This window comes from Endozoicomonas sp. ALC020 (assembly GCF_049275935.1).
Classification (GTDB): domain Bacteria; phylum Pseudomonadota; class Gammaproteobacteria; order Pseudomonadales; family Endozoicomonadaceae; genus Endozoicomonas_A.
The window spans coordinates 1,586,388-1,701,730 of the sequence record NZ_CP184830.1 but is presented as its reverse complement, the minus strand read 5'-3'; the positions used below and the strand labels follow the sequence as shown (position 1 = coordinate 1,701,730).

At 48.4% G+C, this 115,343-nt stretch carries 103 protein-coding genes (2 of these 103 cut by a window edge); 70 read left to right on the top strand and 33 right to left on the bottom strand.

What is annotated here, in order from left to right; all coding sequences use genetic code 11:
• The 17 genes from aceE to ACOJUO_RS05525 all read left to right on the top strand — a co-directional run.
• Positions 1-2,222, top strand: the 3' portion of a protein-coding gene (gene aceE, locus ACOJUO_RS05605) for a pyruvate dehydrogenase (acetyl-transferring), homodimeric type (RefSeq protein WP_422139195.1). Its footprint begins 436 nt before the window's first position; 2,222 of the gene's 2,658 nt are visible here — the last part of the coding sequence; the start codon falls outside the window, past its left edge; its stop codon occupies positions 2,220-2,222.
• A 19-nt stretch (positions 2,223-2,241) separates the two neighbouring features.
• Entirely contained in the window at positions 2,242-4,170 is a 1,929-nt protein-coding gene (aceF, locus tag ACOJUO_RS05600) for a pyruvate dehydrogenase complex dihydrolipoyllysine-residue acetyltransferase (protein ID WP_422139194.1), read from the top strand.
• Positions 4,171-4,493: 323 nt separating this feature from the next.
• On the top strand, positions 4,494-5,510 hold the full coding sequence (locus ACOJUO_RS05595; protein WP_422139193.1) for a hypothetical protein: 1,017 nt from the start codon (positions 4,494-4,496) through the stop codon (positions 5,508-5,510).
• A 309-nt stretch (positions 5,511-5,819) separates the two neighbouring features.
• A complete protein-coding gene (locus tag ACOJUO_RS05590) occupies positions 5,820-7,196 on the top strand; it encodes a C2H2-type zinc finger protein (RefSeq protein WP_422139192.1) in 1,377 nt (458 codons plus the stop codon).
• A 139-nt stretch (positions 7,197-7,335) separates the two neighbouring features.
• Complete coding sequence (locus ACOJUO_RS05585; RefSeq protein ID WP_422135743.1) at positions 7,336-7,623, top strand: hypothetical protein; 288 nt, start codon at positions 7,336-7,338, stop codon at positions 7,621-7,623.
• Between the two features lie 146 nt (positions 7,624-7,769).
• Positions 7,770-9,017, top strand: coding sequence for a hypothetical protein (locus ACOJUO_RS05580; RefSeq protein ID WP_422139191.1), 1,248 nt, complete (start codon positions 7,770-7,772; stop codon positions 9,015-9,017).
• 781 nt (positions 9,018-9,798) lie between these two features.
• Entirely contained in the window at positions 9,799-11,280 is a 1,482-nt protein-coding gene (locus tag ACOJUO_RS05575) for a hypothetical protein (RefSeq protein WP_422139190.1), read from the top strand.
• Positions 11,281-11,516: 236 nt separating this feature from the next.
• On the top strand, positions 11,517-12,062 hold the full coding sequence (locus ACOJUO_RS05570) for a hypothetical protein (protein ID WP_422139189.1): 546 nt from the start codon (positions 11,517-11,519) through the stop codon (positions 12,060-12,062).
• 831 nt (positions 12,063-12,893) lie between these two features.
• The gene (locus ACOJUO_RS05565; RefSeq protein ID WP_422139188.1) at positions 12,894-13,322 is read left to right on the top strand and encodes a hypothetical protein; all 429 of its coding nucleotides are present in this window, start codon (positions 12,894-12,896) and stop codon (positions 13,320-13,322) included.
• Positions 13,246-14,202 carry a reverse transcriptase domain-containing protein gene (locus ACOJUO_RS05560; protein ID WP_422139187.1) on the top strand — a complete coding sequence of 319 codons (957 nt, stop codon included), beginning with the start codon at positions 13,246-13,248 and terminating at the stop codon, positions 14,200-14,202. Before ACOJUO_RS05565 ends, ACOJUO_RS05560 begins: the two co-directional genes overlap by 77 nt.
• Positions 14,203-14,496: 294 nt before the next feature.
• Entirely contained in the window at positions 14,497-15,075 is a 579-nt protein-coding gene (locus tag ACOJUO_RS05555; RefSeq protein ID WP_422135739.1) for a chorismate mutase, read from the top strand.
• Positions 15,076-15,702: 627 nt separating this feature from the next.
• The gene (locus ACOJUO_RS05550) at positions 15,703-17,214 is read left to right on the top strand and encodes a hypothetical protein (protein WP_422139186.1); all 1,512 of its coding nucleotides are present in this window, start codon (positions 15,703-15,705) and stop codon (positions 17,212-17,214) included.
• 231 nt (positions 17,215-17,445) lie between these two features.
• Positions 17,446-18,591: a hypothetical protein gene (locus ACOJUO_RS05545; protein WP_422135737.1), complete on the top strand. Its 1,146-nt coding sequence runs from the start codon at positions 17,446-17,448 to the stop codon at positions 18,589-18,591.
• A gap of 120 nt (positions 18,592-18,711) precedes the next feature.
• The gene (locus ACOJUO_RS05540) at positions 18,712-20,379 is read left to right on the top strand and encodes an ankyrin repeat domain-containing protein (RefSeq protein WP_422139185.1); all 1,668 of its coding nucleotides are present in this window, start codon (positions 18,712-18,714) and stop codon (positions 20,377-20,379) included.
• Between the two features lie 317 nt (positions 20,380-20,696).
• Positions 20,697-21,926, top strand: a complete 1,230-nt coding sequence (locus ACOJUO_RS05535; RefSeq protein WP_422139184.1) for a hypothetical protein — start codon at positions 20,697-20,699, stop codon at positions 21,924-21,926.
• A gap of 232 nt (positions 21,927-22,158) precedes the next feature.
• Complete coding sequence (locus ACOJUO_RS05530; protein WP_422139183.1) at positions 22,159-23,136, top strand: hypothetical protein; 978 nt, start codon at positions 22,159-22,161, stop codon at positions 23,134-23,136.
• 350 nt (positions 23,137-23,486) lie between these two features.
• Positions 23,487-25,415, top strand: coding sequence for a hypothetical protein (locus ACOJUO_RS05525; RefSeq protein ID WP_422139182.1), 1,929 nt, complete (start codon positions 23,487-23,489; stop codon positions 25,413-25,415).
• Between the two features lie 160 nt (positions 25,416-25,575).
• Here ACOJUO_RS05525 and ACOJUO_RS05520 read toward each other — a convergent pair whose 3' ends face one another.
• The 3 genes from ACOJUO_RS05520 to ACOJUO_RS05510 form a co-directional block, all read right to left on the bottom strand.
• Positions 25,576-26,127, bottom strand: coding sequence for a YggT family protein (locus ACOJUO_RS05520; RefSeq protein ID WP_422139181.1), 552 nt, complete (start codon positions 26,125-26,127; stop codon positions 25,576-25,578).
• A gap of 134 nt (positions 26,128-26,261) precedes the next feature.
• The gene (gene proC, locus ACOJUO_RS05515; protein WP_422139180.1) at positions 26,262-27,086 is read right to left on the bottom strand and encodes a pyrroline-5-carboxylate reductase; all 825 of its coding nucleotides are present in this window, start codon (positions 27,084-27,086) and stop codon (positions 26,262-26,264) included.
• Positions 27,076-27,792, bottom strand: coding sequence for a YggS family pyridoxal phosphate-dependent enzyme (locus ACOJUO_RS05510; RefSeq protein ID WP_422135729.1), 717 nt, complete (start codon positions 27,790-27,792; stop codon positions 27,076-27,078). Before ACOJUO_RS05510 ends, proC begins: the two co-directional genes overlap by 11 nt.
• Before the next feature lie 105 nt (positions 27,793-27,897).
• On the opposite strand from ACOJUO_RS05510, the gene ACOJUO_RS05505 reads away from it, so the two are divergent.
• A complete protein-coding gene (locus tag ACOJUO_RS05505) occupies positions 27,898-28,932 on the top strand; it encodes a type IV pilus twitching motility protein PilT (protein ID WP_422135728.1) in 1,035 nt (344 codons plus the stop codon).
• A gap of 2 nt (positions 28,933-28,934) precedes the next feature.
• Positions 28,935-30,062 carry a PilT/PilU family type 4a pilus ATPase gene (locus ACOJUO_RS05500; protein WP_422135727.1) on the top strand — a complete coding sequence of 376 codons (1,128 nt, stop codon included), beginning with the start codon at positions 28,935-28,937 and terminating at the stop codon, positions 30,060-30,062.
• A 20-nt stretch (positions 30,063-30,082) separates the two neighbouring features.
• Here the strand turns inward: ACOJUO_RS05500 and ACOJUO_RS05495 are convergent, their stop codons facing one another.
• The 4 genes from ACOJUO_RS05495 to ACOJUO_RS05480 are packed head-to-tail and all read right to left on the bottom strand — an operon-like array spanning position 30,083 to position 32,867.
• The gene (locus ACOJUO_RS05495; protein ID WP_422139179.1) at positions 30,083-30,943 is read right to left on the bottom strand and encodes a hypothetical protein; all 861 of its coding nucleotides are present in this window, start codon (positions 30,941-30,943) and stop codon (positions 30,083-30,085) included.
• Positions 30,921-31,361: a Holliday junction resolvase RuvX gene (ruvX, locus tag ACOJUO_RS05490; RefSeq protein ID WP_422135725.1), complete on the bottom strand. Its 441-nt coding sequence runs from the start codon at positions 31,359-31,361 to the stop codon at positions 30,921-30,923. The genes ACOJUO_RS05495 and ruvX overlap by 23 nt, the downstream gene beginning before the upstream one ends.
• 43 nt (positions 31,362-31,404) lie before the next feature.
• Positions 31,405-32,025 carry a YqgE/AlgH family protein gene (locus ACOJUO_RS05485; RefSeq protein ID WP_422139178.1) on the bottom strand — a complete coding sequence of 207 codons (621 nt, stop codon included), beginning with the start codon at positions 32,023-32,025 and terminating at the stop codon, positions 31,405-31,407.
• 20 nt (positions 32,026-32,045) lie between these two features.
• Positions 32,046-32,867, bottom strand: coding sequence for an energy transducer TonB (locus ACOJUO_RS05480; protein ID WP_422139177.1), 822 nt, complete (start codon positions 32,865-32,867; stop codon positions 32,046-32,048).
• Positions 32,868-33,135: 268 nt separating this feature from the next.
• Between ACOJUO_RS05480 and ACOJUO_RS05475 the strand changes: the two genes are divergently transcribed.
• The 7 genes from ACOJUO_RS05475 to ACOJUO_RS05445 all read left to right on the top strand — a co-directional run bounded on the left by ACOJUO_RS05475 (position 33,136) and on the right by ACOJUO_RS05445 (position 39,773).
• The gene (locus tag ACOJUO_RS05475; RefSeq protein WP_422140058.1) at positions 33,136-34,524 is read left to right on the top strand and encodes an AAA family ATPase; all 1,389 of its coding nucleotides are present in this window, start codon (positions 33,136-33,138) and stop codon (positions 34,522-34,524) included.
• A 159-nt stretch (positions 34,525-34,683) separates the two neighbouring features.
• The gene (locus tag ACOJUO_RS05470) at positions 34,684-34,938 is read left to right on the top strand and encodes an AbrB/MazE/SpoVT family DNA-binding domain-containing protein (RefSeq protein WP_422135722.1); all 255 of its coding nucleotides are present in this window, start codon (positions 34,684-34,686) and stop codon (positions 34,936-34,938) included.
• A complete protein-coding gene (locus tag ACOJUO_RS05465) occupies positions 34,938-35,267 on the top strand; it encodes a type II toxin-antitoxin system PemK/MazF family toxin (RefSeq protein WP_422135721.1) in 330 nt (109 codons plus the stop codon). The genes ACOJUO_RS05470 and ACOJUO_RS05465 overlap by 1 nt, the downstream gene beginning before the upstream one ends.
• A gap of 145 nt (positions 35,268-35,412) precedes the next feature.
• On the top strand, positions 35,413-36,117 hold the full coding sequence (locus ACOJUO_RS05460; protein WP_422139176.1) for a hypothetical protein: 705 nt from the start codon (positions 35,413-35,415) through the stop codon (positions 36,115-36,117).
• A 69-nt stretch (positions 36,118-36,186) separates the two neighbouring features.
• Positions 36,187-36,492: a hypothetical protein gene (locus ACOJUO_RS05455; protein WP_422139175.1), complete on the top strand. Its 306-nt coding sequence runs from the start codon at positions 36,187-36,189 to the stop codon at positions 36,490-36,492.
• Between the two features lie 207 nt (positions 36,493-36,699).
• A complete protein-coding gene (locus ACOJUO_RS05450) occupies positions 36,700-38,127 on the top strand; it encodes a C2H2-type zinc finger protein (RefSeq protein ID WP_422139174.1) in 1,428 nt (475 codons plus the stop codon).
• A gap of 209 nt (positions 38,128-38,336) precedes the next feature.
• Positions 38,337-39,773, top strand: a complete 1,437-nt coding sequence (locus ACOJUO_RS05445) for a hypothetical protein (RefSeq protein ID WP_422139173.1) — start codon at positions 38,337-38,339, stop codon at positions 39,771-39,773.
• A 58-nt stretch (positions 39,774-39,831) separates the two neighbouring features.
• Here the strand turns inward: ACOJUO_RS05445 and gshB are convergent, their stop codons facing one another.
• From gshB to rsgA, 4 genes are all read right to left on the bottom strand, one after another.
• Positions 39,832-40,782 (bottom strand): glutathione synthase, encoded by a 951-nt coding sequence (gene gshB / locus ACOJUO_RS05440; protein WP_422139172.1) that lies wholly within the window; start codon positions 40,780-40,782, stop codon positions 39,832-39,834.
• A gap of 70 nt (positions 40,783-40,852) precedes the next feature.
• Positions 40,853-41,704, bottom strand: coding sequence for an archaetidylserine decarboxylase (asd, locus tag ACOJUO_RS05435; RefSeq protein WP_422135716.1), 852 nt, complete (start codon positions 41,702-41,704; stop codon positions 40,853-40,855).
• Positions 41,705-41,823: 119 nt separating this feature from the next.
• A complete protein-coding gene (locus ACOJUO_RS05430; protein WP_422135715.1) occupies positions 41,824-42,636 on the bottom strand; it encodes a sulfurtransferase in 813 nt (270 codons plus the stop codon).
• Between the two features lie 60 nt (positions 42,637-42,696).
• Entirely contained in the window at positions 42,697-43,716 is a 1,020-nt protein-coding gene (gene rsgA / locus ACOJUO_RS05425) for a small ribosomal subunit biogenesis GTPase RsgA (protein ID WP_422135714.1), read from the bottom strand.
• A 339-nt stretch (positions 43,717-44,055) separates the two neighbouring features.
• Between rsgA and orn the strand changes: the two genes are divergently transcribed.
• Positions 44,056-44,598: an oligoribonuclease gene (orn, locus tag ACOJUO_RS05420; protein WP_422135713.1), complete on the top strand. Its 543-nt coding sequence runs from the start codon at positions 44,056-44,058 to the stop codon at positions 44,596-44,598.
• Positions 44,599-44,768: 170 nt separating this feature from the next.
• Positions 44,769-46,088, top strand: coding sequence for a DEAD/DEAH box helicase (locus ACOJUO_RS05415; protein WP_422139171.1), 1,320 nt, complete (start codon positions 44,769-44,771; stop codon positions 46,086-46,088).
• Positions 46,089-46,131: 43 nt separating this feature from the next.
• Here ACOJUO_RS05415 and ACOJUO_RS05410 read toward each other — a convergent pair whose 3' ends face one another.
• Together ACOJUO_RS05410 and queG are read right to left on the bottom strand one after the other, a co-directional pair.
• Complete coding sequence (locus ACOJUO_RS05410; RefSeq protein WP_422139170.1) at positions 46,132-46,521, bottom strand: nuclear transport factor 2 family protein; 390 nt, start codon at positions 46,519-46,521, stop codon at positions 46,132-46,134.
• A 59-nt stretch (positions 46,522-46,580) separates the two neighbouring features.
• On the bottom strand, positions 46,581-47,672 hold the full coding sequence (gene queG / locus ACOJUO_RS05405) for a tRNA epoxyqueuosine(34) reductase QueG (RefSeq protein WP_422135710.1): 1,092 nt from the start codon (positions 47,670-47,672) through the stop codon (positions 46,581-46,583).
• 176 nt (positions 47,673-47,848) lie between these two features.
• Here queG and ACOJUO_RS05400 point away from each other — a divergent pair, with 176 nt between their 5' ends.
• From ACOJUO_RS05400 to mutL, 5 genes are all read left to right on the top strand, one after another.
• Entirely contained in the window at positions 47,849-49,378 is a 1,530-nt protein-coding gene (locus ACOJUO_RS05400; protein WP_422139169.1) for an NAD(P)H-hydrate dehydratase, read from the top strand.
• Positions 49,379-49,462: 84 nt separating this feature from the next.
• A complete protein-coding gene (gene tsaE / locus ACOJUO_RS05395; RefSeq protein ID WP_422135708.1) occupies positions 49,463-49,954 on the top strand; it encodes a tRNA (adenosine(37)-N6)-threonylcarbamoyltransferase complex ATPase subunit type 1 TsaE in 492 nt (163 codons plus the stop codon).
• On the top strand, positions 49,939-51,270 hold the full coding sequence (locus ACOJUO_RS05390; RefSeq protein WP_422139168.1) for an N-acetylmuramoyl-L-alanine amidase: 1,332 nt from the start codon (positions 49,939-49,941) through the stop codon (positions 51,268-51,270). The genes tsaE and ACOJUO_RS05390 overlap by 16 nt, the downstream gene beginning before the upstream one ends.
• A 106-nt stretch (positions 51,271-51,376) precedes the next feature.
• Positions 51,377-52,345 (top strand): hypothetical protein, encoded by a 969-nt coding sequence (locus ACOJUO_RS05385; RefSeq protein WP_422139167.1) that lies wholly within the window; start codon positions 51,377-51,379, stop codon positions 52,343-52,345.
• A 71-nt stretch (positions 52,346-52,416) separates the two neighbouring features.
• A complete protein-coding gene (mutL, locus tag ACOJUO_RS05380) occupies positions 52,417-54,357 on the top strand; it encodes a DNA mismatch repair endonuclease MutL (protein ID WP_422139166.1) in 1,941 nt (646 codons plus the stop codon).
• 210 nt (positions 54,358-54,567) lie between these two features.
• Here the strand turns inward: mutL and ACOJUO_RS05375 are convergent, their stop codons facing one another.
• A complete protein-coding gene (locus tag ACOJUO_RS05375) occupies positions 54,568-56,469 on the bottom strand; it encodes an autotransporter domain-containing protein (RefSeq protein ID WP_422139165.1) in 1,902 nt (633 codons plus the stop codon).
• 251 nt (positions 56,470-56,720) lie between these two features.
• On the opposite strand from ACOJUO_RS05375, the gene miaA reads away from it, so the two are divergent.
• The 6 genes from miaA (at position 56,721) to ACOJUO_RS05345 (ending at position 63,074) form a co-directional block, all read left to right on the top strand.
• The gene (gene miaA, locus ACOJUO_RS05370) at positions 56,721-57,710 is read left to right on the top strand and encodes a tRNA (adenosine(37)-N6)-dimethylallyltransferase MiaA (RefSeq protein WP_422139164.1); all 990 of its coding nucleotides are present in this window, start codon (positions 56,721-56,723) and stop codon (positions 57,708-57,710) included.
• A 306-nt stretch (positions 57,711-58,016) separates the two neighbouring features.
• The gene (gene hfq / locus ACOJUO_RS05365; RefSeq protein WP_317144701.1) at positions 58,017-58,274 is read left to right on the top strand and encodes an RNA chaperone Hfq; all 258 of its coding nucleotides are present in this window, start codon (positions 58,017-58,019) and stop codon (positions 58,272-58,274) included.
• A 262-nt stretch (positions 58,275-58,536) separates the two neighbouring features.
• A complete protein-coding gene (gene hflX, locus ACOJUO_RS05360) occupies positions 58,537-59,826 on the top strand; it encodes a ribosome rescue GTPase HflX (RefSeq protein ID WP_422135702.1) in 1,290 nt (429 codons plus the stop codon).
• Between the two features lie 531 nt (positions 59,827-60,357).
• Positions 60,358-61,536, top strand: coding sequence for an FtsH protease activity modulator HflK (gene hflK, locus ACOJUO_RS05355; RefSeq protein ID WP_422135701.1), 1,179 nt, complete (start codon positions 60,358-60,360; stop codon positions 61,534-61,536).
• Entirely contained in the window at positions 61,533-62,411 is an 879-nt protein-coding gene (gene hflC / locus ACOJUO_RS05350; protein WP_422135700.1) for a protease modulator HflC, read from the top strand. The genes hflK and hflC overlap by 4 nt, the downstream gene beginning before the upstream one ends.
• Before the next feature lie 399 nt (positions 62,412-62,810).
• Positions 62,811-63,074, top strand: coding sequence for a hypothetical protein (locus tag ACOJUO_RS05345; RefSeq protein ID WP_422135699.1), 264 nt, complete (start codon positions 62,811-62,813; stop codon positions 63,072-63,074).
• Between the two features lie 285 nt (positions 63,075-63,359).
• On the opposite strand, the gene ACOJUO_RS05340 is transcribed toward ACOJUO_RS05345, so the two are convergent.
• A complete protein-coding gene (locus ACOJUO_RS05340; RefSeq protein WP_422139163.1) occupies positions 63,360-66,257 on the bottom strand; it encodes a death domain-containing protein in 2,898 nt (965 codons plus the stop codon).
• 695 nt (positions 66,258-66,952) lie between these two features.
• Between ACOJUO_RS05340 and ACOJUO_RS05335 the strand changes: the two genes are divergently transcribed.
• From ACOJUO_RS05335 to ACOJUO_RS05325, 3 genes are all read left to right on the top strand, one after another.
• A complete protein-coding gene (locus tag ACOJUO_RS05335) occupies positions 66,953-67,138 on the top strand; it encodes a DUF2065 domain-containing protein (protein ID WP_317146501.1) in 186 nt (61 codons plus the stop codon).
• Positions 67,139-67,254: 116 nt separating this feature from the next.
• Complete coding sequence (locus tag ACOJUO_RS05330; RefSeq protein ID WP_422139162.1) at positions 67,255-68,439, top strand: ATP phosphoribosyltransferase regulatory subunit; 1,185 nt, start codon at positions 67,255-67,257, stop codon at positions 68,437-68,439.
• 135 nt (positions 68,440-68,574) lie between these two features.
• A complete protein-coding gene (locus ACOJUO_RS05325; RefSeq protein ID WP_422139161.1) occupies positions 68,575-69,867 on the top strand; it encodes an adenylosuccinate synthase in 1,293 nt (430 codons plus the stop codon).
• 45 nt (positions 69,868-69,912) lie between these two features.
• Here the strand turns inward: ACOJUO_RS05325 and ACOJUO_RS05320 are convergent, their stop codons facing one another.
• Positions 69,913-70,584, bottom strand: coding sequence for an OmpW/AlkL family protein (locus ACOJUO_RS05320; protein ID WP_422139160.1), 672 nt, complete (start codon positions 70,582-70,584; stop codon positions 69,913-69,915).
• A 563-nt stretch (positions 70,585-71,147) separates the two neighbouring features.
• Between ACOJUO_RS05320 and rnr the strand changes: the two genes are divergently transcribed.
• Complete coding sequence (gene rnr, locus ACOJUO_RS05315) at positions 71,148-73,679, top strand: ribonuclease R (RefSeq protein ID WP_422139159.1); 2,532 nt, start codon at positions 71,148-71,150, stop codon at positions 73,677-73,679.
• A 46-nt stretch (positions 73,680-73,725) separates the two neighbouring features.
• Here rnr and ACOJUO_RS05310 read toward each other — a convergent pair whose 3' ends face one another.
• Positions 73,726-73,989 carry an addiction module antidote protein gene (locus tag ACOJUO_RS05310; protein WP_422135693.1) on the bottom strand — a complete coding sequence of 88 codons (264 nt, stop codon included), beginning with the start codon at positions 73,987-73,989 and terminating at the stop codon, positions 73,726-73,728.
• A 117-nt stretch (positions 73,990-74,106) separates the two neighbouring features.
• On the opposite strand from ACOJUO_RS05310, the gene trhA reads away from it, so the two are divergent.
• From trhA to rlmB, 3 genes are all read left to right on the top strand, one after another.
• Entirely contained in the window at positions 74,107-74,745 is a 639-nt protein-coding gene (gene trhA, locus ACOJUO_RS05305) for a PAQR family membrane homeostasis protein TrhA (RefSeq protein ID WP_422139158.1), read from the top strand.
• Positions 74,746-74,810: 65 nt separating this feature from the next.
• A complete protein-coding gene (locus ACOJUO_RS05300) occupies positions 74,811-75,053 on the top strand; it encodes a hypothetical protein (RefSeq protein WP_422139157.1) in 243 nt (80 codons plus the stop codon).
• Positions 75,054-75,352: 299 nt separating this feature from the next.
• On the top strand, positions 75,353-76,090 hold the full coding sequence (rlmB, locus tag ACOJUO_RS05295; protein ID WP_422139156.1) for a 23S rRNA (guanosine(2251)-2'-O)-methyltransferase RlmB: 738 nt from the start codon (positions 75,353-75,355) through the stop codon (positions 76,088-76,090).
• Between the two features lie 13 nt (positions 76,091-76,103).
• On the opposite strand, the gene ACOJUO_RS05290 is transcribed toward rlmB, so the two are convergent.
• The gene (locus ACOJUO_RS05290) at positions 76,104-76,346 is read right to left on the bottom strand and encodes a DUF2789 family protein (protein ID WP_422135689.1); all 243 of its coding nucleotides are present in this window, start codon (positions 76,344-76,346) and stop codon (positions 76,104-76,106) included.
• 92 nt (positions 76,347-76,438) lie between these two features.
• Between ACOJUO_RS05290 and ACOJUO_RS05285 the strand changes: the two genes are divergently transcribed.
• From ACOJUO_RS05285 to ACOJUO_RS05275, 3 genes are read left to right on the top strand one after another with little or no spacing between them, the layout of a single operon-like run.
• Entirely contained in the window at positions 76,439-77,383 is a 945-nt protein-coding gene (locus ACOJUO_RS05285; RefSeq protein WP_422139155.1) for a D-2-hydroxyacid dehydrogenase, read from the top strand.
• Between the two features lie 15 nt (positions 77,384-77,398).
• On the top strand, positions 77,399-77,497 hold the full coding sequence (locus tag ACOJUO_RS05280; RefSeq protein WP_422140057.1) for a type II toxin-antitoxin system RelE/ParE family toxin: 99 nt from the start codon (positions 77,399-77,401) through the stop codon (positions 77,495-77,497).
• Complete coding sequence (locus ACOJUO_RS05275) at positions 77,497-77,790, top strand: HigA family addiction module antitoxin (protein WP_422135687.1); 294 nt, start codon at positions 77,497-77,499, stop codon at positions 77,788-77,790. Before ACOJUO_RS05280 ends, ACOJUO_RS05275 begins: the two co-directional genes overlap by 1 nt.
• Here the strand turns inward: ACOJUO_RS05275 and ACOJUO_RS05270 are convergent, their stop codons facing one another.
• Entirely contained in the window at positions 77,791-81,081 is a 3,291-nt protein-coding gene (locus ACOJUO_RS05270) for a translocation/assembly module TamB domain-containing protein (RefSeq protein ID WP_422139154.1), read from the bottom strand. It lies immediately after the preceding gene.
• Entirely contained in the window at positions 81,078-82,811 is a 1,734-nt protein-coding gene (locus ACOJUO_RS05265) for an autotransporter assembly complex protein TamA (protein WP_422139153.1), read from the bottom strand. Before ACOJUO_RS05265 ends, ACOJUO_RS05270 begins: the two co-directional genes overlap by 4 nt.
• A gap of 38 nt (positions 82,812-82,849) precedes the next feature.
• Between ACOJUO_RS05265 and ACOJUO_RS05260 the strand changes: the two genes are divergently transcribed.
• From ACOJUO_RS05260 to ACOJUO_RS05235, 6 genes are all read left to right on the top strand, one after another.
• Positions 82,850-82,996, top strand: a complete 147-nt coding sequence (locus ACOJUO_RS05260; protein WP_422135684.1) for a hypothetical protein — start codon at positions 82,850-82,852, stop codon at positions 82,994-82,996.
• A 149-nt stretch (positions 82,997-83,145) separates the two neighbouring features.
• Positions 83,146-83,565: a 30S ribosomal protein S6 gene (gene rpsF, locus ACOJUO_RS05255; RefSeq protein WP_422135683.1), complete on the top strand. Its 420-nt coding sequence runs from the start codon at positions 83,146-83,148 to the stop codon at positions 83,563-83,565.
• 126 nt (positions 83,566-83,691) lie between these two features.
• Positions 83,692-83,916: a 30S ribosomal protein S18 gene (gene rpsR, locus ACOJUO_RS05250; RefSeq protein WP_034835335.1), complete on the top strand. Its 225-nt coding sequence runs from the start codon at positions 83,692-83,694 to the stop codon at positions 83,914-83,916.
• Positions 83,917-83,952: 36 nt separating this feature from the next.
• Positions 83,953-84,825: a hypothetical protein gene (locus ACOJUO_RS05245; protein ID WP_422139152.1), complete on the top strand. Its 873-nt coding sequence runs from the start codon at positions 83,953-83,955 to the stop codon at positions 84,823-84,825.
• Positions 84,826-84,856: 31 nt separating this feature from the next.
• Entirely contained in the window at positions 84,857-85,303 is a 447-nt protein-coding gene (gene rplI, locus ACOJUO_RS05240) for a 50S ribosomal protein L9 (RefSeq protein WP_317144724.1), read from the top strand.
• A 228-nt stretch (positions 85,304-85,531) separates the two neighbouring features.
• Entirely contained in the window at positions 85,532-87,586 is a 2,055-nt protein-coding gene (locus tag ACOJUO_RS05235) for a PhoX family protein (protein WP_422135681.1), read from the top strand.
• Positions 87,587-87,716: 130 nt separating this feature from the next.
• On the opposite strand, the gene ACOJUO_RS05230 is transcribed toward ACOJUO_RS05235, so the two are convergent.
• The 4 genes from ACOJUO_RS05230 to tatA form a co-directional block, all read right to left on the bottom strand.
• A complete protein-coding gene (locus ACOJUO_RS05230) occupies positions 87,717-88,955 on the bottom strand; it encodes an ATP-binding protein (protein ID WP_422135680.1) in 1,239 nt (412 codons plus the stop codon).
• 263 nt (positions 88,956-89,218) lie between these two features.
• Positions 89,219-89,965, bottom strand: a complete 747-nt coding sequence (gene tatC, locus ACOJUO_RS05225; RefSeq protein WP_422135679.1) for a twin-arginine translocase subunit TatC — start codon at positions 89,963-89,965, stop codon at positions 89,219-89,221.
• A gap of 34 nt (positions 89,966-89,999) precedes the next feature.
• Positions 90,000-90,293, bottom strand: a complete 294-nt coding sequence (tatB, locus tag ACOJUO_RS05220) for a Sec-independent protein translocase protein TatB (protein ID WP_422139151.1) — start codon at positions 90,291-90,293, stop codon at positions 90,000-90,002.
• 10 nt (positions 90,294-90,303) lie between these two features.
• Positions 90,304-90,525 (bottom strand): twin-arginine translocase TatA/TatE family subunit, encoded by a 222-nt coding sequence (tatA, locus tag ACOJUO_RS05215; RefSeq protein WP_422135677.1) that lies wholly within the window; start codon positions 90,523-90,525, stop codon positions 90,304-90,306.
• Between the two features lie 195 nt (positions 90,526-90,720).
• Between tatA and dnaB the strand changes: the two genes are divergently transcribed.
• Both dnaB and ACOJUO_RS05205 read left to right on the top strand, forming a co-directional pair.
• Positions 90,721-92,124 (top strand): replicative DNA helicase, encoded by a 1,404-nt coding sequence (dnaB, locus tag ACOJUO_RS05210; RefSeq protein WP_422139150.1) that lies wholly within the window; start codon positions 90,721-90,723, stop codon positions 92,122-92,124.
• Positions 92,114-92,764, top strand: coding sequence for a DUF29 domain-containing protein (locus ACOJUO_RS05205; protein ID WP_422135675.1), 651 nt, complete (start codon positions 92,114-92,116; stop codon positions 92,762-92,764). Before dnaB ends, ACOJUO_RS05205 begins: the two co-directional genes overlap by 11 nt.
• Before the next feature lie 204 nt (positions 92,765-92,968).
• Here ACOJUO_RS05205 and ACOJUO_RS05200 read toward each other — a convergent pair whose 3' ends face one another.
• From ACOJUO_RS05200 to ACOJUO_RS05190, 3 genes are all read right to left on the bottom strand, one after another.
• Positions 92,969-94,021, bottom strand: a complete 1,053-nt coding sequence (locus ACOJUO_RS05200; protein WP_422139149.1) for a hypothetical protein — start codon at positions 94,019-94,021, stop codon at positions 92,969-92,971.
• Between the two features lie 381 nt (positions 94,022-94,402).
• Positions 94,403-95,281 (bottom strand): protein kinase domain-containing protein, encoded by an 879-nt coding sequence (locus ACOJUO_RS05195; protein ID WP_422139148.1) that lies wholly within the window; start codon positions 95,279-95,281, stop codon positions 94,403-94,405.
• Between the two features lie 166 nt (positions 95,282-95,447).
• Positions 95,448-95,846 carry a hypothetical protein gene (locus ACOJUO_RS05190; protein ID WP_422139147.1) on the bottom strand — a complete coding sequence of 133 codons (399 nt, stop codon included), beginning with the start codon at positions 95,844-95,846 and terminating at the stop codon, positions 95,448-95,450.
• A gap of 387 nt (positions 95,847-96,233) precedes the next feature.
• Between ACOJUO_RS05190 and ACOJUO_RS05185 the strand changes: the two genes are divergently transcribed.
• On the top strand, positions 96,234-97,148 hold the full coding sequence (locus ACOJUO_RS05185; protein ID WP_422139146.1) for a hypothetical protein: 915 nt from the start codon (positions 96,234-96,236) through the stop codon (positions 97,146-97,148).
• A gap of 332 nt (positions 97,149-97,480) precedes the next feature.
• Positions 97,481-98,905 (top strand): Fic family protein, encoded by a 1,425-nt coding sequence (locus ACOJUO_RS05180; RefSeq protein ID WP_422135670.1) that lies wholly within the window; start codon positions 97,481-97,483, stop codon positions 98,903-98,905.
• A 45-nt stretch (positions 98,906-98,950) separates the two neighbouring features.
• Here ACOJUO_RS05180 and ACOJUO_RS05175 read toward each other — a convergent pair whose 3' ends face one another.
• Together ACOJUO_RS05175 and ACOJUO_RS05170 are read right to left on the bottom strand one after the other, a co-directional pair.
• Entirely contained in the window at positions 98,951-100,231 is a 1,281-nt protein-coding gene (locus tag ACOJUO_RS05175; protein ID WP_422139145.1) for a type II toxin-antitoxin system HipA family toxin, read from the bottom strand.
• Positions 100,228-100,506 carry a transcriptional regulator gene (locus ACOJUO_RS05170; protein WP_422135668.1) on the bottom strand — a complete coding sequence of 93 codons (279 nt, stop codon included), beginning with the start codon at positions 100,504-100,506 and terminating at the stop codon, positions 100,228-100,230. Before ACOJUO_RS05170 ends, ACOJUO_RS05175 begins: the two co-directional genes overlap by 4 nt.
• A 216-nt stretch (positions 100,507-100,722) precedes the next feature.
• Between ACOJUO_RS05170 and ACOJUO_RS05165 the strand changes: the two genes are divergently transcribed.
• The gene (locus ACOJUO_RS05165; protein WP_422139144.1) at positions 100,723-104,262 is read left to right on the top strand and encodes an SNF2-related protein; all 3,540 of its coding nucleotides are present in this window, start codon (positions 100,723-100,725) and stop codon (positions 104,260-104,262) included.
• A 119-nt stretch (positions 104,263-104,381) separates the two neighbouring features.
• Here the strand turns inward: ACOJUO_RS05165 and ACOJUO_RS05160 are convergent, their stop codons facing one another.
• Positions 104,382-104,594, bottom strand: a complete 213-nt coding sequence (locus tag ACOJUO_RS05160; RefSeq protein ID WP_422135666.1) for a hypothetical protein — start codon at positions 104,592-104,594, stop codon at positions 104,382-104,384.
• A gap of 241 nt (positions 104,595-104,835) precedes the next feature.
• On the opposite strand from ACOJUO_RS05160, the gene ACOJUO_RS05155 reads away from it, so the two are divergent.
• From ACOJUO_RS05155 to ACOJUO_RS05145, 3 genes are all read left to right on the top strand, one after another.
• Positions 104,836-105,045: a hypothetical protein gene (locus ACOJUO_RS05155; RefSeq protein WP_422135665.1), complete on the top strand. Its 210-nt coding sequence runs from the start codon at positions 104,836-104,838 to the stop codon at positions 105,043-105,045.
• 114 nt (positions 105,046-105,159) lie between these two features.
• The gene (locus tag ACOJUO_RS05150; protein WP_422135664.1) at positions 105,160-105,294 is read left to right on the top strand and encodes a hypothetical protein; all 135 of its coding nucleotides are present in this window, start codon (positions 105,160-105,162) and stop codon (positions 105,292-105,294) included.
• Positions 105,275-105,490: a hypothetical protein gene (locus tag ACOJUO_RS05145; RefSeq protein WP_422139143.1), complete on the top strand. Its 216-nt coding sequence runs from the start codon at positions 105,275-105,277 to the stop codon at positions 105,488-105,490. The genes ACOJUO_RS05150 and ACOJUO_RS05145 overlap by 20 nt, the downstream gene beginning before the upstream one ends.
• 457 nt (positions 105,491-105,947) lie before the next feature.
• Here ACOJUO_RS05145 and ACOJUO_RS05140 read toward each other — a convergent pair whose 3' ends face one another.
• Both ACOJUO_RS05140 and ACOJUO_RS05135 read right to left on the bottom strand, forming a co-directional pair.
• Entirely contained in the window at positions 105,948-106,166 is a 219-nt protein-coding gene (locus ACOJUO_RS05140; RefSeq protein ID WP_422139142.1) for a hypothetical protein, read from the bottom strand.
• Between the two features lie 171 nt (positions 106,167-106,337).
• The gene (locus ACOJUO_RS05135; RefSeq protein WP_422135661.1) at positions 106,338-107,336 is read right to left on the bottom strand and encodes a serine/threonine protein kinase; all 999 of its coding nucleotides are present in this window, start codon (positions 107,334-107,336) and stop codon (positions 106,338-106,340) included.
• 152 nt (positions 107,337-107,488) lie between these two features.
• Here ACOJUO_RS05135 and ACOJUO_RS05130 point away from each other — a divergent pair, with 152 nt between their 5' ends.
• The 3 genes from ACOJUO_RS05130 to ACOJUO_RS05120 all read left to right on the top strand — a co-directional run bounded on the left by ACOJUO_RS05130 (position 107,489) and on the right by ACOJUO_RS05120 (position 110,970).
• Positions 107,489-108,391 (top strand): protein kinase domain-containing protein, encoded by a 903-nt coding sequence (locus tag ACOJUO_RS05130; RefSeq protein WP_422139141.1) that lies wholly within the window; start codon positions 107,489-107,491, stop codon positions 108,389-108,391.
• A 369-nt stretch (positions 108,392-108,760) separates the two neighbouring features.
• Entirely contained in the window at positions 108,761-109,744 is a 984-nt protein-coding gene (locus tag ACOJUO_RS05125) for a protein kinase domain-containing protein (RefSeq protein ID WP_422139140.1), read from the top strand.
• A 209-nt stretch (positions 109,745-109,953) separates the two neighbouring features.
• On the top strand, positions 109,954-110,970 hold the full coding sequence (locus ACOJUO_RS05120; RefSeq protein ID WP_422139139.1) for a serine/threonine protein kinase: 1,017 nt from the start codon (positions 109,954-109,956) through the stop codon (positions 110,968-110,970).
• 9 nt (positions 110,971-110,979) lie between these two features.
• Here ACOJUO_RS05120 and ACOJUO_RS05115 read toward each other — a convergent pair whose 3' ends face one another.
• Positions 110,980-111,672, bottom strand: coding sequence for a ComF family protein (locus tag ACOJUO_RS05115; protein WP_422135657.1), 693 nt, complete (start codon positions 111,670-111,672; stop codon positions 110,980-110,982).
• Between the two features lie 164 nt (positions 111,673-111,836).
• On the opposite strand from ACOJUO_RS05115, the gene bioB reads away from it, so the two are divergent.
• The 4 genes in view from bioB to bioC are tightly spaced (each overlapping or abutting the next) and all read left to right on the top strand, a layout consistent with a single transcriptional unit that may run on beyond the window.
• Entirely contained in the window at positions 111,837-112,937 is a 1,101-nt protein-coding gene (gene bioB / locus ACOJUO_RS05110; protein ID WP_422135656.1) for a biotin synthase BioB, read from the top strand.
• Positions 112,937-114,112, top strand: coding sequence for an 8-amino-7-oxononanoate synthase (bioF, locus tag ACOJUO_RS05105; RefSeq protein ID WP_422139138.1), 1,176 nt, complete (start codon positions 112,937-112,939; stop codon positions 114,110-114,112). The genes bioB and bioF overlap by 1 nt, the downstream gene beginning before the upstream one ends.
• A complete protein-coding gene (locus ACOJUO_RS05100; RefSeq protein WP_422135654.1) occupies positions 114,109-114,855 on the top strand; it encodes an alpha/beta fold hydrolase in 747 nt (248 codons plus the stop codon). Before bioF ends, ACOJUO_RS05100 begins: the two co-directional genes overlap by 4 nt.
• Positions 114,840-115,343, top strand: the 5' portion of a protein-coding gene (gene bioC / locus ACOJUO_RS05095; RefSeq protein WP_422139137.1) for a malonyl-ACP O-methyltransferase BioC. It continues 315 nt past the right edge of the window; 504 of the gene's 819 nt are visible here — the first part of the coding sequence; its start codon is at positions 114,840-114,842; its stop codon lies off the right edge, out of view. Before ACOJUO_RS05100 ends, bioC begins: the two co-directional genes overlap by 16 nt.

Below are 115,343 nucleotides of genomic sequence, written 5' to 3'. Positions count from 1 at the left end.
CTTACCTCGAAGGCCGTCTGAGTGAAGATCAGCTGGACGGTTTCCGTCAGGAAGTAGAAGGCAAGGGTCTTTCATCCTATCCTCACCCGCACCTGATGCCTGACTTCTGGCAGTTCCCTACCGTATCCATGGGTCTGGGCCCATTGCAGGCCATCTATCAGGCACGCTTTATGAAGTACCTGATCAACCGTGGTATGGCCCCGGAGCAGAACCGTAAAGTCTGGGCTTTCCTGGGTGACGGTGAAATGGATGAGCCGGAATCCACAGGTGCAATCTCTCTGGCGGGCCGTGAAAAGCTCGACAACCTGATCTTCGTGGTGAACTGTAACCTGCAGCGTCTGGACGGGCCGGTTCGTGGTAATGGCAAGATCATGCAGGAGCTTGAAGGCGTATTCCGTGGCGCTGGCTGGAACGTGATCAAGGTGACCTGGGGTCGTCACTGGGATCAGCTGTTTGCCCAGGACAAAGACGGTGTGCTGCAGAAGCTGATGGACGAAGCCGTCGATGGTGACTATCAGAACTGTAAGGCCAAGGGCGGTGCCTGGACACGTGAACATTTCTTCGGTCGTTACCCTGAAACCAAAAAGATGGTGGAACACCTTTCTGACGATGATATCTGGCGTCTGAACCGGGGCGGTCACGATCCATACAAGGTTTACGCAGCCTACCATGCTGCGGTAAACACCACCGACAGGCCAACGGTTATTCTGGCCAAGACTGTAAAGGGTTACGGTACCGGTACCACGGGTGAAGCCTCCAACGTCAGCCACAACGTCAAGAAACTGCCTATCGATGACCTGAAACAGTTCCGTGACCGTTTCGACCTGCCGATCAAAGATGAAGATCTGGCCAGCCTGCCTTACTTCAAGCCCGCAGAAGACAGCCCTGAGATGGTTTACATGCGCAAGCATCGTGAAAAACTGGGTGGTTTCATTCCTCAGCGTCGCGAGCAGTCGGATGTGCAGTTGGAAATTCCTGACCTGAGTGCCTTCGACGCTGTTCTCAAAGGCAGTGGTGAACGAGAAATCTCAACCACCATGGCCTACGTACGTGTTCTGGCGGCTCTGGCGAAAGACAAGAATGTCGGTAAGCACATCGTACCGATTATTCCTGATGAAGCCCGGACTTTCGGTATGGAAGGCATGTTCCGTCAGCTGGGCATCTACTCTGCTGAAGGTCAGATGTATGAGCCGGTCGACTCTGATCAGGTGATGTTCTACAAGGAGTCCAAACAGGGTCAGATTCTGGAAGAAGGTATTAACGAAGCCGGTGCCCACGCTGCCTGGATCGCGGCGGCGACTTCGTACAGTAACAACAATGTACCCATGATTCCTTTCTATGCCTTCTACTCCATGTTCGGTTTCCAGCGAACCGGCGACCTGGCCTGGGCTTCAGGCGACATGCAGGCTCGTGGTTTCCTGATCGGCGCGACTTCCGGTCGAACCTCTCTGAACGGCGAAGGTCTGCAACACCAGGATGGTCACAGCCACATTCTCGCTTCCACTGTTCCTAACTGCATCAGCTACGACCCAACTTACGGCTACGAGCTGGCAGTGATTGTTCAGGACGGTCTGCGTCGTATGTATAGCGACAACGAAAACGTGTGGTATTACATTACCACTATGAACGACAGCTATAGGATGCCAGCCATGCCAGAAGGCGATGGCATTATCGAAGGTATTGTGAAAGGTCTGTACTGCTTCGAGGAAAACGCCGGAAACGACGGCCTGAAAGTACAGCTGATGGGCTGTGGCACTATTCTTGAGGAAGTGCGTGCTGCTGCTGACATCCTGCGTAACGACTTCGGTATCGAGTCTGATATCTGGAGTGCCACAAGCTTCAACGAACTGCGTCGAGATGGTATGGCGGCAGCTCGTCACAACATGTTGAACCCTGATTCCGGGAAGCGTGCAGGCTGGGTCGAACAGCAGCTGACTGGTCGCAAGGGTCCGGTTATTGCCGCCTCTGACTACATGAAGATCTACGCCGACCAGATTCGTGAATTCGTACCAGGTACTTTCATTGCCCTGGGCACCGATGGCTTTGGTCGTTCCGATACCCGTGAGAAATTGCGTGAGTTCTTCGAAGTGGATCGTTACTTCGTTGTTATTGCTGCCCTGTACGGTCTGGTAAAAGACGGTGAACTGGAAGTGTCTGTTATGAAAGACGCTATGAAAAAGTTCAACATCGACGGCGACAAAGCTAACCCACTGTACTGCTGATTTCATAAGGTTATCCCGAATGAGCGATGAAATAATCAAGATCCCCGACATCGGCAGTGGCAGTGCAGAAGTTATTGAAATCTGCGTTGCACCCGGTGATTCAGTTTCTGCCGATGACTCCCTGATTGTTCTGGAGTCAGACAAGGCATCCATGGAAGTGCCTGCACCCCGTGACGGCAAAATCTCCGAGATCATGGTCAAGGTAGGTGACAGTGTGTCTGAAGGTGATGACATGCTGAAAATGACGACAATTGTCGTAGATAAGGAAGGTTCCGTAACTACCACCGAAGCAGCTCCAGCTCCGGCTGCAAAGCCAGAGCCTGCTCCAGCTGCTCCACCAGTCGGCAGCAGCATTCAGGACGTTCTGATTCCAGACATCGGGGCAGAAAACGTCCCTGTTATCGAAATCTGTGTTGCTATAGGTGACGAGATTTCTGAAGAAGATTCTCTGGTCGTTCTGGAGTCTGACAAGGCGACCATGGAAGTTCCTTCACCTTTCTCTGGCATAGTAAAAGAGATCTGCGTGAAAGAAGGCGACGAGATGAGTCAGGGCGATCTGGTGGTGAAAGTGGAAACCACAGGTGCTGCTCCTGTTCCGGCTCCTCAGACGGAAGCCCCTCAGCCTGCCGCACCAGCTCCAGTCGCAGCGCCTGTTGCAGGTGGCGTTCAGGAAGTGACGGTGCCCGATATTGGTGCCGAAGACGTTCCTGTTATCGAAATCTGCGTAGCCGTGGGTGATGAAATCGCTGAAGAAGATTCCCTGATTGTGCTGGAATCTGACAAAGCGAGTATGGACGTACCTTCTCCTTTTGCCGGTGTTGTCAAAGAGATCTGCATTAAAGAAGGTGACAAGCTCAGCCAGGGCAACCTGATTGCCAGGATTGAGACCCAGGGCAGTGTTGCTGCTGCGCCTCCGGCTGCTCCCGCGCCACAGGCTTCTGCTCCGGCAGCATTGGCTCCTGCGGCTGCCAAAGCACCAGCACCTGCTGCTCCGGCTTCTGCTCAGAAACTGGTAGAACTGGAAAAAGCCAATCGCAATGTCCATGCCGGTCCAGCGGTTCGCAGGCTTGCCCGTGAGTTTGGCGTTGCCCTGGAACGAGTAAAAGGCACAGGCCCACGCAGCCGTATCCTGAAAGAAGATGTTCAGGCTTACGTTAAGGCCATGCTGTCTGAAGCTGACAAGCCTCAGACAGCTGCCGTCACAGGGGGGATGGGTATTCCTCCGGTGCCTGCCCAGGATTACGCCAAGTGGGGTGAAATCGAAGAAGTGGCCCTGAATCGTCTGCGTAAAGTAGCAGCTCAGAACTTCCAGCGCTCCTGGCTGAATGTGCCCCACGTCACACAGTTTGATGAAGCGGATATTACCGAACTGGAAGCTTTTCGTAAGGCCAACAAGGCAATGGCAGAAGCCCGGGGCACCAAGCTGACTCCGTTGCCTTTCTTCCTGAAGGCTGTGGCTTACGTACTTAAAGAGATGCCGGTATTCTGCTCTTCCCTCAGTGAAGACAGTGAGTCGGTTATCTACAAGAAGTACATCAACATTGGTGTTGCTGTAGATACTCCTGACGGCCTGCTGGTACCGGTCATCAAAAATGTTGACCAGAAAGGTATCTGGGATCTGTCCAGAGAGTGTATCGAACTGGCTGGCAAGGCCCGTGACAAGAAGTTGAAACCGGCTGAAATGCAAGGTGGCTGCTTCACCATCTCCAGCCTGGGTTCAGTCGGTGGTACCGCCTTTACCCCCATCGTGAATTCGCCTGAAGTCGCTATTCTGGGTATCTCCAAGGCATCCATGAAGCCTGTCTGGAACGGCAAGGACTTTGATGCACGCCTGATGTGCCCGCTGTCACTGTCGTACGATCACCGTGTGGTTAATGGTGCTGATGCCGCCCGCTTCACCACCCTGCTAAGTAATCTGTTGTCAGACATTCGTCGTTTGCTGCTGTAATCCCGGGATTCCGGTGAGTAAAAGAGCCCGCGACTGTTTTGCAGTGCGGGCTTTTTTTACCCGGTACAATTTTTTTGGGAGAGAAGCACGCTTGCTTTCCTGATGTACCACTTTTTTGGTCTAAACCAGGCTTAAAGCCCGCATCCAGAGGGAATAGTCATCTGACCCATTGAATAAAAAGTCCGCAGCTGTTTTCATTAGCGGGCTCTTTCTTGTCTGATGCAACCTTTGGTTTTTTGAGAGAAAATGAGGCTTGTTTTCTTGATCTATCACTTTCTTGATCTACCTTTCATGCCAACAAATTCGAGTGCATTGTTACGACAATGAAGCAACTGTCTGTTGCAGCACTGCTGCTGATGCTCTTGTCGTTGTCTGTTATCTGCCAGGCCGAACTGTTGGCAACTCGTTTTATTGTCGAGCATATACAGACATCTCGGAGCTTTTCTCTTAAGCACGTCCTGAATTCGTTGTCGGGCACCCCATCGGACGTTGCTGACACAAACGGCTTCGCAGAGTCAATTTTTCTGCCTGATGACAAACCACCGAGATTTGTCGGTTACGGAGCAAAAACGACCTTTATTGAATCGATTTCATGGCAATTGTTTTACGCCACAAATCTGTTGGTTGCTTACGAACTGATTCTGACCACCAATGACGCCACTCCGGGCGGCAAACCTTATTCATGGATACCAATAGAGGCGTTTTTAGCTGTCGGCTGGCTTTTGAAAAGCTATTGGAACTTCGATTCATTGCTGTTTAACCCGATGAAACAACAGGTGGCAAGTCAGAACGACCCGTTTGCGATCACCATTATGATGCTCCCCGGGCGGGGTCAACAACAAAATGGTCAACAACAAAGCCGGTCATCATCCTCATCCGGTCAGCAGGTATCAGGGTCAACCACACATGCTACGGGCTTTTTCAACCCATCGTCTTCTGATTCTGGCGGCGGTAGTGGAGGCTCTGAACAACAACGGCATACCTTGGGTTTAAATTGTTACGTCGATTCCTGTCATGGCGTTTGTAAACTCTCGCAATCATCTGATAACTCAGCAGAAGGGCCGCTGATTTCTGTAGTGAATTCTTTAGAGAATTCGACCGCCCATATGGAAGCCACACCCGGACAGGTCTCATCCCCGGATATCACTAGTCGATCCTTCACATCGCCACTGGTTTATTTCGATAGAAACACATTTATTCCAGTTACTGATGCCCCCCCAGATGAACTCTATAATCAATTCTTTGTTGATTTCTCTGACATTCACCGCATTGATATCAACCTGACAAATGGTTGTATGAGTCCGAGGTCGCTATTATGGGTATCTCCAAGGCATCCATGAAGTCTGTCCGCAATGGCAAGGGCTTTGATGCAGGTCTGATCTACTGTCATTGTCCCCGGATTTTAGTTTCGTGCCTTCTGTCCTCTCGTCTATCCTCACTGCTCCTATCCCCGGAAAATAAAGGATAGAACCATTAACAGCTTACTCTCGCACGTATTGGTCTTTTTGCCTTTCGTCTGCCCGGCTGAGCCGCAGACTCATCGTTTTATCGTTGAGGTTGATCAAAATGAGGCTTCGACAAGCCAGAGTTTTTCTATAAAAACTGAGCCGGACCTATTAACTGCAATGCCAATGACTGATTGTAAGCTGATGCAAAACGAAGTATCACACACGATCAGCACAAACGAATATTCAGGGTCAGGCATGCTGTCCGATGACCAACCCTCCAGGCGAAACAAACTTCAGATCATCACTTTGATGTACGGAACGGGCGGCGGTAACTATTCCCGGGTAACAGAGTCAGAGGTTCACGGTCAGTCATTCAATAGACATTCAGAAAAATCACATTATTTATACGACAACGACAATAATGATGAAAATTCGGGTCGGCCCACTGACTCACGACATAGCTTTGACAAAAATTGCCATGAACAGCCCTGTAGTAATCAACAGGGAGTCTGTATCTTAGCTCCTTCCGCAAGTACCCTGTGTCGTTCAATCTCAGATGACTCTTTCGCTTACACAACAGATGTCTATTGGCAAGCAGGCGATCAGGAATCTGGCTCGGTAAGCCATCCTGCTGAAGCACCGACAGTTGTCTCAGAAGCTGACAGCACAACCGGTGGGTCATTAAAATTAAATCCACCTCCTGCGGAAAAACAGAAAAAGGCAGTCATCAAAAAATACCGATGTCATCACCCCGGCTGTAAAAAATTATTTAGCTCTCAAGCCTCATTGCACACTCACAAAAGTCAGTATCATTGCGGAGAGCGGACCTGCCTTGAGTGCCAGAAGTCCTTGCCAAACGCTCAAGCCCTGGCGGTTCACAAAAGAAAAGATCACACCGGAGAGCAAACCTGCTCTGAGTGCAAGACGACCCTGCCAAACGCTCAAGCCCTGTTGCTTCACAAAAGAAGAGACCACACCGGAGAGCAAACCTGTCCTGATTGCCAGAAGCTCATGCCAAACGCTCAAGTCCTGTCGACTCACAAAAGTCTATATCACACCGGAGAGCGAATCTGCCCTGAGTGCCTGAAGACCCTTCCAAACACTCAAGCCCTGTCGGTTCACAAAAGAAAAGATCACACCGAAAAGCAAACCTGCCCTGAGTGCCAGAGGACCCTGGCAAACGCTCATGCCCTGTCGGCTCACAAAAGTCAATATCACACCGGAAAGCGAACCTGCCCTGAGTGCCAGAAGACCTTGGCAAACGCTCATTCCCTGTCGGCTCACAAAAGTCAATATCACACAGGAAAGCGAACCTGCCCTGAGTGCCAGACTACGCTGCCAAACGTGAAAGCCCTGGCGGCTCATAGAAGAAAGGATCACACCGGAGAGCGAACCTGCCCTGAGTGCCAGACTACGCTGCCAAACGTGAAAGCCCTGGCGGCTCATAGAAGAAAGGATCACACCGCAGAGCAAACCTGCTCTGAGTGCCATAAGTCCCTGCCAAACAGTCAAGCCCTGTCGAATCACAGAAGGCAACACCGGAAACGAAAACTTGATGATGCAAAGTCAAGTGATTGATTTCTGATTGTCATTTCGCGCTGCAAGCTTTTTTTTGACCGAAAAGATGCCTGTTTTCTTGATCAATCACTCTCCCAGCTTCCAATCTGAAAAAAAGAAAGACAAAAACAAAGCACGAAACAGATGTAAGGATAAAGTTTTGAAAAACACACTCTCTATGGCACTGCTGTTTTCGTTGTCTGTCCTCTGTCAGGCTGCAACATTGAAAAGAAGTTTTGTTGTCGAATTTGAACAGGGTGGAGATTCTCCAATCCGGAGATTTGCCATAAAGCCTGAGCAGCTTATATTGTCAGGCAATCCGTCATACATCTCAGACACATACGCCTGTCGGGGACCGGCTTTGCCGCCTGATGACAAACCACAAAGAATTGGCGGTTACCGAACCTGCCCCGGTTCTGGTGATGAGGATGATTTTAAGGCTAATTAAAATCGGTCGGGACATAACGACCAAAAGTAGACAGGGCAGCAGCAACATCGAAAAATACGCTTATTTCCTTGAACTACCGATTTCTTGATCTATCTTTCCTCTTAAAAAATAAGAACTGAATATTATAACCTACAGACTGGAATGTAATGAAAAACTCTCTGTCTGCGGCACTGCTGTTGCTGTTTTATTCGTTATCTGTCATCTGTCAGGCCAAACCGTTGACAAAGAGTTTTGTTGTAGTGCTTGAACGGAATTCAGGTTCTCCAGACGGGAACTTTCCTACAAAGCTTGGCCAGCATGGACTAGCGGGCAACCCGTCATACACTGCCCAGACAAATAGCCATTCTGGTTCAAATAGGCTACTTGATGACGAACCACACAGACTTGGCGGTGATGGGTCAAAAACGACCCTTAGTGAGTCGATTTCATGGCAGCTGTTTTACGCCACTCATCTGCTGGTTGCTTACGAACTGATCCTGACCAATAACATTCCTTCAGGCGCCAAACCTTGTTTAAGGATACCAGTAGATGCGTTTGTCGCTGTCGGCTGGCTCCTGAAAGGCTATTGGAACGCCAATTCAGCGCTGTTCAACACAATGGATCAACTGGGTGCGGCTTCTATGATGTTACAGGAGGATGACCCATATGCGACCATCACAATGACGTACCTCGAACATGGTCAACAAAAAAACCAGCAACGAAATCAGCCAACAGTATTATCAACTGATCAGCAGGCCCCCGGGGCAAACAGCCAAATTAAAGGTTCTTTCAACAGCCCTCAGCATTCCGGCTCCGGTGGCGGTAACGAAGGCTCTGAACAAAGCCGACATACGTTGAGTTTAAATTGTTTCGTCGATTCTTGTATTGGTGTTTGTAAACTTCGATCACCACTCCGAAACAGAGAGTCAGCTGAACGCTCGCTGAATTTCCCAGATAGTTCGGTATGCGACACTCTTCATGCTGATCCAGCCGATTTTCACTGTGAACAGCCACGCAATCGAGAGAACTCTACATCGACTGATCCTGGCACATTGAATGAACCCCCCGTTTATATCATTTCTGAGTTTGGTACATTACTTGACCCTCCTGTATATATCATTTCTGATTTTGGCACATCGATTGATCGCTCTGTTTACCTCCCTGATGATGTCGACAGAGAGATGGATCCTTCTATTTATCTCCCTGATGATGCCGACACATTGATGGATACTTCCAATTATCTTCCCGATGATTTTGAGATACTGGTTGACCTCTCTGTCGATCCTCCTGATGATTTTCCTGTCACTCAAAGCATTTATCTCAACTCAACAAATAGCCAGTCACTTATAAACTCAATGAATGCAGTTGCAGCCTCTATAAAAAATAATGAAAGGGAAGATATCTCTGACAAATAATGTTCATCGAGAATGGCCAGCAGCAGAAATGCCGTGATAACTTCAACTGATGCTGACGGGGCACGTCTTGCCAGGCACTTAACCCCTGTCGAGACAGTGGCTAACGCGGATGCTCAGAGGTTGCCACGCGGGGTAACCGAAAACGCCACCCTATTGACCAAGAGCAGAATGATTTTTTCGCTCCACCATAGGTCAAGTAGTCAACCATACGAAATCATATTTTCTGACTCATTGTTCAGGCACTCGCGGCAACTGCTCCTGCGTTGCTCTAGCTCCTGCATCCATGCAGTCGTGATGCGTTGCAACTCTGGTCACATAGCTTGCTATGTTCCCGTCGTTGCGCCTTGCAGAGCACCTGCCCAATAAGCCAGAAATATTCGATTCCGTATGGCTGAGTACTTATATACGATGTACCTTTCATCCGGTGTAATTTTTGGTTTTTGACAGAAAACATACTTATTTTCTTGATCTATCACTTTCCCGATCTATCTTTCTCTTCTACAAAATAGAATGCACGAATGGAATGATGAAAAACTCACTCTTTGCGGCATTGTTTATACTGCCAGCGTCGCTATCTATCACCTGTCAGGCCGAACCGTTGACAAGACGTTTTGTTGTCAGGCTTCAGCAGGATGCAGGCTCTCCAAATCAGAACTTTTCTATAAAGTGTGACTTGCATACAGAGTCGTGTAAATCGTCAGGAATTGCCGAAACAAATAGCTATGCAGTGTCAGATTCACCCTATGATCGTAAAACACAGAACAGATGTAAGAATAAGGTTTTGAAAACACCAATTTCTGCGGCATTCCTGTCCGCGCTGTTGCTGTTGTCCATAGTCTGTCAGGCTAAAACACTGACAAGACGCTGTGTTGTCGAGCTTCAACAGGATGCAGGTTCTCTAATTGGTAACTTTTTCATAAAACGTGACCTTAATACGCTGTCGTTTACTCCGTCAGACATTGTTGGCACAAACGGCTATTCAGGATCAATTTTTCGGCCTGATAACAAACCGCACAGACTTGGCAGTTACGGACTAAAAACGTCTTTTATTGAGTCGATTTCGTGGCAATTGATTTACGGCACGAATTTGCTGGTAGCATACGAACTGGTTCTGAGTACCCGTGCCGCTGCCATGAGCACAAAACCTTATTCATGGACACCTGTAGAAGCGTTGGTCGTTGTTGGTTGGCTTTTGAAAAGCTATTGGAACTCCGATTCACCGCTGTCTGACCCGATAGAACAGCTAAAGGCAAGTCAGGATGACCCGTTTGCGATTAGCGCTATGATGCTACCCGGACAAAACCAACAACAAAATGGCCAACAAGACCAGCCATCGGCAGTGTCCGGTCAGCAGGCCTCAGGGGCAACCACCACCCAACTCACAGGCTTTCTCACCAGCCCTCTGTCTTCTGACTCTGGCGATGGTAACGGAGATCCTGAACAACACCAGAAGCATACTTTCGGTTTAAATTGTTACGTCGATTCCTGTCACGGTGTTTGTGGACTCAGATCATCATTCCGGAGCAGAGAGCCAGCTGAAGTGCTGCTGAATTGCGAAGAAAGTTCTTCAGGACACACAGGAGCAACATCCGGACAAAGCTCACACCCTCGCTCGGAAATCCAAAATAATGCACATATCCAAAATAATTTTCGCGGCCAAATTAACCAGCAAGAACACGGACCAGCTAGTCCCACTTTATACCAGACAGATTCAAGGGCACCCGATATAACTCGTAGCAGGAGAATCGAATGTGACGTGATAATGGTCGCAGAGGATGGTCAACGGCAGAGATGCGGGAAGGTCTTCAGGACTGTTCAGGGGCGGTCGCTTCATGTAAGAAGATCCCACTGCGTGCCAAAATTCTGTTACGCGCTAATCATCCTCAATGATGGCAGGCGGCGGCCATGCGAGATGTCCTTCAGGAATCAAGAAATGCTGTCGCGTCACAGAACACAATGCCACATTGAGCCAGCATTTTGTGACCTGATAGTGGTCGGGGAGGATAGCGAGCAGAGAGTATGCGGGAAGGTCTACAGGAATATCGCGGAGCAGCAGGGTCACAGCTTGTTGAACCACGAAGGTGAATGGGATATTAGATGGTCGCATCCCGGAAGAAGGGACCACATTATTGGGTCACACTTCTGTGACATGGCAGGGCTCGTGGACGATGGCGAGGGGAGACAGGTTTGGCAACTATGCGGAAGGATCTTCATTACTCTTGATGAGCTCTATTGTCACAGAAGTGGATATCACCAGAATTGATGTCATGCTGGGTAGAATTATTAAACATGCTTCAATTTCACCTACCTTTCTATTTTTAACCGAACAGCAGTAGACGTCATTTACACTCTGGTCATGGATAGCTTGTATTCTGGTATCTTATTAACGGCAAACTTTCACCTGCTGCAACCTTTGGTTTTTGACAGAAAAACAGGTTTATTTTCTTGATTTAACACTTTCTCTATCTATCTTTTCTACAAGTCATATGCGGGGATGGAATGATGAAAAAATCACTCTGTGTGGCGCAGCTGTTTCTGATTGCTTCGCTATCTGCAATCTGTCAGGGTGGAACGTTGAAAAGACGATTTGTTGTGGACTTTCAAAAGGATAATGCAGATTCTTCAGTCCAGAATATTTCTATAAAGAATGGCTCTTATACACTGTCGTGCAATCAGTCAGACATTGCTAACAACAGCGGCCGTGCAGAGTCATCTGCTCTGCCTGATGACAAACAGCGCGGACTTGGCGGTTATGGGTTAATGACCTTTATTGAGTCCGTTTCGTGGCAATGGATATACATTAGCAATCTGCTGGTTTTGTATGAACTGGTCGTTATCAACAATGCCGCTTTTAGCCACAGATATAAACTATTGCTAACTTGGGAAGCGTTTATGGCTGTCTCCTGGTTTGCTAAGAACTATAGGAATCCTGATTCACCGCAGATGGGTCAACCGGAGGCGGGTCAGGATGAACCATTTGCGAACACCAGCATGATGCTCCGCAGAAATGGCCAACAGCAAGGCCAGCAACAAAGCGACCAATAGTCAGTAGGCCTCAGGGGCAAACACCTCCCAGACTCTGTCACCGGCTCCCTGACTTCTGACTCTGGTGGTGGTAGCGGGGATCCTGAACAACACGAGCAGTAAACTTTGCTTTTAAATTGTTTCGTCGATTCCTGCCAGTGCAGGTTTGGGGAAGAGGTTTGGGGACATCCAATCAGCGACATGAATTATGTTGTTTTATCGAATGAGCGTAAAACCCCGTACTTCTAGGAGGCCGACCGAGAATAGCGCCCGTAGCGAGGACGGCAGAAAATTGAGGATGAAAATTCGGTTTTGTGAGGATTGCGCCTTGCAAGCGCGTAAAATCTTGTGACCTGAAATGGTCATCGCGGTAAAGCTGTGGTCGGCAGCCGTGTACCGAGTCTTGCGTGGTAGAAGGTAACGACTACTGCGAAGCGTAGACAGGGTGATAACAGGCCGTAACGTCTGCTAAGGGATAATTAGCCCCGAAATTGAACGTGGTTGAAGTAGCTGACCTTCTTTCTCAATGGGGAAAGCGGAAGTCGGGAGCTCCGCTAATGACAAGGCATCCCGACTGCTTCCGGGGTTCGTACCCACGGCATGTTATCGAATGATTTTACGTGAACAAGGGAGATCCTGAACGTTCAGGCGGAGCCTGTAGGGTCCGACGAGCCTGTAAAGCAAGAACGACTTGATGACGTTCAGGAAGTCAGACCAGCTGATAGTACTCCGAGGCGGGGAGAGCCCGTCACATGGGGAAGCGGCTGGCGGTATTTGAGCCTTTCCAGGGAAACATGGGCTCCACATCTGAGGGAGTTACGGTCTTTTACGCAGTGAGAAGGTAAACCAGCCATGGCAACGGGACTGGAGAGGGTAGCAGCGAAAGCCCGGAGTTATCCGAAACTTCGCTTTACAAGTCTGGCACATCATATTACCCCGGCGAGCCTGTGTATGAATCTGAACAAGATTCCACACAACACATCGCCCGGAGTCGATGGGCTGACTGTCGAAGAGACAAAGAAAGACTTTAAGCGGTGGTTGGAACAGACACTGACGTCTATCCATCGGCAAGGCTACAAGGCACCGCCGGTCAAAAGGGCATGGATACCCAAGCCGGGAAAAAAGGAAAAGCGCCCTCTGGGTGTTCCCTGCATCAATGACCGGGCTTTGCAGCGAAGTGTTGCTGATGTGCTGAATGCTATTTATGAGCAGGACTTTTTTGCCCTGTTCCATGGGTGGCAGGCCACGACTGGGAGCGCACCATGCCCTGTCCACTTTTAACGAGGTGGTTTCAGGCCGAAAGGTCAGCTGGGTGCTGGAAGCGGACTTGAAGAACTTCTTTGGGAGTCTTGACCATGGATGGCTGCTTCGTTTTGTGGAACACCGGGTCGGTGATCCCAGAATCCTGAACCTTATACGGCGCTGGTTGAAAGCCGGGGTGATGGAGGCCGGGGAGTTGCAAGAGTGTGAAGAAGGTACGCCTCAGGGTGGGCCGATCAGCGTAGTTCTGAGCAACCTGTACCTGCATTATGTACTTGACCTCTGGTTCGAGTGCATGGTCAAGCCTCGGCTAAAAGGCGAGGCATGGCTGATCAGGTACATTGATGACTTTGTGGTGTGTTTTCAGTATCGCAGTGATGCGGAGCGGTTCATGAATGTGCTGCCACAGCGACTGGAGAAGTTTGCGTTGAAACTGGAGCGGGATAAAACCCGGTTAGTCAGGTTCGGACGTTTTGCCAGTCGTGGGGGAAGACGACCGGAAACGGTTTACTTCCTTGGCTTTACGCACTACTGCACAAGGAATCTGAAAGGAAACTTCATGGTGGGAAGGAGAACGGAAAAATCCCGCCTAAGACGCAGCATAGCCAAACTGAAGGAACTGCTGAGACGAATACGCCATGAACCGCTGCACGAACAAGTGACAGCGATCAATCGACGGTTGAGAGGGCATTATGCGTATTACGGTCTGGGAGGAAACTTCCGAAGTATGGAGAAGCTTTACCGGTTTGTTGACCGCTACTGGTACAAGATGCTGTGTAGCCGATGCCGGAAAGGCAAGATTCCATGGGAAAAGTACCATAACCTCAAGCAGCTTCTGCCGCTACAGAAACCGAGGATAATGCTGCCTTTTATGGCAATGAAATCCATGGCTGTGCTGTGAGTCAAATATCGAAGAGCCCGGTGCGGGAAATCCGCACGCCGGGATCTGAGGGGGTTGGAGCTACAATTGGTAGCTCCTTCTACCCGGTGAATAGCGAGCTATTTGACGAACAAAAGCGGATTTTCAGACCAATTTGCTGCCGCCGCAGTAGGGCAGTCTATTCTCGGTCGGCCTCCTAGAGGCTGTCAATGGAGTTAAGTATGAGCTTATTTTTCATCTCAAGCACTGGTGACTTTGGCAGATATTTGAAGGTATTGGGAAAATATGAACTGTGTCACTAGCGGAATCGACAGAATGAAACTGGTTCTAAGCTCTGAGGATTGTTGGGGAAGTACAAAGCTTGTAGTCATTGGTTTGCTCTGTTTGACACTCTCCACCTTGACGGTTGCCGATACAATGTCGAATGGAATCTTTCAGTTAATCAACCAACGGTTGAATTATATGCAGGATGTCGCCTTATCCAAGGCCAAAAGCCACAGTGCGATTGAAGACTTGGCCAGAGAAAAGCAGGTGCTTGAGAAAGCATTGGTCGATGCGCAGCAGGCAGGTTTACAACCGGACTCTATTGTTGGTTTCTTTCAGGCACAGATGGATGCTGCCAAGGCGATTCAATATCGCTATAGGGCTGACTGGTTATCTACCCATCCTGAAAATAGTGAATATCGGGATTTAGCTTCTGAGGTCAGGCCAAAGCTTTTGGAGCTTGGTGATGAAATTGTGGTTAGAATCAGCGAATACCTGAAAGGTGGAGGGTCTTTTGATAATAATCTGCAGAAAGACTTTGTCAGAACGGTGAATACAAAGCATTTATCTGAAAACGATAAAAAGAAGATGTTTGAAAGTCTTCAGAGGATACGTTTGATCAAGAGCTAGTGCAGTGCGTTGAAACCTGTAGTGCATATCATCTCCAAACCAGTCATCAGTCCGCTTGGCTCGATGCTCAAAAAGCATACTCCTGGCTGCACAAGGCGAAATAGTCTCATCGTTGAAACAGTGGTTGGAATGACATCCATAATAGGCTGACAGGGGCTTTTGTTTAGTGTTAGTTAGGTCGGCCTCCTGGCGTCCTTATAAACAGGGCTGTCATCAGATGAAACCGCACTTGATTTCGCTGGCAGTTACGCTACAGTTCCCGTAACAATACCCCTCCCGCTTCCCGTAAGATCAGCGCACCGTGAGGGGTTACTCGTTTCTGGGGATCAATAAATCCAATAAGTTATCGGTCATTGAAGGGTACTATGAGTTCCTCCGGAAAGAAGCCAGCCCACAAGCGCCCTTATCTCAAGCCTCCTATTACCTTTGCAAAGCAAGTACAGAAGCTTCAGAAACGAAACCTGGAGGTGCCTGACACTGCAAAGGCTGAATTTTACCTTGGGCAGATTAATTATTATCGTTTTACCGCTTACTGTTTGCCCTTTGAGTCTGAAAACACGTTTATTTTCTTGATCTGACACTTACCCGTTCTATCTTTCATGTCTATAAATCGTATGCACAAATAGAATGATGAAAAACTCACTCTATGTGGCACTTCTGTTACTACTTGCTTCATTATCTGTCATCTGTCACGGCGAAACGTTGAAAAGACGATTTGTTGTCGAGTTTCAGCGGGGTGGTGCAAGTTCTCCAATCCAGAATTTTAGTATAAAGAGCGACTCTAACACACTGTCGTGCAACCAGTCAGACATTGCTGACAAACCACAGGTAATTGGCGGTTGCGGGCTAAAAACGACCCTTATTGAATCTCTTTCCTGGCAATGGGTTTACGCTATCAGTCCGCTGGTTGCTGACGAGTTCCTGATCACTAATACAGCTCCTCAATTCAGAGCTAATCTATGGTTAAGCGTTGGAAGCTTTATCGCTGTCGGCTGGATTATTAAAAGCTATTGGAGCCCCGATTCACCGTTGTTTAAACCGATGGGGCAACTGGAGGCAAGTCAGGATGACTCATTAGCGAACACTGCCATGATGCTCTCCGGAAATGGTCAACAGCAAGGCCAACAACAAAGCCAGCAACAAAGCCAGCAACAAAGCGAGCAATCAGAATCTTCCAGTGGGCAGGCCTCAGCATACAGCGCCCAAATTCAAGGCTCTGTCACCGGCTCCCTGTCTTCTGACTCCGGTGGCGGCAACGAAGACCCTGAACAACACCAGCAGCATACTTTGGGTTTAAATTGCTTCGTCGATTCCTGTCATGGCGCTTGTATATTCAGACCGTCACCCGAGAACAGTGAGCCAGTTGAATTGCCACTGAATGTTGAGGAAAGTTCGACAGGACAAACAGGAACAACACCAGAGCAAAGCCCATATCCTTGCCCGGAATTCCCAAATAACGTTGAGTCCCAAAATAATTCTCACGAGCCAATGAACCAACAAGACCCCATCCCGGTTAACCCAACTGTAAGCCCGGCAAATGCAGGAGCTGCCAATACAGTCCGTGACAGGGGATACGAATGTGACGTGATACTGGTGCAGGATGGCGGCCAGCGACCATGCGGGGAGATCCTCAGGAGTGCCAGAAGGCTGTCGTGTCACAAAATCAGATTCCACACCGGACTAGGTGCGGGGACAGCCAATGCAAATCGTCTCAAAACAGTTGTCTGTGACAGACCAGTGATTTTGAGGAATGGCAGGCGAATGCCATGCGGTTCGCACTTAAGGAATAAAAAATTGCTGTCGAGTCACAAAATGAGATACCACGTTGAGCCAGCATTCTGTGACCTGATAGTGTGCGGGGAGAATGGTAATCAGCGAGTATGCGGGACGGTCTTCAGAGATAGTGTAGAGCAGCAGAGTCACAGCCAATTATATCACGAAGGTGAATGTGATATCAGATGGTCGCATCCCGGAAGAAGTGACCATATTATCGGGTCACATTTTTGTGATCTGGCTGCTTTAGTGGATGATGACGCGGGGGGATTGCTGCAACAACTATGCGGAGCGATCTTCAATACTACTGAAGAGCTGCTTCTTCACAGGAGAACATTCCACCAGAAGCAATACCCGTCTGAATGAAATAATCGAAGGGTTTGAAAACGTTCCAATCTCACATATCTTTTGATTTTTAACCGAACGACGGTAGACGTCATTTATAATCAGGTCACGGATGAATTGTATTCCGGCATTTTCTTCCCGGCAAATTTTACCTGATGCAAGCTTTGATTTTTGACAAAAAACCGTTTTTTTTGATTTGTCACTTTTTCGATCTATTTTTTTCTTAACAAATTAGAATGTAGAGATGGAACAATGAAAAACTCGCTCTTTGCGACACTGCTGGCGATAATACCCGTCTTCTGCCAAGCCGAACTGTTGACAAGGCGTTTTGTTGTCGAATTTCAACAGGATGCAGACTCTTTAACCCAAAGCTTTTCTATAAAGAGTGATCTCAATGCGCAGCCACGCATTTCGTCAGACATCGCTGACACAAATGGCTATCCAGGTTCAGATTTTCTATCTGTTGATAAACGACATGGACTTAGCGGTTATGGGTTAAAGACAGCCTTTATCAGGTCCATTCCATGGCAATGGCTTTACGCCACAAATCTACTGGTTGCTCACGAACTGATCCTTACCATCCACGACGCCGCTCTGGGCGCCAAGCCAATTTCATGGTTGCCTTTAGAAGCGTTTGTCCTTGTTGGTTTGCTATTGAAAAGCTATTGGAGCCCCGGTTCACTTCGGTTTGATCCGTTGGAAAAGCCAGAGGCAGCCTCTTTGATGAAGCAGGGGGATGAGCCTTTTTCAATCACCAGGATGATGCTTCCCGGAAATAACCAGCAACAAAACGGCCAACGAAACCAGCAGTCATCATCATCCGGTCAGCAAGCCTCAGGAACCACCTCCACCCAACTTTCCGGTTATTCCAGTAGTCATCTGTCTTCTGGCTCTGGTGGCGGTAACGAAGGCCCTGAACAACGCCAGCATACTCTGGGTTTAGATTGTTACTTCGATTCCTGTCAGGGTGTTTGTAAACTCCGATCATCAACTGATAGCAAGGAGTCCGCCGAAGGGCCACTGAATGCTGGTGTTTTACCAGCCCAATTCTCCAGTCAAAGCACTGATATCAGGCAGACAATCAGCCATGATAGGACGGGCGTGGCTATTTTATCCATAAACTCAGAAAGGAGCATTGTTAGTGGCATGAGGAGAGAGTTAATAGACTTAGTTGGCTCTATGCTTTGGAAGAATCGACTTGTGTGTGCAGTGGGAACATCCGGTAGGACCAGAGGTCAACTTCAGTTGGAAGTAATGGCTGATTACGATTGCACCCAGGAAGAAAGGCAAGAGTTAAGCACCTATGTGGAGCGTTTCCTGCGAGAAAATGTTCCGGAGCGGTTACGCAATGAATTTAAAGTCATAATCAAATATGAGGGACCTGTGGAACCTTTGTAGGCAGTTTTCTATCTATCTTTCTTGTCCAAAACCCTATACGCGACTGGAATGATGAAAAACATACTCTTGCCGACGCTGCTAGCGATAATATCTGTCTTTTGCCAAGCCGAACTGTTGACAATGCCTTTTGTTGTCGAATTTCAACAGGATGCAGGCTCTTCAACCCAGAGTTTTTCTATAAAGAGTGATCTCAATACACAGCCGCACATCTCGTCAGACATAGCTGACACAAATGGCGATCCAGATTCAGATTTTCTACCTGTTAATAAACGACATAGACTTAGCGGTAATGGATTAAAGACGGCCTTTATCAAGTCCATTTCATGGCAATGGCTTTACGCCACGAATCTGCTGGTTGCTTACGAACTGGTTCATGGCGCTGCTCTGGGCGCCAAGTCAATATCATGGCTACCTTCAGAAGCTTTTGTCCTTGTTGGTTGGCTTTTGAAAAGCTATTGGAACCCCGACTCACTGCTGTTTAATCCACTGGAAAAACCGGGGGTGGCCTCTATGATGTCGCAGGGGGATGAGCCTTTTACAATCACCAGGATGATGCTCCCCGGAAATAACCAACAACAAAACGGCCAACGAAACCAGCAGCCATCATCATCCGGTCAACAAGCCTCAGGAACCTCCTCCAACCAACCTGGCAGTTATTCTAGCAGTCCTCTGTCTTCTGGTTCTGGTGGCGGTAACGAGGGCTCTGAGCAACACCAGCATACTTTGGGTTTAGATTGTTATGTGGATTCCTGTCATGGCGTTTGTAAACTCCGATCATCAACCGATAGCAAAGCGTCCGCCGAAGGGCCTCTGAATACTGGTGTTTTTCCGGATCAATTGTCCACTCAACTCACTGATATCAACCAGACAATCGGCCCTGACAGCGTGACTGTTTCATCCATAAACTCAGAAACGGTATGCACCACGCTCAATCAAGGGGGCGATGCAAATGCCCGGCGCCACAGTGGATCATTGCTGCATAATGCAGTATCGAGAGGTCACAGTAATACTGTCCAATTTCTTTTGGCTGGTGGTGCTGACCCCGATGCCCCGGACCACGAAGGCCACTGTCCGCTATGGTTTGCGATAAGGGATGGACATGCTGAAATCGTTGAACTACTGCTTCATAGCGGTGCCAGTCTGTACCATTCCGGTTACTTTGACCGTACGCTACTGTTGTGCTGGGCGATACGCAGTGGTCCGCAAATGACAGCCACCCTTCTGGCCAACGGCGTGGAACCAAATGATCCCAATGGCTTTCTCTTTCCATTGTCTCTTGCGGTAAGCTCACGTGATCTGAAGGTGATCAAGCTCCTGCTGGCCAATGGTGCCAATCCAAATGTTCGTGATTCTGAGGGCGTTAAAGTTATCCATCAAGATCTGCAAGATAGGCTAGTTTATGGGTATGGGGATGAGTATGGGTATGGGTATGGGTATTGGTATTATTCAGAAGGAGTAGAAATCGTCACCATTTTGCTGGCCGGGCACTTTGTTCCATTTGACCAGCTATGGGTTCCCCCGAATGTCAGTAATAAGCACAATAAGCCCGATTTGAGCTTACTCCATCTGGCTGAGAAGAACGGGCATATCAAAGTTGCTAACATCCTGAAGAATTATACACCTGTACCTTATCAACCGGCGTCGCTACAGTGTTGGGCCCGTGCCTCTATCCGCAAGCGGCTGGTGCAGAACCGGGCTAATTTTTGGCAGACCCTGTGCGCCGATTCCAATTGCCTGCAGCTGCCCAAGCACCTGAGAGCTTTTGTTTACCGACCGCTGTCCTTCTAGCAAAAACGTCATAAACCCTTGCCCAAACGAGGGTGGGGATATAAGAGCGGACAATACAGGTCGCGGTAAAAGGCTTTGTGATTTCCCAGTGTGGACTGAAACTCAAAACACGCATCCAATCTCACATATCTTTCGATTTTTAACCGAACGACAGTGGACGACAATTAGACTCGGGTCGGGGATGGTTTGTGTTCTGGCATCTTCTTCCTGAAAAATTTTTACCTCATGCAACCTTTGGTTTTTGACAAAAAACGCTTTTTTGATTTGTCACTTTCTCTATCTATCTTTCTTGTCTGTATACCATATGCACGAGTGCAATGATGAAAAACTCACTCTATGTGGCCATGCTTTTACTGCTTGCCTCATTATCTGTTATCTGTCAGCCCTACCCGTTGACAGAAAGTTTTGTTGTCGAGTTTCAAAAGGATGATACAGGTTCTTCAATCCAGACTTTTTCTATAAAGCATGACCTCACTACACTGTTGCGCAACTCGTCAGATATTGCCGACACAAAGGGCTATGCAGGGCCCGATTTACCGCCTGATGATGAACCACATGGACTGAACGTTTACAGGTTAAAAGCCATCCTTATTGAGTCCATTTCATGGCAATTGATTTACGCCACTCACCTGCTGGTGGCTTGCGAATGGGTTCTGACCAGCAATGCCCCCCCTTTGAGTGGCAAACCTTATCCATGGCTATTTGTAGAAACGTTTTTAGCTGTCGGCTGGCTTTTGAAAAACTATTGGAAGCCCGATTCATCGCTGTCTGATCTGATAGATCAGCTGAAGGCAAGTCAGGATGACCCGCTTGCAACCATTAATATGATGGTACTTCCTGTCCATGAAAACGGCCAGCAAAGTCGGCCATCAGAGTCACCCGGTCAGGAAGCCTCAGGGGCAAGCAGTACCGGACTCTCAGGCTCTCTCACCCGGCTCCTGTCTTCTGACTCTGGCGGCGGTAACGAAAATCCTGAACAACACCAGCAGCATACCCTGGCTTTAAATTGTTACGCTGATTCCTGCAATGGCGTCTGTATATTCCGACTATCATCTGATAGCAGAGAGTTAGCTGAAGGACCGCTGAATTCCGAAAAAAGTACGACAGGAGATACAGGCTCAACACCCGGACAAAGTTCCTGTCCCCGCCCGGAAATCTCTTGCAACGTTCAGATCCACAATGATTTCGACGGGCAAATTTACCAGCAAGAGCCCATTCCGGTTAACCCAAATTTACGCCTGATAAATGCAGGGGCAGCCAATAGAATTCGTAACAGGAGAAACGAATGTCATGCGATAGTGATCGGGCTGGATGGAGAGCAGCGGCCATGCGGGATGATCCTCAGGAGTGTCAGAATGTTGTGGCTTCACAGAAGTAAACACCACGCCAAGCCACATTTCTGTGACGTGAGAGTGGCTGGGGAGGACGGCGGACGGCGGCTTTGTGGGAAGATCTTCGGGAATACTGCAGAGCTGCTCCGTCATAAATTAAGGCATGCAATAATGCAGAATAGAAGACTTCATGGAAGGCTTAATAGAAGGCGTTGAGAGTACAAGCCCGGAACGCGCCATGATCTCACATAACTTTCGTTTTTTTAACAGGACAGAGGAGTTTTTGTCTACCGTGAACAGGGGGATATCCTGCCCTCTTCTTGTCGGCGAATTCTTATCCGGTGAGACCTTTAGCCTTTGAAATAATGCTTTTTTTCTTGCTCTATCAATTTTTTGATCTAAGTTTCCCGTTTAGAAAAATGCACAAAACAGATGTAAGGATTAAGTTTTGAAAAAAACACTCTCTTCGTCATTGCTGTTGTTGCTGATGTCAGTGACTGTTATCTGTCAAGCCGAATCATTGAAAAGACATTTTATTGTCGAGTTTCAACAAAATGAAGGTGTTCCAAAAGGGAGCTTTTCTATAAAGCGTGATATTAATTCATTGTCGTGCAATCCGTCATACCTTGCTGACATAAATTATGACGCAGAATCAATTTTTGCGCCTGATGGCAAGCTTGGCAGTGTTGGCGGCTATGGCGCAACAAAGTCCCTTGTTGAATCGATCTCGTGGGAGTTGATTTATGCCACTCATCTGCTGGTTGCTTACAAACTGGTTCTTACCACCAGCGACAACCCTATGAGTAAAAAAGCCAATTCATGGATACCTGTAGAAGCATTTGCCGCTGTCGGCCTGCTTTTGAAAAGCTATTGGAACCCCGATTCGCTGCTGTTTAACCCGATGGATCATCGGGAGGCGACCTCTATGATGACACAGGGGGATGACCCATTTGTGATCACCACTATGATGCACCCCGGAAATGGCCAGCAACAAAGCCAACCACAAAATGAGCAAACCAGTTCATCCGGTCAGCAAGCCTCAGGGACAACAACTGGCACCGGGATTTCAGGCTCTATCACCAGCTCACTGACATCGGGCTCGGGCGATGGTGGCGAAAGCCCTGAACAACCCCAACATACTTATGGTTTAAGTTGTTACGCTGGTTCCTGTCATGGCGTTTGTCAACTCCGATCATCACCCCGTAGAACGGCGAATAATGAACAAAGTTTGTTTAGCCAGGTTGTAGAGGGGCTTCTCACTCCCGTCCTGTATTTGGCTGGCATCTATTTTACCCCCTGCGCAGCGCGGACTGGCCGAACGAAACGTTCAGAGGGCCATAGACAACCCCAACATACTTACGGTTTCAATTGCCACATCGATTCCTGTTATGGTGAGTGTAAATTCCGAGCACCATCCGATGGCTGAGACCCGGCGGATACACTTCGTACCGGGCCAATGTTCTACAAAATCTGTGATGTGTGCGGGGCACCCTGCTTGGATGCTCACGCCCATAGAATTAAACTTCATCGCAAGTGCTGATAATGATGCAGTTACTCAAGCGACATTTTCTTACCCGGTGCGACCTTTGGTTTCCAGAATCGTTCCCATGTTGGGACCCACAGAGCCTAAGAGCGTGAAGACCAGAGTTTTACGACACTGTTTGAGCATTGGAACAAGTGGTTGTTTTTGAAAAAATGCCTGTTTTCTTGATTTATTAATCTCTTGGTCTAACTTTCCTGTTCAGAAAAAGCACAAAACGCATCTAAGGATTAAGTTTGAAAAAAACACTCTCTTCGTCATTGCTCTTATTGCTGGCGTGGCTGGCTGTTACCTGTCACGCCGAATCGTTGAAAACACATTTTATTGTCGAGTTTGAACACGACGGAGGCGTTTCGGAAGGAAGCTTTTTTATACAGCGTGATCTTGATGCGTTGTCGTATAATCCATCATCCGTCGCAGACATAAGTGATGACGCAGGACTAATTTTGCCGCCTGATGACAATTCACACAGAGTTGGCGGTTATGGCGCAACAAAGTCCCTTATTGAATCGATCTCGTGGGAATTAATTTACGTTAGTCATCTGCTGGTTGCTTACAAATTGATTCTGACCACCGGCGACACCCCTCTGAGCGCCAAATCTTATTCATGGATGCTCGCAGAGGCGTTTGCCACTCTTGGCTTGCTTTTGAAAAGCTATTGGAACCCCGATTCGCCGCTGTTTAACCCGATGGATCAACTGGACCCGGTATCTATGTTGGCACAGGGAGATCACCCGGTTTTGATCACCACCAAGACAAAACCCCAAAATGGCGAAGGACAAAACGGGCAACAAAACCAACCACAAAACCAGCCATCTCAATCGCAAGCCTCAGGAACAACTCCCCATCTTACAACTGCTTTGTCCAGCCTCATGTCCTCAGGCTCTGGGGGCGGTAATCAGGGCCCTGAGCAACCCCGGCATACTCTGAGTTTCAATTGTTATGTCGATTCCTGCAATGGCTTTTGCAGACTCCGACAATTCGGTAGCAGTGAATCAGTTGCAGGGGCGCGGAGTTCCGAAAGAAGTTCGACGGGCCACACTAATCGTGACATGACAGGAGCGCCAACCTATCAGCTGGGAGTCGGTAGTTCTATACTTATTGTCATTCCATCAATCGCATTTCGCGACCGACAAAACTCAGTAGCAATCGGCCATCTTGCAGCTGGTTTCGACCCCTCGACTACCAGTGAACCTTGGGTTCGTACCGTCATGTCACGTTCAGAGGTCGGCAGGTTCCCATTTGATCGATTTCGGCCATATGGCGTTATGGTAAGCGACGTTCATGGTCATCTTAGGGAGCTTGGGAACCACACTATGGGTTCTAATTGTTCCTTCGATTCCTGCAATGGCTTTTGCAGACTCCGACAATCCGGCGATAGTGGATCAGCTGAAGGGTCGTTGAGATCCGAAGGAAGTTCGGCGGGCCACACTAATCGTGGCATGACGGGAATGCGAAACAATCAACTAGGAGTCGGTGGTTCTTTGCTTATTGTCATTCCATCAATTGCATTTCGCGAACGACAAAACTCAGCAGCAATCGGCCATCTTGTGGCTGGTTTCGACCCCTCGACTACCAGCGAACCTTGGGTTCGTATCTGCATAGGACGTTCAGAAGCTGCCAGGTTCCCACTTGATCGATTTCGGCCATATGGCGTTATGGTAAGCGACGTTCATGGTCATCTTAGGGAGCTTGGGAACCATACTATGAGTTCTAATTGTTTCTTCGATTCCTGCAATGGCTTTTGCAGACTCGGAGAATCCGGTGGATCAACTGAAGTGTCGCTGAGATCCGAAGGAAGTTCGGCGGGCCGAACACAAACCTTTCAGCCACAAGCTGGTGGATCTTCGGTTAGTGTCATGCCATCAAGTGCAAGTGGTGCAGGACAAAACTGGCGACAAAACCAACCATCTCAATTGCAAGCCTCAGGAGCAAGCTTGCATTCTCTGCCTGGTTTCAACCTCACGTCTTGCGGCTTTGGCCGTGGATCTTCGTTTCTTAACGCCCTATTAGCCGTGTCATTATCAATTTCGCGACTTCCGCCAATAAGCGGCGCTCATAATCATTCAACGGAGCTTGCGGGCATCCCGGAAGATTCCAGCGATACCCATGGAGCAGGGTGGGATGTTGATTCCGATATGGATGTCGATCCCTATGAGGAGTAGTCCGCAGTGCTCAATAAACCTGTAACTTGTTCCCGGGCTCCAGAGGTCGTCACAAAGCTCTGGTTCCCACGCTGGGACCCACCGGACCTGGACGTAGGAATGCGTTGCGAGAGTTATGCGATACCGGCAAAAGCCAGAGGTTTGGGGGTCTCAAACTTTATTACAAAGCAGCAATGAAGTTTTTCAGGGTAATAATAATCAAAACCAGTACCATCAGGGAAAAGTCCAATCCTCCCAAAGGCGGAATTACTCGTCTGATCCTGCTGCTCAGAGGCTCGGTCAGTTGATGCAGCAGCATCAGGCCCGGGTTGTAACTGCCGGGTGCTACCCAGCTGGCAATAGCGATGACGATCAGGCTGAACATATAAATGTTCAAAACTTCACCTGCCAGCTCCTTAAGGCTGACAATCAGCACCTGGGGAAAAGGAATCGCATTAGCGGCAATACCCTGAACCATAAAGAGTACGTAAACCAGCAGTATCTGCAAGATCAGGGCAAGGACCAGAGCAGCCAGATCCAGACCACCCATTCCCGGAATTACTTTCCTGAGCGGGTTCAGTAGCGGTGAAGTGACTTTGACAATGGCCTGGGAGATGGGGTTATAAAAGTCTGCTTTAACCAGTTGCAGCAGAAAGCGCAGCAGTACAGCCATGATATACAGACCTCCCAGGGTCTGTATCAGAAAGACGAGGCTGGAGGAGAGTGCTGACATAAAAATCCTTCGTGTTTAAACAGCCATGGTTAAATAAAAGTGAGCAAGCCGGGGAAGCAAGGTGGCTTATGTGGCTGAGCCCAGTGTCCTGACCAGTTTACTATGAAACTTCCGGTTGCGGGAAATAGAGGCTCCTAGTCAGCCAGTTGTTCTGCCAGTTCCGCACCCCTTTCTTTTGCAGCCTTAACCGCCTTGTAAACCACCGCTTCAAAGCCTTCCTGTCGGAAGGTTTTCAAAGCCCGTTCAGTGGTTCCGCCGGGAGAGGTGACTCTTCTGCGAAGCTCGGCAGCATCAACATCACTCTGAACGGCCATGTTTGCAGCTCCCAGAGCGGTTTGCAATGAAAAACGTTCAGCGGTTTCATGATCCAGCCCCAGCCTGACCCCGGCTTCTGCCATGGCTTCCATCATCAGGAAAAAGTAAGCCGGACCCGAACCTGATAAGGCGGTGATGGTATCGACCTGTTCTTCTTTGTCCAGCCAGTGAAGAATGCCAATGGGTGAAAAAATCTCATTGGCAATGGCTTTCAGTTCATCCGTTACCCAGGGATTGGCGAACAGGCCTGTCGCACCACAATGCAGAAGTGATGGCGTATTGGGCATACTGCGGACAATGGGCAGGCCGCCGCCAGTCCAGACATCCAGACTATCTAGGCGGATACCGGCAGCTACAGAAATAATGAAGGGCTTATGCGCCTGAAGCACGGAGGCCAGTTCAATCAGAACCGCTCTCATCATCTGAGGTTTAACAGCAAGCACCACAATTTCAGCCTTTTCTGCTGCTTCCAGATTGCTGGTAGAGGTATGAATACCGAGTTGGTCAGAACATTTTCTGGCACTTTCCTGCGTTTGGCAGGAAGCGAATATTCTCTCTTTCGGCCAGCCGTGTTCAATCAATCCACCCATGATGCTGCTGGCCATATTGCCAGCACCGATGAATGCGATGGTCTTATTGGTCATTCCTGACTCCTTGATGGTTCTGACTTCTGGCCCCGAAAAGAGCCGTACCAATGCGAACCATGGTTGCCCCTTCAGCAATGGCTGCCTCCAGGTCACTGGTCATTCCCATGGACAATGTGTCCATAGTTAGATGGTGCTCACGGTTAAGAGATTCAAGGGCATTTGCCAGCTTTTTAAAGGGAGCCCGCTGTTTAACTTCATCTTCTTCCGGTGCGGGTATTGCCATCAGTCCGCGCAGCTGAAGCCTGGGGAGTTGGGATATGGCTGCTGCCAGTTCAGGAAGTTCTGTCAGAGTGACCCCGGATTTACTTTCTTCTTCGCTGATATTGACCTGAAGACAGATATTCAGGGGCGGAAGTTGTTCCGGGCGCTGATCATTGAGTCGTTGGGCAATTTTAAAACGATCGACACTGTGTACCCATTGGAAGTGACTGGCAATATCGCGGGTTTTGTTCGATTGGATCGGTCCGATAAAATGCCAGACCAACCCTTCCAGATCGCTGAGTTGGGTTATTTTATCCACAGCCTCCTGCAAATAGTTTTCGCCAAAATCCCTCTGACCCAGCTGCCAGGCCTCGGCAATCATCCCGGCAGGTTTGGTTTTACTGACTGCCAGAAGTTTTACCTGACTTTCCCGGCCGCTGGCTTGCTCAGCTTTGTGAATTCTTTCAAAAACCTGGTCGAATTGACTTTTTAATAAGGTCATCAGCCTGTACAGTAGTTGGTTAATAGGTAGAAACCGATATTTCGGTTGAACATAAGAAGGAGTCCCGGTCTATTTTACCTGCGTCCGGGTTTCAGGGGGAAATTCATGGACATAACCGAACTGCTGGCCTTCAGTCACAAGCAAGGCGCTTCGGATCTTCACATCTCAGCCGGCCTGCCACCCATGATTCGTATAGACGGGGATATTCGCCGGATTAACCTGCCTCCCATGGATCACAAGCACGTTCACAGCCTGATCTATGACGTCATGAACGACAAGCAGCGAAAAGACTACGAAGAGAAGCTGGAAACTGACTTTTCGTTTGAAGTCCCCGGCGTCGCCCGCTTTCGTGTCAACGCCTTTAACCAGAGCCGCGGAGCCGGTGCTGTATTTCGTACTATCCCCAGTAAAGTGCTTTCGATGGATGAACTGGGCATGGGTCAGGTGTTCAAGGATATTGCTCTGAAGCCCCGGGGGCTGGTACTGGTGACGGGCCCTACAGGTTCCGGTAAGAGTACCAGTCTGGCGGCCATGATGGATTACATCAATGACAACAAGTATGAGCATATACTAACCATCGAAGACCCCATTGAATTTGTTCACACCTCGAAAAAATGTCTGGTCAACCAGCGGGAAGTTCACAGGGATACCCACAGTTTCAGCGACGCACTGCGCTCGGCACTTCGTGAAGACCCCGATATTATCCTGGTGGGTGAGATGCGCGATCTTGAAACCATTCGTCTTGCGCTGACGGCTGCAGAAACCGGTCACCTGGTTTTTGGAACTCTGCATACCACCTCCGCAGCCAAGACGATAGACCGTGTGGTGGACGTATTCCCGGGAGCTGAAAAAGCCATGGTGCGCTCCATGCTTTCAGAATCCCTGCAGGCAGTTATCTCCCAGACCCTGCTCAAGAAAAACGGCGGCGGACGTGTGGCAGCCCACGAGATTATGATCGGTACTCCTGCTATTCGTAACCTGATTCGCGAAGACAAGATTGCCCAGATGTACTCTTCCATCCAGACCGGAGGTGCCCTGGGTATGCAGACACTTGACCAGTGTCTCCACGAGCTGGTGAGAAAAGGCTTGATTGCCAAAGATGTGGCTCAGGAAAAAGCCCGGGACCCGGAAAACTTTTAACCATGGATATCAATCGTTTACTAAAAGTGATGGCCGAAAAGAAGGCCTCTGACTTATTTATCACGGCTGGCTTTCCACCCAGTTTTAAACTCAATGGCAGGATTGTTCCTGTCACCAGGGAACCTCTGGCACCTGCCATGACCCGGGACATGGTCTACGGTGTGATGGATGAGGATCAAAAAGCCGAATTTAATCGCGAGCATGAATGCAACTTTGCAATATCAGCCTCTGGAATAGGCCGCTTTCGTGTCAGTGCTTTCTACCAGCGAAATCTGGCTGGCATGGTATTGAGAAGGATTGAGACCGAGATCCCGACACTGGATCAGCTGAAGTTGCCGAAGGTGATTAAAGACCTTTCCATGACCAGAAGAGGCCTTGTGCTTTTTGTTGGGGCGACCGGTGTTGGTAAATCGACTTCCCTTGCGGCGATGCTCGGGCATCGGAATGAACATGCCTGCGGGCACATCATCAGTATTGAAGACCCGATCGAATTTATCCATCAGCATCGCAAATCCATTGTCACCCAGCGTGAAGTAGGCATTGATACAGAGTCGTATGCCGTGGCTCTGAAAAACACCCTGCGACAGGCACCGGATGTCATCATGATTGGTGAAATAAGGACCCGTGAAACTATGGAATATGCCTTGGCATTCGCAGAGACAGGGCATCTCTGTCTGGCGACACTGCACGCAAATAATGCTAATCAGGCACTGGAAAGGATTATCCATTTCTTCCCGGCGGATCGCCATAGTCAGATATGGATGGATTTATCCCTGAACCTGAAAGGCCTGGTTGCCCAGCAGCTGGTGAGAACCCGGGATGGCAAAGATCGCCGGGCAGCCGTTGAAGTCCTTCTCAATACACCCTTGATTCAGGATACTATCCTTCACGGCAATGTTCATGAACTCAAGAGCATTATGAAGAAGTCCCGCGAGCTGGGTATGCAAACCTTTGATCAGGCGTTGTTTGAGCTTTATAACAATCGAGAAATCACCTACGAAGAAGCTCTGGCGCATGCGGATTCACCCAACGATCTGCGTCTCATGATCAAGCTGGGGCCAGAGGCTGATGGGGAGCATCTGACCAAAATGGCAGACAAGCTTAGTTTGCAGCATGAGGAGATCTATTAGAGCCCGATTGAAGCCCGGTATCAGAGCCCCTTGAGGGAGGGAGTATCGTAGTCCGGGCACTCTTTAATGTAATTCTGTTGAAGGGTTACAAAATCCTCTTTGGTGAAAATATCGGTATGGATGTCTGCTTTGGTGAGACGGTTCAGGCAGCGTTCCTGCTTTGTCGCCGTTTCACGCAATTCTCTTGGCAGCAGAATGACGTTCACCAGCTCTCTGTTGCCTTTCATATCCACCTGCTCCACTAAACTGCCTATGCAACATAGCGCACAATCTGGCAGGCCTTTCGTCATTCGCTGTGCGTAGTCTGCCTTCATCCCGTAACCAACGAGCGCACTGGGTGTTACTTTGCGCCGGATCTCAAATTTCTGAGGCGAAATAATAGACAGGTGTTCAATACTTCCGAAGCAGCGATCACCGCCTTCAACGAGCAAAGTCTGGGTCAGTGTCGTGTTATTGGGGACCTGCTTTTGCAGTGAGATACCCTCAACCAGAAAAGCATGGCTAAATGTGCCGCTGCCTCCGTAACTGACAGAATAACTCATCAACACCTGCTGGTTTTCCATCTGCCCAATCAATGTATAGCTGGAATAAGTGGGTAAACCGGTTTCACTGTTGTATTCGGGTTGATCATTTTTTTCAAAAACAGCCTGCCATGGGGTAGGCTGCTTGAAAGGGTAACTGAGGTATTTGTTCATGCAGTCATTCAGGTCGATGGTCTTCTTGCCTGACGACTGGCTGCCTGCTTCCAGATTGGCGAAAGGTTCAAAGCAGAGAGGGTGAATAATTTCCCTCTCACCGGCCTGGGATTTCAGGCACAGGGTAGCCAGAAACAGAATAAACAGAGTTGAAAGAGCGTAGCTAGAGTACCGGGTTGTTCTCATCGTTCATCCAGCCTTCCAGTATGATTTGTGCTGCCATACCATCGACGGGACTAGAGCCATAGTGCCCACTGTGGCCCAGTTTGTTTGCCCAGTCTTTGGCTTCAAAAGAGCTTAGACGCTCATCCGCTTCGAAGAAAGGCAGGTTGTAACGACCATGGAGACGTTTGCCGAACTTTCTGGCTCGCATCGACATCGGGGACTCGGTGCCGTCCATATTCAGAGGGATACCCACCACGACGGCATCCGGCTGCCATTCTTCAATCAGCGCAGCAACATCGGTCCAGTTTGGAATACCATCTTTTGCTTTGATAGAAGGTAATGCTGTCGCCGTTCGAGTCACAGCCTGACCGACAGCCACACCAATATTACGTGTACCAAAGTCAAAGCCCATTAGGGTATTCAGTTTTTTTTCAGTCATGTTTTCTTTAACGTTGCCAGAGTGAGCCTTTTGCTGAGGGGGGCTATGAGTGGCCAACCTGATCAGTGAGCAGCCGAAGATCGACGCCCAATGAGTTGGCGGCAGCATCCAGACGTCGCTGGAAAGGCGTTTCGAAAATAATCTGTTGATTGGCCTTGCAGGTGAGCCAGGCATTATCAGACAACTCTTTTTCAAGTTGACCGCCACCCCAGCCGGCATAGCCCAGGGCCACCAGTGAAGCATCAGGGCCTTCATCCCGGGCCATGGCGAACAGAATGTCTCTGGAAGTGGTTAGCGCAAGCCCATGACTGATTTCAAGACTGGAATCCCATCGATCGCTGCCAGAGTGGAGAACAAAGCCCCTTTCAATCGCCACCGGGCCGCCGGCATAAATGGTGTCGGGACTGAGGAAGCATTCGTCAGCATCGCTGATGCCTACCTGACTGAACACTTCACCCAGCGTCAGATCGGTCGGGCGATTAACGATGATTCCCAATGCGCCAGAGGGATTGTGTTCACAAACCAGAGTCAGAGTACCCGCAAAAGAAGTATCTGCCATGCGAGGCATAGCAATCAGGAAGTGGTTTTTGAGGCTTTGAAAGGTTTCACTGCTCATGGTGGGAGTATCAGGGCAAACGGTCCCGATGGCAAATAAAGTGCTCAATGAATATTCGCTCAAAAACGTTACTGGCTAAATAGTCTGTCACCTTTTTCAAAGCGCCAGGTACGAATGATCTCGACAATGTCGTAATCCCGTAAATCGTCAGTGAAGGGTGCGTAGGGAGAAGCTAACCTGACAATTCGGAGAGCCGCATCATCTAAAACGCTGTAACCCGAAGATTTTAAGATTTCGACACTGGACAGAGTGCCATCACGATTGATTGCCACCATCAGACGGAGCTCGCCGTACAGTTGTTGTTGGCGGGCTTTGGCAGGGTAGTTCAGGTTACCGATACGTTCGACCTTCTGTTTCCAGGCATTTTTGTAAGCGGCACCGGGCTCAAGCATGGTGGAGGCTGAGTACAGTCTTTTCACATTAGGGCGCCTGGCGTAGGCCTGGCGCTGGTCACTGAGTTGAGCTTCGAGGCTGGCAATCTCCTGACGCAGATCGATCTGTTTGCTGGGCTCAGCCTTTTTGGGTTGTTCATCTGTGGGCTGGTCAATAACGTCAGTGTCCTGAACTTTTTTTTCACTCTCAGCCCGAGTAACGACCTGAGATGTTTTCTTTGCTTGCGTTTCAGGTGCAGCAGCTTCCTGTGGCTGAAGCTCAACCTCGTTGATTTTGTTGTCCTGTATGTCGGCTTTTCGGTCGGTAGTGGGTGTGGCTTTTTTTTCAAGTGTGCCACTGCCCTGCTGATTCAGCTGGGCCAGGAAGTCGGCATCTTCCGGCTTTTTCTGGCTCTTGTAGGTCGCAAGGGTGACTTCAAGCGTTTTCGGAGGTGGAGCTTTGTCTTCAAGTCCAAAAGACAGACCGAGCACAATCACGGCATGAATAGCGGCTGCCATAAAAACGGTAAAGCCTAGGCGGTCGGCAGAAGAAACGGTCGTCATTGACGGAGTGGGCCTCTTGGGTAGTGCATCCTGAATCTTATAGTTGATCTCCCTGGGGCCTGGAAGGTTATCACAATACCTCACCAGCTACATAAGCATTGTCATCAATGAGCATAGGGTACGCAAGTACTGCTTGCGGGGTTTGGGGACATATTTCCAATGGCTATAGGTGTCAGGCCTACTTACTTGCCGTATGGTAACGAAAATTGTGTATTATTGAGGTCTGAGAAAGTTCGGTACACCCATCATTATCAAATTTACATTTAAAAATCTGGGGTATGTGGATCAGGGATCAATAGAGTTGGGAGATATGACTCTGATCTGTGGTCCAAATAATGTCGGCAAAACCTGGCTCAACTACGCTATGTATGGCTTGTTGAAAGATTACCCTTTTATAGCCTCGTTTAATCTTGAACCTGAGATTTTTAAGAATTTGAAGGAGCACGGAACTGCAAAGCTCTCGTTGACAGACTATGCGGGAAAGCTCGATCAGATTCTCAAGAACATGTCTGATCGTTTTAGCCACAATCTTGGGAAGTACTTCAACACGGATTCCGACCTGATGTCGAAAGCCAGGGTGGGTCTGAAGCTTGAAAACTATACGCTGGATTTGAGTGAAAATATCCATCGAGTAGTGAGATTGGGTAGAAAGGATGTGCTACTTGTCTCTAAAGAGGCAGGGGATAATACTCTTATTGTCACGCTTCAGGATACTGATTCAGATCTACCTGAGCCTGCCATTATTGATATTGTAGAGCGGGAGCTGGCCAGGACGCTTCTTGGTGCTTGCATATTGACACCTTTTGTACTGACTTCTGAAAGGACTGGTATTTCTCTTTTCTATAAAGAGCTGGATCTTAGTAAGAATATTCTGGTTGAGCATTTGTCCGATAGCAGCAAAAAGGGGATTAACCCATTCAAGTTGTTGAATAGTATGCGTTCCAGATACGCAGAACCTATTAAGGATAATATCGATATTATTCGTGATACTGATAATATTGCAAAGAAAAAAAGTTTTCTTAAAGAAGATAAAGCAGGTGAATACAAGCCTGTTTTTGATACGTTAAGAGAGATTATTGGTGGCGGTTTTAAAACTGTAAATGACCAGGTCCTTTATCAACCTGTTAAAGAGCGAAACAGGGATAAAACTGCTCTACCCATCTATCTGGCTTCTTCTTCGATTAAGTCACTGTTTTTGTTGGATCTGTATATCAATTCTATAGCTGAAAAAAACAGTGTTCTGATTATTGACGAGCCAGAGTTAAATCTTCACCCAGATAAGCAAAGGCAAATGGCCAAGTTACTGACCAGGTTAGTTAATGCTGGTATTAAAGTTGTTATGACTACTCACAGCGATTTTCTGGTGCGTGAAATAAATAACAGAATCATGCTTAATGTTGATTTCAAAGGGCGATCCCACCTCATGAAAGAACATAAGATGGTCAAAGAAGATATATTACGGCCAGAACAGGTTAAGGCGTACACAGTACACTCTGATCATAAAGTTCATCAGTTGGAGGTCACTGAAGAGGATATTGATACCGATGTTTTTGATCAAAAAATAGAGGATGCCAATGCATTGCAAGATGACATTTATTATCAGATGTATTGAATTCAGGGGCTTGGTTTTATGAGATCTGAATTTCTTGCTTTGCTTGCACCAGAGGTTATATTGCCCATAGTGGAAAGGTCAGGCATGCTTACAGTTACTGTTACTTGTTTAAAACCCTATCATGGTTATACTTGGGTAAAATATTAGGGGGAAAGTACCATGTCACTTATAGCTGTCAGGAAGTCCGGTGGAGCAAGTATCGTCAGTATACCCAAAGCCGTACTGAAAACCTTGGGGATAAAAGTAGGGTCAAGGCTGAATCTGTCCATTGAGGACAACAAGATTGTCTTGTCCCCCGTCGAAGAAGAGTTAACTCTTGAAGCTCTGCTTGAAGGAAGTCCGGCTGAACGTCTGGTCATAACAGACGAGGACAAAGAGTGGCTGGACATGCTGCCTGCTGGTAAGGAAATTTGATGTACATACCGGATCGGGGCGATATTATACTCATCAATTTTGAACCCAGTATTGGCAAGGAAATCATGAAAACCCGCCCTGGTTTTGTGCTTTCCCGGAGACTTCTTAACCAACATACGGGCCTCGCTATCATCGCTCCTATTACCAGTACCATTCGAGGCGTCAAACTGGAAGTGCTGTTAACCAAAACAATGACGACCCACGGGTCTATTCTGGTTCACCAGATGAAATCCATGGACTTTGAGTGCCGGGCTGCTCGTTTTGTAGAGAAATCGCCGGAATCAATCATCGATCAAGTAGACAAGATAGCCAAGTTAATTATCTCCTGAAAATTTATTAATCACTATCGATTGTTAGTCTTGCCAACAGAGTTGTCATTATAGTCAGGATGACTTTTCTATATCTTTTTAAAACATATTTATTGCTTATCCAAAGTGATAGGTATCTTGATTAACTTCCACGGAGGTAATTGATATGAATACTCAAGGATATTCAGCTGCCACTTATATTCATAGATTGGATAATATGATGATCGACCGAACACTCATTGATGGAATTAGTGGGTTCGAAGGTGGTGAGAAAAAAGCAATATTTTACTCGGAGCAAGCAAATAGAAATTACCATGTTTCTGTCCGCCCCAGTAATCATACATATAGATTTGTTGATGTCGATGTCACCGCTGAAACAGGCAGGAAAAATATTTTTAGCCGTATTATTGGTGCAGTTTTTGACGCATTTAAAAGGTTTGATGAAAATAAGATGAAAGTTTTTGGAACTCGTGCGCACCAAATGAAGAGTAAACTTGAAAATGATATTCTGAATAAGGCTATAGATACTGCTATTGATCGAGCTAAAGACATTTGTAATAAACCTGACGATGATAAAAAGATTATCGAAGATGGATTTAAAGCCGCAGCTCAGTTTAATAAAAAATTTGGTATTATAGAGGTTGATAATGAAACTCGTTTTACCCTGGCAAAATCTCTTTTTAAAAAATATGGTGATGATTCTTTGCTTCATGAATTGTATCTGGAAATTAAAAGCCATGTCTTGTGGTTTGAAGAAAACCTTATGCGCCTTTTAGGCAACGAAGCCTGGTTGTATTACAATAAAATGGAATCCAGGCTTTTGGAAATCGAAAAAATATTGAATCAAAGAATTATTGTTAGGATCAAATAGATTGGACTGATTTAACTCGTTCCCACGCTCTGCGGGGTGTCGCAAAACTCTCTCCGGCGTGGGAACGCGTTGACTCCCGTCATTGCCGACTTCATTCTCGTCATTGTCGGCTTCATTCTCGTCATTGCCGGCTTCATTCTCGTCATTCCCGGCTTCATTCTCGTCATTCCCGGCTTCATTCTCGTCATTCCCGGCTTCATTCTCGTCATTGTCGGCTTCATTCTCGTCATTCCCGCGAAGGCGGGAATCCACACTGACTCTCCACCAGAACCATACTGCCCGGTGTCCCCCTGGCCTTGTCATCCCCGAGAAGGCAGAGATCCACCGTTGGCGCTGGATTCCCGCCTTCGCGGGAATGACGACTTCAGAGCGTGAGAACGAGCTTTTGAAGTTTTGCGACACCCTCTCTGCGTGGGAATGCATACCCTTAGATCATTACACTTCCACACTAGAGCATTAGAACGAGAAACCTTCTTCCCGGTGAATTTTACCCGTTGCAACCTTTGGTTTTTGACAGAAATATGCACTTATCCTGTTATTGGTCTACTTTGCGTGAACAGAAATAAAAAGTGTATGGACAAAATGTTGAAAAAAATACTTCCTGCGGTGCTTCTTTTGCTGCTCCCGATGTCCGTCGTTTGCGGGGCCGAGGAGCTGGTAAGACATTTTGTTGTCGAGCTTGCAGAGGATCAGGATACAGATCGTTTTTTTTCTATTAAGCCTAACCTGAATTCATTGTCAGGCAGCTCATCAGGTATTGATGACACAAACGGCCTCACAGACTCGGGTTTACTGGCTGATTTCACACCTGGTGGGCTTAACGGTTACGGGTTAGCAGCCACCTTTACCGAGTCAATTTCATGGCAATTGTTTTACGCCACTCAACTGCTGGTCGCCTGCGGACTGGCTCTCACCATCCATGAAGCTCACCTGGGCTCCAAACCTTATTCGTGGCTAGCTGAAGAAGCACTTATCACCGTTGGCTGGCTTTTGAAAAGTTTTTGGGACCCTGATTCATTGTTGTTCAAGCCAACAGATCAACCGGAGGCAATTTCTATTTCGACACAGAGAGATCATCCGTTTGCGATCACCACCATGGTGCTGCCCGGGCAGTGTGAACAAAAAAATGACCCGGCAAACCAGCCATCAGCATCATCCGGTCAGCAGGCCTCAGGAACAACTAACCAACCTGGAGCTTCTTTCATCAGCCCTCTGGATTTCGGCTCTGGCGACGGTAACGGAGACCCTGAACAACAACACCAACATACTTACGGTTTAGATTGTTACGCTGGTTCCTGTCATGGTGTTTGTCAGTTACGACCGCCATCCGATGGCAGTGAGCTGGCTGAATCAGGCGATGATGAGTGCCCTATATGCCTTCAAAAGTTCACTGATTTGTATGTTGTTTCCTGTTGTTTGAAGAAAATTGACAAACACTGTTTGCGAAGGATATTTCAGACCACTCGGCGATCATTAATAAAAGCCTGCCCATTTTGCAGAGCAGACATGAGTTCTACAGCACAATTAGTGGATTTTGCAGAAAGCGAAGAGGTACAGCAGGACTTACCAGGTTCTTATAACGAGCCCCAGCCCCCTTTTACCATTTCCACACAGGCGGCTTATTTCGCTGCCACATCAATAGCAGGGGGGCACCTGACCTGTGGCTTGGCCACAATCAACGAAGATGGCATGGTGCGGCCATGCAGGGCGGTCTTCATGAATGCCTCAGCCCTGTTGGCTCACGCAAGACTAGATCACACCCAAGTGCGAACCTGCCCCGAGTGCCAGATGACCCTGCCAAGTGCTCAAGCTCTGAGGGAGCACAGGAGAAGAGATCACACCGAAGAGCAAACCTGCCCTGAGTGCCAGAAGATCCTGCTAAACGCTCAAGCCCTGAGGGAGCACAGGAGAAGAGATCACACCGGAGAGCAAACCTGCCCTGAGTGCCAGAAGATCCTGCCAGACCTTCAAGCCCTGTTGGCCCACAAAAGAAGAAAACACAGCAGGTAACCATTGGTCAGAGAGGGCGGCCAGATGCGGCCATACGAATATTTACCTGTTGCAACCTTTGCTTTTTGACAGAAATATGCACTTATTCTGTTGCTGGTCTACTTTGCGCGTACAGAAATAAAAAGTGTAGGGACGTAATGGTGAAAAAAACACTTCCTAAGGTGCTTCTTTTGCTGCTCCCGTTGTCCGTCGTTTGCGGGGCCGAGGAGTTGACAAGACGTTTTGTTGTCGAGCTTGCACAGGATCAGGTTACAGACCAGGTCTTTTCTCTAAAGCCCAACCTGAATACGTTATTGGACAGCTCGTTAGACATTGACGACACAAACAGCTACACAGACCCGAGTTTACTGGCTGATGCCACATCAGGTGAACTTAACGGTTACGGGTTAGCAACAACCTGTATTGAGACGATTTCCTGGCAGTTGCTATACGCCACTCAACTGCTGGTTGCCTACGGACTGGCTCTGATCACCCATGAAGCCCCACCGGGCTCCAAACCTGATTCGCGGCTACCTGAAGAAGCACTCATCACCGTCGGCATGCTTTTAAAAAGCTATTGGAACCCTGAATCATTACTGTTCAACCCGGCAGATGAACCGGAGGCGGCATCTATTTCGACACAAGAGGATTATCCGTTTGCAATCACGACTATGGTACTTCCCGGAAAGAGTCAAAAAGAAAATGGCCAACAAAGCCAGGCGTCAGCATCCTCCGGTCAGCAGGCCTCAGGAAAAATCACCCGCCTTAGACGCTTTTTCGCCAAGCGCCTGTCTCGACGTCGCGACGGTAAAGAAGACCCTGAACAACCCCAACATACTTATGGTTTAGATTGTTACGTCGATTCCTGTAATGGCGTTTGTCGATTCCGGCCACCACCCTCTGGCGGAGAGATGGCGCAAGCCGTTGAGAATTGTCCCGTATGCCTGGACAAGCTTACTGATGTGATTGCAACTCCCTGTTGTTCGCAGAAAATTGACAAACACTGTTTACAAAAGGTAATTCTGAGCACTTCACAATGTTCCTGCCCACTTTGCAGAGGGAACCTGTCTTCATTAGCGCAATTACCGGATTTCAGATCATGCTCAGAGGTACAAAGGGACTACAACGAGCTCACGACTGTCAGCTCCTCACAAACGGACTCTTCCGTTAACACTACCCAGCATAATAGGCACAATTTGGGGCCTGCCTGTTTCGTCGATTCCTGTAATGGCGGAATTTGTCGACGCCTGCCACCATACCATCGGAGAAGGGTGGCTGAAGAAGTAGCTCGTCCCATTGCCCCAGCGATCTTTTTCGTTGGCACTACGCAGCATAATTTGCATACTTTGGGTTCTAACTGTCCCGTCTATCCCTGTTATGGCATTTGTCGACTCCTGCCACCATACCGTTTTGAAACAGAAGGTCGGGCCAGTTCCTCACAGAGGGCCTCTTTCGCTGCCATAACAAGAACATGCGGGCGACTAATCTGTCGTGTGACCAGAATCGACGAAGATGGCCAGTGGCAGTTATGCGGGCGGCTCTTCAGGAATGTCGTGGTCCTGGTGGCTCATAGAGAAGATCACGCTGGAGAGCGAACCTGCTCTGAGTGCGAGAAGCTAAGCGGGAGAACTCTTTGGGATCATGTAAGAAGAGATCACAGCAGGTAACGAGTGGTGGGAGAGGGTGGCCAGCCGTGGGAACGGGGTTTGCGACCCTCTCGTTTAATCACTGGACCAGCTTTTCCTCAATCTTGTCCATCAACCTGTCACCAATGCTAATACCAAACTGGTCGTCCAGCTGTCGTATACAGGTGGGTGAAGTGACATTGATTTCGGTCAGATATTCTCCGATAACATCCAACCCCACGAACAGCAGACCTTTCTCTTTCAATACTGGCGCCACCTGCTCTGCGATCCAGTAATCTTTTTCGGTCAGCTTCTGGCCCACACCACTGCCGCCCGCGGCAAGGTTGCCACGCAGTTCACCTTCAGCCGGGATACGTGCCAGAGCGTAAGGTACGGGTTCGCCGTCGATCAATAGAATGCGTTTGTCGCCTGCCTTGATCTCGGGAATGTATTTTTGGATCATGGACTGTTGTTGCCCATGTTGGGTCAGGGTTTCAACAATCACACTGAAGTTCTGATCATTCGGGTGAGTTCTGAAAATAGACGACCCTCCCATACCATCCAGCGGTTTGAGAACCACATCGCCGTGTTTTTCGGCAAAAGCTTTCAGGTGTCGTGCACTGCGGGCCACCATGACCGGGGGTGTACACTGGGGGAACAGGGTGGCAAACATTTTTTCGTTGCAGTCACGAATACTCTGGGGTTTGTTGACCACCAGTGTGCCAGCGGCCTCAGCCTGTTCAAGCAGATAGGTGCTGTAAATAAACTCCATGTCAAAAGGAGGATCTTTACGCATCAGAATCACGTTCAGAGTGCTCAACGGCTGCTCTTCCCGATCTCCCAGAGAATAAAAGTCATCCGGATTGTAGCGGGCCTGCAAGGAGCGCATACTGCCATAGGCGACACCCTCTGACTGATACAGGTCTTCCTGCTGCATATAGAACAGCTCCCAGCCTTTTTTTTGTGCTGCGACCAGCATCGCCAGAGTACTGTCCTTTTTGTATTCGATGGACTCAATAGGGTCCATCACGACGCCGAGTTTTATAGTCATTGCAAGTCCGGGGCGATCAAAAACCGCAGTGTATCCTTAATTGAGTCCTTCATCTATTTTGCAGGTGCGGTCAGGCTCCCAGAGCCTCTCCCATCCTGATCTTCGATCCGGCTTCGAAGGATTCAAGCCAGTCAACCTGATCTTTGCCAAAGAGCACAATGGCAGTAGAGCCCATCTTGAATCGGCCCATCTCATCACCCCGTTTCAAGGAGACCTGTTCTGCCGAGTCTTCGCCGTACTCAAAGGTACGAACTTTTTTTCTGATGGGGGTCACCAGTCCGGCCCAGACGGTTTCAATACTGGCAACAATCATGGCACCGACCATGATAACAGCCATCGGTCCGCGCTCAGTATCAAAAATAGCCACGACACGTTCATTTCGGGCAAACAGGTTTGGAATGTTTTCAACAGTGCCCTGATTCACCGAAAACAAACGACCCGGAACGTGGATCATTTTTCGCAGAGTGCCACCGAAAGGTGAATGAACACGGTGGTAATCACGGGGAGAAAGGTAGATCGTGGCGAACTTTCCACCCATGAATTCCTGGCCCAGATCACTGTCCCCGCCCAGCAGTTCAATCAGGCTATAGTCGTGCCCTTTGGCCTGGAAAATCCTGCCATTTTCGATGTCGCCGAGCTGGCTGACTTCGCCGTCAGCGGGGCTGACGATCAGACTTTCGTCTTCAGGCAGGGGACGCAACCCCGGTTTCAGGGAACGGGTGAAGAAATCGTTAAAGTGAAGGTATTCTTCAGGGGTTTCGCGATCAGCCTCGCTCATATCAACATCATATTGTTTGATGATGCGGCGGATCAGCGCATTCTTGAACCTGGGGCAGGTGCTCTCAACAAAGCAGTATACCGCCCGTGAAATAAGGTGGTGCGGCAGAAAATATTGGATAAAGGCAAAAAATTGTTCTTTCACAGTCAGGACTCATCCTGTTTTTAAGAGTATTGGATTGTAATGGTGAGAGCAGGGGCTCACAAGTAGACGCTGAGTAGACAGAAACGGCACTGCTTAAGATTAAACAGTGCCATTATTCCTCAGGTTTCGACGGGGGTATCGGGCAGATTGCCCCACTCTGACCAGGAGCCATCGTAAGCTTTGATAGACAGGCCCAGAGACTTGCCCACCAGATAGGTAAAGCCCGAGCGATGATGGCTCTGACAATGGGTAATGACGTTTTTGTCCCGGGTAATGCCCAGCTGTTCAAGAATATCGGCGATGTCGTTGCGAATTCTGAGGTTACGGTCATGATCCATGGCCAGTGTCCATTCAAGGTTTACGGCACCCGGAATGTGCCCCCCTTTTTGTGAGAAGCGTTTTTCACCGCGATATTCATCAACTGATCGGGCATCCCAGATCACAGTGTTTGAGTCTTCCAGTGAATTCATGATGAGCTCTTTGTTGGCAATCACAGAGTCATCAATCTTCAGATCAACTTGTGTCGGTTCAGGGCGGTTAATGGTGCTTTCGGTGGGATGACCTTCTTTCAGCCAGACGTGTGCACCACCGTTCAGGTAGCTGTATTTCTTGTGTCCGATCACATCCAGCGTCCAGATGAAACGGCCTGCCCAGCCACCGCCTTCGTCATCATAAACAACAATGTGTTTGTTTTTGCTGTAGCCAATGTTGGAGAGCATCTGGTTCAGCTGTTTAACGGCAGGAAGTTTGCCCGCTGCCGGTTTTTCACCGGAAACCATGCTCTGTGGAGCAATGCTAAGGGCACCGGGAATATGGGAGTGGTTGTACAGTTGCGGGTTGCAAAGGTCTACTATCAGCAGGTCTTCGTGCCCCAGCAGAGGTTCCAGCTGATCAGCTTCAAGGATCAGTGGCAGATCGTCTATTGAGTTCATTGTACTTCTTCATTCATGGCTGATGAGAAAAAGGCGATAGCCTATGCTAACACGGACCCGTCAGAGGTCCAGAGAGTCGACAATCTGTTTATAGCTGAACATTCGTTCTTCCAGAATTTCGCCATCTTCCAGAGCCTGCTTCAAGGCACAACCCGGTTCCTTCTCATGTTGACAGTCTCGGAATCGGCAATGACCAAGGTAGGGTCTGAATTCCCTGAAACCTTCAAGAACCGACTGGGCATCAATATGCCAGAGGCCAAATTCCCGAATGCCGGGTGAGTCAATCAACATGCCACCTGCGGGGAAATGGAAGAGCTTTGCGGCAGTGGTGGTATGCATGCCTTTGCCGGTGGCTTCGGAAAGGTCACCGACACGGATATCAACACCGGGTAAGAGTGCATTAACCAGGGAGGACTTTCCCACACCACTCTGTCCAACAAAGACACTGACATGCTCATCAAGCAGAGCCTTGAGAGGCACCAGTCCATCTTCTGAGCGGGTAGAAGCCCGCAGGACCTGATAACCAATGTCTTCATAAACCGCCAGCATATCGTCCATCAGTTCCATGCCTTCTTCATCCAGCAGGTCGATTTTGTTCAGCAAAAGAACCGGTTCAATGCCAACCGTCTCGGCAGCAACCAGATAGCGGTCAATCAGATTGGTATGAGGAATGGGCACAGGCGCTATGACCAGCACGATATAGTCAATATTGGCGGCAACGGGTTTGATTCGACCATGGTTGTCAGGCCGGGTGAGCAGGCTGGTGCGATCTTCGAGGGCGACCACCACCCCGGTTTCGTCTTTCAGGGACGGACGCCATACCACCTGGTCTCCGGTGACCAGGGGTGGGAGGTTAGTCCGCAGGTGGCATCGACGAACAGCACCGGTTTGGCCCCATGGCTCGATATCCAGGGTTGCACCATAGTGGGCGATGATCAGACCTTGTTGTTCAGGTCCCAGGTTATCGTCCTGTATTTTTTGCTCAATAAGCTGTTCTCGCTTCCTGGCGCGGGCAATGCGTTCCTGCTGGACTTTCTCTATGCGCCATTTCTGTTTGCGCGTTAGTTTGCGCTTACTCATGGTTTACTCAAGGTTTTACCTGGTCTGCTGGATAGATTCTGGCTTTTCATGGCAATGGCCAGAAATAGCCTTTGTCTCGCTGATGCCCACATCTTTAAGTGGATAGACAGAAGGTGTCAATCGATACTGAGCTACAGAGCGGTCAGAAGGAAGCGAGTGTAGGTTTCACGGAGAGATTATGATCGGTTAGACTAAATAAGTCAGCCATGGCTTTCTTCATTTGCCGATATTTTTTGTGAAAATGTTACAGAATCGGTTTCAGGGCTATTTCAAACCTTTGAATTCAAGCCGTATTCATTGTTGGGCTGGCACATCTTTCTAAAGGAAATCGGGTGCTTGATGGCTAAAGCAGATAATCTTGTCTGGATCGACCTGGAAATGACGGGACTTGATCCCGAACACGACCAAATTCTGGAAATTGCGACCATTGTTACAGATGATCAGCTGAATTTTATTGCTGAAGGCCCCGTGATAGCGGTGCATCAAAGTGATGCAGTCCTTGCGAATATGAATGAGTGGTGTATCAAAACCCACGGTGAAACGGGGTTGACCCAAAGAGTCCGTGAAAGCCAGATCAGTCTGACTGAGGCCGAGCAAATGACTCTGGCCTTTCTCAGACAGTACTCCAAGGTCGGTGCATCACCCATGTGCGGGAACAGCATTGGTCAGGATCGCCGCTTTCTGAACTGCTACATGAAAGAACTTCATGAGTTTTTCCATTACCGTAATATTGATGTCAGTACGTTAAAAGAGCTGGCAAGAAGGTGGCAGCCTGAGCTGCTTGATCAATTTAGCAAAAAAGGCACTCATCTGGCGCTGGAAGATATTCGTGAATCCATAGAAGAACTCCGTTTCTACCGCCAACACTTTATTCAATCCTGATCAGTTAATCAGAACAGTGGCTCTTAACAGTGGCTCTCAAAAAGAGCGGCTGTTCTTTTTCGTTATTGCAGCAAAGACCTGATAGCTTGAGTCAGGCATATTGGTTAAGCTGCCCACCTCGCCAAGTCTTCAGCCCGGTTCTGCTGAATGACGCCAACCGGGAATGTTTCATGAGTTTTGACTCGCTGGGGTTATCAGCTCCCATCCTCCAAGCTGTCACAGAGCAAGGTTATGATGCCCCTTCGCCTATTCAGTCTCAGGCTATCCCTGCCGTACTTGAAGGCCATGACGTCATGGCAGCGGCCCAGACAGGTACCGGTAAAACGGCAGGCTTTACGTTGCCCATACTGGAGAAGCTGGCAAAAGGACCTCGTGTCCAGGCCAATCAGGTGCGGGCGTTAATTCTGACGCCGACCCGTGAGCTGGCCGCTCAGGTAGCTGAAAGTGTGGAAACCTATAGTCGCCACCTTCCTCTTCGCTCAACCGTGGTATTTGGGGGCGTCAAGATCAATCCCCAGATGATGAAATTGAGAAGAGGCGTGGATGTGTTGGTGGCAACGCCAGGCAGGCTACTGGACCTGTTCAACCAGAATGCTGTGAAGTTCAAACAGCTGGAGGTGCTGGTGTTGGACGAAGCCGACCGTATGCTGGACATGGGCTTTATTCGTGACATTCGCAAGATTCTGGCAATCCTTCCCAAAAGCAGGCAGAGCTTACTGTTTTCAGCGACTTTCTCCGATGAGATCCGAAATCTGGCAAAAGGTCTGGTGCGTTCGCCGGTAGAGATTTCGGTCACACCGGGAAATGCCGCCGCTAAAACCGTAGACCAGTGTGTTTACCCTGTGGACAAAAACAAGAAAGCCGCACTGCTGACTCAGTTGATCACAGAGAATGACTGGCGTCAGGTGCTGGTATTTACCCGAACAAAACACGGTGCCAACCGGCTGACACGGCATCTTGAGGGCAAGGGGGTCCAGGCCGCAGCTATTCACGGCAACAAAAGCCAGAATGTCCGGACAAAAGCACTGGCAGAGTTCAAAACTGGTGAAATTCGGGTGCTGGTTGCCACCGATATTGCTGCACGTGGGCTGGATATTGATCAGTTGCCGCACGTTGTTAACTTTGATCTTCCCAACGTTGCCGAAGACTATGTTCATCGGATCGGCAGAACAGGCAGGGCCGGTGCGACCGGACAGGCAGTGTCTCTGGTGTGTGCTGACGAATTCAAACAACTGGCGGCAATTGAGAGGTTAACCCGTCAGCTGATTGATCGACAGGAAATTCCGGGGTTCAAGCCTGTGAATGCACTGCCAGAATCCAGACTGGATACCCGCCCTCTCAGGCGCAAAAAACCCAAAAAGCCAAAAAAACCCAGAGTAGAGCATCAGGATGGGCAGCGCTCGGGGGAGGTTTCCAGGGGCCATAAACCCAATACATCTGTCAGACGTAAGCAAAGGGACACCAAAGAGGCACCCGGAAAGCCAAGGTGAAGAACACCCGAATCCAGGGCCGTATAAATTTTTAATTAATTCCTTAAACAGGTGACTGGGAAATATGCTGGTGACGTATCAGCCACTGTCCGGAATGATTTTCCAGAAAAATCGTAACCCTGATATGAGCACCTTCGGAACCTTTCACGGGTAGCATCATGCAGAGACAGGCGGCTTCGCCAAAGTGATAGACAACCGGTTCTGCTGCAAATTCTGCTGAGAAAGATTCACCGGCATTAAAATAATCTGTGAACCGCTGTCTCAATGCTTCCCGTTCATTCAAATTGACATGCAGTCCGAAGCTGTGGGGCTCGTCGTCTGTGACAAACAGCGACATGATGCCACGGACGTCTTTAGTCTGAATGTAATGGTCGTATTGTTTGACAATATGAAGAAAGGGCGTGAGTGAATCACCCGATAACTTGACAGACATGATCAATAACCTCGGGAATCTGCGTCTCAGTAGCTCCTAAGGGTAGTCCATGCACAGATTTAATCTTGAGCATTTGGGTTGTGTTGTTTAAGTGCCCATTGCACATGTTCTTTTACCAGTTCCGAGGGGTAGTTCTGGCGCTGATGAAGTGCTGACATGACTTTATCCGTTGTGGGGGCGTTGCCTAAACCTACTGCCAGATTCCGTAACCAGCATTCAAAGCCCGCACGTCGGATCGGTGAGCCTGCGGTGCGCTCCAGAAATTCTTCTTCTGTCCACAGAAAAAGATCCGCCAGATCACTGTTATCCAGATGGTGACGAGGCTGAAAGTCAGTTTCCTGTGTGTGTCTGGCAAATCGATTCCAGGGGCAGGTAAGCTGACAGTCATCACAGCCAAAAATTCGGTTACCCATTTTGCTGCGAAGCTCTTCGGGTATGGGGCCACTGTTTTCAATAGTCAGATAGGAAATGCACTTTCTGGCATCCACTTTGTAGGGCTCGACAATCGCCTGGGTAGGGCAAACATCCATGCAGGCGGTGCAGCGGCCGCAATGGTTCTTCTCATAAGGTTCGTCCGTGGGCAGAGGTAAATTAGTAAAGAGTTCTCCCAGGAAAAAGAAAGAACCTGCCTTACGGTTGATAATCAGTGAGTGTTTGCCCATCCAGCCCAGACCCGCCTGCTGGGCGAGAGGTCTTTCCATCACGGGAGCACTGTCAACAAATGCCCTATAACCGTGGTTCGGGGCCACTGCTTCTATTTTCTTTCCGAGTTGGGTTAAGCGTTTGCGAATCAGCTTGTGGTAATCACGTCCCAGGGCATAACGGGAAACATAGGCTTTTTCCGGTTCATTAAGAATCTTGATGGTTTCGGTTTCTGCGGGCAGATAATCCATTCTGGCGGAGATAACCCGGATGACACCTTCATGAAGCTTTTCAGGATGGCACCTGAGCTCCTTGTGTCGCTCCATGTACGCCAGATCACCGTGGAGTCCCTGATCCAGCCACTGCTGAAACTGTTTTTTGTCCCGCTCCGGGATTCGGGCTTCTGTAATACCCACATGCTGGAAGCCTAAATGTCTGGCCCAAAGACGAATATCGTCAGCCAGCTTTTGATAATCAGGGCTTTCAGAAGAGTCGTTGGAGATAGACACGTTGATCAGTTGCTGCCAGGAAAAAATCTGAGATTGTAGACGAGCATTCTAACACACCCCTTGTCGAGAATAATGGTAAACCCCCAAAAGCGTAATCCTGAGCTACTTCTTAGACGGAATCGAAGCTGTTTAGCTGTCGATATTAAGGTAATCTATCAAGGTAGGAGTGAGTGCTTATGTACGATAGCGATCGAGTTGGCATCTTTGACCGGCTTTATACTGCAGAACAAGTTCGCCGGCTTGATGATGTAGCAATCAATGATTTTCAGATCAATGGCTTTGAGCTGATGAACCGGGCTGCCCGTGCGGCTTTTCGCTCTCTGATGAACCATTGGCCAGACCTTCTTCTTGGCAATCGGCTTCAGGTCTTCTGCGGTGGCGGGAATAATGGTGGAGATGGTTATCTGGTGGCCATGCTGGCGGCTAAGCGGGGGATTTCGGTTTCAGTGAATTTCCTCTCTTCTCCGGAAAAACTGTCAGGAGATGCCCTGTCAGCCTATAAAGCCTGTATCGCAGAGGGTGTTGATGTTGAACCTTATACACCCCAGACGCTACTGTCCGGTGACGTATTCGTCGATGCCCTGCTGGGAACGGGGCTGGGAAGAGACGTTGAGGGTCGCTATCGAGACGTTGTCATTCGCATCAATGAATCGGGTCGACCTGTTCTTGCTGTTGATATTCCATCCGGTCTTTGTGCTGACAAAGGCATCGCTATGGGCGTTGCCATAAAGGCAGATGTAACGGTGACATTCATAGGTATGAAGCTGGGGTTGCTTTCAGGCAGGGGAAAAGAGCTGTCCGGGCAGGTTGAGTTTGCTGATCTGGGTATGCCGGGGGAGGTTTATGAAGCCGTGCCGAATGAAGCTCTGAGGTTGTCAGAAAACAGACTGAGTCGCTGGCTTCAGCCCAGAGCCAGAGATTTACATAAAGGCGACAATGGCCATGTTATGGTGGTGGCCGGGAACCATGGTATGCCCGGTGCTGCCATTATGTCGGCAGAAGCTGCATTATATTGTGGTGCCGGTCGGGTCACAGTGGCTACCCGTCAGGAACATCTTTTGGCTCTGGCATCCCGGCGTCCCGAGTTGATGGCCTCAGCCGTTTCGGGTGCAGAAGATCTTCGCGTGCTCCTGGAAGGGAAAAATCTGCTGGTTGTGGGACCCGGTCTGGGAAAAGATTCATGGGCCCGCGAGCTCCTTGCTGAAGTGCTGAAAGCTGAGTGTCCTGCGGTAATCGATGCCGATGGTCTCAATATCATTTCGGAAGATCCGGCGTTGCTTAAACGTCGAAAGTACCCGATGATTCTCACACCCCATTCCGGCGAAGCGGCGAGACTGCTGGAAACTCAAACTTCAACCATTAATGGCGACCGGGTTAAAGCTGCAAAAGAACTCTTTAACCGTTTCGGTGCAGTGGTCGTGTTAAAGGGGGCCGGCACGCTTGTATACGACGGAAAAATCCTGAATCTGTGCCCGGATGGTAATCCGGGTATGGCTGTGGCGGGTATGGGGGATGTACTCAGCGGTGTGATTGCCGCACTGGCAGCTCAGGGCTTAGAGACCCATAATGCAGCAGCTTTGGGGGTCTGGCTGCATGCGACAGGTGCAGACCATCTGGCGGGGCTGCAAGGCGAACGAGGGATGCTGGCACTGGAAACTCTCCCTCACATAAGAAGTCAGCTGAATAAAATTGCAAAACAGCCTTGAGCTATTGAGACAGCCTTGAGCTATGGACACAACAAATAATGAACGGGTGCCCATACCCGTTCCCGTAAAGATAATAGTGAGTGTATGGAAGGCAGGATTGAGCTGCTGATTGATAATGAGCAGGAAATGGTTCAGCTTGGCAACAAGCTGGCTGAAGTAAGCAGTGGTCATGCCGTCATTTATCTGGTCGGAAACCTGGGAGCCGGAAAAACCACTTTATGCCGGGGTATTCTGCATAGCCTTGGTCATCAGGGGGCGGTGAAAAGCCCGACTTATACCCTGGTGGAGCCCTACTCAGTTGACGGTCAGCAGGTCTATCATTTTGACCTTTATCGACTGGCTGATCCTGAAGAGCTTGAGTTCATCGGGGGGCGGGATTATTTTGAAGAAGACTGTCTGTGTCTGATCGAGTGGCCCTGCAAAGGTGAGGGAGCTCTGCCGGATGCCGATCTGGAAGTACAACTGGATTACAACCTGCCTGGACGCAAGGCTCTCATCAAAGCGGGAACCGAACGTGGGCTGGGTATGTTGAGAAAACTGCAGGGACGGCAGGAGGGAGAATGTCGTCGAGGATAAGGAAGTTCTTTTTTGCTGCTCTGTTGCTATTGCCTCTGCCATTGTTTGCAGCCCAGGTTGACGATGTCCGTGTCTGGCGATCGCCTGATAAGACCCGTCTGGTATTTGATGTCTCCAGTGAAGTGGCTCACTCGCAATTTTTTCTGGACAACCCTCGAAGACTGGTGCTGGATATTCGTGGCACCCGGAAGCCCAAAAGTTCAGTCAATCCCCGTCTTGGCTCGACCCCTATCAGCAAGATTCGTTATGGGGTTCGAAACAAGAAAGATTTGCGGATTGTTCTGGATCTGAGAAATAAGGTCACCAGTAAAAGCTTCCTGCTTAAACCCAATGCCACATACGGCTATCGTCTGGTGGTAGATCTCTTTGATGATCGGACAAAAACAGCAGAACCGGTCAAAGAGCCCATTAAAACATCTTCCAAAAGAGATATTGTTGTGGCGATTGATGCCGGCCACGGTGGCGAAGATCCGGGCGCACTGGCCTATGGAGGAGGGCATGAAAAGGTCGTCACGCTGAACATTTCCAAAGACCTCGCCGCTCTGTTGAACAAAGAACCCGGCTTCAAGCCTGTTCTGGTAAGAACCGGAGACTACTATATCCCCCTGCGTGAACGTGCCGCTATTGCTCGTAAAGCAGGAGCTGATCTGTTCATTTCCATCCATGCTGACGCTTTTACAGATCCTCGAGCGAATGGTGCCTCGGTGTATGCCCTGTCCAGGGGGGGAGCAACATCAGAGACTGCCCGCTGGCTGGCTCACAGAGCAAACTCGTCAGATCTGATTGGCGGTGAAGGGGGCATATCCCTGAGTGACAAAGACGATATTCTGGCGGGTGTTTTGTTGGATTTGTCCATGACCTCAACACTGTCTTCGAGTCTGGAAGTCGGTGACAAGGTGCTGAAGAATATCGGTACGATCAACAGGCTGCATAAAGAACAGGTGGAGCAAGCTGCTTTTGCTGTTCTGAAGTCTCCCGACATTCCCTCTATTCTGGTGGAAACAGGCTTTATCTCCAATCCCAAAGAAGGGCGTAAACTGAAAACCCGAAGCCATCAACGTGCTATGGCCCGACAGATATTCAAAGGCGTGAAAGGCTACTTTGTGAAGAAGCCTCCGCCCGGTACGCTGATCTCCGGGCTCAAGGCTGAGGGTAAAATAGATACTCGTCCAGACCAGTATGTGATCCAGGCCGGTGATACCCTGTCAGAGATTGCCAGTCGCTTTGATATCAGTCTGAGCTCTTTGAAAACAGCCAATAATATCAGCCGGTCAGACAGGATCAGAACCGGACAGATGTTGGTGATTCCCAACTAAAAGACACCTGAAGATACCGTCAGTAATGCTGACAGGCTGGTCAGTCTGTTCCCGGGTTTTTTCCTGTAAAGTGCCATTGTGTGGAAAATCCAGGGAGGATCCGGTTATGCATCTGAGGGCTTCAGTTAACTTATTACCCACCCAGCTAAACCAGGCATCAACCGATGAGCTGTCGGCTTATGGTCGTGACAACCTTCTCAATGAGAATAACCGGGTCAACCGGTCCGGACATCGGATTTTCAGCGATACCTTCACCAGGCTCGATAGCCGGACCATTGCACAGTTTGAAAGTCTGACGCTTTCTTCCCCTGACCTTGAAGAGCCTGAAGACGATCTGTCAGATTTACTGCAATCCTATGAGGTGATTTCAGAGTACCCTGAGATAGATTCAGCCCTCAGGATCATATCTGGACTGGCTGCCCCATCTTCAGCCCGGCCTGTTTCTGTCATGTCTGAACATCACTTGGTTTTAAGGCCGCGCTTATTGGTGCCTGAGCAGGTCTGGAAGCAGAAAGAAATACAAAAGGAACCTGAAGCTCAGAAACAACAGGGCAGTTTGGCAGAAGAGACGGAAACCTCGGCAGAGCAGACAACAGAACAAAGAGAGCCGAAAGAAACTCCGGTGATTGATGTGCTGACCGGTCTGCCCGCAGAAGAGCTTGAAAATAAAGTCTGGGAGTTTCTGGTCAAAGTTGTCGGTATTGCCTCCCCCGCAGGCAAAACCATTAAGGGGGCTGCAACCCTTGTCGTCTCAAAGGAGAAAATAGAGAAGCTTCAGACAGGGCTTAAGAATATCCTGAAAGGTCAGGTTCATTATGAAGTCAGTGAAAACATAGGACGTCGTATGCTTCAGCTGTCAAAGGTTTGTGGTTCTACCAGTCCATCACTGCCAGTACTGACTCTGTTGGGGTACACCATTCCGGGCTACCGGATTGTACCGGCCATGCTGACACTCTGGCGACTCAAGGATTTCAAGGATGAGATGGCTGCGTTGTACTACGACCAGAATGCCATGCCTGCGTTGACGGACTTTACCTTGAGCTGGATGCCAGCTTTATTATCCAGTCTCTTCTAACGACTTGGCAAAAGTCGATAGAGGCTGATAGTCTTTCTGGCAATAAAACCGGACTGACTGACCTGCCTTTTATGAAACCTATTCGTTTACTCGATACCCGACTTGCTAACCAGATTGCTGCCGGTGAGGTGGTTGAACGTCCTGCATCGGTTGTTAAAGAACTGTTGGAAAACAGTCTTGATGCCGGTGCCAGACGAGTGAATGTCGAGGTAGAAAATGGTGGTGTCAAATTGATCCGTATTCGTGATGACGGACATGGCATTGCCAAAGATGATCTGGCGCTGGCTCTGTCGCGACACGCAACCAGCAAGATTTCCGAACTGGAAGATCTTGAAGGTGTCGGGACTCTGGGCTTTCGTGGTGAAGCCCTTGCCTCGGTCAGCTCGGTTTCACGCTTAACATTAACATCACATGTTGAGGGTCAGGAGTCTGGCTGGCAGGTTCGTACGGAAGGGCGTGACATGGAGGCTATTGTTAATCCGGCACCCCACCCCGTGGGTACGACGATTGAAGTCAAGGATCTGTTTTTTAATACCCCTGCAAGGCGTAAATTCCTGCGCACGGAAAAAACCGAGTTTTCCCATCTTGAAGAAGTCGTGAAGCGTCTGGCCCTGTCCCGGTTTGATGTTGGGTTTAGTCTCAGACATAACCAGCGCAGTATTCATCAGCTAAGACCCTGCAGCACCCAGGCTGAGAAAGATCGCCGGGTGGCTTCCCTGTGTGGTCCGAAGTTTATTGAACACTCGGTGATTGTTGATGTTAATGTTTCCGGGCTCAAGCTTTGGGGCTGGGTAGGATTGCCAACGTTTTCCCGATCCAGTGCTGATCTTCAATACTTCTTTGTCAACGGCCGGGTGATCAGGGATAAACTGGTCGCACACGCTGTTCGTCAGGCCTATCGTGATGTTCTTTATGGGGGCAGGCATCCAACCTTTGTCTTGTATCTTGAGCTTGATCCGGCGCTGGTGGATGTCAACGTTCACCCGACCAAGCATGAGGTTCGATTCAGGGATGGTCGAACCGTCCATAATTTTCTGTTCAGTACCCTGCATCGTGCCCTGGGAGAGGTGTCTCCAGAAGATCAGTTGCCATCAGCCGCCCTCTCTTCACAGCCCCAGGCCCGGGCTTCAGGCGTTGAAGGTGGCGAGTTCAAAAGTCAGGGAAGTATGCCGCTGTCGCCAGCTTCAGCAACCGCTTCCTATTCTTATGGTGCGTCTTCCGGGCAGCCATCAACATCGGCAGGTGCAAGGCAGGCAAGAGAAACACCTCAGCCAGATCAGATTCAGAAGCAGATTCAGGCCTACGGTGAACTCTACGCTTCTGGAGCCACTGAGCGAAGCTCTGTCCAGGAAAGTCAGCCACTGGCCGTCAATGATGCGCCAGCTGCTCGGCCTGCATCTGTTAATCTGCCAGAGCAGACAGCAGATATCCCACCCCTGGGCTTTGCCATAGCGCAGCTGAAAGGTATTTATATTCTCTCTGAGAACGAGCAGGGGATGATTCTGGTGGACATGCACGCTGCTCACGAGCGCATTACTTACGAGCGGATGAAAGTTTCCTGGCATGCCGATGGCATTAAAGCCCAGCCCCTGCTGGTGCCAAAATCAATAGCTGTCAGTGATCGTGAGGCGACCTGTGCAGAAGAGAATTATGAGTACTTCAAAAAGCTTGGATTGGCCCTCGAGCGAATGGGGCCGGAAACGCTACTGGTTCGACAAGTGCCGGTCATGCTTCACAATGCTGATGTTGAAAAGCTGGTTCGTGATGTTTTGTCAGATCTGATGCAGCACGGTGACAGTGATCGTGTGGAAAGTCAGATGAATGAAGTGCTGGCCACCATGGCCTGCCATGGTTCGGTAAGAGCTAACCGTCGTCTTTCCATCGAAGAAATGAACGCTCTGCTCAGGGATATGGAGCAGACGGAACGCAGTGGACAGTGTAATCACGGACGACCCACCTGGACGTTATTAACACTGGATCAGTTGGACAAACTGTTTTTACGAGGGCGTTAGGAGCCGATACTCACACAGCCGTCATTCCCGAATAAGAGCGTGTCGCAAAACGCTAACAATTCGTTCCCACGCTGGGACCCACAGGGCCTGAAAGCATGGGAACCAGAGGTCTTGCGACAGCCTCAGAAGCGGGAATCCAACATTCGTTGTACTCCTGCTTTCGAGGGGTGGCGGAATGTGAGTAAGTTAACGATATAAGGCTCAGACGCACTAGATCGACCAGGAAATACCCAGTTGCAAGGCCTGATAATCGGTCTGATGGTCATCAGCCTTGCTGAACTGGTAGCTGCCGTAAACTTCCACGTCGTTTGTCAGGCTGTGCCCTACTCTTAACTTCATTCGCCAGGCATCTTTGCTACTGATATCAGCGGGTAAATAGGCCATCCGGGGAGTTAATTTCTGTCGCAGTTGAATGGTTCTCAAGTCGTCATCATTGAGATCCTTGTTGTAGTCAATCTGAATACCAAGACGTGTTTTGTCGTTTATCGCATCCAGAAAAACACCTGCTGCGGCATTTTTGAAATCCAGCTCCTGATCACCGAATACCATAGAGGACAAGTTATTTTCGGACTCGGTAAAACCGTCGACCGATGATTTATGATAGCTGGCGGAAACAATAGGGCCTACCTTTAACCGTCCATTGTCGTATAGTGCATAGCCTGCGTCCATGGTTAAACCATAGAGTTTGCCCGAGCTGGAGCTGCTTTCTTTGCGTGTCAAGGCACCCAGATGGAAACCACGCTTGTTGTCGTAATCGAGGTCAAGATAGTTCAATGCCGTATTGGAAAAAAACCTTTCCCCCTGATAACTGGTAAAAAGGCTGCCACCAATACTGTTGGTTTTATAGTCGGACTGCTCAGGTTTGTAGTGTGTTTCAGCGCCCTGTAAGGCGACACCCAGCTTGAATTCTTCTGTCAGTTGGTAGTGTAGGCCTGCATGGATTACGAAACCCTTATTGTTATTGGCTTTCCTGGCAACAGCGTCATAAATCTGGCTTTCTGCGCCGGCTCCGCCACCAAAGAATGACAGGGTACCCGGCTCTGTGTCTTTCCAGCGATGCAGTGCCAGCTCATTAAAAATACTGCTGTCCAATGTGGTTGAATGAGAGTCTGCGATTCTTGGCAGGCTGCCGACTTCGGTAGCCGCCCTGATGGCTGACAAAATGTAATCGCTCCCTATTTTGTGCATAGCGCTGCTGGGGTGCAGGCCATCCCAGAATATGGACTTCTGTGCAACCCCGGTGATGATGCGATCTCTATCGTCTCCGCCCATAACTGTAGCGGGATCGGGCTTTTCGCAGGGTACGCCTGTGGGAACGCCTGCAACCATACAGGTGATGTCTGCGTTTTCAGGGGAAAGATCAACAAAACCAAAGGCTGCCGGGTTATCGGATACCTCTTTCACCAGACCATACAAATTCAGATAGAAGATATTGGCAGTGGACTTCTGGAGTTCTGTGAGGACGGCATCATCAATCGATTTGCTGACCATTCTGAGTTGATCACGCGTACCAGCCAGCAAATGTTCTCCTCCCGGCGTTTCTCCAAGGTTGGGAACATTGAGCATAATGATATAACGAGCGCCATAGCTATGGAGTGCATTGGCAGTGCCTACAAGGTCCTGAGCGGCTTTCAGGGGAGTTCGTAAGTTGTTTGTCACGAATTCAACATCATTGCTACCGCCCAGAATCATGTACATGGCTTTTTTATCTGCCTGTCCATGGCTTCTCATGAAGAAACTGTCTTGCGTCTGGTTCTTGAAAAAATCCAGATTTAAAGGCACATAGGGGGTATCTGACGTGACGGATAAAAGGATTTCCTCACTGGAGTTGCCACTCACGGAAAAATTATTGCCGCCATCCATAGAGGGGCGAAAATCAAACCCCATTGTGCCGGCAATATTCTGGTTGTATAAAGTGTTGTCTGAGAACTTTAATGGAACCAACCGTCCGGCATAAGGGACTTTCAGATTGCCGGTATCTGAAATACTGTCTCCAAAACTATAAAACTGACTATAAATTTCATTAGCTTTTACAGGGGATAGCATTAAGGAAAAGGCTGCTACTGAGAGTACTTTTCGGTAAGAGGGTGATAAAAAGGGGACTGCTTTCATGATAAACCCGTGTTTCTGATCAGTTTGTGTCAGTCATTCCATTGTTTGTGTGTTCCAAAAAAAATTGAGTAGCCTGTCCGAGAATAGACTACCTTGGTGTGGCAGCAACAATTGGTAAAAAAATTTTTAACATCTTCGCTTAGACTTGCGGAACTCTTTGGTAAGTTTTCAGTCCAAAGCTTTTGATCATGGGAAGGCTTCGGGTACACTCAGCTCCCCGTTTTTTCTGATAACGCATTATTTTTCTGTTTATGGCATCCGAACCGCTTTCTTTTGAAGAAAAACAGCCACAGACTCTTTCTTCTGAAGAAATACAGCCACCGGCTATTTTTCTGATGGGGCCCACTGCATCGGGCAAAACGGATCTGGCTATCCAGCTGGCGGAGAGACTGCCCTGTGAGTTGATCAGTGTTGATTCGGCACTGGTCTACAGAGGCATGGATATAGGAACGGCCAAGCCCTCTGCACAGGAACTGGCAAGGGCTCCTCATCGGTTGATTGATATCCGGGACCCTTCCGAGCCATATTCTGCAGCTGACTTCCGTGAGGATGCTCTCAGGGAAATGACGGAAATTACTAATAAGGGAAACATACCTCTCCTTGTGGGAGGTACCATGCTCTATTTCAAGGCGCTTCGAGACGGTCTGGCAACTTTGCCAGCGGCAGATGCCGGGATCAGGGAAACGTTGATGAGAAGGGCTGAGTCTGAGGGCTGGCAGGCGCTCCATGACGAGCTTCAGACAGTTGATCCTGTAGCCGCTCTTCGTATTAAACCGACGGATACTCAGCGTCTGCAAAGAGCTCTGGAGGTCTATTATGCCACAGGCAAGGTGATTTCCCGTTGGCATCAGGAGCAGGCAACCAGTCGACTGCCTTATAATCTGGTGAATCTGGCCATTGCTCCCGGGGATCGATCAGTGCTCCATCAGCGCATTGAAACCCGCTTCAAACTTATGCTGGAGCACCATTTTGTGGATGAAGTCAGGGCTTTATACGAGCGGGGAGACCTGGATATTTCCCTGCCTTCTATCAGGGCGGTTGGTTATCGTCAGGTTTGGGGGTATCTTCAAGGAGAGATGGACTATTCCACCATGCTGGAAAAAGGGATAATCGCTACCCGACAACTGGCCAAGCGACAGTTGACCTGGCTCAGAAGCTGGCCTGATATTCATTGGCTGGACAGTTTGTCGAAAAACCGGTTGGAAGATGCCTTGAAATGGCTGAAGCCCGTCCTTAAATAAGGAATAATAAGAAAGTGATTTCTGTACAAGTCTCCTGACCTCAGCTTTGTATTGGTTAAAGCATTAACAAAGTGCATTGGAAAAGGCTGGTACGTGAGCACCTGCAATAGTTTCTGCAGGTCCGGTATGAGTAGCTAGTATTACCTATTGATGGCAGTGTGGGGCATCGCTTACTGTTGCCCAGCTAAATTTCTGGGCTGTACACAGATTGAACAATCAGGTACTGGCACTGCCGGTCGAGCGAATAGCCCAACTAGAAGTGAACAATGGCTATTCAAAACCCGAGAATTAATAAGGAGTACAGAAATGTCAAAAGGGCATTCTCTACAAGACCCTTACCTTAATGTGCTGCGTAAAGAGCGCGTGCCGGTTTCTATTTATTTGGTAAACGGCATTAAACTCCAGGGACAGATCGAGTCTTTCGATCAGTTTGTAATCCTTCTGAAAAACACCGTTAGCCAGATGGTTTACAAGCACGCAGTATCAACTGTAGTGCCAAGCCGCCCGGTTCGACTGCCAATGCAGGGTCAGGAAGGTATGGGCGAGCATGACGAGCAAGAATAAGTTTTGCTGATTGATTAAAAGGCGCTTTTATAGCGCCTTTTGACGTTTATGAGTTTCATAAACAGGTCGTGTACGATTGAAACATTTTAAGCGTGAAAATTGTTTTATGGAAAAAACAGCTGTGTAGAAAAATAACCGGGCAGTATACTATTGGGGCTGGCAGTCTGTTTTAATGGTCAATTCAGACCGTCTCAATATTTCCTGTTCTGTTAATGAATGGTTAATAACCCCTATCGAAAGAAAATAATTTCAGGAGTTTTGTTTGTTTTTTGAGCGCCATGAAGGTGGTGAAAGTGCAATCCTTGTTCATCCGGATATGAGTGAAGACAAGGAACGGGAAGATCCGCAGGAATTCATGGAGCTGGTTCGTTCTGCAGGTGTTGAAACCCTTGCTTTTATCACAGTGAATGTCCGGTCTCCTTCTCCCCGCTATTTTGTCGGTCCCGGTAAAGTTGAAGAAATCCGTCAATCTGTGCTTCAGCACAAAGCCGAAGTCGTTCTGTTTAACCATGCCCTGTCACCCAGTCAGGCCAGAAACCTTGAAAAAGAACTGGAATGCCGTGTCATTGACCGCACCGGACTGATACTGGATATTTTTGCCCAGCGTGCCAGAACCTTTGAGGGTAAGCTGCAGGTTGAATTGGCTCAGCTTGAATATATGAGTACCCGCTTAATCCGCGGCTGGACTCACCTTGAAAGACAGAAAGGGGGGATTGGTCTGCGGGGGCCGGGTGAGACCCAGCTGGAGACCGACCGCAGATTGCTCAGGGCAAGAATCAAAAGCATCACCCGTCGTTTGGAAAAAGTTCGTAAACAGCGTGACCAGGGACGGCGTTCCCGAAAGAGGGCAGAAGTGCCGCAGGTCTCTCTGGTAGGTTATACCAATGCGGGCAAGTCGACATTATTTAATAGCATGACTCAGTCAGACGTTTATGCACAGGATCAGTTGTTCGCAACACTGGACCCAACGTTGAGAAGGCTGGATCTTGCTGATCTGGGGCCGGTGATCCTGGCAGATACGGTTGGATTTATTCGACACCTGCCTCATAAACTGGTGGAAGCCTTTCGGGCGACACTGGAGGAAACCCGTCAGGCAGATTTGCTGTTGCACGTGATCGATGCCCATGATCCGGAGCGTCTGGAAAATATCAGGGAAGTGCATGAAGTTCTGAAAGAAATTGATGCCAATGAACTACCCATTCTTCAGATTTATAACAAGATTGATCTGCTGGCTGAGGTGGCGCCAAAAATCCAGCGTGATGATAATGGACAACCTGAAAGAGTCTGGGTCTGTGCAAAAGACGGTGCAGGTCTGGAGTTAATCGGTCAGGCCATCACCGAATTGCTGGGCAATGATATGATTCAGGGGCGTCTGATGCTTCAGGCCAATCAGGGAAAAGTGAGGGCACGCTTGTACCAAATGGGTGCTATCCAGACAGAAGAGTATTCTGACAAAGGTGAACTGTTGCTGGATATCCGCATGCCAAGAAGTGACTTCGAACGGGTGGCAAAACAGGAAGGTTTACAGACAGGTTGTCTGATTGAAGGGTAGGATTATTGTTAATGAATAGTCAGCAAGGTGTCAGGAAGTTGCGGCGATTACTAATATGAGCTTGCACTTCCTGCTCTCCAAACTCTACAATCTGGCCTAGGAGCCTGATGGACTTAAGACTGTCCTACTGGGGTTGCTTAAGTCGGACAGGCTCCTGGAGGACTTTGTGACTCAGGGCGGTTTCGTACTCAAAAGTTTTGGTCCGATGGGCTCCCGGAGCGACACAATCAGCCTTGGTCTGTCGCCGAAAGTTGTGGTATCCGGATTTGCTGAATGTTCACTGTTTCAGTCAAGCCTTTGGTTCACACGACCGGAAAGACGCCATGCCTGTCCGGGCAAGGTCAGGTTCACATATCTGTCAGGCCGATCGCCTTATGGATTTTACGCACTGCTGTAAAGAGAGTTACCCTGTCGTTGCGACAAAGGTCAGCTTTACAGCGAAATAGTTTGCTCACAGAGCCAGTTTGGACGATGCAAGTCCTGACGCACCAGCTGGGCAAAGAATTCGTTACTGACTCTACGGAGACATATATGGCCTGGAACGAGCCGGGTGGAAACAGCCAGGATCCATGGGGTAGTGGAAATAATAAGGGTGGTGGCAAAAATCAGGGACCACCTGATCTGGATGAAGCATTCCGCAAACTGCAGGACAAACTGAACTCAATGTTTGGTGGTGGCAAGAGTGGAGGTGGTTCAGGTAAAGGGAGCAGTAATTCCGGTTCCTCCTCAGGAATGTTTATCGGAATCATTGTTTTGGCAATTGTTGCCTACCTCTGGAACGCAATTTACACCGTCGATGAAAAAGAGCGCGCCGTTATTCTGCGCTTTGGGGTATATACCGAGACCGTTGGTCCGGGTCTTCACATATACTTCCCGCCCTTTGAAAGCAAGTTTCTGGAAAAGGTGACCGAACTCCGTACCTATAACCTGAGACAGCAGATGCTGACTGAAGACGAAAACATTGTTGAAGTCTCCATGTCTGTCCAATACAACATTGAAGACGTTAAAAATTATGTTCTGAATGTTGCCAAGCCTCTGATGAGTCTTGAGCAGGCCACCCAGAGTGCGCTGCGTCATGTGGTCGGCAGCTCCGAGATGTACCAGGTACTGACCCAGGGACGTGAAGTTCTGGGGCAGGAAGTTCGTGCCCGTTTGCAGGAATACCAGGAAAACTATGGGACGGGTCTGCGCATCGGTAAGGTCAACATTGAAAGTGCCCAGCCTCCAAAAGAAGTTCAGGCTGCTTTTGATGACGTAATTCGTGCACGGGAAGACGAGCAACGTGCCAAGAACAAGGCGGAAGCTTACGCGAACAAGATTATCCCTGAAGCGCGTGGTAAGGCTCAGCGGACCATTGAGGAAGCTAATGCTTACCGTGATGAAGTCATTGCCAGGGCTGAAGGTGAATCAGATCGTTTCTCCAAGCTGTTGACAGAGTACAAGCGTGCACCTGAAGTGACACGTGAGCGTCTCTACATCGAAACCGTTGAAGAGGTCCTGAAGGGTACCAGCAAGGTACTGGTGGACGTCAAGGGTGGCAACAATATGATCTACCTGCCACTGGATAAATTGACCCAGGGCAAGTCATCCATGCCAGCCCAGCCAGCTGAGCTGAGCAGTCAGGATTTGACTGACATCAGTAATCGCGTTGCAGAGGAGTTGAGCAAGCGAGTGAACAGTGCACGAAGCAGTGGGAGGGTTGGTCGATGAGTCAGAAAGGTTTTACAGCTCTGATCGCTGGTCTGGTCATCCTGGTTCTGGCCTGGAGTTGTCTCTTTGTCATCAGCGAGCGTGAGCGTGCAGTGCAACTGCGTTTTGGTCAGCTGGTGAACCCTAACCTGAAACCGGGTCTGCATTTGAAATTCCCGTTTGTAGACAACGTGCGTATTTTCGATGCCCGTCTGCAACACCTCGAAGTGCCATCAGAACGTTTTCTGACACTGGAACAGAAAGCGGTTATTGTGGACTCTTACATCAAGTGGCGGATAGCGGATGTCGCCAAGTTCTACAAGGCGACAGCCGGTGACATTTATCGTGCCAACACCCTGCTTTCCCAGCGTGCTGAATCCAGAATGCGTAACAAGTTTGGTGGTTTGACACTGAATGAAGTGGTATCCGGTCAGCGTGACAAGCTGATGAATGATATCACCAGCAACCTGGATAAAGTGGCCAGAGAAGAGCTGGGTGTGACTGTTGTGGATGTCCGGGTTAAAAAAGTAGACCTGCCACCTCAGGTCAGTGACTCGGTCTTCGAACGTATGTCTTCCGAGCGTGAGAAAGAGGCTCAGGAATACCGCTCTAAAGGTCAGGAAATGGCTGAAGGTATCCGTGCTAATGCGGACCGGGAACAGCGCGTTATTCAGGCAGATGCCTACAAGGACGCAGAGATTGTTCGAGGTGATGGCGATGCCAAGGCGGCAGAAGTTTATGCCGGGGCTTACCGTCAGGACCCTGAATTTTACGCATTCTATCGTAGCCTTCAGGCTTATAAAGAGTCCTTTGACAGTAAAGGCGACATCCTGTTGCTGGAACCGGATAATGATTTCTTCAACTATCTGAACAGTCACTCAGGTAGCAAAAAGTAAGCGGACAGTTTGCCGGGCAGGGCATTGCGGAAGTTCGGATGAACTGAAGCAGTGCCTCTGCCCTTGATGGCTGACCAGAGACCTGTGAGTATGTTGCAACCTCGGCCCATAGCCTGCCTATTGCCTTCGGCTTCTTCACGGGGTGAGGGATCCCCTCTTATCCTGCACAGCGAAACAGGCTACGAATAGAAGCTCTTTAGGGGGCAGTTTCGTAAGGAATCCTGATAAAAAGGGTGAGTGGCTACTCGCCAGCAGATATAGCTGCAAGCTTATTAACTCAAGCTGAATGATTCCCGGCTTCACTCCCGTCATTCCCGCGAAGGGGGCCGTCGCAAAACTCTAACAACTCGTTCCCAGGCTCTGAGGCTGTCGCAAAAGCCCAACAAGCTCTGCGTGGGAATGCATACCTCCCCTGAAAAGCTGACTCTGCAGCGCGAGATGGGTATCGGTTCCCACGCTGCAGCACGCGAACCAGAGTTTTGCAACAGCCTCCCTCGCGGGAATGACGACTTCCTTCGCGAGAATGTCGAACTCCTACTTAGCGACCATCATGATGTTGATTTTGAACTGACCAAAGTCTCAGTTGGTGTGATCCAGACAGACAACCCAGTTTCCTTTGGTCACCATCTTTGCCAGTCAATGGGTGCGTTGCACGAAAGCTGACTGCTTGAGGTAATAGGCTTGCAGAATACTTGCTATCGGTCACCTATTCACCCTTTCATACCAAGCTTTGTCTCGAAATCGTCCGCTACAGAGGAATAGGAAGTTAGCAGAATTGTGGTAGATATTTTGGCGCTCGCATACTGTCCAGAAAACTGTCTGTGAGGAAAGTTCCTGAAAGAACATTAGGTGGTTAGACGAAAGCACAACAACCATCTCTTGTCATACGATAATGAGATGGTTGTTTTAGCTGAATATGAGTTAAATAGCGGAGCTATTTTAAAAACTCTATATTTGAGGAAGATTATATCTTTGCTCTATTGAGCTTCTAATATCATTTCGGTCTATTTTTTTAAGGGTACCTAGGAAGTCTCTAAAGGTAACAGGTCGACGAGAGCCTCGCTTCCATTGGTGCAGCATTGCCATCACCTTTTCAAAAAGTTGTCTGTTATCATGATCTATAGCCTCTAATTGGGGTTCTCTAAAACCTGCTTCCGTACGTCTGGCAAACATTTTCCATTTAGTACCTATCAAGTAACCATAGTCTACGAATACTTGTTCTGGTAAAGGTGAGTCCAGAGTGTATCCTGTTGTTTGCTCACGCTGGGGTTCTGCCGCTGTTTGCATAGCAGCATGCGCTCCACTGACAGGTGTGGATGACTGTTCCTGAGCCAGTTCATCAGCCAATTCTCTGGGAATCTCGCCAAAGACGAAAAACATACTGTTTAAGAACGCATTTTTTTGCTCTGAACTGGTTGAGTTCAGTAAATTAATAAGTTCTTTTCTGGCAGTCTTGGCAAAATAAAGGAAAAGCTGACGTTGATCCTGAGTAAGTTTGTGGATGAACCCGCCACATTCCGTGAGTGTTGTGCTTAAAATAGCCAAGCCGGTGAATACAGCCATAACTTGTTCAGGTGTGGATGGATTATTGTCAGAAATATAAAATCCAAGGCCATAAAGTGCTTGAGATTGCAAATTCCTTTCTAATTTATGTATGTTAGATGGAGTAATAAAGGCGTGTTGTCCAAAACCCCAGGGGATAATATCTAGCTGACCATCCCTATAATTCGGAAAGCCAAAACTATAATCCTTAAACAGTTCTCTGGATAACTCGCCTAAATATCTGAATGTGTCATAGTTCGAAGGAACCGTTTTCTCTGCCAGTAAATCACTGGTTTGTTTAAATACTTGATAAATAAAATTCATTAATTCTTTTTTCTTTTGGCTATCTACTTGTGAATATACGAGATTATATAACTCGTTATATGTCGCAAGATGATTGCCTATAAGCTCACTGGCTAATTTGTTTTCTGTGAATTGATCCAAAAAGGCCTGGGTCTCAAATATGTCCCGGTGACGGGCCAGTGTCTTAACAATTCTTGCTATTTCAACATGCTTGTCGATTCCATGATTCTTGGCCAGTACACCGACCTGTAGAATCAAGTTACCAGCAGATATCGAACCTCTGGAAAATTTAACCCAGTACTTGTGAAATTTTTCCAGAGTCTCTTTATGCTGTAAAATATTTTCAGTTAGAAGGTTATAAAGTTCATACTTTTTGTAGAAATGGCTGGAGTGAAAAATATCCGACTCTCGTCTTTCATAGACCAGTTCACCGAGCCATCGTGTTAGTCTGATCGCTGAGGTATCAACCCACTCTGCCACGGCTACCGGTATTTCCTTACTTGTTACAATAGGAGGCGGTTCGCTGAGACCCCGCTCAAATGCAACCATGCCAGCATTAGCGCAGTCGAAGCACATATTGTTAAAGACTACAGGTTTTTGTCTCTGACAATTTTGGCAATACACGTTGTTGGGTGCCCCGCCGGAACCATCGTCTTCCCCATTTCCGCTTTCACCGAAGAGGCGTCGATTATGATGACTGTAGGCCTCCTGAGATTGCCTGTAGGAGGGAGGTTTCAGATCAACTCTGGCATCTTTTGCAGCGGTTTCAGTACCTTTCGGGCAACTTATCCCCGTTGGACAGCTGCCCGGAAATACTGAAACACTAATTAATTGCTTAGGGCTTAAAATGAACTCTTGTTCTGTATAAACACGATAGTCTTCTGTCTGTTCCGGGTTGTTGCTCTGGTAATGATCAAATGCTGCTTCCGGATTATCCGGATTCCTGAGCAATGCCATAAAAAGTCGCGGATTCCGCTCAAGGTTTGCACCCTTTATCTTATTCCACATATGTTGTGAAATAAGGATGGTCTGCTCATTCCAGCCACGCTTGATTTTGAGAACAATCCGGGTATCCCAAACTCGTTTCTTAACAGCCTGACCGTTAGTGTCGGGGAGACGTACCAGGACCATTCTACTGACCAGTTCACTCATCAGTTCAAAAGAGTAAAGGGGAGCCATACCACCTCCCGGCCTTTTTTTAAATAAATCGTCTGAATCATCGCCGCCACCAAAACCGCCACCGCCGGAGTTTGTGTATAGCTCGCTGTTATCTGCGGTCTCAGGGGTTTGAGGTACTACAGAAGGCCCATTGAAACGGCTGGTATCGTCAGGATTATTGAACCCGTTTTCCGGAACCTGAGGGTTACGGAAAAAAATATCGACAAATGATAGCTTTTTATTGTCGGAAGTATTGTTACCAGAAGTGTTGCCACCGGAAGGTGACGGTAGACCGGTGCTTTGTGAAAAAATACCACTACACTCTGGTTGTATACGCCATGCATTATTGTCTTGAACCGACAGGACCAACGAGGCTTTACCAGCCGGTAAACGCCATCTGGCTAAATATTCATGTTGCCAGCCACCACTGTCTGGTGTCAGTTCGACCACTCTCATTCCTCCGGCCTGAATATCAGGCATACCCTGCCCTGTTAAAGCCTCTGTAATTACTGGTGGGGAGGGAAAATTTCCTGCGGATAACGAGGGAGGGGTTCTGAAACAAAAATGAAAGATATCGCCTGCTTTGCTATTCAGACGGATATAAAGCTGATTTTTTTCCAGTTCAATTGTCTTGCCTTTATCATCAGCAGTTTTAAGATCGTAAACAAGGTGAAGAGACGGATTGTTCTCTATAAACGACATTTTATTAATAAATTCTGTTGTCTTCGGGGATTTGAAGGAGTCCCCCCATCCCGCCCAGCTCAATAGATCGGAAACAGCAGAACTATGACCGGAGACCGGCAAAATGACCGACAGAGCGAATAACAGAAACAGGCGAGCCATAGTGAGAAATCTTTTTACTTTCATAATTGAATTTGCCCATAGATTTTTATTGTTGAGGCATAACAATAGACCCTAAATCTGAAGCTGTATTATTTATCTCCCATCTGTTCATGTTCAACGTGCCAGCTCAGAAGAATTGCACGGGAAGACATAAACGGTAATTTCACGTTTTTTGTGTTTTTCAAAATCGAAGCTATCCTGTTTCATGGCTTAAGAATTTTGGGAATGAAGAAAAGATACAGAGGCGATCTATTCTGATCGCAGGCGACTGATTATGCTTCTCTTGCGCAGGTACAGTTGTAGTTGCGAGTCCTGTCTGCTGATAGAGCCTGTCGTTCAAAGCTGTCGTTTATCAATTATTGGCAATTTTGTTAACATATTTGTCGGCGTCGGGGATACAAAAATGGCAATGCGCCATCCAGAATCAGCGGTAGAGTGAGGGCCTTGATTGAGTTTCATTATATCCGGATGATCGCTTCCCAACGGACAGGCTCACAAAAAGCGGGTTGCGATCTCTGACGATGAAGAAATGAAACAGTGCTTTTGCTCTTGCCGGTTGATCAGAGACTGATAAATTATCGACTACTGGTCGTGAAGTCTGCTTCAGCCAGTGGTATGATACCGCAAACCGGGTTCTGCCCGGTTTTTTTGTGGACCTGTCCGGACTAAAAGCTTTGGGGAGTCATCCTGTGGATATGTTGCAACATCTGGGCATAGCCTTGAGTCTGATGCTGGTTCTGGAAGGCGTCTTGCCTTTTTTGTATCCCCAGCGCTGGCGCAATATGGTCACAAAGTTGTCAGAGATTGATAACCGGCAGCTGCGCATGGCAGGTTTTGGCAGCATGTTGGTAGGACTCATAATTCTGAGTATGCTCACGTAAAAGCGGAATAGTTTATCGCTCCAGGAGCCTGTCAGGCTTGAGTTGTCCGCCTCAGGACAGCCTTTAGTCCAACAGACTTCTGGCACAGTGGTAAAAGCGAAAAAAAGAGGGCTGTTATGACCGTCGCAGATCGCTGGTTATTGCCAGATGGCATTGAGGAAATTCTTGCTCCACGAGCACGTCAGGCAGAAATGCTTCGTCGTGAGATGCTGGATTTATTCGATTGCTGGGGCTACGAGCTGGTGATTCCTCCTCATCTGGAGTTCATGGAGTCACTGACAGCTGGTCTGGGCCGCGATCTGGAGTTGCAGACGTTTAAAGTAACAGATCAACTCACGGGTAGAACGATGGGGTTAAGGGCGGATACCACGCCAGCTGTTGCCAGAATTGACGCCCACACCCTGAAAGCAAAAGGGCCGGTTCGACTTTGCTACGCGAGCAGCGTGTTTCACACTCGTTCAGCGTCGTTGGGAGCCACAAGGTCGCCCATTCAGCTGGGTGCCGAACTTTATGGTCATGGCGGCGTCGAGAGTGATATTGAAGTCATTTCCCTGATGCTGGAAACACTGGCAGCGACCGGTATTGAGTCTGTGAACCTCGATCTGGGTCATGTGCGGATCTATCGTTCACTGGTGGAGTATGCCGGACTGAGTGAACAGCAGGAGCAGAAACTGTTTGATGCTCTGCAAAGAAAAGCGGTGTGTGAAGTATCTGAACTGCTGGCCAGCTGGCAAATCTGTTCGGGCACCGCAAAGATGTTTAAAGCGCTGACATCCCTGACAGGTCATGCCAGTGTCATCAATGATGCCCGTGCGGTACTGAAGGACGCGCCTGAGGCTGTTTTCAAAGCGCTCGACCAGCTGGAAGTGATTGCCGGCAAGGTCGCTGAGCTTTACCCGTCAGCTAACCTCTACCTCGATATGGGTGAGTTGCGCGGTTATAACTATCATACAGGCGTCGTGTTTGCTGCGTATGTTCCCGGAAAGGGACAGGCGATCGCCAAAGGCGGCCGATACGACGGCATTGGGCGGATCTTTGGCAGAGCTCGCCCTGCTACCGGTTTCAGTACAGACCTGAAGACGTTAATTGAGCTGAAGAGCCTTCCGGGTCTGAAAACGGATACCAGTGACGAACGAATGACGATATTTGCCCCTGTTGCTGCAGATCCTGCTGTTGTAAAGAAACTGCGTCGCCAGGGACAACGGGTAGTTTACCAACTGCCTGAACAAGAGACAGACGCTGCAGGCACGGGTTGCGACCGGCAGCTGGTCTGCCGTGACGGAGAGTGGGTTGTAGAATAACCCGGAAGTCTGATCGAAATTGATTTCAGTTAAACTTCTCCGGCCTGTCACAGATGCATGAGAGTCGGTTCAGAAAATGTTTTGAACTGAACTTTGTCATGTCTGTTTATTTTAGAAAGTAAGAGACCGTTTACCATGGGTAAGACTGTTGTCGTACTCGGCACTCAATGGGGTGACGAAGGTAAGGGCAAAATCGTTGACCTGCTGACTGAGCAGGCAAAAGCGGTTGTGCGTTTCCAGGGCGGCCATAATGCCGGCCATACATTGGTGACCGACGGTGAAAAAACCGTTCTGCACCTGATTCCTTCCGGTATTCTGCGCGAAGGCGTTGTATGCTACATCGGTAATGGCGTAGTTCTGTCTCCTGAAGCTCTGCTGAAAGAGATTCACAAGCTGGAAGAAGGTGGCGTTCCTGTTCGTGAACGTCTGCGAATCAGCCCGTCCTGCCCGCTGATTCTTCCTTATCACATTGCCCTGGACCAGGCCCGTGAATTGGCACGAGGCAAGGACAAAATCGGTACCACCGGTCGTGGTATTGGCCCTGCCTACGAAGACAAAGTAGCTCGCCGTGGACTGCGTGTTGCCGATCTTCTGCATCCTGAGCGTTTTGCCCAGAAACTGAAAGAAGTCATGGAGTACCATAACTTTGCTCTGGAGCACTACTACAAGGCTGATACAGTAGATTTTCAGAAGACTCTAGATGAAGCACTGGCCATGGGTGAACAGATCAAACCTATGATTGAGCGTGTGACCGACAAGGTTCATGAGCACCATGGCAAGGGGGACAACATTCTGTTTGAGGGGGCTCAGGGCTCTCTGTTGGATATTGATCACGGTACCTACCCATTCGTCACTTCGTCCAACACCACAGCCGGTGGTGTTTCTACCGGCAGTGGTTTTGGCCCTCTCTATCTGGACTACGTTCTGGGTATTACCAAGGCTTACACGACTCGTGTCGGTTCTGGTCCTTTCCCGACCGAGCTGTTTGACGATGTGGGTATGCACCTGGCCAGGAAAGGCAATGAGTTTGGTGCGACCACTGGACGTCCCCGTCGTTGTGGCTGGTTTGACGCTGTGGCTCTGCGTCAGTCTGTTCAGATCAACTCCGTATCCGGTCTCTGTCTGACCAAGCTGGATGTTCTGGATGGCCTGCAAACGATCAAGATCTGCACCGGCTACAAGAATGCCCGGGGTGAGTCCATTACGACCCCTGTAGATGCAGAAGAGTACGAAGCAATTCAACCGGTGTATGAAGAAGTGCCCGGCTGGAGTGAGTCTACATTTGGTGCCAGGAGCCTGAATGATCTGCCGGAAAATGCCCGCGCCTACATCCGTCGTCTGGAAGAAGTGGTGGGAACACCTGTCCATATCGTTTCTACCGGCCCGGATCGTGTAGAAACCATTATTCTGGAACAGCCTTTCGGCTGATTCAGTCCCCCGCCGGATTTACTGGCGGCGGGGGCTTCTTCGCCATCAGAACCTGTAAGAAACACCGGCCATGTAAACCAGTGGGTCCAGTTCTGCGTCCAGCTTGTAGCGGTGTCCAGAGTCGTCCCTGAACTTCGCTGTGGTATTGATGTCCATATACCATACAGCAGCATTCACGGCCCAATGCTCGTTCAGTTGATAGTCAAAGCCCAGTTGTCCACTCAGGCCCAATGAACTGTCCAGTTCCAGATCGCTGTAGATATCACTGGCGGAGCCTTTGAAATCTTCACTGAAGAAAACGGTGTAGTTCAAACCAAGTCCCAGGTAAGGCTGGAACCTGGCGTTTTTGTCCATCGGGTAGTATTGCAGGCTCAAAGTCGGTGGTAAGTGTTTAACTTCGGCAAAATCTCCCAATCCTGCCAGATCACCTTTTCCTTTCAGAGTGTGTTTGAACGGTGTCGCTGCCAGCAGCTCAACACCAAACTTATCCGACAGCATGTAGGTAAAGGAGAGTCCCAGCTGGGTGTCATTGTTGACGTCAACTGTTGCGTTCTTGTTCTCATCCCCGTTGGTTTTTAATCCTCCACTGTCAACATCCGTCTGAACACTGGCTACTCCGCCCCGGAAAATAAAATCTCCGGCCTCATAAGCCTGGGCAGAGGTAGCAGAAACAGCAATAGCTGCAGCAATGGTGAGTGAGAGAACGTTTCTGTTCATGGTGGTCCCTTGCATGTGGTTGCAAAAAAAGTTTCTTTGTTAACTATTAACAGTTTAATTAATTGCTTGTCGTACAATATTGATCTGAATCAATGCATAGCCGTGTCTGCCAACGCATATACGGTAGGAATTCTGTTGAAAGTGTGGGCATACTAAGCAAAGATGCGCGCTAGGAGCCTGACCGAGAATAGCGCCCGTAGCGAGGACGGCAGAAAATTGAGGATGAAAATTCGGTTTTGTGAGGAGAATAGCGAGCTATTTGACGAACAAAAGCGGATTTTCAGACCAATTTGCTGCCGCCGCAGTAGGGCAGTCTATTCTCGGTCAGGCTCCTAGCAGTCTGTCGGACTTAAGCGTCCGTAGCGAGGATTGCAAGAAATTGAGGATAAAAATCTCTGTTTCTGAGGAGAATAGCGAGCTATTTGACGAAGAAACAGGGATTTTTAGACCAATTTATTGCAACCGCAGTAGGACAGTCTTAAGTCCGACAGGCTGCTAGTTACCCGGAGTAGGGTTACACTGCATACAGACATTATGTGATCACAGAGAGGTTAATAAACTCTATGCCCAAAAAAGGGTGGAAAGAACTGGACTCCCAGGCTGCTGATGAAGCAGCTCGCTACGACAACCCGATTCCCAGTCGTCTTTTTATTATGGAGACTCTGGAAAAGAGAGGGGCTCCGGCAAGCCATAAGTTACTGTGCCGTGAGTTGGGTGTAACTCTGCCTGAGCAGCAGGAAGCTTTGTTATTCCGCCTTAAAGCTATGATTCGTGATGGTCAGCTACTGGAAACCCGCAAGGGAACCTACGGTCTGTTGAGTAAAATGGATCTGATCAAAGGGCGTATTCAGGGTAATAAGGACGGCTATGGATTCCTGATTCCTGATGAGGGCGGCGAAGATTACTACCTCTCATGGCGTGAAATGCGCAAGGCTTTTGATGGTGATCGTGCGGTCATTCGTGAAACCGGAGTGGACCGCAGAGGACGACTTGAAGGTCAGATTGTTGAAGTCATAGAGCGTAATACCACCCAGTTGGTGGGTCGCTTTTACATAGAAAACGACAATGTTTTTGTCGTACCGGAAAACTCCAGAATTGATCGCGAAATTCTCATCAAGCCGGGCCCTTTGATGCCCAGCCATGGGCAATATGTTCTGGTTGAAATCCTTGAGCAGCCTGGCCGACGTGTTCAGCCGATGGGCCTGATCAAAGAAGTGTTGGGTGAACGACAAGATGCCGGAATGGAAGTGGACGTTGCATTACGCACCCATGACATTCCTCATGAGTGGCCTCCTGAAGTGGAAGAGCAGGTGGCCCGGTTCAAGCCGGAAGTGGCTGAGCGGGACAAAAAGCACCGTGTTGATCTGAGAGAGACGCCTTTCGTTACCATTGATGGCGAAGATGCCCGTGACTTTGATGATGCAGTCTACTGTGAACCCAAAAAAAGCGGCGGCTGGCGTTTATTTGTAGCCATTGCTGATGTTTCCCATTACGTGAAGCCCGGAACAGCACTGGACAAAGAAGCCTATAACAGGGGCACTTCTGTCTACTTCCCGGGACATGTTATTCCCATGTTGCCGGAAGTATTGTCAAACGGGCTCTGCTCTCTGAATCCTGAAGTGGATCGTCTGGCCATGCTGTGCGAAATGACCATCAGTGGCAATGGAAAAATTTCCGGTTACAAGTTCTACGAGGGTCTGATCCGCTCCCATGCCCGTCTGACTTATACCCAGGTTTGGGAAATGCTATCAAAGCCACTCAGTGATGAGGGCAAGGCTTTACGTCGCGAACGAAAAGCGGTTCTTCCCCATGTAGAAGAACTCTATAACCTGTTCAAGGTTCTGAAAAGTATTCGTTCTGACCGTGGCACTATTGATTTTGAAACGGTAGAAACACAGATCGTTTTCGGTCGTAACCGAAAAATCGAAAAGATTGTCCCTGCTGTCCGCAATGACGCGCACAAACTGATTGAAGAATGCATGCTTTGCGCCAATGTCTGTGCGGCCAAATTCCTTCAGAAACACAAGATTCCCGGGCTCTATCGCGTGCATGAAGGGCCTACTATGGAGAAGCGGCTCAATCTGAACAGCTTTATTGCCAGTCTTGGCTTATCGCTGCCTGCTGGCAAGCTGAAGCCCGCTCACTTTCAGGCTTTGCTGGCATCGGTTAAAGATCGCCCCGATTACAATGTGATCCAGACAGTGGTCCTGCGTTCTATGAGTCAGGCCGTGTACACTTCGGATAATCAGGGGCACTTCGGACTGGCTTTTGACGAATATGCGCACTTCACTTCGCCGATTCGTCGTTATCCTGATCTGCTGGTGCACAGGGCTATCCGTCATATTATTCGTTCTTCTGTTGAAACCCGGCATGTTGTTCGCGTGGGGGCCAGAGAGATGAATAAAAAGACCATTTATCCCTATGATGGCAGTGAAGTGCTGGCCATGGGAGAGCACTGTTCTGCGACAGAACGCCGGGCAGACGAAGCAACACGGGATGCTATGGATTGGCTGAAGTGCGAGTACATGCAGCAGCATATCGGACAGACGTATTCCGGTGTCATTTCGTCCGTTACAGGCTTTGGCCTGTTTGTCGCCCTGGATGATATATATGTAGAAGGTCTGGTACACGTCACTAGCCTTCCGGATGATTATTATCATTACGACGCTGTTCATCATCGTATGGTGGGTGAAAGAACCGGCAGAAGTTATCGATTAGGTGATGATATCGAAGTCATGGTGGCCAGCGTCAATCTGGATGACCAGAAAATTGATTTCGAATTATCCACAGGTACTGCGCAGAGACCTTCACGTTCCCGCAAATCGCGAAAAAGCCCCTCAAAAGGTGGCAAGCCATTAACCAGTGTGGCCAAGAGTCGGGCCGCAAAAAGAGCTTTACTGGATGCAGCAAAGTCTGAAGAATCGGGCAAGAAAACTACAGGTAAAAAGAAAAAAACCACTCGCAAGCAAAAAGCCAAGGCTAAAAGTACCGGCAAGAAGTCCGGTAAATCCTCAGCCGGTAAGAAGCCAGAAACGAATAAAAAGTCGTCTGCAAAACCGGCCGACAGACAGCCGAGAAAGAGAAAGGCTAAGTGATTTGAAAGCGGTCAGGCGGCAATTTCCAATTTGACGCCTAATGATTTCAGCAATCGGTGAACAGTATCCATCGAGGCTGGACTTTGCCGTTAAATGTTTTATAAAGGCTCTCACGATTCAGGCCGGTTTGCTCTGCTAACTGAGCAATGCCCTTATGTCTGACTACATGACCCAGAGCCGTAATGAAAACAGCCGGATCATTATCGAGAGAGGCCTCAGTCAGGAACCAGGGAATGTCTTCATCGGTTAGGGCATTCTCAACCATATCGTAGCCGCCAAATCCCGCGCTTCCAGATTTTTTGATCAGCAAGTTGATCTTTCTTTGTAATCTGCTCTGACATTAACCAGAATCTTGAGTATTATCCGGGCTCAATAGCCTATTCCGAGTGTTAAGATGTCAGTCAACACCGACACAGGAAACAACCTCATGGCCAGATATAGCCTGGCTGAAGAGATTGCAAACAGTATCACCCACGGTCTGGGCGCTCTGCTCAGTGTGGCCGGTTTGACCCTTTTGGTAACCTATGCTGCCGAACAGCATGATGTCTGGCGCATTGTCAGCTTCAGTATCTATGGGGCAACGCTAATACTGCTCTTTCTCTCTTCCACGCTCTATCACAGTATCCAGCATGAGAACACTAAGAAGGTCTTCAAGCTGCTGGATCATTGTTCCATCTACCTTCTGATCGCCGGAACCTATACCCCGTTCTTACTGGTCAGCATGAGGGGAACATTGGGCTGGATCATGTTTGCCATTATCTGGCTGTTGGCTATTGCGGGCATTGTTTTTAAAGTCTGGTTTGGTCCACGCTTTAAAAAAGTTTCGGTAGCCACTTATATTTTGATGGGCTGGCTGGTTCTTTTTGCGTCAAAAGAGTTGGCCAGCAAGATATCGCTGGAGGGTATCTACTGGCTGTTAGCGGGTGGCCTCTCTTATACTCTTGGGGCGGTTTTTTACCTGTGGAAAAAGCTGCCCTTTAACCATGCTATCTGGCATGTTTTTGTTCTGGGCGGTAGTGTCTGTCATTTCTTTGCTGTTTTTTTTCACGTACTGCCTGCCAGTTAGCAAAATCGTCGTAAACCCTCGCCCAATCGAGGGTGTCGCGAAACTCTCTCCAGCGTGAGAACGAGTTGACTCCCGTTATTCACGGCTTCATTCTCGTCATTCCCGCGAAGGCGGGAATCCACACTGACTCACCACCAGAACTATACTGCCCGTTGCCCCCTGGCCTTGTCATCCCCGAGAAGGCAGAGACCCACTGTTGGCGCTGGATTCCCGCCTTCGCGGGAATGACGACTTCAATACCCGAGGGGCACCCGGTTACTGCTGATGGAGGCTTCTGTGTAAGTCCAGTCGCTATAGGCTGGCTGTAGCCTGTGAAGTCAGAAGCCTCGCCTGACAAGGCGGGGAGTGTCACTTCCAGATCAGGCTATGGGGCAGAAATGTTGTCAGTGCTGGTGTTAGCGTGAGGTGGCAGGCAGCCATTCATCGCTTTTTGTAGTCATGGGGTGTTACGTTTACGACCTTGACCTGTACCAGATGACCCTCAATGGTATAGATCACAAGGTATTGTTTATTCAAGCGTGAAGAGCGGTATCCATTCCACTGAAGCCTCGGGCTCTGCTAATATGCATTCCAATCCTGATTCCAACCCTGCATACGAATTTCCGTAATGAGTGATGATGTTGTTTTTGGCCTGCACGCTGTGCAGAGCCTGTTTGAGCATTCTCCTGAAAAAGTTTTAGAACTTTTGATCCAGAAAGGTCGCACTGATAAGCGCATTAATGCGCTGGTGGAGGAAGCCCGCAACCAGGGCGTGACGGTGCGTTTTGTCGAGCGCGCCCGACTGGACTCAAAAGTTGAAGGGGTGCACCAGGGCGTACTGGCCCGTGTTGCGCAGGCGAAAGTTTACCGGGAGGGCGATCTGGAAGATCTTCTGAACACGCTGGATGAGCCGCCTTTCCTCTTGATACTGGATGGCGTGACCGATCCTCATAACCTGGGTGCCTGTCTAAGAACCGCTGATGCCGCCGGTGTTCATGCTCTGATTACGCCCAAAGACAAATCTGCCAGCCTGAATGCGACGGCTCGAAAAGTGGCCTGTGGCGCAGCAGAGAATGTCCCGCTGGTACAGGTGACCAATCTTTCCAGAACCATGGATTGGCTGAAAGATCGTGGCATCTGGATGATTGGCACCGCCGGTGAAAGCGCTTGTGATATTTACAAGACAGACCTCAAGGGGCCCCTGACCCTGGTGATGGGTGCTGAGGGTAAGGGAATGAGAAGACTGACCCGTGACAAGTGTGATTCTTTAATCTTTATCCCCATGACAGGGTCAGTCAGCAGTTTGAATGTTTCTGTAGCGACAGGTGTCTGCCTGTTTGAGGCGGTTCGCCAAAGACAGTCATAGAACTCCGAAATTCTCAGGATGGTTTTTCTCTCAACAGAGCGTCCAGATGTTCAATGACTACAACCCAGTCAGCGTCTTCATTGTATGCCTGTTGAATAAAAGCCTGCTGGCTGTCTGAAAAGAAGTCGGCATGCTCAATTTTTACCCGATGGGGCATTTTTTTATGCTCTTCGATGAAGGCATTGATTTCTTGGTCGCTGCTGGGCAATCCAAGCTGATCAAACAGATCGTTCATGGTGTGATGAGCAGGTTCCATTGAGACCTCCTGATGGAATCTGTTTTCGTAACGTCATGATAGCAGGCCACTGTCTTTTGAAAAGATAAAACCGAATTCCAAAGGTAAAAAATGTGAGTACAAAAAAGAATGTCGTTTTATTGGATCGGGTTACTCTGGGTGACGGCGTATCACTGGAAGCGTTTCATCAGCTTTCATTACCGCTGGAAATATACGATCAGAGTCAACCAGAAGATATAGTTGAACGTTGTCGTGATGCGGTAGCGATTTTCACCAATAAAGTGGTGATTGATGAGTCGACACTCTCTTCACTCCCCAACCTTCGATATATCAGAGTAATGGCAACGGGAACAAATAATATTGATCTTGCTGCGTGTGATCTGCGAGGAATTAAAGTCCAGAACGTAGAAAGTTACAGCACCGCATCTGTTGCCCAACATACCATGGCTTTGATTCTGTCTCTGGCGGGCTCTGTTCCTGCTTACATCCAAGATGCTACCAACGGCAGCTGGGAAAAAAGCGACAGATTCTGTCTACTGAATCATCCGATCATGGAGCTGGAGGGTAAAACACTGCTCATTGTCGGTTATGGTGACTTGGGTAAGGCCACTGCCAGGCTGGCAGAAGCTTTCGGTATGAATGTGTTGAAGGCTAAAGTGCCAGGTTCGCCGACAACCTCTGAAGACAGGTTGGAGTTAGACGAAGGATTGAAACAGTCAGATGTCGTCAGTTTGCATTGTCCTTTGAGTGAAAGCACTGCCAACCTGATGGATCAGAGAAGACTGTCACTGATGAAATCCGGGGCTATTCTGATCAACACCGCCAGAGGCGGGCTGGTAGACGAGAGTGCTCTGGTTTCGGCACTGGAAGCTGGGCGACTGGGAGGCGCCGGGTTTGATGTGTTGACAGAGGAGCCCCCCAGACACGGAAATATCCTGCTCAGCACGTCTCTGCCCAATTTGATGGTCACTCCCCATTGCGCCTGGGGAAGTCTCGAGTCGAGACAACGTCTGGTCAATTTTGCGGCAGAGCACTATATACGTTTTCTTCAGGAGTAGGAGTCAGTTTCCTTAATTGCACTATGGTCAATAACAGTTAAAAAAAACTGGCGCATCACATTCGAATTTACTGATGGCAATGCATACATATTGAACTACGAGGATTATCACTGATGAGAATGCACGATCCACTCCACCCGGGAGAGTTTATAAAGCAAACCTACATGGAACCAGCCAAAGTTAGCTGCAGGCAACTGTCTGAGGCTCTGGAGGTCTCACCCTCAACTTTGAACAGGATTTTGCAGGGAAAAAGCGCTATATCCACTGAGATGGCCAGAAGACTTTCCATGGTTATTGGCAGAACTACGGAAAGCTGGCTGGTTATGCAGAACAACTACGACATCTGGCAATCAGAGCAGTCAGTAAAGCTCAATACACTGAAGCCTTTCAAATTTTCTTTTGCGTGATTACTCAGGCTCTTTTTTGGAATCAGGGGTATAGGTAAAGCGATAGAAAATATCCACAGCCTGAGCCAGACCATTGACGACCTGAAGATAGAGTCTGGGCATGAGTTCGTAGCGAATTTTCACTTCGCTGACTGAGTCAAAAACCCCTGCGCCGTATTGCAGGCGAAGACCAGGGGCTATGTAGCCACCAATGGTGATCCGGGTATCATCGCCACTGCCTTCAGTATCCAGAGAGACATCGCTGAAACCAAAGGTTTCACCAAGCGATGTGGCGATACCACCAAATTTGGAAACACCAAGCCCTACCAGCATCGCCTGGGCACCGGAACTGTCATCTCCTTCCAGTCCCCTGCCTCGCAGCAGGTAGGAGAGTTGCTCCTGTTGCGGCATTTGCGGGCTGGAATAAATGGTCCACTCAGGTTTTTTTACAGAGCCACTGACTTTAATGCCGACCTCAACATTATCTTCGATGGTTTCCGGATTTCGAATGGCATTGACCAATAGATAGGGGGAATCGATAGGCCCCTGGAAAATGATTTTTCCTTCCTTGATCAGTAAATCCTGGCCCAGCTGGTGGTAACGACCTCCAATTAAATTAATGGTGCCGTTTCCTTCCAGGGGTTTGTCAGGAAGCTGTAGAAGATCCAGATGCCCTGCCAGTCTTGCTTTTAGACCGAAAGCATTGAGCCGGATATCGTCTCCCAGTACGACTCGTACCTTCATCGAAAACAGCTGTAACGCCTGTTCGTGGAGCTCAGAAGTTTGTCCTTCCCGGACGATTACTACATCATCTGAGACTGAAACAGCACTCTCCGGAAGACTGTTAATGGTAATGCGACTCCAGGGAATTCGGATAATACCCGTCAGTGTTATCTTTTCAGACAGTGTCAGCTTAAGGTTGGGAGAAACTCTGATCTCCCCCATGCCGGGGTATTTAACATCCAGGTCTTGCCCTGTCAGGGTGATGATACCGGCAGGCTGCCGAAGATCTTTCCAGTTTAGGTGACCTCCCAGATCCAGTGAGCCCTTACCTACCTGCATTTTGCCTTCTACTGTGCCTGAGTCACCGTTCACATTCAGGTAAGTATTCAGTTCAGAAATACTGACAATGTCCCGTGTGGTATTGGCATAACCATCTTCAATGGCCAGTCGGCCATAAAAAAGAGGTTTGGCAAGAGAGCCTTCCAGTCGGCCCCGGGCAGAAAAAGTACCTTTCAAATCGCTGACTTCAGGCAAGAAAGGCGCAAATATTTCCAGCAATAATTGCTCAATATTCAGCTGGCCACTGAGGGTTTTCTGGTTTTTCAGATCATTGACGTCTATGGTCAGGTGGCTGCGTCCCAACGTGTCTGAGAGGAAGTTTAGAGAGCTTTGCAACTGATTGTTGGCGATTCTGGCTTCCATGTTGAGCTGACTGTAATCACCTGAAAGGTCATAAGCCTGAATTTTTCCGGGGCTTGAAGAAAGCTTTAACGACAGTTTCGGCTGGTTATCCTGCCAGCTTACTTCTCCCTCTGAGTTAAGCATTGCCTGCCAGCCAAACTCGGTGGGGAAAAAGGCTTTGAATCTTTCAGGGGCCAGTTGCTCAATGTGAAAGGAGAGAAGTCCTGAATCTTTGCCCAGGTGGCTGGATTGCGCACAGATGCTGGAAGGGGATGATTCCAGACAGAATTCAGAGAATGAAGCGCTGGCTGCCGAGGCTTTGATCTCAACAGGTTTTTTCAGTGACCAGTCTCCGAATTCTGTGTTCAGGTCACTGCGGGTGAGCTGTCCCTGCCATTGTTCATTGTGGTAGCTGCCAGCCAGGGAGATGACGCTCTTGAGCTCTTTGCCTTGGGTTGAGAGCCGAACCTGATGTTGTTTTTCATTGCCTCTGGCTTCAAGCAAGATCTGGTTGAGTCTGTGTGTGCCCTGGTTCAGTGTCTCTATACTGATGCGAGCCTGCCCCAGAATCTGCTCTTTCTTTTCAATTTGACCTTTTGCCGAGAGGCCTTTGACGACTGTGTCCAGATAACGAACAGAAGAGCTGTCCAGTTGAAAGTTCAATCTGGGTTGCTTTTTGCTCCCGGATACATGGATTAAACCTGTCACATTACCCTCAAGGCCGGGGTAAAGTTCTGCCAGTTTTGAAGCATTGAGTTGCGCTTCTATGTCCCATTGTTTATCAATAAGACCATGGGCGCTTAACTGGTTTTCACCGATTTTGGCATTGAGGTGTTCGACCTTCCAGTTAAAAAGATGATTGATGTCCAATGTGCCGGAGAGTGAGACGGGTTTGTCCCTGAGTTCTCCGGTGATATCCATTTCAGAAATCACCAGATGCCAGGTTTTTCCGTCCAGATTAAAACGGCTTGCCATTACACCGTCGAACCTTCCCGGAAACTCAGGTAAAAGGTTGGCTGTGTTGAGGCTGTTGAGTTTCACCTTGCCATTCCAGGCAATGCCTTTTGTCCAGTTAAGTCGGCCTGAGAGGTCCGCATCACCTTCAGAGGTTGATAGATTGAGACGACGGATCGCAATATGCTCAAGGTTTCCCCTCGCCTTGAGTAAGACCTTTATCAGGGTTTCTTTTTGAGTTCCGGAAGTGGCCAGGACATTAGATTCGGCCGTGGCGCTGGCATCCAGTTGATAGTCGGCCAGAGAGCCCTGAAGGCTGGCCTTCAGATTTTCTGGTTGGAGCTTTTTATCCAGGGAGGCTGGCTGAATATCAACGGTTGCAGACAGTGGATAATCGCCGCTCAGTGTTATTTTCCCGTGCAGGCTGGCTTTGCCCAAAGCATGTTCAACCTTGAACTCTTGGATATTGATTTGCGATTGCCGGGCATCAGACGACAAAAGTATATTACTGACTTCTTCCTTAATCTCACCCTGTTCATAAGTGCCTTTATCCAAAGTCAGCTTTTTTACAGCAATGGGCAGAGGCAGTTCTATCTCTGGCAATATCAGTTTGTCGCTGGCAGGTGCTTGTTTTTTATCAGGCGCTGGCAGTTTAACGAAAAGATTTTCCAGTGCCAGATCATCAATGACCAGTCTTCCTTCAAGCAGCATTTGTGGTTGCCACTGCAAAGAGACTCGGTTTGCTGTGAACGCCATATCCTGATCCACCCAGCCTGGATTTTGCAAGACAAGGCCTTTGGAAACTGATCCCTTGATCAGTTCACCCTGAAGTTCAGGTAATTGTGAGCGTGCCAGGTTCCACAGCCAGAGGTTGCCGGTATGAGTCAGAAGTAAAAACAGCATCAGGCAAAGAAGAGTGATAAGAGAGGTTAATATAGCCAGAGTCGTCTTCATATTTCTGGCCCCATAGAAAAGTGCAATTTGTACGGGCTTCCGGGTTCACTAACAGCGAAGGCCAGATCTAATCTCAGAGCGCCAAGAGGGGTTATCCAGCGAATGCCGAAGCCGGCCCCGGTTTTCCAGTCGTCCTTGTAATTATTAGTGGCTGTTCCATAGTCTATAAAAACAGCGCCTCGCCAGTGTTCCAGAAACTGGTATTCGTATTCCACACCGAGTGCCGTCATATATTTGGCCCCTGTCAACTTTCCTTTGGCGTCTTCAGGAGAAATACTTTCATAGTTGTATCCTCTGACAGTCTGGTCACCTCCGGTGAAGAAACGAATGGAAGGGGGTACTTTACCGATGTCGTTTATAAAAATGGCACCTTGCTCAACTCTGCCAATGAATCGGTGTTTTTCTGCCAGTGTCGTTAAACCTTTGGTACGACCCCAGAGCTTCACAAAGTTCTGATCAGAGCCCAGGAGCTTATCCGAGAATTCTGCCGTGGACATAACCAGGTAGCCACTTTGGGGGTCGAGCTCTCCCCCTCTGACCTGGCGTCGGGTCATGGAGATACCCGGGATGACCAGAAAGCTTTCACCACTCTGAAGACCCTGTTTGTAGCTTTCGTATTGAATTCTTAAAAACAGGTCACGGTCCCAGCCATGTGCGTTTTTTTTCCATTTATGGATGGAAGTCGATCCAAGGTTACTGATGGTGTCTTCCTGCTCTTTATATTGATAACCCACCTGAAGGTCATAGAATTCAGTTAATGGGTTGCCGTAGGGGATTTTATAGCTGGAAGTCAGTTCGGCTCTGGGGGCTGAGAGCAGAGCCTCATTGGTCAGGCTGTGCCCTTTGTCATTGATCATGGGGATATCCCAGGTCAAAGAAAGCCTGGGGCCTTCGTCAGTAGAATAACCGACACCGGTTTCAATCTCATGATACCTCTTGGGAATGACACCGATATAAACAGGGACATGGTAGTCTTCGGTTTTATCCCGCATGGGGCGTATATCGATTTGCTGGAAATAGCCTGTTGAGGCCAGCTCTTTGTTCAGGTTGCCCAGCTCTATGGATTGATAGTTTGAGCCGGGCTTGAAGGTCAACATTTTCTCGATCAGGGCTTGGGTATTTTCAGGGATTTCTCCATAAACAATGTTCCCGAACCGGTAACGCCTGCCAGAGTCAAAAACCAGTTCGATATCTGCCGCATTCTCTTGTGGATAAACTTTGACCCTGTGGGTTTGCATCTGAGCGTCGAAAAAACCGAGAGACTGGGCCTCGGTGTTAAGTTCCGTTTTAAGTTCTTCATATTCTCCGCTATTGAAGACAGCGCCTTTTTTGAGGGGAGTGCGTTTGACGATCCTCTTGAACGACCGGTTTTTTCGGGCCTCTCCTTCCAGCTCTATTTTGATGGTGCGGATAAGTACGGGTTCTCCCGGATCAACATGAATGTCAAGCTGGTCAGTATCTTTGCCATCCATCTTCATGGAAATGGTTGGGTTGAAATAACCCAGGGCTTGCAGAGATTTCTGAACTGCCTCAAGAATACTGTTCCGGTAGCCAGGCAATTCTCCGGGCTCAATAGCAGGCAAAGTTTGCAGAAAGCGTTCGGCATTCCGCTTCAGCCCGTCTTCCAGACCCTTAATCTCATAGGTCAGATGGGATCGGGCCTGGCAAACAGAAGGAAGGGCTGAAAGCAAAAGTACGATAATCGATAGAAATTTATTCAGTTTACCCACTGGCGACCATTTGTTGAGAGTAAAGTTGTTGAGAGAAAGTGGCGGGACTGACCGATATCGTAGAAGGTCTGTCGATCTATCTCAATAAAAAGCAGCGTCAGGCAGTAGATTCCCGGATTCTCATGCGTTTTAACGTCGGCCGCCATCGGTTTATAATTCTTGCAACCATGGTCACACTTCTCTAAAATCCTCCGCTCTTTGTAAGCTGGGCGTGGTGTGCAGGCATCTTTCAGGTGACTGTCATCTCCGATCCATCTCCTTGCCTTACTGCTCTGTGAATGGAACCTGTGTTTCACTCAGTGTGGGAGGCTGTTTAACCCGTAAGGAGCAAATAATGCGTCATTACGAGATTGTTTTTCTGGTACATCCTGACCAGAGCGAGCAAGTACCAGGCATGATAGAGCGTTATACACGCGCTATCAGCGAAAACGGCGGTCAGGTACACCGTCTTGAAGATTGGGGCCGTCGTCAGCTGGCTTATCCAATCAACAAGATCCACAAGGCTCACTACGTTCTGATGAACATCGAGTGCAGCAATGAGATCCTGGACGAACTGACAGATAACTTCCGTTATAACGACGCAGTTATCCGTAACATGGTGATCCGTCGTGATGAGGCCGTTTCCGAGCCATCCATCATGATGCAGGCTGAAGAGAAACGTGAACGCCGTGACGATCGTCGTGAAGATCGTCGTGAAGAGCGTCGTGAAGAAGCTGCTGAAGCTCCGGAAGCTGCTGAAGAAGCTGCCGAGTAAGTCGTCCTTGATACTGCTTTAGCTCAAGGCTGTTTTAGCTCAAGGCTGTTTTAGCTCAAGGCTGTTTCAGCCCAGGCTGGCAGGATTAAGAACATCACCATTTGTTGAATTCAAGGAGACGTTGCAATGGCACGTTTTTTCCGCCGCAGAAAGTTCTGCCGTTTCACCGCTGAGGGCGTGAAAGAGATCGATTACAAAGATCTGAACACCCTGAAAGCTTATGTTTCTGAAACTGGCAAGATTGTACCAAGCCGTATCACCGGTACCAAAGCCCGTTATCAGCGTCAGCTGGCGACAGCTATCAAGCGTGCGCGTTACATCGCACTGCTGCCATATACTGATCGTCACTGATCAGTCGGCAAACTCTGGAACTGAAGGTATTGCTTGATGCGTAAACTGGCGGAACTGGCAATGAAAAGCCCGAAACATTCCTTGTTTCTGGCGGTCATATTTGCCTGTATTCCCATGCTTTTCTGGTTGAGTGCGGCTATTGTATCTCTGGTGATACTGCGTCGCGGCATTGACCACGGACTGAAAGTCCTGATTTGGGCTTTGTTACCCGGAATAGCCTGGGCCGCCTTTGGTCAATACAGCGTATTGATCGGGTTGGCAACCACAGCGTTGCTGGCTTGCGTCCTGCGCCAGACTGTCTCATGGCCGAAAACCCTGTTGGCTGTTGTGCCGCTGGGAGGCCTCGTGGCTTTTGCCATGTACCAGATATCACCGCAGATGATCAGCGTCATGGCTGGCACTGTGATGGAGTTTCTGAAAAAGAGTCTCCAGGGCAGTAGCAGTCTAGAGGCTCTGCAACCGGGTGAACGTCTGAGACAGGTCCTGGAGTACGGCGTAGCGGGTGCTCTGGCCTGGGTGCACATACTGTTTTGTGTCCTGGCTTTGATGCTGGCGCGCTCCTGGCAGGCCGATCTCTATAACCCCGGAGGATTCGGTGAAGAATTCCGCAAGGTGCGGTTACCCGCAGCTGTCGGGGTAGGTCTACTGACCATCACTTTGATGGGGTCGGCGCTGTCACCTGTGATGACTGCCCTGGTACCCATCGCATCGTTGCCACTGTTTATTGCAGGTCTGGCGCTGGTCCATGGGCTGGTAAAACTGCGTCAACGGGGCAGCTTCTGGTTGATTGGACTGTATATGCTGTTGATCACCCTTACGCAACTGGCATACCCGGTTATTGTTTTGACTGCTTGTCTTGACAGTCTGTTTGATTTTCGCAACCGCGTGAGTAAGCAGATTCAGGGCTGACAGGCACTAGGTATAAGGTAAGAGGCTAGCGATGGACGTTATCCTGCTTGAGAGAGTTGCCAACCTTGGCAACCTGGGCGACAAGGTAACCGTTAAAGCCGGTTACGGTCGTAACTTTCTGATTCCTTTCAGCAAGGCTGTGCCTGCTACCAAGGAAAATGTTGAAGCTTTTGAAGCTCGTCGCGCCGAGCTGGAAAAGGCTGCTAACGAAAAGCTGGCTGCTGCCCAAAAGCGTGCAGCTGAAATGGCTGAAATCGAACTGACCCTGACCGCCAAAGCGGGCGACGAAGGCAAGCTGTTCGGTTCTATCGGCTCACGTGATCTGGCTGAAGCCATCACTGGTGCTGGCGTTGAAGTAGCCAAGAGCGAAATTCGCATGGGCGAAGGTCCCATTCGCGCTACTGGCGAATACGACATCGCCATCCAGCTGCACACCGACGTTGCAGCGACTATCAAGGTATTCGTTGAAGCTGAATAAGTTCGGTTGTAACCACGCCTGATAGAAAAATACCCGTGGGCTTAGGTCCACGGGTATTTTTTTATGTGCCTTTTGTCCTGCCTCTTCATTCGCCGTCATTTCAGTCAAAAGATTGTTTTAAATCTGTCATCTTAAATACATTTCACTGTAATTCTTGTGTCGTTTAATGAGCCTGCTTTAGAGGATATTACACAACAAATAAAGCTGGCTTGAACGAGTAGATATTACATGAGCAAATATACTTTTGATCCGACGGTGTATAACTCCAGTGATAACAGGCCGATCTCGGCAGTGCTGGAAAAAGAACTCTCCCGCCGCGGTGTTCTGAAACGTGGGGGGGCACTGGCAGCATTTAGTGCACTGGCCAGCTTTGGTTTAACGGGCTGTAACGATGACGACTCTGACGATGTTTTTTCATCAGAGCTCTCTCTTGGCTTTGACTCTATTTCCGGCTCCAAGACCGATGCTGTGTCTGTACCTGCTGGCTACTCCGCTCAGGTTCTGGCGCCGTGGGGAACGCCATTGAATGATTTAGCGGCAGAGTGGAAAGATGATGGCACCAACAGTTCCACCGATCAGGCGAATGCTACTGGCATGATGCATGATGGGATGCATTTCTTCCCCCTTGAAGGCAACAGTACTGAAGGTCTGCTGTGTATAAACCATGAGTTTATTGATCAGACGCGACTGCATCCGAATGGGGCAACTGACAATAATGGTGTACGTCCTGCTGAGGAAGTTCGTAAAGAAATTAACGCTCATGGTGTTTCAGTGGTTCACATCAAACTGACTGATGGCGTCTGGGATGTGGTTAAAAACAGCAACTACAACAAGCGTTACACTGCAGGCTCTGAAATGGATCTGACCGGGCCGGTGGCAGACAGTGATCTGCTAATTACCAAATACACGGATGAAAAAGGGAATAAAGCCCTTGCCCGGGGCACCAACAATAACTGTGGTAATGGTCACACTCCCTGGGGGACTTATCTGACCTGTGAAGAAAACTGGCCTGGCTATTTTACCCGTTCCGATGACCCGTCTAACTGGACTGAAGAACAAATACGTCTGGGTATCAGTTCCAGGGGTACCCGTTATGATTGGGATACTGCTCTATCTTCTGACGAAAACGAAACCGGCGAGTTTGCCCGTTTTGATGTAACTCCGGGCTCCGGAGATGAGACTGAGGATTTCCGTAACGAAGCTAATGGTCACGGATACATTGTAGAAATAGACCCCTATAGTCCACAGGCTAAAGCGATTAAACGGACGGCTCTGGGTCGCTTCCGTCACGAAGACTGCTCATTTGGCAAACTGGAAGAAGGTCAGCCCGTTGTTTTCTATTCTGGCCATGACAGCCGGTTTGAGTACATCTACAAGTTTGTTTCCAAAGAACTCTGGGACGCGGCAGATGCTGACTCTGAAGATCGTCTCGCCACCGGTGCAAAGTACATGGATGAAGGTACTTTGTATGCCGCTCGCTTCGATGAGGAAGGTCAGGGTGTGTGGTTGCCCCTGACTCCCGATGCCACCACTAAAGACGGTGGAAGGTTAGGTGATATCTCAGGATTCACGACTCAGGCTGAAATTATCCTGAACACGCCGGGTGCAGCTGATCTGGTAGGCGCTACCCCCATGGACCGCCCCGAATGGACTGCGGTAGATCCGAAAACCGGCTCTGTTTATGTGACACTGACAAACAACACTGATCGTGATAACCAGGACGGCAATTCTGATACCGACACCAACGTGGCCAACCCTCGTGAAGGAAATGAGTATGGCCATATTATTCGCTGGAATGAAGGGGCTGATCCAAGCCAGTTTACCTGGGAGTTCTTCCTGTTCGGCTCTTTTGCATCAGAAAGTGCCCTGGTGAATCTCTCTGGATTGAATGAAGCCAATGAATTTGGCAGCCCGGATGGTCTGGCATTTGATGACCGTGGTCTGTTGTGGATTCAGACAGACGGTGGTGTCAATGAAAACACCAATGACCAGATGCTGGCCATTATTCCATCTGAGCTAAGCAGTACTAGTACTGAGGACTTGTTAGCCGTTAACGCCGACAACCAGGAGCAACTGAAGCGTTTCTTTGTCGGGCCAAATGGTTGTGAGGTGACTGGTCTGGCGTTTACACCGGATCACCAGAGCTTCTTCCTGAATATTCAGCATCCATCGAACTGGCCTGCCGCCGGGTCAACCGATGCAAAGGATGAAAGTGGTGCGAACAGGGCGCGTTCTGCCACGGTGGTTGTTATGAAAGACGGTGGTGGTGAAGTGGGGGTTTAATAGCCGTCACCTGACTGCCAATTTGACAAAGCCGATGATTGGAATGCTCATCGGCTTTTTTTTGTGAAAAACATTTTGTTATGTCGTTTTCCATTGGCTGGTGGCGGAACAAAACCAGCTGATCAGGTACTTATATATCATTGCGCCAGAGCCAATCCAGTGGCACCGCCATGCAGTTTTTTGTCTTCAGTGGCAGTGCATTGTTACCACAATAAATCAATACGCCACCTTTAAAGTGTTTGTCGGCCTGGTCAGCAAGTCGCCTTAAGCCTTCTCCGTCTTTTTCCTGAATACTGATAGCTTTTTTAATTTCTATACCGTAGGTATCACGATTGTGTTCGATGACCAAGTCTACCTCCACCTGATCTTTATCCCGGTAATAACTGAGGTGGACAGGGTCATCCAGCCATTCGGTCAGAGCTCTTATCTGCTGTATTACAAAACTCTCCAGAATGGGACCGAAGGGGGTCGAATAGTGCTGCCATTCTTCAGCTTTCAGTCGATTCAGCCTGCTTGCCAACCCACTGTCTGCGATATGAATTTTAGGTGCTTTTATCAGGCGTTTGGCAGCATTATTATGCCATGCTGGCAAACGGTAGAAGAGAAACAGGTGTTCCAGAATACTGATGTATTTATCGGTGGTCTCGCGTCGTATTTTCAGGTCAGTGGCGATGCTACTGGTATTGAGCAGATTGCCAGTACGAAGAGATAGCAGCTCAGCCAGCTTAAGCATTTCATCTTCGTCACGGATGTTGGCAATATCCCGAATATCATTTTGAACAATGGTCTGAAGATACTGATTAAACCATTGTCGTGCACGATGGGGTGTGCGGGTGTTGGGCTCAGGAAAGCCGCCCCGACAAACCCGTTCAGCGATACCATGAATTTCTTTTTGCTCACCTTTGATAGAGGCAGACAGGGCTTGTGTGAAGAGTCGTTGTAAAAAGACGGGAGGAGTTGATTCTTTTTCCGCTTCTGTCAGTGGATGCAGATGCAAAATTTCAATACGCCCAGCAAGCGATTCTTTGACTCTGGGCAATAACATCAAGTTGGCTGAGCCTGTCAGCAGAAAGCGGCCAGGTTTGCGATTGCGATCAACTTCAGCCTTGATGGCAAAGAGCAGCTCTGGAACCCGTTGGACTTCATCCAATGTCACGTATTCAGGCAGGTTCTGTACAAATCCAGCTGGGTCGTCTTTGGCGGCTTGCAATACAGAAGCATCATCAAAGGTCAGGTAAACTCGCTCAGAGGAAAGCTTCCGACAAAGAGTTGATTTGCCCACCTGACGAGCCCCGAGCAGGCAGACTACAGGAGTATCCTGCAAGGCCTCTTCTATTTTTGGTTGTAAGTAGCGTGGGAAATTTGGCATCAGAAGGTGCTTCAAGTTTCGGCTAATTGTCTATTACTCTAGCGTCTATTTGACGGTTTATAAAGCGTCTAATTGCCTATTTAGCTTCCGGCCAAATGTCGGTTTATTTCTTTTTCTACTTTTTTATGTAATAAAAACAAGTAGTTATCTCGGTCTTTTGGTGGCTTAAGTATATGGCTTTTTGCAGGCCGAAAATGGCGTGCTATCGCTTTAAATCTTGCCAGGCTTTCCCGATAAATACGGACCTTGGCGCAGGGTCGTTCTCAAGAAGACTTTTTCATAAAAGGCGTCATCCTGGCAAACAAAAGTCCAAGTTCAAACAACATCCACATAGGTCCAGCCAGCAGGCTCTGGGAGATAACGTCGGGTGGTGTCAGAAGCATACCGATCACAAAACAGCCCACCACGATATAAGGACGTTTCCTGGAGAGGGATTCAACGGTGCTCATGCCAGACCAGATCAGTAACAGCGTTGCGACAGGGATTTCGAAGGCCAGCCCGAAGGCAAAAAACAGTTTAAGAATAAAGTTCAGGTAGCTACTGATGTCGGTCATCATGGTGACCGTTTCAGGCCCGGTCGTGGTAAAGAAACCAAAGATCAGTGGGAACACCACAAAATAGGCAAAAGCGACACCGGTATAAAAGAGTATGACGCTGGTTATGAGTAATGGAATGGCCAGATGCTTTTCATTCTTGTACAGGCCGGGAGCAATAAATCCCCAGACCTGATGGAGAATAAAGGGAATGGCCATAAACAGGGAGAGCACAAGACTGAGTTTAAACGGAGCAAAGAAAGGGGAGGCTACATCGGTGGCTATCATACTGGTGCCTTCGGGCATTAGCAGGCGCAGAGGCTCGGAAACCAGCTCGTAAATGTCATTGGAAAAGTAAAACAGCCCGACAAAGAACAGCAGGGTAATCACCATACTTTTCAGCACACGAGTACGTAACTCAAGTAGATGCTGAATCAGGGGTTGTTCTGATTGAACCGTTGGGGTTTCAGTCTTCATAAATGTCTCGGCAGGCATCAAATAAAGGCAGCGCTCAGGCTGCCTTTATTTTGGAATCGGATGGTTTGGAGAGGTTTTCAGTAGCTACGGTTGCTTCCTGTTTTAGAGATCGAACCTGTTGATTCAGCTCCTCCAGCTGAAGATCCTGCTTGATCTCATCGACCTTTAGCTCTCTATTGACCGTTTCTCTTATAGTGCTGGCGCTGCTGCGCAGATAGTTGATCCACTGCAGACTGGTTTTTATCGCGTAAGGCAAGCGCTCAGGCCCCAGAATCACCAGGGCGAGCACTGAGATAACCAGCAGTTCGGCAAAGCCAATATCAAACACGCTGAAGTCCTCAGGCTTTGTTATGACTCAGTTCCCTGCTCTTTTCGGTGTCCTGGCTATTGCCCGCAGGGATTTCTGCTGAACTTGAGTCATCGCTGATGCTCTTCTTGAAGCCCTTGATCGCTCCACCCAGGTCACTGCCAAGACCCTTAAGTCGTTTGGTGCCAAACAGCATGACAAGGATCAAAAGTACGATTAACAGTTGCCAGATACTGATACCGCCTAGGCCCATAGTGATTCTTCCTTTATGATTCTTTGAAAGTGGTCACTATAGCGTTTCATTATGGAGAAATTATGACAAGCCCCTGACTGTGAAGCATACTCTGGACACTTGCAATTCACCCTCAATCAAATCGAATGATTAAGCAGTTTAGTCACTCATCAAGTTGCTGTATTCTGTAAGCTACGATTTTGGTATTCATGAATCATGCTGGAAGCACTGCCCCAAGAAAGCGAACTGCCCATTGATGAAGCAACCGTAAGCCTGAAGACCCCCCCTCACTCCATTGAGGCGGAGCAATCTGTGCTCGGTGGTCTGCTGCTGGATAATGAAGCCTGGGATAAAGTGGCCGACAAGATCACGGCTGACGACTTTTATCATCCCCGTCACAAAATTATTTTCTCGTCGATGGCTAAATCGGCGAATGAGACGCTTCCCTTTGACCCCCTGACACTGGCCGCCACCCTGGAGAATCAGGACGAACTGGAACAGGCCGGTGGTATGGTGTACATCACCGAGCTGGTGGCCAATGTTGCCGGTATTGCCAATATTGAGGCTTACGCCGGAATCATTCAGGAGCGTTCTGTTTTCAGAAAGGTGATCAATGCCAGTCAGAAGATGGCTGAAAGCGCCTACAATCCGGAAGGTCGGGACAGCCAGACAGTATTGGATGAAGCTGAACGACTGGTTTTCAACATCGCTGAAGAGCGCCCCAAAACCGGTGGCCCGGTGAGTGTTCGGGAAATCCTGGACAACACGGTTCAGAAAATTGATGAGCTTTTTAACGCTGGCGATGCCATTACCGGTATCACCACAGGCTTTAGTGATCTGGACAATATGACCTCGGGTATGCAGCCGTCGGATATGATTATTGTTGCTGCCAGGCCGTCGATGGGAAAAACGACGTTCGCGATGAACCTGGTCGAAAACGCCCTGCTAAATACCGAAAAAGTCGTCATGGTCTTCAGCCTCGAAATGCCCTCTGAGCAGCTGATGATGCGTATGTTGTCCTCTCTGGGCCGAATCAATCAGGGCAAAGTGCGTTCCGGTAAGCTGGAAGAAGACGACTGGCCGAAGCTGGTGTCAGCGGTGGAGAAAATCAAGGACAAAAAACTGTTTATTGATGACACCGCAGGCATCAGTCCTTCAGAAATGCGTTCCCGTATTCGTCGTGTAGTTCGTGAACATGGTGACATGGCCATGATTATGATCGACTATCTGCAGCTGATGCAGATTCCCGGTTTCAGCGAAGGTCGTACCAACGAAATTTCGGAAATTTCCCGATCCCTGAAAGCCATCGCCAAGGAGTTTAACGTACCGGTGATTGCGCTGTCTCAGCTTAACCGGTCTCTGGAGCAACGCCCCAACAAGCGTCCGGTCAACTCCGACCTCCGTGAATCCGGAGCGATTGAGCAGGATGCCGACGTCATCATGTTTATCTACCGTGACGAGGTCTATAACCCGGATACCGAGTTTAAGGGTATTGGTGAGATCATCATTGGTAAGCAGCGTAACGGCCCTATCGGTTCAGTAAGATTGGCCTTTATTGGTCAGTACACCCGGTTTGAGAATCTTGCCCCCGATGCTTATGTCAACTTTGATGATGAATAAGCAGGAAGTTATTAACGCTCTTGCGCACAGGTACTGGACCCGGTCTGTCGATATTGAAAAAGGCATCTGTGCTTTGGTAATTCATTTTGATTCCCTTCTGTTAATTGCCTACAGTGGTAGGGCAATGGAGGTATTTATGGAAAACTTGTATGACAAAGATTATCACCAATGGCTTACCCTACAGCGGGAGCTACTTGCTCAGCGACAGTTTGACCAGCTTGACATAGAGAATTTGATGGGGGAGCTGGAGTTGGGCATTAAGGACCATATTCGTGAGTTAAAAAATCGTTTAGCTACTTTGATAACTCATCTTCTGAAATGTGATTATCAAACAAGTGTATTAATAGGCACTGTAGCAACTGAAAGAGTACCAAGGGTATGGTTAATTACTATCAACAGATCAAGAAACAACATTAACAAACTTATTGCGGATAATCCTTGTCTAAAACCACAAATAGAAGATGTACTAAACAGTACATATCCTGACGGTAAAAAAGATGCGATTAAAGAAATGAATATTTATGTTAATAAAAATCAAAAGTTAAATGAAAATAGTTTCCCGGATCAGTGCCCGTGGTCTTACGAGCAAATAATGACTGAAGACTGGTATCCACTAAATGGCGTCAATATCGACGACTGAAGACTGGCTGCCGGAGGCTGACAATGACTGATTTATACAAAACCGACTACACCCAATGGTTGAGTCAATAGCGTGAACCTTCTACAAGAAAAAGTAGGAAAAAGTAAGAGGAAGGAAAATCTGCGACAAATTCTTGGGCATGCCGGCGAGGATATAAGGGGTTGGCTCACTGTGTATGCCACCCTTGCTGCAAGCGTGAGGCATTTATATACCACATAATGGGCAGCTTCGAGGATGTTCTGCTCTCGCTTTACTTAAACACAGTGTGCAAAACCAGTGGTACACACAAGCTGATGCTCCCGGGTATTGGACTTGGTTTAAACAAATTGCACAACTTTCAGCCAAAAGATAAAAGCTTGCGTAGTCAACAAAATATGAAAACACGTAAGTAACAATTCCATAGGCAAAAGAATGACCTAAAATGTACAATGTATTCAACCAGCTCTTTTCTCTCTCGTTATCAGCTTCCAGAAAATGTAAGTTCAAGATGTAATCTTGCAACGCTGATTTAATATCAGGCTCATTGCTATGGTAAAGTTCAAAGTACCCATGCTGTAAATTACAAATATTTAACAGCTGGGTTTTTGCTCGTTTGTTACCCATGTTGATAGTCATAAACTTACTGAGCCCTTCTCCCGTCACTACGTTTAGACTGTATTTTGATAAAATTTCAAGTTGCAATAATTTCTCGGGATTCTTTAGCTCAATGCAAACATTTGTTAAAACAAAGCTGTTACAAACACTAACTGCTTTTTCTGATTTTTCCTCTTTTTCTAAATTTTTATCTTTATTTGAAATGCATGAAGTTTCAAACCACCAATCCCCTTTTTGACCATATGTTGAATCTAAATGCATGAGTTTATGCTCTGATGATATGTTTTTTAAATCTATGCTTAACTTTAATTTTTCGTCAATAGAAACAGGGTAAATAATTGAATTGTTCAATAACTGAATGCAGTCTGACTTATTTTCACTTTGCAATAATGTTTTATTCAGTAATTCAAATTCTAAAATGATGCCATAGGCATAATTACTTTTAATAATTTTTGGTTTCAGTGATCTGGAATTACGATCAAGATGTCTTGAAGCAAATATTCTATCAATCAGGTAGACTTTCGTAAGAATTGTTGAAATTACTGACAACGTCGTAAGGTGAAAAGGCCTGACATTTTGATCGAATCCCAGATTATAGTGCTTCTTAAGCTGTAAGTAATTAATGGTTGTTATAACTGGGAGCAATACACAATTAATTCTCACAATATTCTCTATGTGAATTTCTTCGAAATAAGCAAACAAAGTGCTTGAGTAAAAACATAGGCAAAAGATAAGTAAACGCATTTTTATTTACTAAATAAAAAGTGTTCAGAGTATATAGCAAAGCCTAAAAAAAAATCCAGCCGACTGCTTTGGCATTAGTCGGAAGAAGTGTGAAAGTTTTTTCTATTTTTCCAGTGGATGATTCACGAGCCAAAAGCCACGCTAGCCTTCACTGTGATCGGAGGTAGCGCTATTTTAGTAGCTCTATTCTCGTTCGAAATTCTATCAACATTGGCCCTGACGGCAGGGCTGCAGGATAACAATTACAGGAAAAGGGTTGGCATGTTGCGTTCGCCACCCTTGCTGCAAAGGTTACAGGTTCTAAAAAACAAGCTCGCTTCTGGGTGAAATTTTGTCTCGCATTTTTATAACTTGTTTTTGCTTAGACTCTTCATTAATGAAACTTCTGCTTAATAATTTTCGTGTTTCTAAAGGAAGCTGATCATGCCAGATATCAGGATCTTCAGATAAAGTTTTTGCATCAGACTCGTTGAAATCATCTGAGAGGCAAGCATTGTTAAACTTATAAGTTAACTCGTAATATTTATCGTTTGGAGCGCCACATTTCATTTTCAACTGTATTTTTGATAAAAATAGTGCAGCATTGATAAGGCGTGATGATGGAGGCTGATAAAAACGTGTTCCTTTTTTATGGACGCTATCAAAATCGATTAATTTTATTTTATTTTTCAGACAAATCATATTTTCAGGTTTGAAATCCATTTGCGTAACACTTATCGACTCAAGATGATTTAAAATCTCAAGAACTTGGAAAATAATTTCATGAAATTGTGAAACTGATAATTTTGAGAAGTTTTCATCTAAAAATTGATAGAGGTTGCTTTTCCCTAATTCCATCACAATATACATTTTGTCATCTTCTTCCAGAACGCCAAAGTATTCAACAATATTAGGGTGGGGATTGGCTATTAAGGTTTTTATCGTCTTTTTCTCATCAATAGCATTCTCCGCTTTCCAACCTATCAAAGGAATAACTTTTATGGCTATATCACATTTACGTTCAGTTACGCACTTTGACCGATACACATCACCGCATGCGCCACCATCAATTTTATCTTTAAACTCGAACATATGAGCTTTTGGTATACATCCCTGTGCAAAGCCATGAAAACACTTATCTTCACTTTTACTTTGTACATCAATTTTTATCCTTTTAGAGGGTAAGCCTGAAATATCCATATTAACTCCCTGATTTAATTCATCCCTGTGGCACAGACTCTGAAACTGGCGTCATGTTGCAATCAATAACGAATGCTACTAAAACATGAAAAACCATTTGAACCCAATAAACATATTGGATTCAAATGGCTGCGTAATAACAGGCGATTTGATAGGATTTCCAATGTCAGAACTCATCTTTTTTGGATGGTTTTAATGCGCAAGCTACCTTTTCTGCTGCATTTTCTCCATTATCCCTGTTGTATAAACGTGTTTTCATAACATCAGAACTAATATCAATTTTCATTACACGCCCAGCGAGATAATCAAAATATAATTCATGAGAAGCTCGCTTGCTTAATAGCTCTTTGGCTTGATCTACAGTCATTGGAGCAGGATCATAGTGGAGCATTCCCAATCCTTGAGGTTTAGCTCTATTATAAAGAGCTGCCAGTAGTTCAGCTTTATCAAGAGTGCTTATATTCACTCTATTATGAGCAAAAACTATATCGCAAGTTTCAGATACAGCCTCCGCACTAATTGCCAGTGTTGCCATCAATATCATTAGCGTAAATTTATTTTTCATGGACTCTAGACCCCTTTTGTGAAACCTTATAAAAATTAGACAACACCCAGCCCAGAAGGTTCCAAATAAAAATGACCATCATCAAAGCAACCAAAGAAACAAGTCCATAGATCATGGTTGGAAGCTGGTTAAAGTTTTTGTCACCAGATACGGCGGGTTTTCGATATAACAGGAGGTCTTTTGCTATTGCATGTTGGTTGTTTATGTCATTCTTGTTTAAAACCAGACAGAAACCATCAACATCATAGAATACACTCATCATAGGCGCAGGAGCCCTGTCAGCTATCTATAGTCTGCAACCGAAAGATGGCTAAATCGCCGGGGCTCTTGTCTTTTTTAAATCGAACTCAAGTTCAATGAGCGCATTGCTGGGAAAGGCCCGATAACATGAAGCAAGGTATTCGGTTAGTGTTAGTCCTGGTTACCATGATGCTCCCTTGTACAGGCTATTCTGGAGATGACAGATACGACGCTTACCTGCCTTTGGCAGAATTAGCGCTCATGCAAATGTTCAAAACCTTTATAGGGGGGGGCTCCTCCAGAAGCCTTTTCAATCTTGAAGAGGTTTCATTATGGTCATTTAACAGGGATCACCATTCATCTGACGGATTTCTGGGAATTGACGAGCAGACTGTTGATGGTGAGCTGAGAGTGACCGCCAGGTTCCAAATTACTGCAGTGAATACTCCCCCTGATATGAGACTTCGACCATCAAATTTCATTGAAATGGGGGCCAGGAGTAAGGCTTACTTTACGTCTGTTTTGCAATTGTTGACTGAATATTTTCGGACGCACTTCAACACTGATAAAGTTTATTATCTGGGCCGAGCCAATCTTGATCGTAATCAAGGATCAGCAGTAGTCGAAGGCCCTGATTATCATAATTATGATAGTGACTATGCTTTGGGTGGATTTAGTGACAGCAGTGATGATGAAGGAAAAGCTTCTGAAGAAGATACTGAAGCTGGAGCAAGCAAAAAAAAGTACAAATGTTATGACCATTCACATATTGATGTCTGTAGTTTATCTGAAACTCCTGAATATTGGGATGCTGAAATGATGATCAACATGAAAAAAGGCACTATCACTTACAAAGCCTTACTGCTTTATTCAGGTTTTCTCAGGCCTGCTTTTGGACCAGAACCAAGCAGCCCTAAACGAAATGATAGTGGTGAAGAATATCGTGAAATCGGAGATCTGATTGAACAGACACGTCAATGTATTGATCTATACAACGGCGGGCTCGATGAAGGGCTAAGCGAGTATCTGCCACATGAGCCAACCCCTCCGTCTCAGGATTGATGGCACCTTTTTTGATTCATGACTCTCAATAACCAGATGCTTTCGCCCGTTGCTGCCCGCAGCGGTGCGGCCTAACCAGGCGTTTTCGTCCCGCCAGAGCGTAAGCTTCAGACAACCACGAGATGTTGCTATCACAAGTTGGAAAAGGTGCTGCAAATTGGGTTTTGCGGGTGTGCTGACCTCGATGATATAGATGAAATTATCAAAGGCCATCCTCTGTATCACGAGCTTCATGGGAAACCTGCCCTCTGCCCGATAGAAGCAGCTTCAGGATCGCCTCTTTATAAACGACTAGCTTCCGTTACTAATCGCGCCAAAGCGATGGCGCAATTATGGCGCAATTAGATATAATACGCCATAATCGCGCCAAAGAGCTTCAAAGTTGCATCACATTCATGAATACTCTCGATGATTTATACCAGGCTATCATGCAAGCCAACAAGCCAGTCTCTATCTCTGAACTGCTTGCTGCTCACCCAAATCTTACCCGCCGAACAACCCAGCGCTGGTTAAACAGTTTACTGGCCGAAAGCAAGATTACTGCTCTTGGTGAGGGACGGGGCAGGCAATATCAGGTATTTAGTCTATCTCAGGCAAATCAGGATAATGATCAATCTGACGAATTTCCTGCATTTATTCCACTGTCGCCAGACAGTAAGGATATTCTGTCTTATATAGAGCAACCTGTCGAAGCCCGACAACCCATTGGATACCAGCGAGAATTTCTGGACATATACCAGCCCAACAACACCTACTACTTATCAGCTCCCATACGCCATCAGCTCTGGCGCATGGGCGACACTAAGCAAACATCACAACCCGCTGGTACATACGGTCGTGCAATTCTGAACCGTTTCCTGATTGACTTATCCTGGGCATCCAGTCATCTGGAGGGTAATACCTACAGCCGTCTTGATACTGTTCGGCTTATAGAAGACGGTCATGCAGCTCAGGGAAAGGCAGCTATCGAGACACAGATGATTCTGAATCATAAAACAGCCATAGAGTTGCTGGTTGATAATGCAGAAACCGCATCATACAACCGCTTTACGCTACTAAACCTTCACAGTTTACTGTCCGAAAACCTGTTGCCTAACCCTGCTGATGAAGGACGAATTCGACAGCATCAGGTAGAAATAGGTAAAAGTGTTTTCAGGCCACTGGCTGGCGAAGTCATTATCAGTGAACTGCTTGATATTCTGTTGCAAAAAGCCAGTCAGATTGAAGATCCGTTTGAGCAGTCTTTTTTCATGATGGTCCACCTGCCCTATCTGCAACCTTTTGCTGACGTGAACAAACGAACATCACGTCTGGCAGTTAACCTGCCATTAATCCGGGCCAATCTCTGCCCTCTTACTTTTCTGGATGTACCGGAACAGGCCTATAGCTGTGCGACTCTAGGCGTCTATGAAATGACCCGGATTGAATTGTTACGTGATCTCTATCTATGGGCTTATGAACGCTCAACGCAGGAATATCTGGCGATCAAACAACAACTGGCTGAGCCTGATCCCCTGCGACTTAAACATCGGGACTTGGTTAAAAAAACGGTTAAAGAAATAGTTCTCACTCCGGATTCCGATCCTGTAGATCTGATTAAAGCCCTGTTACCAGAAGAGATTGAAGAAGCCTCACGCTCAGATTTGTCATCGCTGATTATTGAAGAACTACGTCGTTTACACGAAGGTGTATTAGCCCGTTACGGTTTAAGACCATCCCAGTTTAAACACTGGCAGGAAGTACAAAAAGAAAGTTAAACTGATCAGCTGGCAAGGGCTGACCGATCAGATTGGATGCTGGTTTCAACTGAATAAACCTTTATTAGCCCGCCAGGTTTCACGTAACTGTTTACCTATCAGCTTTTGAGTATCAGCCTTGATGTCGAACAATCCGGCCTGATCGCTCCAGCTTTGCACAGACTCAACCACTTGCTCGATCACTCGTCTGGCTTGATTCCAGTTTGCAAAATTTGCCTGGCTGGCCAGTTTCTGTATGACCTCTAGTGGCGGCTGGGAACCGTATCCCATATAGGCTGTCATGTGGTTGTTGTAGGGTGTTGGGCTGAAAGTTACGTCATAAAAAGGTGCCAGTGACCAACGACCATGGTCATCCATTAAAAAAGACCAGTTTTTCGTATGGTCATCCTGATTCATAGCAAACAAGTTGAACATGGCCCTGGCAAATTGCTCCTGTGCCACTGCCGGATTCTGGCACAATATCTGGCTCACTTTCAGCAAATCCTCATAATCCATTGAGGGTTGCCGAAAATCGGCATCCATAAGACCACACAGTGTTTGCATATGAAAATGCCCTTGCTGAGACGGGTGGTCTGAACAATCAAATCGCTTCAATGCCAGCCAGGCTTTTGCACCAGAGTTTCCAGTATCATGAATAAGGTGCCATTGCGGTGTCGTCAATCCAGCTCGTTTTGCCAGAGTTAACCAGAGTGCTTCACACAGGCTTTCTTCATGCCCGAGGGGAAGACTCTTGGCAGTAAATTTTACCAACCAGGGGGTTAGGTGACTTTGTGGCTTAATGCTGACATAGCGGGCATTATCGGAATCAAGCCATACCGATACCTTGGGTCTGGCCCCCCCCGAACCACCAGCCTGAGCCAGGACAGGTAATATATCTTCAGTCTCACCTTCAAAAACCTGTTGAGCCTCCTGTCCCAACAGCGCAATGTCTGATAAGGAGTGATCATTCTCAGTGGCATGATCCATAGCCGGTGTATAACTCAGGCTACCCATCCCTCTCTCACCGATGAATGCCAAACGATCCATCGGGGTTACCTGATGTGGAAGTATGCCCTGTTGTCGGAAGGCTCTATCCATCAACAGCAAGCCCCAGCCATCAGGCAGAGAATCGGCAAAAACTCCCTGTAACCCTTGGTGTGGCTGCCTGGGCCCGCGACTCAAGGTAGCTTCAAAGGGCAAGGTGAAAGGAGACAAACTATGAAAACGACTGAGATAGCTCTCATCATATTGAAAGAAAATACCCTGTTGATTCTGAGCCAACTCACCGACTTTATGCTTTGTCCCGTCACTGAACCTGCGATGTACACTGAGTTTTCGAACCCTCATGTTTTTAATACCTCGCTGATACTGGCAGGCATAGACTCGGCTTTTTCTGTCAATGCAACCAGGGCTTCCAGCTGATCAACCGCCTGCCAGAGCAAAATGAACTGCCGCAACGATATTTGCCCGGTTGATTCAAATTTTTTGATCGTTGATGCTGGCACAGAACTCCGCTCTGCCAGACTCTGTCGGGACCATTTTTTTGCCTTTCTTCTGTCCATAACCGCAGTGGCCAGCTGCTGCTGAACATCAGTGGGTGTTAATAATGACAATAAGCTCATAGTGAGTCACATCCATGAAATATGGATACTATTATAGCTTCTTTTAGGTAAAATACGAGATTTTAGACATTACTGTATCCAATCAAATTGAAAGAAAACTATCATCAGAATGAGCAACCCATCTACGAACTGAGTTCTTTCCGTTACCTGATTGAGCAATACCCTGTTAAAAACGCTACAGTGACCCAGTTACGCAAATATTGAGATGACAAACTAATGGCAACAAACTACGGCCAAACCTGGTGGGGCGAACAATGGCTGTTAGCCTTTAACGGCATTGATTACAGCAACCGTCTGCCCCGTGGGCGCCGCTATGCCGGTAATGGCTCGGTATCCAACATTGAGCTTAAAGGCACCTCAACTCATGCAGATGTTCGGGGAAGACGACCAAGGCCCTACAAGGTCAAGGTTCATCTACCGGGTTTTACCACCAACCAGCAACAAAGCATTTTAATGGCCGTCAGCCAGAGCCCGGCCCTGCTCGCTAAATTACTGAACCGGCAACTCCCCGCTCAGATGCTGACGTTGATGGAAAAACAGAACATCCCCCTGTTTCCCAAACACTGGGATGATATGAAAGCCAGCTGTTCCTGTCCTGACTGGGCAATGCCATGCAAACATATTGCCGCCGTCATCTATCTGATCGCCAATGAGATTGATAAAGACCCGTTTATGGTGTTCAAGCTTCACGGTATGGATTTACCCAAAGCTATTGAAAAACAAACCGGCATGTCCCTGGCGAAGGCCGACACACCGCCACAGGTGATGTCTTTCTGGCAGCACGAGCCTGTGTCTGAAGACTGGCAGTTGCCAAAAACCCCAACCTTTGAGTTGCTGGATCTGGCCACCATTGAGCCATTGGGTGAGAGGATTCAGGGCATTCTCACACCAAAACCCTTGTTTTATGGCAAAGAATTTAAAACCGTATTGACTGACTTTTACAAACGCAGTGCCCGTTATGTCAGCCAATACGAAAAACAACAGGCGACGGAAAATACGCTGGATATTGCTGACTTCAGCCTGACCCAGCTGGTGATCGACAAGAATGGCTGTTTCCACTCAGCCCGAAGCAAAGATAATGGACAGTCTGTATCGGAACCGAACGAATGGATCAGTCTGCTGGCATCGTTACGCAATATTCACAGCCCTGAACGTAGCCGATATTTTCACAAAGCCCTGCTCTGGCAATGGCTTTATCGTCTGAGTGTCAAGCTGGTGCAGCAACATGCTTCTATTCCGGCCGTCTTTATGCAACAGGATGACCTGACGCTGATACAGTGGCAACCAGCACTGCTCAGTGAACCGGTGAAAAACCAGCTACAGATATTCTACGACGTGTGTCCACCGGATTTCGTGGTATTAGAAACAACGCAGAAAAACCGCAAAAAACCTCAGCTGCATTATGCAGACAGCCAAACCCAGATCCATCTGGCCATCAACGCCGTCATCAGCTTCTTTATGGAACAGGCCATGGAAGCAGCGCCCGATAAATACTGGGAAGAAGATATCTGTCGTCTGTTTTTTGCCAGATCACCCTGCCTGTTTAACCAGTTTGAAACGCTGGCTTACCCCAAGGTCATTCGCAACTGGCTAAACCGGCTATCACTGGGAGAGCGGGCGCACCGTCTGCACCTGCTGGTGGAAGAAGTGGATAGCCCGGAAGCAGATGACCAGATAGCTGACCAGCTATCGGTAGATATCAGGGTTGAACAGAAGCAGACCATGTTGATGCTGCCCGAACTGTTTAAGGAGGGTTCATTATCTGAAACCAAAGTAAGCGTGCTGACCGACCTGGCATTACTGGCAGATTATATGCCTGCTATAGAACAGCTTTACCAGACCCAAAAAAAACACCGCCCGCTGCATTACACACTTCAGGCCTTCACACCCATATTCAGGGAAACCCTCCCTGCCCTGCAAATGCTGGGTATTCAGCTGGTACTGCCCAAACGACTGCAAAAGCTGGTGTACCCTCAGCTCAGTTTGTCATTGTCAAAAAGTGACAGTGATAATGCCGTCAGTTATATGAACCTTGACCAGCTTTTGCAGTTTAACTGGCAAGTGGCTTTGGGCGACCAGCGCATTGAGGTCAACGAGTTTAACCAGTTGCTTCAGGGCGCCGACGGTCTGGTTAAAATGCTGGATCAATACGTCATGCTGGATGACAGCAAATTGCAGCAACTGCTTAAAAAACTCGATAATTTACCGGAAACCCTGTCACGCACCGATCTGTTAAAAGCCGGACTGTCTGGTGAACTGGATGGCGCCAAAGTGGATTTAGGCGACAGTGCCAGACAACTGTTTGAAGAGCTGCTCAAAGGCGAACCCGCACCTCTGCCTGCAAGCCTGAATGCTGAACTACGCCCCTATCAGCAGCGTGGCTACGAATGGATGGCGCAAAATGCCCGCATTGGTTTTGGTTCACTATTGGCCGATGACATGGGTCTGGGTAAAACCCTGCAAGTCATTGCCCTGCTGTTACACCAGCAAGAAAACGGCCAGCTTGATCAACAAAAAGCCCTGGTGGTGGCCCCTACTTCCCTGCTGACCAACTGGCGCAAAGAGATTGAACGCTTTGCCCCGGATTTAAGCGTGCAGGTCTATCACGGCAGCAAACGACAGTTAAAAATCAGTGACCATGACGTAATTCTCACCAGCTACGGCCTTATCCGCACCGACAGTGCGGCACTGGCCAAACCACGCTGGCGCACATTGGTCATTGATGAAGCCCAGAACATTAAAAACCCTGGCACCCAGCAGACCAAAGCCATCAAAAAGCTGAAATCCGATATCCGTATTGGCATGAGCGGCACACCGGTTGAAAACCGCCTGCGGGAATACTGGAGCGTGTTCGATTTCACCAATAAAGGTTATCTTGGCACCCAGAAGAAGTTTCAGGAAGAACTGGCCACCCCCATTGAGAAAGACCGTGACCAGAACTGCCTGGACCGCTTTCGCAAACTCACCAGCCCATTTATTCTCAGACGACTGAAGACGGATAAAACCATCATCAGCGACCTGCCAGATAAAGTAGAAAGCAACCGCTTCTGCAACCTCAGCAAACAGCAGGCATCCCTTTACCAGAGTACGGTTAACAGCATTATGAAAGACCTGCACTCCAGTGAAGAAGGGATTGAACGCAAAGGCATTATTTTCAAACTGCTCAACGCGTTAAAGCAGATATGTAATGCACCGGCGCAATTCCTGAACCACGACCAGGCCAGTGTCGAAGAGTCCGGAAAACTGGCGCTGTTTATGGAGCTGATGCGTGAGGCTATGGATGCTGATGAGAAAGTGCTTATTTTTACTCAGTACACGACCATGGGGGAGTTACTGGTGAATACGCTGCAACAGGAAATGACTCTGGATGTTCCTTTCCTGCACGGTGGCCTGTCCCGGAAGAAACGGGACGAAATCGTCGAAGACTTTCAAAAGAATGGACACACCCGTGCCATGATCCTGTCCCTGAAAGCCGGAGGTACCGGTTTAAATCTCACTGCGGCCAGCCAGGTTATTCACTACGATCTCTGGTGGAACCCGGCGGTAGAAGCCCAGGCCACCGACCGGGCTTACCGTATTGGCCAGAAACGCAATGTCCAGGTGCATCGCCTGATTACTGAAAACACCTTTGAAGAAAAAATCGATGCCATGATTCAGGGCAAGAAAGAACTGGCCAACCTGACAGTTGCCAGTGGCGAACAGTGGATTACCGAGTTGTCGGACCAGGAAATCAAGGAGCTGGTGTCATTGGGGTGACTAGTGCAACCAAGCTCTGATATGTACCCCCTCTCGCTCCCATGCAGAGAGGGTGCCGCAAAACTCCAACCACTCGTTCCCACGCTGTGAGGGTGTCGCAAAACTTCAACAGCTCGTTCTCACGCTCTGAAGTCGTCATTCCCGCGAAGGCGGGAATCCATCGCCAACGGTGGATCTCTGCCTTCTCGGGGATGACAAGGCCAGGGGGACACCGGGCAGTATGGTTCTGGTGGTGAGTCAGTGTGGATTCCCGCCTTCGCGGGAATGACGAGAATGAAGCCGGCAATGACGGGAGTCAGCGCGTTCCCACGCCGGAGAGAGTTTTGCGACACCCTCGCTGTGCGTGGGAATGCATATCTCCTCCCCTGAACAGCGGACTCTGAGGCGCGAGATAGGTATGGGTTCCCACGCTGGGACCCACAGGGCCTAAAAGCATGGGAACCAGAGTTTTGTGAAAGCCTCTCTGCGTGGGAACGAGTGGGCTGTATGGATATCAGGGCTTGGCTGCACCAGGAGCCTGCCTGCTCTCGATAAGCAGGGGCGCTACGTATTCCGATTGACCGGTTAACAGTAATGACTACCGGTCGCAAAGGGGAGTACAAAACCCCTTTTGGAACAATCGAGTTCACTCATACCAAACGACCAGCATCCAAGATTATTGACTGCATTGATTCTAATGGACGCCCCTTGCGTATGGCGTCAAAAGAGGCTGACTGGCGAGATTTAAAACGTGTTGGCAGAAACACACACCTTGTTGACAAGCAGGCGGTTTATGAAGATTAACCCAGCAGATTTCTATCATTACTGCACCTGAGCAAAGAGATATACCCAAACAGCGAATCAGGATTGAAGTCGCCGTAAGTACTCAAAAACCGGTACATGAGGCAAAGTTCCAATTTGTCGTCTAGCCTCAAGCCTGTGATTTCATTACCCTCCACGGATCAGTCCCCGAACCTGCTAAAGTTCATCGCCCAGCAGCAGGAGCAGATTACTCATCGACTGGTGGATGTCATTGAGTATGCTGACCTGTAACCACTTTCGGGGAATGACTTTGTGGAAAGTAGACAACGAAGATTCCCCCCTGAAAGCCGTTGATCCATTGCCACTGGCAGGTGAGTGCCAGAAATCCGAGAGTTCAACCGTCGGCCCGGCAACGACCAGTGCACCGACACTTTGCCAGATCGTGAATAGCTGGCTCCTGTCAATGATTCCAAAGACACTGCTTTGACTGGACTGACCAACGTCGATGGTCAGTTCAACTTTGACTCAGCTGTTTGCATGACAGACCCTTAGTCCTCTGCTTCTATTAGCAATGCGACTACCAATGCGACTTTCAATATCAACCCGGTTTCTACTTGATCGGCGGATACAATCCCAGTGACCAATGCTTTGGGGGTCATAGCCTCTCTGGCCATATTGTTGAATCTATAGCTTGAGTGATTCACCCCCTCGTTTAAAAGAAGCTGTTACAACGCCCTTGCCCTGTATATGAACGGCTCAGGAGTCATGGCTAATACCCTGAATAGCAGCACTAAAGAGAGGATTGACAAAAAGATCCATCTGTTTTCTGGCAACACCTTAATCCTGTTAATGGATAACTATAAACACAGCGACTAGTGCAGCTAAGCTCTGATATCCATACACCCCTCGTTCCCACGCAACAAAGGGTGTCGCAAAACCCTGGTTCACCTCCCGTCATTTCCGGCCTCACTCCCGTCATTTCCGGCCTCACTCCCGTCATTCCCGCGAAGGCGGGAATCCAGCGCCAACGGTGGATCTCTGCTTTCTCGGGGATGACAAGGCCAGGGGGACACCGGGCAGTATGGTTCTGGTGGAGAGTCAGTGTGGATTCCCGCCTTCGCGGGAATGACGAGAATGAAGCCGGGAATGACGGAAGAGAACACGTCAAACGGCGTAAAATCAGTGGTGGCACCAAAAGTGAGGGCGGCCGACGGAGCAGAGACACCTTTGCAAGCCTTACCGGTTTAAAATGTGTCGGGAGTACAGGCTGTCGTAGTCATGTTCAAGTGGTTATGCAAATGAAACCTTGTTTTCCGGACACAATAATCAACAACTCACCTATTCCCGTAAACTGAAAGCACGGGTTCATCCAGATTAGCCATCTGTTCCCTCAGCTCCAGAATATGTTCTGACCAGTAACGCTCGGTATTGAACCAGGTAAATGCCATGGGAAAGGCCGGGTCCGTCCAGCGTTTGGCCAGCCAGCCAGAATAGTTGATCAGCCTCAGGGTTCGGAAGTATTCCACCAGATTGAGTTCTATGGGATCAAACTCGTGAAATTCCTCATAACCTTCCAAAAGCTCTGCCAGTTGAAGGGTCTGGCTGGCCCGGTCACCGCTCAGGAACATCCATAAGTCCTGAATAGCGGGAGCCATGCAGGTGTCGTCGAAATCGACAAAGTGAGGGTTATCATCTCGCCAGAGAATATTGCCGACATGAGCATCGCCATGCACCCGAATCATTTTCGGGTGGTATTGGGCTTCGATTCGCGCAAGACGATCCAGAATGTCCCGGGTCAGGGTTTCATAAGCTTCTCTGAGGGTGGCGGGAATAAAATCATGATCCAGCAGCCAGGTGACATTGTCGATGCCGTATCTTTGCAGATTAATGGCCGGACGGTGCTGGAAAGGTGCCGCTGAGCCCAGTTTATGTAACCTTCCCATGCAACGACCCAGCACCAGCAGATGATCCAGGTTATCCAGTTCCGGTGGGTAGCCTCCCATGCGTTTGAACAGGGCAAACCGGAAGCCCTCAAATTCATGTAAGGTTTCCTGATTCTCGTTCCGGAGGGGGGCCACAATCGGAAATTCCATGTCCTGCAGCTCCAGCGAGAAGGCGTGTTCTTCCAGAATCTCCTCCCGGCTCCAGCGCTCCGGGCGATAAAACTTGGCAATAATCGGCAAGCCATCTTCAATCCCAACCTGGTAAACACGGTTTTCGTAGCTGTTCAGAGCCAGGTTCCTGGCGTCACACAGGTATCCCTGGCTTTCCACAGCGTCCATCACCCGATCAGGCGTCAGTCGCTCATAAGGGTGTTGGATATCTGAACTCATAGAAGGCTCCCATCATCGTTTGCTGCTGAAGTTTACTACGAAACTCGTCTCGGCATTGTCAGGTTTACTGACCTTTTTGTCAGTTTCTCAGAAAACTATTTCTATTTTTGGTGGGTCTAAAAGTTATTCATGGTCTTTTGAGGAAAGCGGAAATGGATGTTCAAAGCGCTACTTTTCCCAGCAACAGGTTAGCGACTGATCAGGGTCGTTCCCGGAATCCCTGTGACATTGTTGCAAAGGCTGTTTACTACGTATTAGGTAAACTCAGGCTGATTAACGTGCCTGAGGAGATGGTGGCCTCCAAAGTCGTCTATAAGAATGAATACTTCTCGGTGACCTCAGAGCTCTGGGAGTCCCCTGTGGGTCAAAATATCTACATGAGAAAGTGTGTTGTGCCAAGAGGGGCTGAACGGCGTCTCAGGATTGAAAAGGAGCTTCTCAGAGCGGCTCAGGGTCCGAATATTGTCAGGCTCATTGAAACAGAGGACGACACTATACTGATGCCCTTCGCAGGCATGTCACTTGAGGAGATTTTGCATTTTAATAATAGAAGGATGCCTCTGCCTATCTTTGAGACTTTTGCCCGACAGTTAATGAAGGGTGTTGCTCACCTGCATGATGCAGGGATCTGGCATCTGGATTTGAAACCAGAAAATCTGGTAGTCGATGATCAGGACAATCTCTCCATCATTGATTTTGGTCTGTCTCAGTATGCGGGTCCGATTGAAAGGTCAGAAGTATGTACAGAAGGCTATAAACCTCCTGAAATGTTTCATAAGGGACCTGAGGTTATTTCCAGTAAAACCGATATTTTTTCAGCAGGAGTTTCTCTCTTCAAAATGTTGATGAATAAAAAGCTTTTTCCAGAGGACTTCGATAAGAGCGTAATGGTGAGGCAAGACCTTTATTATGAGTACCTGAATGATCAATTAAAAGAGGTAGAGTCCATTGACCCAAGCCTTGGCGTATTACTCAGGTTGATGCTGGCCTGGTATCCACAGCATCGGCCTGATGCAAAGAAGATACTGGGCTACTTCATGAGATCCAGACCCTAAGTACCTGGCCAGTTGGTTTCGCATATTCTGGCGAGTGGATTTTTTCATCTATCAAGGCGCAACGACGGCGGGCGCGTAGCCATAGCTACGCAACCAGAGTTGGAACGCAGAAGGATGGAAAAAGCCGCCGTCCAGAATATGAGAAACCAACTGGTTAGGTACTTAACATCAATAATGAGCCTTCCAGTCGGTAAAGCGCCTGAAAATAGAATCCTGACCCAATAGGCTGATCATTGTTAGCTACTGTTGTTTACTCCGAAACTCGCCTCAAAAGGGTTAGCTTTACTGACCTTTCCGTTACTCCTTCATAAAACTTTTTCTACTTTTGGTGACTCTAAAGCTTGTATCAATCAGGAAAAGGACAAAAAAATGAATATAAGAATGGACGCTCATATCCCTACTATTACTGAAAGTGGGTCGCCAACAATAGTCGTTCATAGTTCTGCTTCTAACGGTAATAATTCACCGACTGATCAAGGTTGTCTCAGGAATCCCTGTAACATCGCTTCATCGGCTTATCACTTCGTGTTGGGCAGGTTCAGGCGGACTCATGTGAATGAACATGTGAATGGTCGAATGCTGGACTCAAAATTACTCTGTTACAGTGGGTGCTTCGTTCTGAAGCAGGAGACCTGGGAGCTCCCTGAGGGTAGAAAAATCTACGTGAGAAAGTGTCTTAACAACAGAGCAGGTAAAAAGCTTCTCATAAATGATAAGAAGATGCTCAGGGCTGCTCAGGGTCCGAATATTGTGCCGTTTATTGAAACGAAAGACAAAAGCCTATTGATGCCCTTCGCAGGCGAACCACTTATCTGTATTTTGGCTCGGGATCAGGATCGAGGGCTACCACGACCCAAGTTTGAGAGCTATGCCCAACAACTCATGCAGGGTGTAGCTCACTTACATCATTCAGGGATCTGGCATTTGGATTTGAAACTCGCCAATGTCTTAGTGGATGAGAGCGGCGAAGATAAACTCACCATTATTGATTTCGGTCTGTCTCAGCGTGCTGGTCGTGCTAAAAATAAGGATCCGGGCACAATGGGTTATAAATCTCCTGAAATGATTTGTCGGGGACACAAGGCCCTTTCTGCGAAAACCGATATTTTTGCAGCAGGGGTTATTCTTTTTGAGTTGTTGACGAATTACAGGCTCTTTCCTCAATCTATTAATTTCCTTAACAAGGGATTTGTGGCGAAGGAAGACTCATATTACGAGTACCTGAATAGTCGACTGCAACTAGTGGAGGATATTGATAATCACTATGCGCAATTAATAAGGTCAATGCTGGTCTGGAATCCAAAGGACCGGCCTGATGCTGATAAGGTGCTGGGTGATCTCTTGAGATACTGACTGTGACATCAAGAATGAGCCTTCCAGTCGGTAAAGCATCTGAAGATATCGCCCTGACCCAATAGGCTGATAATTGTTAGCTACTGGTGTCCACTACGAAACTCGCCTCAAAAGGGTTAGCTTTACTGACCTTTCCGTTACTCCTTCATAAAACTTTTTCTACTTTCGGTGACTCTAAAGCTCGTATCAATCAGGAAAAGGACAAAAAAATGAATATAAGAATGGATGCTCATATCCCTAATCTTACTGAAGGTGGGTCGCCAACAGTAGTCGTTCAAAGTTCTGTTTCTAACGACAATAGTTCACCGACTGATCAAAGTTGTCTCAGGAATCCCTGTAACATCGCTTCATCGGCTTATCACTATGTGTTGGGCAGGTTCAGGCGGGTTAGCGTGAATGAGCAAATGTCGGGCTCAACACTAACCAATGTGAATGGGCAAATGCTGAACTCAACTGATGAGTATGTTAAAGAAGATTACTTCGTTGTGAGGCGTGAGGTTTGGGATTTCCCTGAGGGTCCTAAAATCCTCATGAGAAAGTGCTATGAGGGCAAATTGGCTAAAAATTATCTCAAACATGAAAAGAAGATGCTCAGAGCTGCTCAGGGTCCGAATATTGTGCCGCTCATTGAAACGAAGGGCACAAACATATTGATGCCCTATGCTGGCGAAACACTTCGCAATATTTTGGATCGGGATTCGAGCAGAGGGCTACCACTGCCCAGGTTTGAGAACTATGCCCGGCAACTAATGCAGGGTGTTGCACACTTGCATCATTCAGGGATCTGGCATTTGGATTTGAAACCCGCCAATGTGGTAGTGGATGAGGATAACGATGACAAACTCTCCATCATTGATTTCGGTGTGTCTCAGCGTGCTGGTCCGGCCAGGCAGAAGGTACTCTGCGCAGAAGGCCATAAACCTCCTGAAATGTTTTATCGGGGACCCAAGACCCTTTCCGGGAAAACCGATATTTTTTCAGCGGGGGTTATTCTTTTCAGGTTGTTAACGAATGACAGACCCTTTTCTGGTGTCCTTTCTTTCTGTAGACCGACCTGTGGAGTGATGATGGAGAAAGACAGATATAACGAGTATCTGGACGATCAAATGAAAGAGGTGGAGGCTATTGATGAACGCTATGGGAAACTAATAAGGTCAATGCTGGCCTGGAACCCGGAGGATCGGCCTGATGCAGGCGAAGTTCTGGGTTTTCTCATGGGATCTTGAAAAGAGAGGTTAAAGGTCCTGGCGGTAGTCAGGTGTTCTCGCCAGACACCAGATATCGACACGTTCCACGCCCTGCTTTTTCAGAAGTCGGGCGATTTCCGTGACTGTTTCTCCGGTCGTGACAACATCGTCCACTATAGCGAGGTATTGATAGTTTGACTTGTCCGTCATGGAGAAAGCATTCCTGATATTGCTCCTGCGTTTTGAAGCCTTCAGACCCTGTTGGGGAATTGTGTGCTTCTGTCGTTTGATTAGATGGGCTTCCAATTTTATTTTCTGATAGGGCTGAAGGTTTTTAACCAGTTGCCTAGCCAGCAGCAGTGCCTGATCGAAGCCTCTTGTCCGTAGACGTTTATTGTGCAGCGGAACCGGCAGTATTGCCTGAGGCCACTCCCGGCCATCGTAGTGGTGGATCAGATTTCGAGTCAATTGATCGGCTACAGGTGGAAGGTAGATCAGTTGCTGATGGTATTTGATCTGTTTGAGAAGATGGTCAACGGGAAACTCGTAATTAAAGGCAGAATAACAGGTGTCGAATACCGGTTTCTTCTGGAGACAACGGGCGCAGAGTTCCAAAGCATTAAGTGGAACAGGAATGCCACAAGACTGACAGTGTTTTTCTGCAACAGGCAGTGACTTCATGCAAAGGCTGCAAACGGGCTGATTCATCGGCGTATCGGCTCGGCACAGCAAACAGCTCATGGAAATAAACTGTTTAAGATTTAACCACTTGTAAATATTGTTACGTTTTAACAATTGACGCATAGTTTCAATTAATTATCATCGATCCTGTTTTTGATCTTGATTTCTGATATTTGGTCTGACTTACAACAGAGAGCTTCTTCCCGGAAGAATCAGTGAAAAACATGACTAACCTTGCAAGCCTCAAGGACTCAGGTCCCAGCAAACTTCGCCACGACTGGACACATGACGAAGTCGAAGCCCTGTTTCAAATGCCGTTCAATGATCTGGTCTTCCAGGCTCAGCTGGCCCACAGAGAACATTTTGATCCCAACCGGGTGCAGGTTAGTACACTACTGTCCATCAAGACAGGTGCCTGCCCGGAAGACTGTAAATATTGTCCCCAGAGTGGTCACTACAACACCGGACTGAACAAGGAAAAGTTGATGGCAGTGCGCAAGGTTCTGGAAGAAGCCCGCCGCGCCAAAGCTTCCGGGGCGACCCGCTTCTGCATGGGAGCTGCCTGGAAAAACCCACCTGAGAAGGACATGCCCTACATTCTGGAAATGGTGAAAGGAGTCAAGGAAATGGGTCTGGAGACCTGTATGACCCTGGGTATGTTAAATGACGATCAGGCTGCACAGCTGGCCCGGGCTGGTCTGGATTATTACAACCACAATCTGGACACCTCACCAGAGTTTTACGGCAGCATCATCACCACTCGCACTTACTCAGATCGTCTTAATACCCTTGCCCATGTGCGTGATGCGGGAATGAATATCTGCAGTGGTGGTATCGTCGGTCTGGGTGAAACAGAAAGAGACCGTGCCGGTATGTTGATCCAGCTGGCCAACCTGCCCAAACATCCGGAAAGTGTGCCCGTAAATATGTTGGTTCGCGTCGAAGGTACGCCCTTGGCTGATGTCGAAGCTGTCGACGGTATCGATTTTGTTCGTACCATCGCAGTTGCCAAGATCATGATGCCTGCTTCCTGTGTACGCCTGTCTGCCGGTCGTGAAAACATGAGTGATGAGCTGCAGGCTCTGGCTTTTCTGGCAGGTGCCAACTCAATCTTCCTGGGTGACAAACTGCTCACGACGGCCAATCCCAAAGAGAGCCGTGACCGGCAACTCTTCAACAAACTGGGTATCAACAGAGGTGACGCCAACGGGCTGGAAGAGCAAACGCTGGAGGCCATATGCCCTCTGCGCGAGCAGGACTCTTTATTAAATAATGAGCTGAATAATGAACAGTATTACGACGCCATGGGTCAGCAGGCTTCCTGATGGCTTTCGACCTTGAGAAGGACCTTCAAATCCGGCGGGCCCGGGGCCTTTACCGGACAAGGAAAACGCTTGAGGTTCCTCAGGGGGCAGAAGTGGTGGTCGATGGCAAGTCCTATCTGGCTTTCTGCAATAACGATTACCTGGGTCTGGCTAATCATCCGGACATCTGTGCTGCCATGGCTCGGGCCACTTCTGATTACGGTACCGGCGGCGGCGCTTCCCATTTGGTCATTGGCCATAGTCGTGCCCATCATCAGCTGGAAGAAGAGCTGGCAGAGTTCACCGGTCGTGAGCGGGTTTTGCTGTTTTCCAATGGCTACATGGCGAATCTGGGGGTCATCACTGCCTTGCTGGGTAAAGAGGATGCGGTTTTTCAGGATCGTCTGAATCATGCTTCTCTGCTGGATGCCGGTTTGTTATCCGGGGCAAGGTTTCAACGATATCTTCACAAAGATCTGGCAAACCTTGAAACCCGGCTGAACCGCACCGATGGGCGGCGCAAGCTGATTGTTACTGACGGTGTTTTCAGTATGGACGGTGATTTGGCTCCTCTGAAAGCCTTAGCAGAACTTGCCCATCGACAGGATGCCTGGTTGATGGTGGATGATGCCCATGGCTTCGGTGTTCTGGGTAACAACGGCGGCGGAGTTGCTGAACATTGTTCTCTGGGTCAGAGAGACTTGCCGGTCCTGGTAGGAACTTTGGGTAAAGCGTTTGGTACGGCAGGTGCTTTCGTTGCAGGGAGTGAAGCCCTGATTGAAACTCTGATCCAGTTTGCCCGAACCTATATCTACACCACGTCAATGCCTCCGGCCATTGCAGAGGCAACAAGAGTGAGTCTTGAAATTCTGAAGGAAGAAAGCTGGAGACGAGAGCACCTGGACAAGCTGGTTCAATACTTCAGAAAAGAGTGCCAGCAGATGGGGCTGAAACTGATGGACTCGCACTCTCCGATTCAGCCTGTTATTGTCGGGTCTGCAGATACCGCTGTAGCCATGAGTGACGCTCTGGCAGCACAGGGTATCCTGGTGACGGCCATTCGTCCCCCCACGGTTCCTGAAGGAACTTCAAGGTTACGCATTACCTTCAGTGCAGCTCACAAACAACAGCATGTAGAACAGCTACTGCATGCACTGGAAAGAACAGTACGCCCATCACAGGAGGAAGTAGCGTGAGTTTACCCATTGTTCTGGTTAGTGGATGGGCGATGCCTGCAGCTGTCATGGAGCCTCTGGCGAGTGCTTTGGACGGCGATGGTCGAGTGTCTGTGGTGCAGCTGCCGGGCCTGGTCCGGGAGCGCAGAAAATATGACTGGAAGCAACTGCTGGACTACCTCGACATGCATTTGCTGGACCCTCCCGTCATCCTGGTTGGCTGGTCCTTAGGAGGCACTTTGGCCTCTATCTACGCCAGTCAGAATCCAGACAAGGTAGCCGGTCTGGTGACACTGGGCTGTAATCCCTGCTTTGTCAGAAACAAGGACTGGTCAGAAGCAATGCTGCCACAGACCTTTGAAAGTTTTTATGCCGGAATGCAAGAAGATTCTGCGGCCACCGTTGACCAGTTTTCCCTGCTCTGCTGCATGGGTAATGGCAATCGAAAAGAGGTCGCCAGACATTTGCAAAACGCGATTCGCCGGGACGCTGACCTGGAAGCAACCATTCTTCTGCAATTGCTGAAATTGCTGGGTACCAGTGACGTTCGTTCACAGCTGGCTGATATCCGTTGTCCGGTATTGCATTGTTTTGGCAAGGATGATGCGCTGGTGCCCATTGATACCGGCAAGAGAATCGAGCAGGACTACCCGGGTCACAAAGTTCTGATGATGGAAGGCGGTCATTGCTTTTTCCTGGACCAGGGCTCTGGTGCCATCAGACAGGTAGCGGATCAGGTTAATCGCCTATGCAACCGAAGCTGAAAGCGGCTGATTGTGGGGCAGAAGCCCGCATCAACAAACAACGTGTTGCTGCCAATTTCAGTCGCGCTGCAACCACTTATGACTCCGCTGCAGTGCTTCAGAAGCGTGTAGCAGCCAGAGCCATGATGGGGCTGCCAACGGATATTTGTCCTGAGTATGTATTGGATCTTGGTTCAGGTACGGGCAGCCAGACTGGGTTACTCTCCGGACATTTCCCCGATTCCCATGTAACCGGTTTGGATCTGGCCATGGGCATGCTCAAGTTTGCCCGGTTGCAGTGCGACTCAGCTTCCTGGTGTTCAGGTGATATTGAGTCACTGCCGTTTAAGTCAGAAAGCTTTGACCTGGTGTTCTCCAGCCTGGCCATTCAATGGTGCTCATTTGAGACGGTGCTGAAGGAAATCTATCGGGTACTCCAACCGGGTGGGGTCTTTGTTTTCTCCAGCCTGGCCAGTGGCACTATGGTGGAGTTGCAAGAAGCCTGGCGA

Coding starts and splice junctions, on each gene's coding strand:
- aceF (WP_422139194.1), top strand. CDS start 2,242: ATGAGCGATGAAATAATCAAGATCCCCGACATCGGCAGTGGCAGTGCA.
- ACOJUO_RS05595 (WP_422139193.1), top strand. CDS start 4,494: ATGAAGCAACTGTCTGTTGCAGCACTGCTGCTGATGCTCTTGTCGTTG.
- ACOJUO_RS05590 (WP_422139192.1), top strand. CDS start 5,820: ATGCAAAACGAAGTATCACACACGATCAGCACAAACGAATATTCAGGG.
- ACOJUO_RS05580 (WP_422139191.1), top strand. CDS start 7,770: ATGAAAAACTCTCTGTCTGCGGCACTGCTGTTGCTGTTTTATTCGTTA.
- ACOJUO_RS05570 (WP_422139189.1), top strand. CDS start 11,517: ATGATGAAAAAATCACTCTGTGTGGCGCAGCTGTTTCTGATTGCTTCG.
- ACOJUO_RS05565 (WP_422139188.1), top strand. CDS start 12,894: ATGGCAACGGGACTGGAGAGGGTAGCAGCGAAAGCCCGGAGTTATCCG.
- ACOJUO_RS05560 (WP_422139187.1), top strand. CDS start 13,246: ATGAGCAGGACTTTTTTGCCCTGTTCCATGGGTGGCAGGCCACGACTG.
- ACOJUO_RS05555 (WP_422135739.1), top strand. CDS start 14,497: ATGAAACTGGTTCTAAGCTCTGAGGATTGTTGGGGAAGTACAAAGCTT.
- ACOJUO_RS05550 (WP_422139186.1), top strand. CDS start 15,703: ATGATGAAAAACTCACTCTATGTGGCACTTCTGTTACTACTTGCTTCA.
- ACOJUO_RS05545 (WP_422135737.1), top strand. CDS start 17,446: ATGAAAAACTCGCTCTTTGCGACACTGCTGGCGATAATACCCGTCTTC.
- ACOJUO_RS05540 (WP_422139185.1), top strand. CDS start 18,712: ATGCCTTTTGTTGTCGAATTTCAACAGGATGCAGGCTCTTCAACCCAG.
- ACOJUO_RS05535 (WP_422139184.1), top strand. CDS start 20,697: ATGATGAAAAACTCACTCTATGTGGCCATGCTTTTACTGCTTGCCTCA.
- ACOJUO_RS05520 (WP_422139181.1), bottom strand. CDS start 26,127: ATGTCAGCACTCTCCTCCAGCCTCGTCTTTCTGATACAGACCCTGGGA.
- proC (WP_422139180.1), bottom strand. CDS start 27,086: ATGACCAATAAGACCATCGCATTCATCGGTGCTGGCAATATGGCCAGC.
- ACOJUO_RS05510 (WP_422135729.1), bottom strand. CDS start 27,792: ATGACCTTATTAAAAAGTCAATTCGACCAGGTTTTTGAAAGAATTCAC.
- ACOJUO_RS05505 (WP_422135728.1), top strand. CDS start 27,898: ATGGACATAACCGAACTGCTGGCCTTCAGTCACAAGCAAGGCGCTTCG.
- ACOJUO_RS05500 (WP_422135727.1), top strand. CDS start 28,935: ATGGATATCAATCGTTTACTAAAAGTGATGGCCGAAAAGAAGGCCTCT.
- ACOJUO_RS05495 (WP_422139179.1), bottom strand. CDS start 30,943: ATGAGAACAACCCGGTACTCTAGCTACGCTCTTTCAACTCTGTTTATT.
- ruvX (WP_422135725.1), bottom strand. CDS start 31,361: ATGACTGAAAAAAAACTGAATACCCTAATGGGCTTTGACTTTGGTACA.
- ACOJUO_RS05480 (WP_422139177.1), bottom strand. CDS start 32,867: ATGGCAGCCGCTATTCATGCCGTGATTGTGCTCGGTCTGTCTTTTGGA.
- ACOJUO_RS05470 (WP_422135722.1), top strand. CDS start 34,684: ATGTCACTTATAGCTGTCAGGAAGTCCGGTGGAGCAAGTATCGTCAGT.
- ACOJUO_RS05465 (WP_422135721.1), top strand. CDS start 34,938: ATGTACATACCGGATCGGGGCGATATTATACTCATCAATTTTGAACCC.
- ACOJUO_RS05460 (WP_422139176.1), top strand. CDS start 35,413: ATGAATACTCAAGGATATTCAGCTGCCACTTATATTCATAGATTGGAT.
- ACOJUO_RS05450 (WP_422139174.1), top strand. CDS start 36,700: ATGTTGAAAAAAATACTTCCTGCGGTGCTTCTTTTGCTGCTCCCGATG.
- gshB (WP_422139172.1), bottom strand. CDS start 40,782: ATGACTATAAAACTCGGCGTCGTGATGGACCCTATTGAGTCCATCGAA.
- ACOJUO_RS05430 (WP_422135715.1), bottom strand. CDS start 42,636: ATGAACTCAATAGACGATCTGCCACTGATCCTTGAAGCTGATCAGCTG.
- rsgA (WP_422135714.1), bottom strand. CDS start 43,716: ATGAGTAAGCGCAAACTAACGCGCAAACAGAAATGGCGCATAGAGAAA.
- orn (WP_422135713.1), top strand. CDS start 44,056: ATGGCTAAAGCAGATAATCTTGTCTGGATCGACCTGGAAATGACGGGA.
- ACOJUO_RS05415 (WP_422139171.1), top strand. CDS start 44,769: ATGAGTTTTGACTCGCTGGGGTTATCAGCTCCCATCCTCCAAGCTGTC.
- ACOJUO_RS05410 (WP_422139170.1), bottom strand. CDS start 46,521: ATGTCTGTCAAGTTATCGGGTGATTCACTCACGCCCTTTCTTCATATT.
- ACOJUO_RS05400 (WP_422139169.1), top strand. CDS start 47,849: ATGTACGATAGCGATCGAGTTGGCATCTTTGACCGGCTTTATACTGCA.
- tsaE (WP_422135708.1), top strand. CDS start 49,463: ATGGAAGGCAGGATTGAGCTGCTGATTGATAATGAGCAGGAAATGGTT.
- ACOJUO_RS05390 (WP_422139168.1), top strand. CDS start 49,939: ATGTCGTCGAGGATAAGGAAGTTCTTTTTTGCTGCTCTGTTGCTATTG.
- ACOJUO_RS05385 (WP_422139167.1), top strand. CDS start 51,377: ATGCATCTGAGGGCTTCAGTTAACTTATTACCCACCCAGCTAAACCAG.
- mutL (WP_422139166.1), top strand. CDS start 52,417: ATGAAACCTATTCGTTTACTCGATACCCGACTTGCTAACCAGATTGCT.
- ACOJUO_RS05375 (WP_422139165.1), bottom strand. CDS start 56,469: ATGAAAGCAGTCCCCTTTTTATCACCCTCTTACCGAAAAGTACTCTCA.
- miaA (WP_422139164.1), top strand. CDS start 56,721: ATGGCATCCGAACCGCTTTCTTTTGAAGAAAAACAGCCACAGACTCTT.
- hfq (WP_317144701.1), top strand. CDS start 58,017: ATGTCAAAAGGGCATTCTCTACAAGACCCTTACCTTAATGTGCTGCGT.
- hflK (WP_422135701.1), top strand. CDS start 60,358: ATGGCCTGGAACGAGCCGGGTGGAAACAGCCAGGATCCATGGGGTAGT.
- hflC (WP_422135700.1), top strand. CDS start 61,533: ATGAGTCAGAAAGGTTTTACAGCTCTGATCGCTGGTCTGGTCATCCTG.
- ACOJUO_RS05345 (WP_422135699.1), top strand. CDS start 62,811: ATGCATACCTCCCCTGAAAAGCTGACTCTGCAGCGCGAGATGGGTATC.
- ACOJUO_RS05340 (WP_422139163.1), bottom strand. CDS start 66,257: ATGGCTCGCCTGTTTCTGTTATTCGCTCTGTCGGTCATTTTGCCGGTC.
- ACOJUO_RS05335 (WP_317146501.1), top strand. CDS start 66,953: ATGTTGCAACATCTGGGCATAGCCTTGAGTCTGATGCTGGTTCTGGAA.
- ACOJUO_RS05330 (WP_422139162.1), top strand. CDS start 67,255: ATGACCGTCGCAGATCGCTGGTTATTGCCAGATGGCATTGAGGAAATT.
- ACOJUO_RS05325 (WP_422139161.1), top strand. CDS start 68,575: ATGGGTAAGACTGTTGTCGTACTCGGCACTCAATGGGGTGACGAAGGT.
- ACOJUO_RS05320 (WP_422139160.1), bottom strand. CDS start 70,584: ATGAACAGAAACGTTCTCTCACTCACCATTGCTGCAGCTATTGCTGTT.
- rnr (WP_422139159.1), top strand. CDS start 71,148: ATGCCCAAAAAAGGGTGGAAAGAACTGGACTCCCAGGCTGCTGATGAA.
- trhA (WP_422139158.1), top strand. CDS start 74,107: ATGGCCAGATATAGCCTGGCTGAAGAGATTGCAAACAGTATCACCCAC.
- rlmB (WP_422139156.1), top strand. CDS start 75,353: ATGAGTGATGATGTTGTTTTTGGCCTGCACGCTGTGCAGAGCCTGTTT.
- ACOJUO_RS05290 (WP_422135689.1), bottom strand. CDS start 76,346: ATGGAACCTGCTCATCACACCATGAACGATCTGTTTGATCAGCTTGGA.
- ACOJUO_RS05275 (WP_422135687.1), top strand. CDS start 77,497: ATGAGAATGCACGATCCACTCCACCCGGGAGAGTTTATAAAGCAAACC.
- ACOJUO_RS05270 (WP_422139154.1), bottom strand. CDS start 81,081: ATGAAGACGACTCTGGCTATATTAACCTCTCTTATCACTCTTCTTTGC.
- rpsF (WP_422135683.1), top strand. CDS start 83,146: ATGCGTCATTACGAGATTGTTTTTCTGGTACATCCTGACCAGAGCGAG.
- rpsR (WP_034835335.1), top strand. CDS start 83,692: ATGGCACGTTTTTTCCGCCGCAGAAAGTTCTGCCGTTTCACCGCTGAG.
- ACOJUO_RS05245 (WP_422139152.1), top strand. CDS start 83,953: ATGCGTAAACTGGCGGAACTGGCAATGAAAAGCCCGAAACATTCCTTG.
- rplI (WP_317144724.1), top strand. CDS start 84,857: ATGGACGTTATCCTGCTTGAGAGAGTTGCCAACCTTGGCAACCTGGGC.
- ACOJUO_RS05235 (WP_422135681.1), top strand. CDS start 85,532: ATGAGCAAATATACTTTTGATCCGACGGTGTATAACTCCAGTGATAAC.
- ACOJUO_RS05230 (WP_422135680.1), bottom strand. CDS start 88,955: ATGCCAAATTTCCCACGCTACTTACAACCAAAAATAGAAGAGGCCTTG.
- tatC (WP_422135679.1), bottom strand. CDS start 89,965: ATGAAGACTGAAACCCCAACGGTTCAATCAGAACAACCCCTGATTCAG.
- tatA (WP_422135677.1), bottom strand. CDS start 90,525: ATGGGCCTAGGCGGTATCAGTATCTGGCAACTGTTAATCGTACTTTTG.
- dnaB (WP_422139150.1), top strand. CDS start 90,721: ATGCTGGAAGCACTGCCCCAAGAAAGCGAACTGCCCATTGATGAAGCA.
- ACOJUO_RS05205 (WP_422135675.1), top strand. CDS start 92,114: ATGATGAATAAGCAGGAAGTTATTAACGCTCTTGCGCACAGGTACTGG.
- ACOJUO_RS05195 (WP_422139148.1), bottom strand. CDS start 95,281: ATGGATATTTCAGGCTTACCCTCTAAAAGGATAAAAATTGATGTACAA.
- ACOJUO_RS05190 (WP_422139147.1), bottom strand. CDS start 95,846: ATGAAAAATAAATTTACGCTAATGATATTGATGGCAACACTGGCAATT.
- ACOJUO_RS05185 (WP_422139146.1), top strand. CDS start 96,234: ATGAAGCAAGGTATTCGGTTAGTGTTAGTCCTGGTTACCATGATGCTC.
- ACOJUO_RS05180 (WP_422135670.1), top strand. CDS start 97,481: ATGGCGCAATTAGATATAATACGCCATAATCGCGCCAAAGAGCTTCAA.
- ACOJUO_RS05175 (WP_422139145.1), bottom strand. CDS start 100,231: ATGAGGGTTCGAAAACTCAGTGTACATCGCAGGTTCAGTGACGGGACA.
- ACOJUO_RS05170 (WP_422135668.1), bottom strand. CDS start 100,506: ATGAGCTTATTGTCATTATTAACACCCACTGATGTTCAGCAGCAGCTG.
- ACOJUO_RS05165 (WP_422139144.1), top strand. CDS start 100,723: ATGGCAACAAACTACGGCCAAACCTGGTGGGGCGAACAATGGCTGTTA.
- ACOJUO_RS05155 (WP_422135665.1), top strand. CDS start 104,836: ATGACTACCGGTCGCAAAGGGGAGTACAAAACCCCTTTTGGAACAATC.
- ACOJUO_RS05135 (WP_422135661.1), bottom strand. CDS start 107,336: ATGAGTTCAGATATCCAACACCCTTATGAGCGACTGACGCCTGATCGG.
- ACOJUO_RS05130 (WP_422139141.1), top strand. CDS start 107,489: ATGGATGTTCAAAGCGCTACTTTTCCCAGCAACAGGTTAGCGACTGAT.
- ACOJUO_RS05125 (WP_422139140.1), top strand. CDS start 108,761: ATGAATATAAGAATGGACGCTCATATCCCTACTATTACTGAAAGTGGG.
- ACOJUO_RS05120 (WP_422139139.1), top strand. CDS start 109,954: ATGAATATAAGAATGGATGCTCATATCCCTAATCTTACTGAAGGTGGG.
- ACOJUO_RS05115 (WP_422135657.1), bottom strand. CDS start 111,672: ATGAGCTGTTTGCTGTGCCGAGCCGATACGCCGATGAATCAGCCCGTT.
- bioB (WP_422135656.1), top strand. CDS start 111,837: ATGACTAACCTTGCAAGCCTCAAGGACTCAGGTCCCAGCAAACTTCGC.
- bioF (WP_422139138.1), top strand. CDS start 112,937: ATGGCTTTCGACCTTGAGAAGGACCTTCAAATCCGGCGGGCCCGGGGC.